At 65.8% G+C, this 111182-nt stretch carries 108 protein-coding genes, 1 tRNA gene and 1 pseudogene (1 of these 110 running past the window's edge); 45 read left to right on the top strand and 65 right to left on the bottom strand.

The window, feature by feature from the left end; all coding sequences use genetic code 11:
- The 4 genes in view from ASC78_RS20365 to ASC78_RS20350 are tightly spaced (at most 51 nt apart) and all read right to left on the bottom strand, a layout consistent with a single transcriptional unit that may run on beyond the window.
- A protein-coding gene (locus ASC78_RS20365) for a LacI family DNA-binding transcriptional regulator (protein WP_055805373.1) crosses the window boundary here: on the bottom strand, positions 1 to 555 show its 5' portion. It extends 471 nt beyond the left edge of the window; the window shows 555 of its 1026 coding nt (coding positions 1–555); its start codon is at positions 553 to 555; its stop codon lies off the left edge, out of view.
- A 51-nt stretch (positions 556 to 606) separates the two neighbouring features.
- The gene (locus tag ASC78_RS20360) at positions 607 to 1590 is read right to left on the bottom strand and encodes a 2-hydroxyacid dehydrogenase (protein WP_055805370.1); all 984 of its coding nucleotides are present in this window, start codon (positions 1588 to 1590) and stop codon (positions 607 to 609) included.
- Positions 1591 to 1592: 2 nt separating this feature from the next.
- Positions 1593 to 2546, bottom strand: a complete 954-nt coding sequence (locus ASC78_RS20355; protein ID WP_055805367.1) for a sugar kinase — start codon at positions 2544 to 2546, stop codon at positions 1593 to 1595.
- Between the two features lie 12 nt (positions 2547 to 2558).
- Positions 2559 to 3302: a sugar phosphate isomerase/epimerase family protein gene (locus tag ASC78_RS20350; protein ID WP_055805364.1), complete on the bottom strand. Its 744-nt coding sequence runs from the start codon at positions 3300 to 3302 to the stop codon at positions 2559 to 2561.
- Between the two features lie 265 nt (positions 3303 to 3567).
- Between ASC78_RS20350 and ASC78_RS20345 the strand changes: the two genes are divergently transcribed.
- Both ASC78_RS20345 and ASC78_RS20340 read left to right on the top strand, forming a co-directional pair.
- A complete protein-coding gene (locus tag ASC78_RS20345) occupies positions 3568 to 5172 on the top strand; it encodes a hypothetical protein (protein WP_443082740.1) in 1605 nt (534 codons plus the stop codon).
- 54 nt (positions 5173 to 5226) lie between these two features.
- On the top strand, positions 5227 to 5964 hold the full coding sequence (locus ASC78_RS20340) for a metallophosphoesterase family protein (RefSeq protein ID WP_055805357.1): 738 nt from the start codon (positions 5227 to 5229) through the stop codon (positions 5962 to 5964).
- Positions 5965 to 5970: 6 nt separating this feature from the next.
- Here the strand turns inward: ASC78_RS20340 and ASC78_RS20335 are convergent, their stop codons facing one another.
- Both ASC78_RS20335 and ASC78_RS20330 read right to left on the bottom strand, forming a co-directional pair.
- Positions 5971 to 6507: a cysteine hydrolase family protein gene (locus ASC78_RS20335; RefSeq protein ID WP_055805354.1), complete on the bottom strand. Its 537-nt coding sequence runs from the start codon at positions 6505 to 6507 to the stop codon at positions 5971 to 5973.
- Positions 6508 to 6574: 67 nt separating this feature from the next.
- Entirely contained in the window at positions 6575 to 8167 is a 1593-nt protein-coding gene (locus tag ASC78_RS20330) for an esterase/lipase family protein (protein ID WP_055805351.1), read from the bottom strand.
- Between the two features lie 204 nt (positions 8168 to 8371).
- On the opposite strand from ASC78_RS20330, the gene ASC78_RS20325 reads away from it, so the two are divergent.
- Entirely contained in the window at positions 8372 to 9493 is a 1122-nt protein-coding gene (locus ASC78_RS20325; protein ID WP_055805348.1) for an MBL fold metallo-hydrolase, read from the top strand.
- Positions 9494 to 9509: 16 nt separating this feature from the next.
- Here ASC78_RS20325 and ASC78_RS20320 read toward each other — a convergent pair whose 3' ends face one another.
- The 4 genes from ASC78_RS20320 to ASC78_RS20305 all read right to left on the bottom strand — a co-directional run bounded on the left by ASC78_RS20320 (position 9510) and on the right by ASC78_RS20305 (position 15097).
- The gene (locus ASC78_RS20320; RefSeq protein ID WP_055805346.1) at positions 9510 to 9698 is read right to left on the bottom strand and encodes a hypothetical protein; all 189 of its coding nucleotides are present in this window, start codon (positions 9696 to 9698) and stop codon (positions 9510 to 9512) included.
- Positions 9698 to 12091: a DNA topoisomerase IV subunit A gene (parC, locus tag ASC78_RS20315; protein WP_055805343.1), complete on the bottom strand. Its 2394-nt coding sequence runs from the start codon at positions 12089 to 12091 to the stop codon at positions 9698 to 9700. Before parC ends, ASC78_RS20320 begins: the two co-directional genes overlap by 1 nt.
- Before the next feature lie 91 nt (positions 12092 to 12182).
- Positions 12183 to 13073: a lytic transglycosylase domain-containing protein gene (locus tag ASC78_RS20310; protein WP_055805716.1), complete on the bottom strand. Its 891-nt coding sequence runs from the start codon at positions 13071 to 13073 to the stop codon at positions 12183 to 12185.
- 26 nt (positions 13074 to 13099) lie between these two features.
- Positions 13100 to 15097: a DNA topoisomerase IV subunit B gene (locus tag ASC78_RS20305; protein WP_055805340.1), complete on the bottom strand. Its 1998-nt coding sequence runs from the start codon at positions 15095 to 15097 to the stop codon at positions 13100 to 13102.
- 209 nt (positions 15098 to 15306) lie between these two features.
- On the opposite strand from ASC78_RS20305, the gene ASC78_RS20300 reads away from it, so the two are divergent.
- The 6 genes from ASC78_RS20300 to ASC78_RS20280 all read left to right on the top strand — a co-directional run bounded on the left by ASC78_RS20300 (position 15307) and on the right by ASC78_RS20280 (position 20257).
- Positions 15307 to 16530 carry an MFS transporter gene (locus ASC78_RS20300; protein WP_055805713.1) on the top strand — a complete coding sequence of 408 codons (1224 nt, stop codon included), beginning with the start codon at positions 15307 to 15309 and terminating at the stop codon, positions 16528 to 16530.
- Positions 16531 to 16551: 21 nt separating this feature from the next.
- Positions 16552 to 16692, top strand: a complete 141-nt coding sequence (locus ASC78_RS27740; protein WP_200934340.1) for a hypothetical protein — start codon at positions 16552 to 16554, stop codon at positions 16690 to 16692.
- 5 nt (positions 16693 to 16697) lie between these two features.
- Entirely contained in the window at positions 16698 to 17267 is a 570-nt protein-coding gene (locus ASC78_RS20295; protein WP_055805336.1) for a class I SAM-dependent methyltransferase, read from the top strand.
- Positions 17268 to 17312: 45 nt separating this feature from the next.
- A complete protein-coding gene (dapA, locus tag ASC78_RS20290; protein WP_443082739.1) occupies positions 17313 to 18236 on the top strand; it encodes a 4-hydroxy-tetrahydrodipicolinate synthase in 924 nt (307 codons plus the stop codon).
- Between the two features lie 147 nt (positions 18237 to 18383).
- A complete protein-coding gene (gene bamC, locus ASC78_RS20285) occupies positions 18384 to 19475 on the top strand; it encodes an outer membrane protein assembly factor BamC (RefSeq protein WP_055805333.1) in 1092 nt (363 codons plus the stop codon).
- Between the two features lie 5 nt (positions 19476 to 19480).
- The gene (locus ASC78_RS20280; protein ID WP_055805328.1) at positions 19481 to 20257 is read left to right on the top strand and encodes an MBL fold metallo-hydrolase; all 777 of its coding nucleotides are present in this window, start codon (positions 19481 to 19483) and stop codon (positions 20255 to 20257) included.
- Between the two features lie 97 nt (positions 20258 to 20354).
- Here ASC78_RS20280 and ASC78_RS28090 read toward each other — a convergent pair whose 3' ends face one another.
- The 3 genes from ASC78_RS28090 to ASC78_RS20265 form a co-directional block, all read right to left on the bottom strand.
- Positions 20355 to 20621 carry a hypothetical protein gene (locus ASC78_RS28090; protein ID WP_055805325.1) on the bottom strand — a complete coding sequence of 89 codons (267 nt, stop codon included), beginning with the start codon at positions 20619 to 20621 and terminating at the stop codon, positions 20355 to 20357.
- 93 nt (positions 20622 to 20714) lie between these two features.
- On the bottom strand, positions 20715 to 21230 hold the full coding sequence (locus ASC78_RS20270; protein ID WP_082517606.1) for a hypothetical protein: 516 nt from the start codon (positions 21228 to 21230) through the stop codon (positions 20715 to 20717).
- Positions 21220 to 22362 carry a JmjC domain-containing protein gene (locus ASC78_RS20265; protein ID WP_055805322.1) on the bottom strand — a complete coding sequence of 381 codons (1143 nt, stop codon included), beginning with the start codon at positions 22360 to 22362 and terminating at the stop codon, positions 21220 to 21222. Before ASC78_RS20265 ends, ASC78_RS20270 begins: the two co-directional genes overlap by 11 nt.
- Positions 22363 to 22376: 14 nt before the next feature.
- Between ASC78_RS20265 and ASC78_RS20260 the strand changes: the two genes are divergently transcribed.
- The gene (locus ASC78_RS20260; protein WP_055805319.1) at positions 22377 to 22901 is read left to right on the top strand and encodes an FKBP-type peptidyl-prolyl cis-trans isomerase; all 525 of its coding nucleotides are present in this window, start codon (positions 22377 to 22379) and stop codon (positions 22899 to 22901) included.
- An 89-nt stretch (positions 22902 to 22990) separates the two neighbouring features.
- Here the strand turns inward: ASC78_RS20260 and ASC78_RS20255 are convergent, their stop codons facing one another.
- The 4 genes from ASC78_RS20255 to coaBC form a co-directional block, all read right to left on the bottom strand.
- Positions 22991 to 23491 carry a glycine zipper 2TM domain-containing protein gene (locus ASC78_RS20255; RefSeq protein ID WP_055805316.1) on the bottom strand — a complete coding sequence of 167 codons (501 nt, stop codon included), beginning with the start codon at positions 23489 to 23491 and terminating at the stop codon, positions 22991 to 22993.
- Between the two features lie 161 nt (positions 23492 to 23652).
- Complete coding sequence (gene dut, locus ASC78_RS20250) at positions 23653 to 24099, bottom strand: dUTP diphosphatase (RefSeq protein ID WP_055805315.1); 447 nt, start codon at positions 24097 to 24099, stop codon at positions 23653 to 23655.
- A gap of 2 nt (positions 24100 to 24101) precedes the next feature.
- Positions 24102 to 24551, bottom strand: a complete 450-nt coding sequence (locus ASC78_RS20245) for a hypothetical protein (protein ID WP_055805314.1) — start codon at positions 24549 to 24551, stop codon at positions 24102 to 24104.
- Positions 24551 to 25774: a bifunctional phosphopantothenoylcysteine decarboxylase/phosphopantothenate--cysteine ligase CoaBC gene (coaBC, locus tag ASC78_RS20240; RefSeq protein WP_055805309.1), complete on the bottom strand. Its 1224-nt coding sequence runs from the start codon at positions 25772 to 25774 to the stop codon at positions 24551 to 24553. Before coaBC ends, ASC78_RS20245 begins: the two co-directional genes overlap by 1 nt.
- Positions 25775 to 25949: 175 nt before the next feature.
- On the opposite strand from coaBC, the gene ASC78_RS20235 reads away from it, so the two are divergent.
- From ASC78_RS20235 to ASC78_RS20200, 8 genes are all read left to right on the top strand, one after another.
- Positions 25950 to 27629: a CTP synthase gene (locus ASC78_RS20235; protein WP_055805307.1), complete on the top strand. Its 1680-nt coding sequence runs from the start codon at positions 25950 to 25952 to the stop codon at positions 27627 to 27629.
- 55 nt (positions 27630 to 27684) lie between these two features.
- Entirely contained in the window at positions 27685 to 28542 is an 858-nt protein-coding gene (gene kdsA / locus ASC78_RS20230; protein ID WP_055805303.1) for a 3-deoxy-8-phosphooctulonate synthase, read from the top strand.
- Positions 28539 to 28829, top strand: a complete 291-nt coding sequence (locus ASC78_RS20225; protein ID WP_055805300.1) for a DUF1330 domain-containing protein — start codon at positions 28539 to 28541, stop codon at positions 28827 to 28829. Before kdsA ends, ASC78_RS20225 begins: the two co-directional genes overlap by 4 nt.
- Positions 28830 to 28870: 41 nt before the next feature.
- Positions 28871 to 30154 (top strand): phosphopyruvate hydratase, encoded by a 1284-nt coding sequence (eno, locus tag ASC78_RS20220; RefSeq protein ID WP_055805298.1) that lies wholly within the window; start codon positions 28871 to 28873, stop codon positions 30152 to 30154.
- Positions 30155 to 30174: 20 nt separating this feature from the next.
- On the top strand, positions 30175 to 30453 hold the full coding sequence (gene ftsB, locus ASC78_RS20215; protein ID WP_055805295.1) for a cell division protein FtsB: 279 nt from the start codon (positions 30175 to 30177) through the stop codon (positions 30451 to 30453).
- Positions 30454 to 30552: 99 nt separating this feature from the next.
- On the top strand, positions 30553 to 31176 hold the full coding sequence (gene pnuC, locus ASC78_RS20210) for a nicotinamide riboside transporter PnuC (protein ID WP_055805294.1): 624 nt from the start codon (positions 30553 to 30555) through the stop codon (positions 31174 to 31176).
- A complete protein-coding gene (locus ASC78_RS20205; RefSeq protein ID WP_055805704.1) occupies positions 31173 to 31871 on the top strand; it encodes an AAA family ATPase in 699 nt (232 codons plus the stop codon). The genes pnuC and ASC78_RS20205 overlap by 4 nt, the downstream gene beginning before the upstream one ends.
- Complete coding sequence (locus ASC78_RS20200; protein WP_055805293.1) at positions 31871 to 32857, top strand: hypothetical protein; 987 nt, start codon at positions 31871 to 31873, stop codon at positions 32855 to 32857. Before ASC78_RS20205 ends, ASC78_RS20200 begins: the two co-directional genes overlap by 1 nt.
- 12 nt (positions 32858 to 32869) lie before the next feature.
- Here ASC78_RS20200 and hslO read toward each other — a convergent pair whose 3' ends face one another.
- On the bottom strand, positions 32870 to 33877 hold the full coding sequence (hslO, locus tag ASC78_RS20195) for an Hsp33 family molecular chaperone HslO (protein ID WP_055805291.1): 1008 nt from the start codon (positions 33875 to 33877) through the stop codon (positions 32870 to 32872).
- A 34-nt stretch (positions 33878 to 33911) separates the two neighbouring features.
- The gene (locus ASC78_RS20190; RefSeq protein WP_055805287.1) at positions 33912 to 34436 is read right to left on the bottom strand and encodes a gamma carbonic anhydrase family protein; all 525 of its coding nucleotides are present in this window, start codon (positions 34434 to 34436) and stop codon (positions 33912 to 33914) included.
- Between the two features lie 37 nt (positions 34437 to 34473).
- Here ASC78_RS20190 and ASC78_RS20185 point away from each other — a divergent pair, with 37 nt between their 5' ends.
- Positions 34474 to 35286 carry a ferritin-like domain-containing protein gene (locus ASC78_RS20185; protein ID WP_055805284.1) on the top strand — a complete coding sequence of 271 codons (813 nt, stop codon included), beginning with the start codon at positions 34474 to 34476 and terminating at the stop codon, positions 35284 to 35286.
- A gap of 8 nt (positions 35287 to 35294) precedes the next feature.
- Here the strand turns inward: ASC78_RS20185 and ASC78_RS20180 are convergent, their stop codons facing one another.
- The 5 genes from ASC78_RS20180 to ASC78_RS20160 all read right to left on the bottom strand — a co-directional run bounded on the left by ASC78_RS20180 (position 35295) and on the right by ASC78_RS20160 (position 39571).
- Complete coding sequence (locus ASC78_RS20180) at positions 35295 to 35771, bottom strand: MaoC family dehydratase (RefSeq protein ID WP_055805281.1); 477 nt, start codon at positions 35769 to 35771, stop codon at positions 35295 to 35297.
- A gap of 59 nt (positions 35772 to 35830) precedes the next feature.
- Positions 35831 to 36820: a Bug family tripartite tricarboxylate transporter substrate binding protein gene (locus tag ASC78_RS20175; RefSeq protein ID WP_157634497.1), complete on the bottom strand. Its 990-nt coding sequence runs from the start codon at positions 36818 to 36820 to the stop codon at positions 35831 to 35833.
- Positions 36817 to 37593 (bottom strand): DUF72 domain-containing protein, encoded by a 777-nt coding sequence (locus ASC78_RS20170; protein WP_082517605.1) that lies wholly within the window; start codon positions 37591 to 37593, stop codon positions 36817 to 36819. Before ASC78_RS20170 ends, ASC78_RS20175 begins: the two co-directional genes overlap by 4 nt.
- Before the next feature lie 12 nt (positions 37594 to 37605).
- Complete coding sequence (xerD, locus tag ASC78_RS20165; protein ID WP_055805278.1) at positions 37606 to 38517, bottom strand: site-specific tyrosine recombinase XerD; 912 nt, start codon at positions 38515 to 38517, stop codon at positions 37606 to 37608.
- A gap of 79 nt (positions 38518 to 38596) precedes the next feature.
- Positions 38597 to 39571 carry a tripartite tricarboxylate transporter substrate binding protein BugE gene (locus ASC78_RS20160; RefSeq protein ID WP_055805275.1) on the bottom strand — a complete coding sequence of 325 codons (975 nt, stop codon included), beginning with the start codon at positions 39569 to 39571 and terminating at the stop codon, positions 38597 to 38599.
- A 101-nt stretch (positions 39572 to 39672) separates the two neighbouring features.
- Here ASC78_RS20160 and ASC78_RS20155 point away from each other — a divergent pair, with 101 nt between their 5' ends.
- Positions 39673 to 40590, top strand: a complete 918-nt coding sequence (locus tag ASC78_RS20155; RefSeq protein WP_055805271.1) for an AEC family transporter — start codon at positions 39673 to 39675, stop codon at positions 40588 to 40590.
- Here the strand turns inward: ASC78_RS20155 and queG are convergent.
- Complete coding sequence (gene queG, locus ASC78_RS20150) at positions 40538 to 41665, bottom strand: tRNA epoxyqueuosine(34) reductase QueG (RefSeq protein ID WP_055805268.1); 1128 nt, start codon at positions 41663 to 41665, stop codon at positions 40538 to 40540. The genes ASC78_RS20155 and queG overlap by 53 nt on opposite strands.
- On the opposite strand from queG, the gene tsaE reads away from it, so the two are divergent.
- The 3 genes from tsaE to ASC78_RS20135 all read left to right on the top strand — a co-directional run bounded on the left by tsaE (position 41651) and on the right by ASC78_RS20135 (position 44157).
- A complete protein-coding gene (gene tsaE / locus ASC78_RS20145) occupies positions 41651 to 42160 on the top strand; it encodes a tRNA (adenosine(37)-N6)-threonylcarbamoyltransferase complex ATPase subunit type 1 TsaE (protein WP_055805265.1) in 510 nt (169 codons plus the stop codon). The genes queG and tsaE overlap by 15 nt on opposite strands.
- Positions 42157 to 43734 (top strand): N-acetylmuramoyl-L-alanine amidase, encoded by a 1578-nt coding sequence (locus tag ASC78_RS20140; protein WP_055805262.1) that lies wholly within the window; start codon positions 42157 to 42159, stop codon positions 43732 to 43734. The genes tsaE and ASC78_RS20140 overlap by 4 nt, the downstream gene beginning before the upstream one ends.
- Positions 43735 to 43866: 132 nt before the next feature.
- Positions 43867 to 44157, top strand: coding sequence for a glycine zipper domain-containing protein (locus tag ASC78_RS20135; protein ID WP_235505150.1), 291 nt, complete (start codon positions 43867 to 43869; stop codon positions 44155 to 44157).
- 59 nt (positions 44158 to 44216) lie between these two features.
- Here the strand turns inward: ASC78_RS20135 and ASC78_RS20130 are convergent, their stop codons facing one another.
- Positions 44217 to 44885, bottom strand: a complete 669-nt coding sequence (locus tag ASC78_RS20130; RefSeq protein ID WP_055805259.1) for a DedA family protein — start codon at positions 44883 to 44885, stop codon at positions 44217 to 44219.
- A gap of 104 nt (positions 44886 to 44989) precedes the next feature.
- Here ASC78_RS20130 and mutL point away from each other — a divergent pair, with 104 nt between their 5' ends.
- The 4 genes from mutL (at position 44990) to ASC78_RS20110 (ending at position 49724) form a co-directional block, all read left to right on the top strand.
- On the top strand, positions 44990 to 46867 hold the full coding sequence (mutL, locus tag ASC78_RS20125) for a DNA mismatch repair endonuclease MutL (RefSeq protein ID WP_055805256.1): 1878 nt from the start codon (positions 44990 to 44992) through the stop codon (positions 46865 to 46867).
- A 187-nt stretch (positions 46868 to 47054) separates the two neighbouring features.
- A complete protein-coding gene (locus ASC78_RS20120) occupies positions 47055 to 48053 on the top strand; it encodes an alpha/beta hydrolase (RefSeq protein ID WP_055805254.1) in 999 nt (332 codons plus the stop codon).
- A 43-nt stretch (positions 48054 to 48096) separates the two neighbouring features.
- Positions 48097 to 49077 carry a tRNA (adenosine(37)-N6)-dimethylallyltransferase MiaA gene (gene miaA / locus ASC78_RS20115; RefSeq protein ID WP_055805251.1) on the top strand — a complete coding sequence of 327 codons (981 nt, stop codon included), beginning with the start codon at positions 48097 to 48099 and terminating at the stop codon, positions 49075 to 49077.
- The gene (locus tag ASC78_RS20110) at positions 49074 to 49724 is read left to right on the top strand and encodes an ABC transporter ATP-binding protein (protein WP_055805248.1); all 651 of its coding nucleotides are present in this window, start codon (positions 49074 to 49076) and stop codon (positions 49722 to 49724) included. Before miaA ends, ASC78_RS20110 begins: the two co-directional genes overlap by 4 nt.
- Before the next feature lies 1 nt (position 49725).
- Here the strand turns inward: ASC78_RS20110 and ASC78_RS20105 are convergent, their stop codons facing one another.
- Positions 49726 to 50682, bottom strand: coding sequence for a threo-3-hydroxy-L-aspartate ammonia-lyase (locus ASC78_RS20105; RefSeq protein WP_055805245.1), 957 nt, complete (start codon positions 50680 to 50682; stop codon positions 49726 to 49728).
- A 9-nt stretch (positions 50683 to 50691) separates the two neighbouring features.
- On the bottom strand, positions 50692 to 50892 hold the full coding sequence (locus ASC78_RS27535; RefSeq protein ID WP_157634496.1) for a hypothetical protein: 201 nt from the start codon (positions 50890 to 50892) through the stop codon (positions 50692 to 50694).
- A 14-nt stretch (positions 50893 to 50906) separates the two neighbouring features.
- Between ASC78_RS27535 and ASC78_RS20100 the strand changes: the two genes are divergently transcribed.
- The 7 genes from ASC78_RS20100 (at position 50907) to ASC78_RS20070 (ending at position 59881) form a co-directional block, all read left to right on the top strand.
- Positions 50907 to 51272, top strand: a complete 366-nt coding sequence (locus ASC78_RS20100; RefSeq protein ID WP_055805242.1) for a YciI family protein — start codon at positions 50907 to 50909, stop codon at positions 51270 to 51272.
- Positions 51269 to 52501: an RNA polymerase sigma factor gene (locus ASC78_RS20095; protein WP_055805239.1), complete on the top strand. Its 1233-nt coding sequence runs from the start codon at positions 51269 to 51271 to the stop codon at positions 52499 to 52501. Before ASC78_RS20100 ends, ASC78_RS20095 begins: the two co-directional genes overlap by 4 nt.
- A 62-nt stretch (positions 52502 to 52563) precedes the next feature.
- Positions 52564 to 55176 carry an FtsX-like permease family protein gene (locus ASC78_RS20090; protein ID WP_055805237.1) on the top strand — a complete coding sequence of 871 codons (2613 nt, stop codon included), beginning with the start codon at positions 52564 to 52566 and terminating at the stop codon, positions 55174 to 55176.
- A 79-nt stretch (positions 55177 to 55255) separates the two neighbouring features.
- The gene (locus ASC78_RS20085) at positions 55256 to 56317 is read left to right on the top strand and encodes a PLP-dependent cysteine synthase family protein (RefSeq protein ID WP_055805235.1); all 1062 of its coding nucleotides are present in this window, start codon (positions 55256 to 55258) and stop codon (positions 56315 to 56317) included.
- A complete protein-coding gene (locus ASC78_RS20080) occupies positions 56317 to 57396 on the top strand; it encodes a lipocalin-like domain-containing protein (RefSeq protein WP_055805232.1) in 1080 nt (359 codons plus the stop codon). The genes ASC78_RS20085 and ASC78_RS20080 overlap by 1 nt, the downstream gene beginning before the upstream one ends.
- A gap of 89 nt (positions 57397 to 57485) precedes the next feature.
- On the top strand, positions 57486 to 57956 hold the full coding sequence (locus ASC78_RS20075) for a hypothetical protein (RefSeq protein WP_055805229.1): 471 nt from the start codon (positions 57486 to 57488) through the stop codon (positions 57954 to 57956).
- 83 nt (positions 57957 to 58039) lie between these two features.
- Entirely contained in the window at positions 58040 to 59881 is a 1842-nt protein-coding gene (locus ASC78_RS20070; RefSeq protein WP_055805226.1) for a bifunctional metallophosphatase/5'-nucleotidase, read from the top strand.
- Positions 59882 to 59935: 54 nt separating this feature from the next.
- Here ASC78_RS20070 and ASC78_RS20065 read toward each other — a convergent pair whose 3' ends face one another.
- From ASC78_RS20065 to ASC78_RS20045, 5 genes are all read right to left on the bottom strand, one after another.
- Positions 59936 to 60919: a branched-chain amino acid ABC transporter permease gene (locus ASC78_RS20065; protein ID WP_055805224.1), complete on the bottom strand. Its 984-nt coding sequence runs from the start codon at positions 60917 to 60919 to the stop codon at positions 59936 to 59938.
- Positions 60920 to 60924: 5 nt separating this feature from the next.
- On the bottom strand, positions 60925 to 61800 hold the full coding sequence (locus ASC78_RS20060; protein ID WP_055805221.1) for a branched-chain amino acid ABC transporter permease: 876 nt from the start codon (positions 61798 to 61800) through the stop codon (positions 60925 to 60927).
- Between the two features lie 144 nt (positions 61801 to 61944).
- Positions 61945 to 63141 carry an ABC transporter substrate-binding protein gene (locus ASC78_RS20055; protein WP_055805218.1) on the bottom strand — a complete coding sequence of 399 codons (1197 nt, stop codon included), beginning with the start codon at positions 63139 to 63141 and terminating at the stop codon, positions 61945 to 61947.
- A gap of 57 nt (positions 63142 to 63198) precedes the next feature.
- Complete coding sequence (locus ASC78_RS20050) at positions 63199 to 63906, bottom strand: ABC transporter ATP-binding protein (protein ID WP_055805216.1); 708 nt, start codon at positions 63904 to 63906, stop codon at positions 63199 to 63201.
- Between the two features lies 1 nt (position 63907).
- Positions 63908 to 64678: an ABC transporter ATP-binding protein gene (locus tag ASC78_RS20045; RefSeq protein WP_055805213.1), complete on the bottom strand. Its 771-nt coding sequence runs from the start codon at positions 64676 to 64678 to the stop codon at positions 63908 to 63910.
- Positions 64679 to 64894: 216 nt separating this feature from the next.
- Between ASC78_RS20045 and ASC78_RS20040 the strand changes: the two genes are divergently transcribed.
- On the top strand, positions 64895 to 66094 hold the full coding sequence (locus tag ASC78_RS20040; protein ID WP_055805209.1) for an AGE family epimerase/isomerase: 1200 nt from the start codon (positions 64895 to 64897) through the stop codon (positions 66092 to 66094).
- 31 nt (positions 66095 to 66125) lie between these two features.
- On the opposite strand, the gene ASC78_RS20035 is transcribed toward ASC78_RS20040, so the two are convergent.
- Genes ASC78_RS20035 through ASC78_RS20020 form a run of 4 tightly spaced genes read right to left on the bottom strand, consistent with a single transcriptional unit; the run spans position 66126 to position 71091 of the window.
- Positions 66126 to 67688, bottom strand: a complete 1563-nt coding sequence (locus ASC78_RS20035; protein WP_055805206.1) for a DHA2 family efflux MFS transporter permease subunit — start codon at positions 67686 to 67688, stop codon at positions 66126 to 66128.
- Positions 67689 to 67718: 30 nt separating this feature from the next.
- Positions 67719 to 69059: an efflux RND transporter periplasmic adaptor subunit gene (locus tag ASC78_RS20030; protein WP_055805203.1), complete on the bottom strand. Its 1341-nt coding sequence runs from the start codon at positions 69057 to 69059 to the stop codon at positions 67719 to 67721.
- 24 nt (positions 69060 to 69083) lie between these two features.
- Positions 69084 to 70562 carry an efflux transporter outer membrane subunit gene (locus tag ASC78_RS20025; RefSeq protein WP_055805200.1) on the bottom strand — a complete coding sequence of 493 codons (1479 nt, stop codon included), beginning with the start codon at positions 70560 to 70562 and terminating at the stop codon, positions 69084 to 69086.
- Positions 70555 to 71091 (bottom strand): MarR family winged helix-turn-helix transcriptional regulator, encoded by a 537-nt coding sequence (locus tag ASC78_RS20020; protein ID WP_055805197.1) that lies wholly within the window; start codon positions 71089 to 71091, stop codon positions 70555 to 70557. The genes ASC78_RS20025 and ASC78_RS20020 overlap by 8 nt, the downstream gene beginning before the upstream one ends.
- Before the next feature lie 76 nt (positions 71092 to 71167).
- On the opposite strand from ASC78_RS20020, the gene ASC78_RS20015 reads away from it, so the two are divergent.
- Positions 71168 to 72952 carry an ABC transporter transmembrane domain-containing protein gene (locus ASC78_RS20015; RefSeq protein WP_055805195.1) on the top strand — a complete coding sequence of 595 codons (1785 nt, stop codon included), beginning with the start codon at positions 71168 to 71170 and terminating at the stop codon, positions 72950 to 72952.
- Between the two features lie 21 nt (positions 72953 to 72973).
- Here ASC78_RS20015 and ASC78_RS20010 read toward each other — a convergent pair whose 3' ends face one another.
- The 25 genes from ASC78_RS20010 to ASC78_RS19890 all read right to left on the bottom strand — a co-directional run bounded on the left by ASC78_RS20010 (position 72974) and on the right by ASC78_RS19890 (position 97066).
- Positions 72974 to 73441, bottom strand: a complete 468-nt coding sequence (locus tag ASC78_RS20010; protein ID WP_055805192.1) for a DUF1178 family protein — start codon at positions 73439 to 73441, stop codon at positions 72974 to 72976.
- Between the two features lie 7 nt (positions 73442 to 73448).
- Positions 73449 to 74057 carry an NUDIX domain-containing protein gene (locus ASC78_RS20005; RefSeq protein ID WP_055805189.1) on the bottom strand — a complete coding sequence of 203 codons (609 nt, stop codon included), beginning with the start codon at positions 74055 to 74057 and terminating at the stop codon, positions 73449 to 73451.
- Position 74058: 1 nt separating this feature from the next.
- Positions 74059 to 74364, bottom strand: a complete 306-nt coding sequence (locus ASC78_RS20000) for a DUF2818 family protein (protein ID WP_055805186.1) — start codon at positions 74362 to 74364, stop codon at positions 74059 to 74061.
- A 16-nt stretch (positions 74365 to 74380) separates the two neighbouring features.
- Positions 74381 to 75868 carry an NADH-quinone oxidoreductase subunit NuoN gene (gene nuoN, locus ASC78_RS19995; protein WP_055805183.1) on the bottom strand — a complete coding sequence of 496 codons (1488 nt, stop codon included), beginning with the start codon at positions 75866 to 75868 and terminating at the stop codon, positions 74381 to 74383.
- A gap of 17 nt (positions 75869 to 75885) precedes the next feature.
- Complete coding sequence (locus ASC78_RS19990) at positions 75886 to 77361, bottom strand: NADH-quinone oxidoreductase subunit M (protein WP_055805179.1); 1476 nt, start codon at positions 77359 to 77361, stop codon at positions 75886 to 75888.
- 26 nt (positions 77362 to 77387) lie between these two features.
- Positions 77388 to 79421, bottom strand: a complete 2034-nt coding sequence (gene nuoL, locus ASC78_RS19985; protein WP_055805176.1) for an NADH-quinone oxidoreductase subunit L — start codon at positions 79419 to 79421, stop codon at positions 77388 to 77390.
- 7 nt (positions 79422 to 79428) lie between these two features.
- Positions 79429 to 79737 (bottom strand): NADH-quinone oxidoreductase subunit NuoK, encoded by a 309-nt coding sequence (nuoK, locus tag ASC78_RS19980; RefSeq protein WP_012748597.1) that lies wholly within the window; start codon positions 79735 to 79737, stop codon positions 79429 to 79431.
- Positions 79734 to 80396: an NADH-quinone oxidoreductase subunit J gene (locus tag ASC78_RS19975; protein ID WP_055805173.1), complete on the bottom strand. Its 663-nt coding sequence runs from the start codon at positions 80394 to 80396 to the stop codon at positions 79734 to 79736. The genes nuoK and ASC78_RS19975 overlap by 4 nt, the downstream gene beginning before the upstream one ends.
- A 38-nt stretch (positions 80397 to 80434) precedes the next feature.
- Positions 80435 to 80956 carry an NADH-quinone oxidoreductase subunit NuoI gene (nuoI, locus tag ASC78_RS19970; RefSeq protein WP_055805171.1) on the bottom strand — a complete coding sequence of 174 codons (522 nt, stop codon included), beginning with the start codon at positions 80954 to 80956 and terminating at the stop codon, positions 80435 to 80437.
- A gap of 17 nt (positions 80957 to 80973) precedes the next feature.
- Positions 80974 to 82050, bottom strand: a complete 1077-nt coding sequence (gene nuoH / locus ASC78_RS19965) for an NADH-quinone oxidoreductase subunit NuoH (RefSeq protein ID WP_055805168.1) — start codon at positions 82048 to 82050, stop codon at positions 80974 to 80976.
- On the bottom strand, positions 82047 to 84209 hold the full coding sequence (nuoG, locus tag ASC78_RS19960) for an NADH-quinone oxidoreductase subunit NuoG (protein ID WP_055805165.1): 2163 nt from the start codon (positions 84207 to 84209) through the stop codon (positions 82047 to 82049). The genes nuoH and nuoG overlap by 4 nt, the downstream gene beginning before the upstream one ends.
- A gap of 93 nt (positions 84210 to 84302) precedes the next feature.
- The gene (nuoF, locus tag ASC78_RS19955; RefSeq protein ID WP_055805162.1) at positions 84303 to 85643 is read right to left on the bottom strand and encodes an NADH-quinone oxidoreductase subunit NuoF; all 1341 of its coding nucleotides are present in this window, start codon (positions 85641 to 85643) and stop codon (positions 84303 to 84305) included.
- Positions 85643 to 86200, bottom strand: a complete 558-nt coding sequence (locus tag ASC78_RS19950) for an NADH-quinone oxidoreductase subunit NuoE family protein (RefSeq protein ID WP_235505149.1) — start codon at positions 86198 to 86200, stop codon at positions 85643 to 85645. The genes nuoF and ASC78_RS19950 overlap by 1 nt, the downstream gene beginning before the upstream one ends.
- Positions 86201 to 86210: 10 nt before the next feature.
- Positions 86211 to 87464, bottom strand: a complete 1254-nt coding sequence (locus tag ASC78_RS19945; protein ID WP_055805159.1) for an NADH-quinone oxidoreductase subunit D — start codon at positions 87462 to 87464, stop codon at positions 86211 to 86213.
- A gap of 1 nt (position 87465) precedes the next feature.
- A complete protein-coding gene (locus tag ASC78_RS19940) occupies positions 87466 to 88077 on the bottom strand; it encodes an NADH-quinone oxidoreductase subunit C (protein WP_055805157.1) in 612 nt (203 codons plus the stop codon).
- Positions 88078 to 88090: 13 nt separating this feature from the next.
- On the bottom strand, positions 88091 to 88570 hold the full coding sequence (locus tag ASC78_RS19935) for a NuoB/complex I 20 kDa subunit family protein (protein ID WP_012748606.1): 480 nt from the start codon (positions 88568 to 88570) through the stop codon (positions 88091 to 88093).
- 15 nt (positions 88571 to 88585) lie between these two features.
- Entirely contained in the window at positions 88586 to 88945 is a 360-nt protein-coding gene (locus tag ASC78_RS19930; RefSeq protein ID WP_055805154.1) for an NADH-quinone oxidoreductase subunit A, read from the bottom strand.
- 68 nt (positions 88946 to 89013) lie between these two features.
- Positions 89014 to 89098 (bottom strand) — tRNA-Leu (locus ASC78_RS19925).
- A gap of 117 nt (positions 89099 to 89215) precedes the next feature.
- Positions 89216 to 89647: a preprotein translocase subunit SecG gene (secG, locus tag ASC78_RS19920; RefSeq protein ID WP_055805151.1), complete on the bottom strand. Its 432-nt coding sequence runs from the start codon at positions 89645 to 89647 to the stop codon at positions 89216 to 89218.
- A 39-nt stretch (positions 89648 to 89686) separates the two neighbouring features.
- Positions 89687 to 90475: a triose-phosphate isomerase gene (gene tpiA / locus ASC78_RS19915; protein ID WP_055805148.1), complete on the bottom strand. Its 789-nt coding sequence runs from the start codon at positions 90473 to 90475 to the stop codon at positions 89687 to 89689.
- Complete coding sequence (locus ASC78_RS19910; protein ID WP_055805145.1) at positions 90469 to 91467, bottom strand: NAD(P)H-quinone oxidoreductase; 999 nt, start codon at positions 91465 to 91467, stop codon at positions 90469 to 90471. Before ASC78_RS19910 ends, tpiA begins: the two co-directional genes overlap by 7 nt.
- Positions 91468 to 91561: 94 nt before the next feature.
- Positions 91562 to 93889 carry a polyribonucleotide nucleotidyltransferase gene (pnp, locus tag ASC78_RS19905; protein WP_055805142.1) on the bottom strand — a complete coding sequence of 776 codons (2328 nt, stop codon included), beginning with the start codon at positions 93887 to 93889 and terminating at the stop codon, positions 91562 to 91564.
- A gap of 213 nt (positions 93890 to 94102) precedes the next feature.
- Positions 94103 to 94369: a 30S ribosomal protein S15 gene (gene rpsO / locus ASC78_RS19900; protein WP_007837783.1), complete on the bottom strand. Its 267-nt coding sequence runs from the start codon at positions 94367 to 94369 to the stop codon at positions 94103 to 94105.
- A 226-nt stretch (positions 94370 to 94595) separates the two neighbouring features.
- Positions 94596 to 95756 (bottom strand): pyridoxal phosphate-dependent aminotransferase, encoded by a 1161-nt coding sequence (locus ASC78_RS19895; RefSeq protein WP_055805140.1) that lies wholly within the window; start codon positions 95754 to 95756, stop codon positions 94596 to 94598.
- Between the two features lie 11 nt (positions 95757 to 95767).
- Positions 95768 to 97066: a branched-chain amino acid ABC transporter substrate-binding protein gene (locus ASC78_RS19890; RefSeq protein WP_055805137.1), complete on the bottom strand. Its 1299-nt coding sequence runs from the start codon at positions 97064 to 97066 to the stop codon at positions 95768 to 95770.
- Positions 97067 to 97188: 122 nt separating this feature from the next.
- On the opposite strand from ASC78_RS19890, the gene ASC78_RS19885 reads away from it, so the two are divergent.
- On the top strand, positions 97189 to 97560 hold the full coding sequence (locus tag ASC78_RS19885; RefSeq protein ID WP_055805135.1) for an Hsp20/alpha crystallin family protein: 372 nt from the start codon (positions 97189 to 97191) through the stop codon (positions 97558 to 97560).
- A 189-nt stretch (positions 97561 to 97749) separates the two neighbouring features.
- Positions 97750 to 98508, top strand: a complete 759-nt coding sequence (locus tag ASC78_RS19880) for an alpha/beta hydrolase-fold protein (protein WP_055805132.1) — start codon at positions 97750 to 97752, stop codon at positions 98506 to 98508.
- Here ASC78_RS19880 and tsaD read toward each other — a convergent pair.
- On the bottom strand, positions 98444 to 99505 hold the full coding sequence (gene tsaD, locus ASC78_RS19875) for a tRNA (adenosine(37)-N6)-threonylcarbamoyltransferase complex transferase subunit TsaD (protein ID WP_055805129.1): 1062 nt from the start codon (positions 99503 to 99505) through the stop codon (positions 98444 to 98446). The genes ASC78_RS19880 and tsaD overlap by 65 nt on opposite strands.
- A gap of 76 nt (positions 99506 to 99581) precedes the next feature.
- Here tsaD and ASC78_RS19870 point away from each other — a divergent pair, with 76 nt between their 5' ends.
- From ASC78_RS19870 to ASC78_RS19855, 4 genes are all read left to right on the top strand, one after another.
- On the top strand, positions 99582 to 100862 hold the full coding sequence (locus tag ASC78_RS19870; protein WP_055805127.1) for a nitrate regulatory protein: 1281 nt from the start codon (positions 99582 to 99584) through the stop codon (positions 100860 to 100862).
- Positions 100863 to 101204: 342 nt separating this feature from the next.
- Positions 101205 to 102449 (top strand): CmpA/NrtA family ABC transporter substrate-binding protein, encoded by a 1245-nt coding sequence (locus ASC78_RS19865; protein WP_055805124.1) that lies wholly within the window; start codon positions 101205 to 101207, stop codon positions 102447 to 102449.
- 13 nt (positions 102450 to 102462) lie between these two features.
- The gene (gene ntrB / locus ASC78_RS19860) at positions 102463 to 103401 is read left to right on the top strand and encodes a nitrate ABC transporter permease (protein ID WP_082517604.1); all 939 of its coding nucleotides are present in this window, start codon (positions 102463 to 102465) and stop codon (positions 103399 to 103401) included.
- Positions 103398 to 104207, top strand: a complete 810-nt coding sequence (locus ASC78_RS19855) for an ABC transporter ATP-binding protein (RefSeq protein ID WP_055805118.1) — start codon at positions 103398 to 103400, stop codon at positions 104205 to 104207. The genes ntrB and ASC78_RS19855 overlap by 4 nt, the downstream gene beginning before the upstream one ends.
- Positions 104208 to 104232: 25 nt before the next feature.
- Here the strand turns inward: ASC78_RS19855 and ASC78_RS19850 are convergent, their stop codons facing one another.
- Complete coding sequence (locus ASC78_RS19850) at positions 104233 to 105525, bottom strand: type IV pili methyl-accepting chemotaxis transducer N-terminal domain-containing protein (RefSeq protein ID WP_055805683.1); 1293 nt, start codon at positions 105523 to 105525, stop codon at positions 104233 to 104235.
- A 257-nt stretch (positions 105526 to 105782) separates the two neighbouring features.
- Between ASC78_RS19850 and ASC78_RS19845 the strand changes: the two genes are divergently transcribed.
- Complete coding sequence (locus ASC78_RS19845; protein WP_055805115.1) at positions 105783 to 107051, top strand: MFS transporter; 1269 nt, start codon at positions 105783 to 105785, stop codon at positions 107049 to 107051.
- A 17-nt stretch (positions 107052 to 107068) separates the two neighbouring features.
- Here ASC78_RS19845 and ASC78_RS19840 read toward each other — a convergent pair whose 3' ends face one another.
- Positions 107069 to 108769 carry a bifunctional protein-serine/threonine kinase/phosphatase gene (locus ASC78_RS19840; protein WP_055805680.1) on the bottom strand — a complete coding sequence of 567 codons (1701 nt, stop codon included), beginning with the start codon at positions 108767 to 108769 and terminating at the stop codon, positions 107069 to 107071.
- A 74-nt stretch (positions 108770 to 108843) separates the two neighbouring features.
- Here ASC78_RS19840 and ASC78_RS28400 point away from each other — a divergent pair.
- Together ASC78_RS28400 and nirB are read left to right on the top strand one after the other, a co-directional pair.
- Positions 108844 to 109269 (top strand): annotated as a pseudogene (locus ASC78_RS28400) (FAD-dependent oxidoreductase); the annotation flags it as partial.
- A gap of 1 nt (position 109270) precedes the next feature.
- A partial coding sequence (gene nirB / locus ASC78_RS19835; protein ID WP_235505161.1) for a nitrite reductase large subunit NirB occupies positions 109271 to 111182 on the top strand: 1912 nt, incomplete at both ends.

The following is a 111182-nucleotide window of genomic DNA, read 5'->3' as shown; positions in this document are numbered from 1 at the left end:
CAGCTCTCGATAGCCGCCGTCGACCAGGTGGCCGCAGGTGTCGCGCATGGCCGAATCGTTGTCGAGCGAGACGAAATCGGTGTGCATGCCGGCGTGGCGCCGGTCGACCAGCACCGCGGGCTTGCCGTGCAGCGTGACCGCATCCACCACGTTGTTGCCCCGGCCCAGCGTGTTGAGGATGAAGCCATCGACCTGGTAGCCTGCGAGCGCATCGATGGCCTCGCGCTCGCGTTCGCTCTCGTTGCCCAGGTTGAACAGCATCACGAGGTAGCCGGCGTCCTGGCAAGCTTTCTCGGCCCCTCGCAGCACCGCTACCGAATAGGGGTTGGTGATGTCCGCCACGATCAGGCCGATGAGCCGCGAGCGCCCATGACTCAGCGCCTGCGCCATCGGGCTCGGCGTGTAAGCCAGCTTGGCGATGGCCGCCTCCACGCGCGCCGCGATGTCGCGGCTCAGGAGGCGGTCGCGGTGGTTGAGAAAACGCGAGACGGTGGCCTTGGAAACGCCTGCCACCTTGGCGACGTCGGCGATGGTGGCTCGGCCCGCGGGGTTCATGGGCGGCTCTCGCTCCCTCTCCCCSWGGGGAGAGGGAGCAAGACACCGTGGTCACGCAGCCGCCGTGTCGTACGGTGCCGTCGGCTTCTCGCCGGCCAATACCTGCAGCAAGTTGGTGGTTGCCAATTCCGCCATGGCGTGCCGCGTCTCGTGCGTGGCCGAGCCGATGTGCGGCAGCGGCGTCACGCGCGGATGGGTGCGCAAGGGCGAATCGGCGGGCAGCGGTTCTTTCGCGAACACGTCGAGGCCCGCGGCGCGCAGCGTGCCGTGGTCGAGTGCGTGGAGCAAGGCGGCTTCGTTCACCGTGGCGCCGCGGCCGCCGTTGATGAACGCCGCTCCGGGCTTCATACGCGCGAAGAAGGCGGCGTCGATCATGCCGCGCGTCGCGTCGGTCAACGGCAGCATCGCCAGCACGATGTCCGAACGCGCGAGCAGTTCGTCGAGCGGTGTGTGCGTGGCGCGGCCCTGCAGTTCGGGCGCCTGCGCGGCCAAATCGACCGGCCTCCGCGAGTGATAGAGCACCGGCATGCCGAAGCCCAGAGCCCCGCGGCGCGCCACGGCTTGGCCGATACGCCCGAAGCCGAGAATGCCCAGCGTCTTGCCATGCACGTCGGTGCCGAAAAGGTCGTCGTCGATGTTCTTCGTCCAGCGGCCTTCGCGCACCAGGTTCGAAAGCTCGACCACGCGCCGCTGCGTGGCCATGAGAATCGCGAACACCGTGTCGGCCACCGTTTCGGTCAGTACGTCGGGCGTGTGGCACAGCACGACGCCGCGCTTGTGCAGTTCCGCGAGCGCGTAGTTGTCGACGCCGACCGATATGCTCGAAATTACCTCGAGCGCGGGAGCCGCGTCGAGCAGCGCGGCATCGACCGTGTGGCTCGCGCCGATGAGCCCGTTCGCCGTGCGCAACGCGGCGGCGAAGGCCTCCGGCTCCTTGCGCGGATCGGCTACGGTCACATGGTGCGCGGCCTCAAGGCGCGCCAGTTGGTCCTCAGGCAAGGGCCGAAAGACAAGCACGTTCTTTTTTGTCGTCATGGTCAGAGTCCTGCTTCTTCAAGTTCGGCGCGCGTCGGCAAGCCTTCCGTGTCGCCCAGAACCTGCACGGCGCGCGCGCCGATCCAGGCACCGCGGCGCACGGCGTCGGGCACGCTCTTGCCTTCGAGCAATGCGCTCACCACGCCGGCCGCAAAGCCATCGCCCGCGCCCACCGTGTCGATCACTTCCTTCACCGGAAAGCCATCGACGCGACCGGTGCCGGCCACGTCGCTGTCGTAGTAGGCGCCTTCGGCACCGAGCTTGACCACCACCAGCTTCGCGCCGCGCTCACGGTAGAAGCGCGCCACGTCTTCAGGCCTGGTGTGGCCCGTGAGCAGCAGGCCTTCCTCGATGCCAGGCAGCACCCAGTCGGCGCGCGAGGCCAGCTCGTTGACCCAGTGGCGCATCGTTTCGGTGGAAGACCACAGCGTAGGCCGCAGGTTGGTGTCAAACGAGATCGTACGGCCGGCCGCGCGCATCACGTCCATGCTCTTGAGCGCAGCCTGCAGGCTGGTGTCCGAGATGGCTGCGAATACGCCGGTGGCATGCAGGTGCCGCGCCGAACGCAGCCAGGCTTCATCGACGTCGGCCGGACCCATCTGGCTGGCGGCCGAGCCCTTGCGGTGGTACTCGACGGGCGGGTCGCTGCCATCGGTGACACGGCCCTTGAACTGGAAACCCGTGCGCTGCGCCGGATCGCAGATGACGTGCGAGCAGTCGATGCCTTCGGCCTTCATCGCTGCGATGAGGTAGCGCCCCATCGAATCCGTCCCGAGCCGGCTGGCCCAAGCCACCTTGAGGCCCAGACGCGAAAGGCCGATGGCCACGTTGGTCTCGGCACCGGCCGTGCGCTTGTGGAACGCCTGTGCGTCCTCCAGCGGACCGGGCCGGTCGGCCACCAGCAGCAGCATGGCCTCCCCGAACAGGGCGACGTCGAAAGCGGTGGGTTCTCTCATGTTGGGTTCTGCCTACGCCCGTGCGGCGCGGATGAAGTCGATTTGCGTGCGCGTGGCGGCCAGCAGGTCGTCGCCGACCAGGGGGTATTCGATGGCGTGCGGCACATCGGCGGGCAGCGCACGCAGCACGGCGCGCCATGGCGCGGCGGAGTCACCCAGCGGCACCGCCACCCACTTGTGCGGCAGGCGCTGCACGCCCTTGCAGTGCACATAGCGCACGCGGCGGCCCAGCGCCTCTGCGGCCTGCAGGGGACATTCGCCAACCCAGTGCCAGTTGCCCATGTCGAAGGTCAGGCCCAGCGCCACGCCAGCGCGGTCGGCCGCATCGAAGAAAGCTTGCAGCGCGGGCAGCGTGCCGGCGCGCACGGTCTGGTCGTTCTCGATCAGCAGCTCGACGCGCGTATCGGCGAGCTGCACCTTCAGGCCCCAGAGCGAGCCGTGCGAGGACGCACGAAAGTCGCCGATCGACATCTTGAGCCGCTTCGCGCCCAGCCGGGTTGCGGCGGCAATGCCGCGCCCAAGTGCGGCGCTGTCGAGCCAGCCGCCTTCGGCCCAGAGCCCCTCGGGGCTCGAATACACCGAGGCCAGGCCGGCCAGCGAAGGCAGCTCGGCCTCGGGGTTTCGCAACATTTCGCCGCGCACCTCGACCGATTCGGCACCTGCCTCCAATGCCATCTGCGCGCACCAGAGCTGACCATGCCGGCCCACTTCGGCCGCTCCGAAGGACGACAGGGAAATCAAAAGCTGGAAAGACATCAGGGCACCTGGTGGGAACGGCAAACACGGCGTCGACGCGCGCATGCCTCGAAAGCAATGCATGCAGCTTATTTGAAACCGGTTTCATAACCACCAAGGGATTTCCCTAGGTCGCCCGTTCACGAGCCCTTCTGCCTACACTCGCGCGATGCTGAATACACCCGAGGTTCCCGTTCGCGCAGATGCAGGCGCATTTCCTTCGGGCGCTTCCGCCGCCCCAGCAGTGCAGCATTTCAGGCAGGCCCTGCTTTGGCCTTTGCGACTGATGCCGGCTCCGGACGACAAGCCCTCGCACCACGGCCCTTGGCATGTGCTGCGCGAGATGGGCGATGCCTCGCCGTGGCGCGAAGAGATCGACGAATACACCGGCGACAGCGGCCGCTTTCACGAGCGGCACTACAACGAGTTCGTGAGCTTCCTGCCCTATGTGCAGCGCTTTCTCTACGGCGAGGGACGTTCCGGGAGCAAGGGCGGCCATGCAGACGGCAACGACGGCAATTCGCCGATGCGCATCTTCCGCCGCCACGACATTGCGGCGGTGCGCGTGGTGGCGCAGGCCGGCGATGCGCCCATCACGCTCGACGTGGTGCATTGCGACCTGTATTTCTTCTTCGACATCGACGTGGTGATGCTCAACCTCGAAGTCGGCGTGGACAACCTGAGCCTCGCGCAGGCGCAAGACCTGCTTTACCGTTTCGGCCGCGCGTATCCGGCTGGCTGGAACGCCGAGGGCGGCGCGCTGCATTGCATGGCCAGTGTCGAATGGCTGGCGCCCGACGGCAGCGTGCTCGCGCGTTCGGATGCGCAGCAACGCGAAGCTTTTCTTTCGCACGTGGCCCAACACCGCGCGCCGCGCATCTCGGCCCACTGGGCCTACCTGATGCGGCCGCTGGTGAGCGACCATTCCGACGACCCTGGCGTGCTGCGCTTCCGCCAGATCGAGTACTACCGCATGCCGGTGATGGCCTACCTTTCGCTCGACGATCCCAAACGCCTCTCGCGCAACGACTTCATCCGGCTCGGGCTGGTGACGGGCGCGGCCGAGGCCGATGCGGCGCAGCAGGCGCACCTGCCCTACGCCGACCAGCATCTTGCCGACTTCGAGAAGCGCTATTGCTATGACCGCTTCTGGGTCGACGCGGGCGCGGCGCCGAACACGCGCTATCTTTGCAACGGCCACGCGCTGGTCGTGGTGGGCGATGCGCGCTCCGAGTTCTTCTGCTGCCGCGACCGCGGCGTGCTCGCGCAGTTCAGGCACCAGCACTTCCTGCTGTTCCTCATCGCGCATTTCCAGAAGGCTTCGCTCCTGATGTTCTCGGACCAGTTGGTGGAGGCCCTCAAGCGGCTCGACATCCGCAGCACGCCGAGCGTGAAGCAGTTCAAGCGCGCCATTCGCGCGAGCTTCGAGCGCTTTCTGCGCTTCACGCACCGCTACTGGTTCCACGAGATCTCGGAGCAGTCGCAGGTGCGGGCGCTCTCCCACATGTGCACAGCGCATCTCGGGCTCGATCCGCTCTACGACGAGGTCAAGGCGCGCATCGCCGACATGAACACCTACCTTGACGCCGACAGCCTGCGCAGGCAAGCGAGCACCGTGGTACGTCTCACGGTGGTCACGCTGTTCGGCCTGATCGGCACCGTGACGACAGGCTTTCTCGGCATGAACCTCCTCGCCGAGGCCGACGCGCCGCTGTGGCGCAAGGTGATCTCGTTCGGCGTTGTGTTCGGGTTCACAACCTGGCTGACCATCTACACCATGGTGAAGTCGCAGCGGCTTTCCGACTTCATCGATGCGCTCTCGAACGACCGGCTGAGCTTCAAAGGCAAGCTGGCGGCGCTGGCGCGGGTGTGGCGGCCGGGCTCGGACTAAGATCGCGCCCCTCTCACCTCCCTCCTCCCTCCGTTGCCTGCACAGGGTTTGCGAATGCGCATTGCGATCGTCTCCGACATTCATGGAAATCTTCCTGCACTGAAGGCCGTGGTCAAGGACATCCGCCGCCGCGGCGTGGACGCCATCGTCAACCTGGGCGACAGCCTCTCGGGTCCGCTGATGCCGCTGGAGACTGCGCAGTTCCTGATGGCCCAGGACTGGGTTCATCTTGCCGGGAACCATGAGCGCCAGCTTCTTACCCTGCCGTCCGGCCGGCGAGGACCTTCGGACGAGTTTGCGCATTCGCGGCTCGGCGAGAAGGAGTTCGAATGGATGGCATCTCTAGGGCCGAGCCTTCGCTTCAGTCCTGAAGTCGTGCTTTGCCATGGCACGCCAGCGAGCGATCTCGAGTACTTTCTGGAGACCGTCGAGCCCTCGAACTTCCGGGCGGCAACCATGCCGGAAATCGACGCGCGGCTCGGCAAGGTCGATGCAGAGCTGATCGCGTGCGGTCACACGCATGTGCCGCGCGTGGCACGCGCTTCCAGCGGGCAGCTGATCGTCAATCCGGGGAGCGTCGGCCTGCCAGCGTATGACGATATCCATCCCTACCCGCACGCTGTCGAAACAGGTTCGCCGGATGCGCGCTATGCCATCGTCGAGCGTTCGGCAGGCGCCTGGATCTCCACGCTCATTGCCGTGCCGTATGACCACGCGGCCATGGCTGCACTGGCTCTGGAGCACGCGCGTCCGGACTGGGCCTGCGCGCTCTCCACCGGGCGCATGCCGTAGCGGCGCTCACTCGCCGAACGTAATCTTCGCGCTGTCGACCGCGCGGATCGGCACGCCAAAGCTCGTGATGTCCGGCAGCGTGGCGTTGTGGTGTGCGCGAATGAAAGCGCCCGTGGCGTGCGGCTTGTCGTGCGAGGTGTGCGCGTCGGCCGCGAGCGTGACCTCGTAGCCCAGCCCGGCGGCACGGCGCACAGTGGTATCCACGCAAAACTCCGACGAGTAGCCGCAGATCACCACGCGCTGCACCCCTTGCCCGGTCAGCCAGGCCTCGAGCGGCGTGCGCAGGAACGAGTCAGGCGTCGTTTTACGGATCTTCGTGTCGCCCGCATCGACGTGCAGCGCATCGGCCAGCTGCCAGCGCTCGGAATCGAATTCCAGGTCGACGGCGTTCTCATGCTGGATAAAGGCCACCGGCACGCCCGCGGCGCGCGCCCGTTCGGTGAGCGCATTGATTCGCTGCACGACTTCGCCGGCCTCGTGAGGGCGAGGCGGATCGTCGCAGAGGCCACGCTGCATGTCGATGACGAGAACGGCAGTTTTCATGATGGATGGAAAGCAGGACCTTGGATGGCCGAGTATGGCCCCGCGAGCCCGCTTTCGGGGTCCCGTTTCAGCTCCAGGCGCTCACTTCGAGCCGCACCTTGCCGCTGATGCCGGGGGCCGCCGGTGCCGCGCCCAGGCTGGAAAGCGGCACGATGAACTGCAGCTTGCCGTTGGCCAGCTGCTTCGGGCTGATCGGAAGCGACGCCTGCCCCGCGGTGTCGGTCTGCCAGCCGTACTTGACGTTCCAGTTCTGCGCCGAATCGTCCGCCCGAGGTGGCGCGATCTCGACCACCAGCGTGTCGCGGAACAGCGAACTGCCTTCGTAGTGGCCGTCGAGCCAGAACTTCTTGTTCACCTGGTAGTCGGGCACGCGGACGCCCAGCGTCATGGCGTAGGCCAGCGTCGGCCGGTCCTGCTTCACGCGCGCCTTGTTGGCCAGGAACACGGTCGAGAGATAGACCGAGCGGCGCTCCGGCTTTTCCGGGTCGGTCAGCTCCTTGTGCGTGCGGCAGGCGGGCGAGTCTTCCTCGGCCACACGGCGGCTCAGGTACCAGCGCTTGCCGCGCGGCGAGGCGAGCAGTTCGACCTGGTAGAGCGCATCGACGTCGGCATCCTTGGGCAGGTCGGGCGGCAGAGTCACGCCGTCGACGTCGAACCAGAGATCGACGCGCACGTCTCCGAACAAAAAGCGCACGAGGTTCTGGTAGGCCTCCTCGGAATTGACGATGCCGAAGTAGCCCGAGTGCGAACGAAACGCGTAGGCAGTGGCCACGGGCTTGCTGCGCTTGGCCTCGTCGATGGACCAGAGCGAGGCGTTCTCGATGCGCACCAGCCCATCGCTGCCGTGGCCCGCGAACATGCGCGAAAGACCCTTGGCAGCCTCGTAGTCGCCGCGGTTGGAGCCCACCATGCAGAAGATGCGCTCGGCCGGGAAGGCGGAGGCCGGCAGGTAGTCCATGCGGCCGTCGATCGGTGCCGTGTCCAGGAACTCCGACATCCTCTCGCGGTTGAAGGTGTTCATCTCGTTGGCCGTGAGCCAGGCCGGCACGTTGACGCCGCCCATGTCGATACCGTTGTGCGGCGTGGCATAGGTGAACACCTTGTCGACGCAGGCCCGCGCCGCCGCATCGCCGAGCGCCGGGTTCTGCAGGAAGGCCCGCACCACCAGCCCGCCCATCGAATGCGCCACCAGGTAGCAGCGGAAGTCCGCGGGCGAGAAGGCGTCACCCTCCCGCTGCGCCACCAGATCGCGCACGCGAAGGATCAGCTTGCTCAAGCCCTGCGCATAGATCTTCACGTCGCGCGACTTGCCATCGCCAAGCAACTCGGAGCCGCTGTCGTAGTAGCGGTAGATCACGATGGATGCAGCCGGAATGCCGTCCACGTCCTTGCCGGTTTCGTCGGGGGAGGGCTTCCAGTCGTTATCGAGAATGTCCAAGCCGTTCTGGTAGACGCTCTGGTACTGGTAGTCGGCAAGGAGCCGTACCACCGGAGATTCGAAGACGAACTTCTGCGCAGGTGCCTCCTTCTTCACCGTTGCGCGGTACACGGTGGAGCCCACGTTGAAGCCGCAGAACGGATCAGCGGCGGTGTCGTCGCGCTCGGCTTCGGTCATGGCGTAGCCGCGCACGTAGATGATGGGATAGCGGTTGCTGCTCATGGTGTGTGCGCCTTTTCGTAGTCCGCGAAACTTGGCGCTTCGCAGTGTGCCGGGCCATGCCGCTGCCATCCATAGAACGCATGGCATACGACAGGTGGCGTGCGGCGGGAATGCCCCTTTGCGCCGAATGTTTCTGCCGTTGAAACCATTCGGCGCGGCGCCCGGGCTAAGCTCGCGCCGCAAAACCCGACCACACCCGAGCCCATGAACGAAGACGCCCGCCCCGCGAATCTCCTCCAGCGCAGCTTTCGCCGCTGTGGCACCTTGCTGCTCGCGGCCAGTTGCACGCTGGTGGCCGCCTGCACCAGCAACAGTGGATGCGGAGCACGCTACGACGCATCGCCGCAGTTCAAGGGCTGCACCTTTCAAAATCTGCCGAACCCGGAAGTCAAGCCCTCCGCCAGCGCATGGCGCATCTGGTCGCGCTTCATCGTCGGCAGCAAGATCGACACCGTGCCGGTCGATCCGATTCCGGTGCGCATGCTGAGTACCGCCGACCTGGACGCGCTCGACAACAAAGCCAACCACGTGGTGCGGCTCGGCCATTCGTCACACCTGCTCAAGCTGCAGGGCAAATACTGGCTGATCGACCCTGTGTTCAGCGAACGTGCCTCGCCGTTCAGCTTCGCCGGGCCCAAGCGCTTCCACAAGCCGCCGCTCAAGCTCGAGCAGCTGCCGCCAATCGAAGGCCTGATCCTTTCCCACGATCACTACGACCACCTCGACGTGGCCACCATCGAGTACCTGGCGCAGCGCGTGAAGCACTACTTCGTGCCGCTGGGGGTGCGTGCGCGGATTGTGGCCATGGGCGTGCCCGCGGAGCGCGTGACCGAGCTCGACTGGTGGCAAGGCGGCGAACACGATGGCGTGAAGCTCACCGCCACGCCGGCGCAGCACTTCTCGGGCCGCACGCTGACCGATCGCGACCGCACGCTGTGGGCCTCATGGGTGGTGCAAAGCGGCGACCAGCGCATCTTCTACAGCGGCGACTCGGGCTATTTCCCGGGCTTCAAGCAGATCGGCGAGCGCTTCGGCGGCTTCGACCTGGCGCTGATGGAAAACGGCGCCTACGACGCCTACTGGCCCGCGGTGCACATGACGCCCGAGCAGAGCGTGCAGGCCTTCGAAGACCTGCGCGGCAAGGTGCTCTATTCGGTGCACAACAGCACTTTCGACCTCGCCTTCCACACTTGGCACGATCCGCTCGATCGCATCGCGGACCTGTCGGAAGCCAAGAAGATCGAACTGGCGACGCCGGTGATCGGCGAAGTGCTGACGGTGGGCAAGGCGCGCACCAACGAGCGCTGGTGGCAGGGCCTGCACTGAGGCCTGCAACAGCCCTCTAGTTGCGTTCCTTGCGCTCGCGCGCCCGGCGCTGCTGCCGGGTTTCGTTGGCCTGCGCCGCGATACGGTCCTTCTCGCGCTGCTTGGCCCCGCGCTTCATGCGCATGCGGCGGCCGAACCAGAAGCTGGCAAGGCCGGTGACCACCGCAATGAAGAGGCCGATGACGCTGATGTCGATGCCGCCCATCACAGCACCCGCACGATGCTGGCCGGCTTGAAGCCGAGGTCGGCCGCCTTGCCCTTGCGCGCGCGGCTGCCGCGTGCGTTGTTGAGCGTGCGGATCTCCAGCATCTCGTCACGCTCCTTGCCGCCGCGGCCGATACCTTCGATCTTCACGCTGCGCGTGTAGGCCGCGGCGCCCGCCAGCGTGTCCTTCGCTTCCAGGTCGATCAGCGTGAGGCCGCGGCCGCCCTTGGGCAGGCTCTTGAGCTCGGTGATGTCGAAGGTCAGGATGCGGCCGCCGGTCGAGGCGCAGGCCACGTGCGTGGCCGCCGGCATCGGCTCCGCGCCGCTCGCGCCGCCCACCAGCGAGGGCCGGCAGAGCTGCTCGCCCTCGCCCACGTCGATGAAGGCCTTGCCGCCGCGCTGGCGCGACATCATGTTCTCGACGGTGGCGATGAAGCCGTAGCCGCCGGTGTTGGCCAGCAGCACGCTCGCGCCCATCGGGCCTGCGAAGAAGTGCGTGACGTGCGTGCCGGCATCGAGTTCGATGAGCGTCGTCACGGGTTGGCCGTCGCCGCGCGCGCCTGGGAGTGACGCCACGGGCACCGTGTAGACGCGCACAGATTTGTCCTTGGCGCTACCGAAGACCAGCAGCGTGTCGACGCTGCGGCACTCGAAGGCGCCGTAAAGCGCATCGCCGGACTTGAAGCTGTATTCGGGCGCTGCCGAGCCGTTGGTGCCGTTCTTCTCGCTTGCCCAGCCCTTCTGCGCGCGGACCCAGCCCTTCTGCGAGACGATGACGGTGACGGGCTCGTCGACCACCTTGACTTCGGCCACGGCGCGCTTCTCGGCCTGGATCAGCGTGCGGCGCGGGTCTTCGAAGGTCTTGGCGTCGGCCTCGATCTCCTTCACCAGCAGGCGGCGCAGCGCGGTCGGGCTGCCGAGGATGTCTTCGAGCTTTTTCTGATCTTCGCGCAGGCCTTTCAGCTCCTGCTCGATCTTGATGGCCTCGAGTCGCGCGAGTTGGCGCAGGCGGATTTCAAGGATGTCCTCGGCTTGGCGTTCGCTGAGATTGAAGCGCGCGATGAGTGCGACCTTCGGGTCCTCGGCCGCGCGGATGATCGCAATCACCTCGTCGATGTTGAGCAGCACCAGCTGCCGGCCCTCGAGGATGTGGATGCGCTCCAGCACCTTGTTGAGCCGATGCCGCGAGCGCTTTTCAACCGTGATCTCGCGGAACGCGATCCACTCGTTGAGCATCTGGCGCAGCGACTTCTGCGTGGGCTTGCCGTCGATGCCCACCATCGTGAGGTTGATCGACGACGAGGTTTCGAGCGAGGTCTGCGCGAGCAGCGTCGTGATGAATTCTTCCTGGCTGATGCGCGAGGTCTTGGGCTCGAACACCAGGCGCACCGCGGCGTCCTTGCTGGATTCGTCGCGCACCACGTCGAGCACCGAGAGCATCGCGGCCTTCAGCTGGGTCTGGTCGGCTGAGAGCGCCTTCTTGCCGGCCTTGACCTTGGGGTTGGTGATTTCCTCGATCTCTTCGAGCACCTTCTGCGTGCTGACGCCGGGCGGCAGTTCGTTGACCACGAGCTGCCATTGGCCGCGCGCAAGGTCCTCGATCTTCCAGCGCGCGCGCACCTTGAGGGAGCCGCGGCCGGTGCGGTAGGCGTCGGCGATGTCGGCCGGGCCACTGATGATCTGGGCGCCGCCGGGGTAGTCGGGCCCGGGCACGATCTGCAGCAGCTCCTCGTCGCTGAGCTTGCCGTTCGCCTTGATCAGTGCCACGCAGGCATCGGCAATCTCGCGCAGGTTGTGGCTCGGGATTTCGGTGGCCAGACCGACTGCGATGCCGCTGGCGCCATTGAGCAGCGTGAACGGCAGGCGCGCGGGCAAGAGGCGCGGTTCTTCGGTGCTGCCGTCGTAGTTGGGAATGAAATCGACCGTGCCTTCGTCGATCTCGTCGAGCAGCAGGCTGGTGATGCGCGCAAGGCGCGCCTCGGTGTAGCGCATGGCCGCGGCGCCGTCGCCGTCGCGGCTGCCGAAGTTGCCCTGGCCGTCGACCAGCGGGTAGCGCTGCGAAAAATCCTGCGCCATGCGCACCAGCGCGTCATAGGCCGCCTGGTCGCTGTGCGGATGGAAGCGGCCGAGCACGTCGCCCACCACGCGCGCGCTCTTGACGGGCTTGGCACCCACGGTGCCGTTGGCGCCGCCAAAGCCCAGGCCCATGCGCGACATCGAATAGAGGATGCGCCGCTGCACCGGCTTCTGGCCGTCGGACACGTCGGGCAGCGCGCGGCCCTTGACCACGCTGAGCGCGTATTCGAGATAGGCAGTTTGTGCGTAGTCGGCCAGCGTGAGGGTGGTGTCGCCGTCGGTGGGACCCTGGAGATCGAGCGGAGGTTGGGAGTCCATGGAGAAGAGAAAAAGAAAAACAGTTGTCGGGCCGTGCGCCTTTTATGCGCTCAACCCAGTGATCGGCGACGAAAGCGCGGATGCGGCATGTTCAGGACAGCGGTACTTCCGCCGCGCCGTCCGATACCGTCGGCTGCTCGGGCATTTCGGGCATGGTCGGCATGCCGGTGGGTGAATCGGGCGGCAGGTTGCCACGGCCAAGAGCGCCGCCCTTCGGCACCGTGAGCTCCATGCGGATGCGTCCCGGCGCCTTGCCGCCGCGCGCGCTGCTGCCGCCTCCACCCCCTAGCGCCGCCGACGGCTTGAGGTAGGCATACAGCTGTAGCACCGTCTGCACGTAGTTCTGCGTTTCCTTGTAATTAGGAATCTTGTTGCCTGCACGCTGCACGGCACCCTCGCCCGCGTTGTAGGCGGCCAGCGCCAGTTCGATCTGGCCCGGGAACATGGCGATCAGGTCTCGCAGGTAGCGCGAGCCGGCGGCGATGTTGATGCGCGGATCGAACAGCTTCTTTTCGATGCTGCTGCGCTTGTCCGCCGAGACGCCGTAGCGCTGCGCCGTGCCCGGCATCAGCTGCATGAGCCCCATCGCGCCCTTGGGCGAAACAGCCTGCGCGTCGAAGCCCGACTCGGTGGCGATCAGCGCCTGCAGCAATTCGTAGTCGATCGAATGCTTGTCCGCCGCATCGCGCAGCGCGGCCTTCGCGGTCTTGTAGCTGGGCGAGGCTTCGAAAAGAGCGAGCAGGGTCTGCGACGCTTGCGGCACCTTCCCATCGAGCTTGCGCCCGCCACGTCCGAACGGTGCCACGCCCTGCGAGGTGTCGAAGCTCTGGCCGCGGCGAAAGAAGATCTGGTAGCGCTCGTCGATCTTTTCGGCTGCGAAATGGGCCACGCCCTTGCTGTCGACGTAGCCGTAGATGTCAGCGGCGTGCGCAAGCCCGTGCTGCGTGCAGAGCAGCAGCAAGGCCAGGAACAACGGACGCATGAAATCTGAAATTTTCACGAGGGTGATCAAACATCGATGTCGACATCGTCGGCGCGCAGTTCCATCAACTCGCGCCGAGCCGCTGCCTCGCCCTTGCCCATGAGCTTGGTGATCTCCCCTTGGGTGGACGTGAAGTCGAAGCGCCCCAGCTGCACCTTCATCAGGCGCCGGGTGTCCGGATTGAGCGTGGTTTCCCACAATTGTTCCGCGCTCATTTCACCCAGGCCCTTGAAGCGGCTGATGCTCCAGGCGCCTTCTCGCACGCCGTCCTTGCGCAGTTTATCCAGGGTGGCGGTCAGTTCGCCCTCGTCGAGGGCATAGACCTTGGAAGCCGGTTTCTTGCCGCGCGCCGGGGCGTCCACGCGAAAAAGTGGCGGCTTTGCGACATACACGTGGCCGGCTTCGATGAGTTTCGGAAAGTGCCGGAAGAACAGCGTGAGCAGCAGCACCTGGATGTGCGAGCCATCCACGTCAGCATCGGAGAGGATGCAGATCTTGCCGTAGCGCAGGCCGCTCATATCGGGCGAGTCGTTGGGGCCGTGCGGATCGACGCCCACGGCCACCGAGATGTCGTGGATTTCGGTGTTGGCAAAGAGCCGGTCGCGCTCGACTTCCCAGGTGTTCAGTACCTTGCCGCGCAGCGGCAGGATGGCCTGGCTTTCCTTGTCGCGGCCCATCTTGGCGCTGCCGCCGGCCGAGTCGCCCTCGACCAGGAAGACTTCGTTGTGGCTGATGTCCTTGCTCTCGCAATCGGTCAGCTTGCCGGGCAGCACGGCCACGCCGGAGCCCTTGCGCTTCTCGACCTTCTGTCCGGCGCGCTGGCGCGTCTGCGCGGCCTTGATGGCCAGTTCGGCGAGCTTCTTGCCGTAGTCGACGTGCTGGTTGAGCCACAGTTCGAGCGCTGGGCGCACGAAGCTCGACACCAGCCGCACCGCATCGCGCGAGTTGAGCCGTTCCTTGATCTGGCCCTGGAACTGCGGGTCGAGCACCTTGGCGCTCAGCACGTACGAGGCGCGCGCGAACACGTCTTCGGGCAAGAGCTTCACGCCCTTGGGCAGCAGCGAGTGCAGTTCGATGAAACCCTTCACCGCCGTGAAGAGGCCGTCGCGCAGGCCGCTTTCATGCGTGCCGCCCGCGCTGGTGGGGATCAGGTTGACGTAGCTCTCGCGCACTGGCTGGCCGTCTTCGGTGAAGGCCACGCACCAGTCGGCGCCCTCGCCTTCGGCGAAGTTGTCAGCGTTCTTGTCGGCATGGCCGCTGCCTTCGAACAGCGGAATCACCGGGTCGCCGCTGAGCGTCTGCATCAGGTAGTCGCTCAGGCCGCCCTTGTAGAGCCACTGCTGCGTTTCCTTGGTCTTCTCGACCGTGAGCGTGACGCTCACGCCCGGCATCAGCACGGCCTTGCTGCGCAGCAAGTGCGTGAGCTCGCTCATGGGCAGCGCGGCGGTCTCGAAGTACTTGGCGTCGGGCCAGGCGCGCACGGTGGTGCCCTGACGGCGCTCGCCGGCTTCGAGCTTGCGGATTTCGAGCGCCTCGATCACGTCGCCGGCACTGAAAGCCAGCTTGGCCACCGAGCCTTCGCGGTGCGAGACGACCTCGAGCCGCTTGGAAAGCGCATTGGTGACCGACACGCCCACGCCGTGCAGGCCGCCCGAGAAGCTGTAGGCGCCGCCCGAGCCCTTGTCGAACTTGCCGCCCGCGTGCAGTCGGGTGAACACCAGCTCGACCACCGGCGCTTTTTCTTCGGGGTGCAGGCCGAACGGAATGCCGCGGCCATCGTCTTCGATGCTCACCGAGCCGTCGGTGTGCAGGGTGACCTTGATCTTCTTGCCGTAGCCTGCCAGCGCCTCGTCGGCGGCGTTGTCGAGCACTTCCTGGATGATGTGCAGCGGGTTGTCGGTCCGGGTGTACATGCCCGGGCGCTGCTTCACGGGCTCCAGGCCCTTGAGCACGCGGATGGAACCTTCCGAATAGCCCGAGGACGCGGACGATGGGCTGGGGGGAGTCTTGAGGGGAGTCGCCATGGGGGCGGATTGTAGTCAGTCGAATCCAAATGACTGGATACCCATACAGCAGCATCGTCCGACCGCAGCTCCATGCCATCGAATTTCGACGGCGGTCGCAACTTCCGTTCGCTTTGATGCCTGGAGCGCATCAAAGCACCCGCCATAAATCATCAATGGCTTGGGGCCCCTTCGACTGCCAAGGGATGCAAGTCGCTACATTCGACGCCATGCAAGCCTCCGCCCCCACTCTCTCGGTCAAGCAAGTGCTGATCTGCGGCGCCATGATCGTCACGCTTTCGATGGGCATTCGCCACGGCTTCGGCCTGTGGCTGCAGCCGATCACGCAGGCGCAGGACTGGACGCGTCAGACCTTCTCGTTTGCGCTGGCAGTCCAGAACCTCTCGTGGGGCATCTTCGGCGTGTTCGCAGGCATGGTGGCCGATCGCTTCGGGGCCTTCCGGGTCCTGATCGCGGGCACGGCGTTCTATGCGTTGGGCCTGCTGGGCATGGCGTATTCGCCCACGCCACTCTTGTTCACGCTGAGCGCTGGCGTGCTGATCGGCGCGGCGCAGGCGGGCACCACCTATGCCGTTGTCTACGGCGTTATCGGGCGTCAGATTCCGGCCGAACGCCGCTCATGGGCCATGGGCGTGGCAGCGGCGGCGGGGTCGTTCGGCCAGTTCCTGATGGCCCCCATCGAGGGCCGGTTGATCGGCACTCTTGGCTGGCAGACCGCCTTGGCGGTGGTGGCGGTGCTGGCGCTGGTGATCGTGCCGCTGGCCTTCGGCCTGCGCGAACCGCAGCGCGGGGCGCTGGCCGGGCACCGGGACCAATCGGTGCTGCAGGCGGTGGGCGAGGCCTTCCGCTACCCAAGCTTCGGCCTGCTGATGGCCGGGTATTTCGTCTGCGGCTTCCAGCTGGCGTTCATCGGCATCCACATGCCCACCTACCTGCGCGACCAGCGCCTGGCGGCCGACGTGGCGGGCTATGCGCTGGCGCTGATCGGGCTATTCAACGTGTTCGGCACCTATACGGTGGGGCTGCTGGGGCAGAAGCTGGCCAAGCGCAAGATCCTGGCGGCCATCTACCTTGCGCGGGCGGTATCGATCGTGCTGTTCCTGCTGGTGCCGATTTCGCCGCTCAGCGTGTATGTGTTTTCTGCGGCGATGGGCTTTCTCTGGCTTTCGACCGTGCCCGCCACCAATGCGATCATCGCGGGCATCTTTGGGGTGTCGCACTTGTCGATGCTCAGCGGCTTCGTGTTCCTGAGCCACCAGGTGGGATCGTTCATCGGCGTCTGGCTCGGCGGCTATCTGTACGACACCACCGGGAGCTACGACATCGTCTGGTACATCGCCATTGCCCTGGGCGTGTTCGCGGCGCTGATCAACCTGCCGGTCAAGGAAAGCGCCATTGCGCGCGGCGCCCAGCCGGCCGCGGTGCCGGGCTGACGACAGAGAATGGACCGATACATGACTTCGCAGTTGCGCCACCGCCTCGTGCACGCCGGCTCGCTCGCCGCGGCGCTGGCGGTGCTGGGCGGCGTTTTCGCGCTCTACGTTCACCCGAGCTTTCTCGTGACGCTGGTCGACCAGGTCTGGTCCTGCTTCTGATCGCCATGAAAGACATGGCAAACCCGCACGCCGGACTGGCGCCCTCGGAATGGATCGTGAAGTGGTCGCACCTGCTCGCGCCCGGCGCCACGGTGCTCGACGTGGCCTGCGGCCAGGGGCGGCACATGCAATGGTTCGAGGGACGCGGACATCCGGTCACCGGCGTCGATCGCTCACCGGAGGCCACCCAGGCCGCAAGTGCCTACGGCCGCACCCTGACCGCCGACATCGAGTCCGGCCCCTGGCCCTTCGCCGGCCAGACTTTCGGCGCGGTGGTCGTCACCAATTACCTGTGGAGGCCGCGCATGGCGGACATCGTGGCCGCGGTCGCGCCCGGCAGCGTGCTGCTCTACGAAACCTTTGCCGCCGGTAACGAAAGCGTGGGCAAGCCCTCGCGTCCGGACTTCCTGCTGCAGCCGGGCGAACTGCTGGCAGCCTGCCGGGAACTGCGGGTGGTGGCCTATGAAGACGGCTTTCTGGACGAGCCGCCGCGCTTCGTCCAGCGCATTGCCGCCGTACGTGCCGGCGAGGCCGATCCGGCCCAGCCCCCACGCCTTCAGCTGCGAGGAAACTGACCCTGCCGGAGGGCCGGTTTCCGCCGAACCCGGAGTAAGTAGAATCTGCGCTTTCGTCCACCGACAGAGAGATTCCCCTTGGAGCAACTGACAGGCAGCATCGTCGCTCTCGTCACGCCGATGCACGACGACGGCAGTGTCGACTATCCCGCCCTGCGCCGGCTGATCGATTGGCACATCGACGAAGGCACCGATTGCCTCGGCGTGGTCGGCACCACCGGCGAATCGCCCACGGTCGACGTGGAAGAGCATTGCGAAATCATCCGCGTGGCGGTCGAGCAGGCCAAGGGCCGCGTGCCCGTGATGGCCGGCTGCGGCGCCAACTCGACCAAGGAAGCCATCGAGCTCGCCCGCTTCGCCAAGGGCGTGGGCGCCGACTCGCAGCTGCAGGTCGTGCCCTACTACAACAAGCCGACGCAAGAAGGCCAGTACCAGCACTTCAAGGCCATTGCCGAAGCCGTGGGCGACCTGCCCACCGTGCTGTACAACGTGCCCGGCCGCACCGTAGCCGATATGGCGCACGACACCGTGCTGCGCCTTGCGCAGGTGCCGGGCATCATCGGCATCAAGGAAGCCACCGGCAACATCGAGCGCGCGCAGTGGCTCATCCGCGACCTTCCCAAGAACTTTGCCGTGTATTCCGGCGACGACCCGACCGCCGTGGCCCTCATGCTCTGCGGCGGCCAGGGCAACATCAGCGTCACGGCCAACATTGCGCCACGCAAGATGCATGAGCTGTGTGTTGCGGCCATTGCAGGCGACGTGCGGCGCGCCATGGAGATCCAGTTCGAGCTCATGCCGCTGCATCGTCATCTTTTCGTCGAGCCCAACCCGATCCCGCTCAAGTGGGCCATGTCCAGGCTCGGCCTGTGCGGGGGCACGCTGCGGCTGCCGCTTACCGAACTGGCCGAATCGAACCGCCCCGTGGTCGAGGCCGCCCTGCGTGCCACCGGCCTGCTCAAGGGCTGAGCCGGTCCGCCGCTCCCATACACCTCCCGTACTTCTTTTTCGCCTACCGCATCAAGGTCAAGCAACCTTTTGCCCGAACCGTGCTCAGAGAGTGCGGGCAATGCGGCCCCTAGATTGACCGAACCCATTCCAACAAGGAAGACGACGTTGAAGAACCTTTCGCACATCTCGCGATTCGCACTGCTGGCAATCGTTGTCAGCCTCGCCGCCTGCTCCGTCCTCGAGAGCGACAAGATCGATTACAAGAGCGCCGGCAAGGCCCCGACGCTCGAAGTTCCGCCCGACCTGTCGCAGCTTTCGCGCGAAAACCGCTATGCGGTGCCAGGCGGCTCGGTCACGGCCAACGCCTACCAGGCCGGCGTGGCCAACGCGCCAGGCATTCCAACCGCGGTGGCCAACATCGGCGACGTGCGCATGGAGCGCTCGGGCACGCAGCGCTGGATCGTGATCAACCGCTCGCCCGACCAGCTTTGGGACCCGGTGAAAGACTTCTGGCAGGAAAGCGGCTTCCTCCTGACCACCGAGCAGCGCAACCTCGGCATCATGGAAACCGATTGGGCGGAGAACCGCGCCAAGCTGCCGCAGGACATCATCCGCGGCACGCTGGGCAAGCTGGTCGATTCGGTCTACTCGACCGGCGAACTCGACCGCTTCCGTACCCGCCTGGAGCGCACGCCCACCGGCACCGAGATCTTCATCAGCCACCGGGGCATGCAGGAGGTCTACAACAACAGCCGCCAGGACCAGACCGTGTGGCAGCCCCGCCCGAGCGATCCTGAACTCGAAACCGAATTCCTGCGCCGCCTGATGGTCAAGCTCGGCGTCTCGCAAGAGCAGTCGAAGATCCTGGCCGCCACCACCGCGCCGACCAAGACCGCCACTGTCGCCACCGTGAGCGGCCAGCCTGTGGTCCAAATCAGCGAAGGCTTCGACCGCGCATGGCGCCGCGTGGGCCTGGCACTCGACCGCACCGGCTTCACCGTGGAAGACCGCGACCGCACCGCCGGCATCTACTACGTGCGCTACGTGACGCCGAACCCGGACAAGAAGGAACCTGGCTTCTTCGGCAAGCTGTTCAGCAGCTCCAGCAAGAACGAGGCGCCGATCAAGTTCCGCATCCTCGTGAAGGGCGGCCAGGGCGAAAGCACCACCGTATCGGTCCTGAACGAATCCGGCGCGCCCGAAACCTCGGCCAACGCACAGCGCATCGTCCAGGTCATTGCCGACGACCTGAAGTAAGCCGCATGCTCCGCTTCCGAAGCCTCGGCAGCGGCAGCACGGGCAACGCCGCGCTGGTCGAAGCGACCAGCGGCGGGCGAACCTCGCGGCTCCTGATCGACTGCGGCTTCGGTTTGAAGCAGCTCGATCTGCGGCTTGCCAAGGCGGGCCTCATGGCCGGCGACATCGACGCGATCTTCGTCACCCACGAACACGGCGACCACATCGGCTGCGCCCATTCGCTGTCGCGGCGCAGCCGCATTCCCGTCTGGATGAGCGAAGGCACCTGGCTTGCCACGGGCGGGCGGGATTTCGAAGGCCGGCTCAACCTCGCGCGGGACGATTCGGAGTTTGCGGTCGGCGACATCGCGGTGCGGCCCTTTACCGTGCCGCACGATGCGCGCGAGCCGCTGCAGCTTCGCTGCTCCGACGGCGCCCGCACCCTGGGCGTGCTCACCGATCTAGGCCATGCCACGGCCCATGTGCTTTCCAGGCTCAGCGGCGTGCACGCGCTGCTGCTCGAGTTCAACCACGACAGCGATCTGCTGGCCAACTCGGCCTATCCGGCATTTCTCAAGTTGCGCGTGGGCGGCAAGCATGGCCACCTATCGAACACGGCGGCCGCGGACATTGCACGCGCGGTGCGCCACGACGGCCTGCGCCATGTGGTCGCGGCGCATCTGAGTGAACAGAACAACCGTCCTGAGATCGTGCGGCGCCTGATGGCCGACGCCCTTGGCGGGCACGAGGCCGAAATGCTCACGGCCAGTGCGTCGGAAGGGTCGCCCTGGCTGGACGTCTGAGGGCGCGGCCCGCCCTGCTTCTTCCGAGCACCATGCAAAAAGCCGCCCGAGGGCGGCTTTTTGCCGAGGCGCATGAAACGCCTCAAGCTGAACTTGCTTACTGCTTGGGCGCTTCGTTCTTCTTGGCAGCCTCGGTCGCGGCATTGGCTGCATCCAGGGCCGCCGAGGCGCTCGGCGACGGTGCCGTGGCCGCGGAATCGGTCGACGGCGCCGGTGTCACCACAACCGCCGGAGGCGCAGGCTCGGTCACCGGAGCGGGCGGAGGGGTCACAACGACCGGCGCGACTTCCTCTTTCTTTCCGCAAGCCACGAGTGCGGCGGCGGCGATCAACGAAGCGAGCAGGACGGATGACGACTTTTTCATGGAAACTCCTTTGGCGATGGATATCTGAACGAAAAAATTCTAGACCCGCATTACCGCTGGTTGATGTCTCGCAGCCTCATTCGCGGCATTGGCTTACAAGCCCAGGGTCGATGCTGGAAACGCCGGCCGCCCCGCCCGCCACGACTCATCAATGGTTTCGCGAAGTTCGCGCCGCGCACGCGGATCGAAGCCGCACACGCCGCGGCTGCGCTCGGGATCGGCACGGTGGGCAAACCACTCGGGCGTCCAGATGGCGCTCGGCACGCCCGGGCTGCCCGCTGCCGGCCGGACCGCCCTGCATTCAATGATGTGGTCCCACATGCGCCGCCACGGCACGAGGCGCGTGTGGGCACGCTCGATGACGTCGAAGCGCTGCGCCAGCAGAACAAAGCGGCGGCCAGTGGCCGACCAAGCTTGGAGCGCCTGGATGCTGGCGCGCTCGCCCAGCGGCCAATCGGCAAAGTCGGGGTCGCTGAGAACCAGTTCTTGCCAGCCCTGCCGCGCCGCGTTCTCGAGCGCCGCGCGCACGATGCCGTCGAAGGCCTCGCGGCCATCGAAGCGGCCTTCGGGCAAGGCGGGCTCCACAGGCACCGGCGTGTCACTCGGCATGCACCCACCCCGCTTCGCACCACTCGGCCAACAGCGCGAGCGCGCCCTCGCTCGCGCGCGAGAGCTCGCGCGGACCCAGCGCGCGCCGGTCGGCCAGCCGCCGCATCAGCGTGGCATCGGCCCCGCCCGCGCGAAAGCTCTCGCCGTTGATGTACAGGTGCCGCGCGTCGTAAAGCATGCGCGTACGCCGATCGAGCACCACGCGGATCAACGCATCCGGCGCCTCGGTGCCTTCGCCGAACCAGACATTGGCCTTGGGCTCCGTGAGCGATTCGCCTAAGGCACGGTCGATCGCGTCGGGGTCGCGCAGTGCGGCATCGACGGCCTTGCGCGCAAAGGCCTGCAACGCGGCCGGCATGGCGGCTGGCGCGTCGACCGCGGGCTGCGACGGATCGCGATAGCGCGCCAGCTCGGCCGGGCCCGCATCTTCGAGCGCTTCCGAATAGGCCTGCGCCATGCGGGACAACAGGTCGGCGCCAAGCTCGCCCACCGCCGACGACCGCAGGCCGATGGAGCAAGTCATGCAGTCGTCGCCGACTGCAACGCCGTCATGCGCATAACGCGGCGGCAGATAGAGCATGTCGCCCGGCTCGAGCACAAAGCTTTGCTCAGGCTCGAAATGCTCGAGGATCTTGAGGGGCACGCCTTGCTGAAGGCGCAGGTCGCTCTGCTTGCCGATCGACCAGCGCCGCGTGCCCTGCGCCTGCAGCAGAAACACGTCGTAGCTGTCGAAATGCGCGCCCACGCCGCCCTGATCGCTCGCGTAGCTGATCATCAGGTCGTCAAGCCGTGCGTCGGGCAGAAAGCGGAACTGCTGCAGCAATGCATTCACACCATCGTGATGCAGGTCGACGCCCTGCACCAGCAGGGTCCATGCGGGCTGCTTCAACGGCGGCAGCGCACGCCGCGCGAGCGGCCCGTGCTTGAGCGTCCAGCCGGCCTTGCCATGGCGTATGAGGCGCGATTCCACGTCCTCACGCTCGGCCAGGGCAAACAGCGCGCTCCGATCGATCGGTGGCACCATGGCGGGAATGGCCTGGCGCACCAGCAACGGTTTTTTCTGCCAATACCGCCGCATGAACTGCGCGGCGCTCAGGCCGCCGAGCAACGGCAGCGGGTGTGTAGTCTCCATGGGAGAATTCTGCAATGGAAATCTCTGAACAATGCGTGGTCGGCCTGACCTGGACGATGAAAGACACTCTGGGCGAAGTGTTGGACGTGCTCGACGAACCGGTGGAATTCATGGTGGGGGGCGATGACCTCTTCGACGTGATCGAAGCCGCCCTGCAGGGCCACGAGCCCGGTGCGCGGGTGCAATTGCAGCTCGAGCCCGAGCAGGGCTTCGGCGACTTCAACGACCAACTGCTCTTTCTCGAGCCGCGCTCGCTGTTTCCCGAAGGGACCGAGGAAGGCATGACCTTCGACGGCGCCGCCCTGCCCCAGGGCGTGAGCGACGCCATGCCCAAGGACGTGATCTACACCGTGGCCGAAATTTACCCGGAGCACCTGGTGCTCGACGGCAATCATCCGCTCGCGGGCATTGCGATCCGGCTCGACATCACGGTGCGCTCGGTGCGCGAGGCCACGGAAGAAGAAGTCGGCAGCGGCACGGCGGGCACGGCCTTTTTCAAGGTGCCTCCAACGGCGCCGGGCAACGATCTGCTGCACTGACAGAAAGGCGGGCATACCGCTGCAGCGGGCAACAAAAAGCCGGGCACTGCCCGGCTTTTTGTTGCCCGCGAAAACCGCTGGAAGGTGGGTTACATGCGCGAGATCTGCCCGTTGTCGATGCGGACGCGGTCGCCGATGCGCAGGTCGCCCGGGTGCTGCACGTCGAAGGCCCGATAGCCGCCGCGGTCGGTTTGCACGGAGATGCGATAGCTCTCGTAGGCGCGGGGGCCGTTGCGCTGTGCCTCGATGGTATTGCCCAGGAGCGCACCACCCACGATGCCCAGGGCGGTGGCCGCGGCGCGGCCGCTGCCGTGACCGAACTGGTTGCCCACCACGCCTCCGACGACACCACCCGCCACGGCGCCGCCGCCGGTGGTGCCGGTGCCACCGGTCTCGCTGCGCAGCACTTCGATGTTGGCGACGTGGCCGTATTCGACGTAAGCCGCTTCCTGGTACGGCACGGCCTGTGGCGGCGCCTGGTAGGGGTAGCGCGTGGTCTGGTAGACCGGCGCGGGAGCGACGCAGGCCGTGAGCGTGGCAATCGCCAGCGCGGAAGCGCCGATGGATATGAAGCGCGTTGAAATTTTCATATTGAAGGCTCCTCGAGAATTGGGGTGCATGGAAATGCACCAAGCCTGTGTCTAACGCCTTTCCCACAACAGGGATGACGCCTGACACACACCGAAACGTAGGAGCACGCCGCGAACTGCACGGTTCCGATCTTTACCGGCCCGATACGCGGGCAAACCGGTCAGTGCTTGCCGGTAGACCCGTAGCCGCCTTCGCCGCGTTGCGAAGCTGCAAATTCTGTGACGACGCGAAACTGCGCCTGCACCACGGGCACGATGACGAGCTGCGCGAGCCGTTCCATCGGTTGAAGCACGAAGGGAGTGTCACTGCGGTTCCAGGCACTGATCTTCAGTTCGCCCTGGTAGTCGCTGTCGATCAGGCCCACGAGGTTGCCCAGCACGATGCCGTGCTTGTGGCCGAGGCCCGAGCGCGGAAGGATGAGCGCTGCAAAGGCCGGATCGGCCAAATGGATCGCGATGCCGGTGCCCACGAGCTGCCAGCCGTTGGGCTCCAGTGTGATCGGTGCATCGAGGCACGCCCTGAGATCGAGCCCTGCGCTGCCGGGGGTGGCATAGGCAGGCAATTGATCCACCATGCGTGGGTCGAGGATACGGACGTCTACTTTCACTTCTACTTGCCTTGCTTCTGTTGCTGTTCTTTTTGCTTGCGGGCGGCTTCCTCGAGCACCTGCTGCCACTTGGCGACACCGGGTGAAAGCTTCAGGCCCTTCAACTTGCTTGCGAGCCAGAGGGCCGCACCAGCCAGGAACACCAGCACAACGGTGGACACGCCGGCCGACCACAGCGCGAGCAGAACCAGCACGCCCACAACGCCCATGATCTTGAGCGCCGCCGGCGGGATCGCCCCAACACCCGGCGCCGAGGTGTCGCCGTTCGAGGATTCGCGCCGCTGCGCCGCTGCCGCTGCCGCGCCCTGCGCGCCCGGTGCAGGCGTCATGCCCACGTCCAGCCCATGGTCGCCTTCATGGGCCGCCCGCTTGGGCAATGCGGCCTGGGCCGAAAGACGCTCCACGTAGCTGGCGAAATCGCCATTGGGCGGTGTGTTCCATTGGGGATTCATCAGACCCTCCAGTCCGGCAGGCGTGCGGCAATCTCGGTCATGAGTTCGCGCGCCAAGGTGAGCTTGGGCGCACGCGGCAACTCGCGCGTGCTCTTTGCGTCCACGAGGAGCAACGCATTGTCGTCCTGGCCGAATGTCAGCGGGCCGATGTTTCCGACCAGGAGCGGAATTCCCTTGCGCTCCCGCTTGGCCTTGGCGTGTTCGACGAGGTTCTCGCTCTCGGCCGCGAAGCCCACGCAGAACAGCTTGCCCGCCTGCGCGCGCTCGCTTTTCGCCACGGCCAGCAGGATGTCGGGGTTCTCGACGAAGCTGAGCGCCGGCGTCTTGCCGCTGCCATCCTTCTTGATTTTTTGTTCGCTGTGCGTTGCGGGCCGCCAGTCCGCCACGGCTGCCGTCGCTATGAAAATGCTAGCAGACCGCGCTGCCCGCAGCGTCGCTTCGAGCATGTCCTCGGCCGAAAGTACGTCGATGCGACTGACGCCGCGCGGCGTGGGCAGGTGCACCGGGCCGGCCACCAGCGTCACTTCGGCGCCGGCCTCGCGGGCAGCGCGCGCAATGGCAAAACCCATCTTGCCGGATGAATGGTTGGTGATGCCGCGGATTGGATCGAGTGGCTCGAAGGTGGGCCCTGCGGTCACCAGCAGCTTGTGCCCCGCAAGCAGCTTTGGTGCGAAGAAGGCCGTGATGTCCTCGAGCAGCTGTGCCGGCTCCAGCATGCGCCCGTCGCCGGTCTCGCCACAGGCCTGCCAGCCGCTGCCCACGCCCAGCACCGTGGCGCCGTCGGCCGCCACTTGCATCAGGTTGCGCTGGGTGGCGGGATGTGCCCACATCTCGCGATTCATGGCCGGTGCGATCAAGAGCGGCACGCGGTCGATCGGACGCGCCAGGCACATCAGGCTCAGCAACTCATCCGCCCTTCCCTGCACCAGCCGAGCGATGAAGTCGGCGCTGCACGGCGCGAGCACGATGGCATCGGCTTCGCGGCTCAGGTTGATGTGCGGCATGTTGTTGGGCTCGCGCGCGTCCCACTGCGAGGTGTAGACCGTACGCCCCGACAGCGCCTGCATCGTGACCGGCGTGATGAACTGCTCGGCCGCCTCGGTCATCACGACCTGCACCGTGCCGCCGGCCTTCACGATGAGGCGGCACAACTCGGCCGATTTGTAGCAGGCGATACCCCCAGTGAGGCCCAGGACGATGTGTTTGCCGGCGAGATCTTGCATAGCGCAGAAGTGTAATGACACAGGGCCCCACGCAAGGGCCGCGGTGCATGGCCGCCCCAAGCCGCCGATGCGCCCCCAGAAGAGCGAAGGAGAAGCGCACAGGTGCGCGGAGTACGCAGTCGGGCCATATACAATCAGCATTTCCCACTGCCCGGTCCTCGCGTCCGGAACTGGCATGACCAAATTTGTCTTCGTCACCGGTGGTGTCGTATCTTCCCTTGGCAAGGGAATCGCCTCCGCCTCTCTCGCTGCGATCCTCGAATCGCGCGGCCTCAAAGTCACCCTCATCAAGCTGGATCCGTACATCAATGTCGATCCCGGCACGATGTCGCCTTTCCAGCATGGCGAAGTGTTCGTCACCGACGACGGCGCCGAAACCGACCTCGACCTCGGCCACTACGAGCGCTTCATCACCACGCGGATGCGCAAGGCCAACAACTTCACCACCGGTCAGATTTACAAGACCGTGCTGGAGAAAGAGCGCCGCGGCGACTACCTCGGCAAGACGGTACAGGTGATTCCGCACATCACCAACGAGATCCAGGAATACATCAAGCGCGGCGCCGGCCTCGGCACCGCGCATGAAGTGGACGTGGCGATCGTCGAAATCGGCGGCACGGTGGGCGACATCGAATCGCTGCCCTTCCTGGAGGCCGTGCGCCAGATGAGCCTGCGTATGGGCCCGAACAACTCGGCCTTCGTACACCTGAGCTACGTGCCCTGGATCGCCGCCGCTGGCGAACTCAAGACCAAGCCCACGCAGCACACCGCCAAGGAACTGCGCGCCATCGGCATCCAGGCCGACGCCCTCCTTTGCCGCGCCGACCGCCCGATTCCCGATGACGAGCGGGCCAAGATCTCGCTGTTCTCGAACGTGCCTGAATGGGGCGTGATCTCGATGTGGGACGTCGACACCATCTACAAGGTGCCGCGCATGCTGCACGAGCAGGGCCTGGACGGCCTCATCTGCGACAAGCTGCGCATCAACACCCCGCCCGCCAAGCTGCAGCGCTGGGACGACCTGGTCTACGAAGTCGAGCATCCGCAGCAGGAAGTGAGCATTGCCATGGTCGGCAAGTACGTCGACCTGTCCGACAGCTACAAGTCGCTGAACGAGGCGCTGCGCCATGCCGGCATGAAGAACCATGCCCGCGTGAAGATCGACTACATCGATTCCGAAACCATTTCCGCGCAAGACGTCTCGCGGCTTGCCAAGTACGACGCGATCCTGGTGCCCGGCGGTTTCGGCCAGCGCGGCGTCGAAGGCAAGATTTCGGCTGCCCGCTTTGCGCGCGAAGGCAAGGTGCCGTACCTCGGCATCTGCCTGGGCATGCAGGTGGCCACCATCGAATACGCCCGCCACGTGGCGGGCCTGAAGAACGCGAACAGCACCGAGTTCGACCCCGAGACGCCCTGCCCCGTGATCGCGCTGATCACCGAGTGGAAGGATGCCGACGGCACCGTGAAGACGCGCAACGAGAAGTCCGACCTCGGCGGCACCATGCGCCTGGGCGCGCAGAGCTCCGACGTTACGGCCGGCACGCTGGCCCACAGCATCTACGGCGACGTGGTGACCGAACGCCATCGCCACCGCTACGAAGCCAACGTGAACTACCTCGACGAGCTGCGCGCCGCAGGCCTCGTGATTTCCGCGCTGACGCAGCGCGAACACCTGACCGAAATCGTCGAGCTGCCGCAGGACGTGCACCCCTGGTACATGGGCGTGCAGTTCCACCCCGAATTCAAGTCGACGCCGTGGAGCGGCCATCCGCTCTTCAATGCCTTCATCAAGGCAGCGCTCGAGCACAAGGCGCGCAGCGCGGGCGGTGCAAAGAACCTGAAGGCCGTCGCATGAGCCGCCGGGCCGCTCCCAAGGCGAATGACGAAGTGCGCAGCACGGAGACATCTCTATGAAACTTTGCGGATTCGACATCGGGCTCGACCAGCCCTTCTTCCTCATTGCCGGCCCGTGCGTGGTCGAGTCCGAGCAATTGCAGATGGACACGGCCGGCACGTTGAAGGAAATCACCTCCTCGCTCGGCATTCCGTTCATCTTCAAGAGCAGCTTCGACAAGGCCAACCGTTCGTCGGGCACCAGCTTCCGCGGCCCCGGCCGCGAGAAGGGCCTGGAGATCCTGGCCAAGGTGAAGCGCGAGCTCGGCCTGCCGGTGCTGACCGACGTTCACACCGAAGACGACATCACCGAAGCCGCCAAGGTGGTCGACGTGCTGCAGACGCCCGCCTTCCTGTGCCGCCAGACCGACTTCATTCGCGCGGTGGCGCAGTCGGGCAAGCCGGTGAACATCAAGAAGGGCCAGTTCCTCGCGCCGCACGACATGAAGAACGTGATCGACAAGGCACGCGCGGCGGCCAAGGAAGCCGGCCTGCCGGAAGACAGCTTCATGGCCTGCGAACGCGGCGCGAGCTTTGGTTACAACAACCTGGTGTCGGACATGCGTTCGCTCGCGATCATGCGCGAGACTGGCGCACCCGTCGTGTTCGACGCCACCCACTCGGTGCAGCTGCCGGGCGGCCAGGGCACGAGCTCGGGCGGGCAGCGCGAAATGGTGCCGGTTCTTTCGCGCGCGGCGGTGGCCGTGGGCGTGGCCGGGCTCTTCATGGAGACGCACCCCGACCCGGCCAAGGCACTGAGCGACGGCCCCAATGCCGTGCCGCTCAAGCACATGAAGGCCCTGCTCGAGACGCTCGTCGCGCTCGATCGGGTCACCAAGAAAAACGCATTCCTGGAGGACGTCTTCCAATCATGAGCAGTGGCTATGTCATCGCCAACGTCGAGGTCACCAACCCGGCGCAGTACGAGGAATACAAGAAGTGGTCGAGCGCGGCCATGCAGGCGCATGGCGCCGAAGTGTGCACGCGCGGCGGCAAGGTCGAAGTGCTCGAGGGCGACTGGTCGCCTTCGCGCGTCGTCATCCTGAAATTTCCCAGCTTCGAGAAGGCCAAGGCCTTCTATGAATCACCCGAATACCTGAAGGCTCGCGAAGCGCGTGCCGGTGCCGCCGTCATGCGCATGATCGCGGTCGAAGGTGTTTGATCATTTGAATTCGAGACTGAACTGAAAAGAAAGAGAAACGCATGAGTGCAATCGTTGACATCGTCGGCCGCGAAATCCTCGACAGCCGCGGCAATCCCACCGTCGAGTGCGACGTGCTGCTCGAATCGGGCACCATGGGCCGCGCAGCCGTGCCCTCGGGCGCATCGACCGGTTCGCGCGAAGCCATCGAGCTGCGCGACGGCGACAAGAAGCGCTATCTCGGCAAGGGCGTGCTCAAGGCGGTGGAGAACATCAACACCGAGATCTCGGAATCCGTGCTCGGCCTCGATGCCAGCGAGCAGGCTTTCCTCGATCGCACGATGATCGACTTGGACGGCACCGACAACAAGGGCCGCCTGGGTGCCAACGCGACCCTCGCCGTTTCGATGGCCGTGGCACGCGCCGCGGCCGAAGAGTCGGGCCTGCCGCTGTACCGCTACTTCGGCGGCATGGGTGGCATGCAGCTGCCGGTGCCGATGATGAACGTCATCAACGGCGGCGCGCACGCCAACAACAGCCTGGACCTGCAAGAGTTCATGATCATCCCCGTGGGCGCGCCGAGCTTCCGCGAAGCCGTGCGCTACGGCGCCGAGGTGTTCCACGCCCTCAAGAAGATCCTGGGCGACCGCGGCATCAGCACGGCGGTCGGCGACGAAGGCGGTTTCGCGCCCAGCGTCGAGAGCCATGAAGCAGCCATCCAGCTGATTCTGGAAGCCATCGACAAGGCCGGCTACGTAGCGGGCGAGCAGATTGCACTCGGCCTCGATTGCGCCGCCAGCGAGTTCTACAAGGACGGCAACTACGTGCTCTCCGGCGAGAACCTCACCCTGTCGGCCGGCAACTGGGCCGACATGCTGGCCACGTGGGTCGACAAGTACCCGATCATCAGCATTGAAGACGGCATGCACGAAGGCGACTGGGACGGCTGGAAGCTGCTCACCGACCGCCTCGGCAAGCGCGTGCAGTTGGTGGGCGACGACCTGTTCGTCACCAACACCAAGATCCTGCAGGAAGGCATCGACAAGGGCATTGCCAACTCGATTCTGATCAAGATCAACCAGATCGGCACGCTGACCGAAACCTTCGCCGCCATCGAGATGGCCAAGCGCGCGGGCTACACGGCGGTCATCTCGCACCGCTCGGGCGAAACCGAAGACAGCACCATCGCCGACATCGCGGTGGGCACCAACGCCGGCCAGATCAAGACTGGTTCGCTCTCGCGCTCCGACCGCATCGCCAAGTACAACCAGCTGCTGCGCATCGAAGAAGACCTCGGCGACATCGCCAGCTACCCTGGCCGCGGCGCGTTCTACAACCTGAAGTAGTAGCCCCGAAGCCGGCGGCAATGCGCTCGCGCCTCGTTCCACCCATCGTGCTGTTGCTGCTGCTGGTCGTCCTGCAGTGGCAGCTTTGGAACGGGCGCGGCAGCGTGCGCGACGTGTCGCAGCTGCAGACCAAGCTGGCCGAGCAGAAAGAGGCCAATGCCAAGGCCACTGTGACCAACGAACGGCTGGCCTCCGAGGTCAACGACTTGAAGGTCGGCTTGGAGATGGTCGAGGAGCGCGCGCGCCAAGAATTGGGCATGGTCAAGCCGAACGAAGTGTTCGTTCAGGTCACACGCTGAACATGACCCCCACGCTCGGCACTGCGTGTCCTCGCTGCCCCCCGAGGGGGCCGCTCGCGCCTTGGGGCGGCCCGGCGGCGCTCGGCACCTGACGCCCCGATGCCCGAGTTCTTCTCGGCCCCCGCCTTCGTGCTCTGGGCCTCACCGGTCAGCTGGCTCGAAATCGTAGCCGCGGTGCTGGCGCTTGCAATGGTCGGCTGCAACATGCGCGAAATCCATTGGGGCTGGCCGCTCGCAATCGTCAGCTCGCTGCTCTACGTGGCCGTGTTCGCAAAGGCGCGCATCTACGGCGATGCCTCACTCCAGGTGTTCTTCGCGATCGTCGCGCTCTGGGGCTGGGCGCAATGGCTGCGCGGCCATCGGGCCGACGGCGGTGCATTGCGGGTCAGCCGGCTGTCGCGGCGCGGCGCCGCGCTGGCGCTCGTGGCCTGCGCACTGGCATGGCCCGCGGTCGCCCTCTTCCTGCACCGCTTTACGGACTCTGACGTGCCCTGGTGGGACGGGTTCGCGACCGGGCTCAGCCTCGTCGGCCAGTTCCTGCTCGGGCGCAAGTTCATCGAGAACTGGCTGGTGTGGCTGGCGGTGAACGTCGTGAGCGTGGGCCTGTTCATCCACAAGGGCCTTTGGCTGACGGTCGGCCTCTACGCGGTATTCGCCGTGCTGAGCGTGGCGGGCTTTCTTGCATGGCGCGCGCGCATGCAGGTCGAGGCCGCTCGCGCATGACTCCCGTGCTGCCGACAGGATGCATCATCGCGTTGCTCGGCGCCGAGAGCACCGGCAAGACCGAACTCGCCCGCGCGCTCACGCAGCGCCTGCAGGAGCGCGGCATCGCCACCACGATGGTGGGCGAATACCTGCGCGAATGGTGCGACCGCGAAGGCCGGACGCCACGCCCAGACGAACAGCGCGCCATCGCCGACGAGCAGATGCGCCGCATCGACGCCGCGGCCGCCTCGGGCGTGGTGGTGGCCGACACCACGGCCCTCATGACCGCGGTCTACAGCGAGCAACTGTTCGGCGACACCTCGCTCCATGCCCAAGCCCTGATGGCGCAGGCCCGCTACGCCATCACACTGCTGACGGCGCTCGACATTCCCTGGGTTGCCGACTCATTGCGCGATGGCGACCACGCGCGCGAGCCCACCGACGCGCTGGTGCGCGCGGCGCTGACGGGCGCGAGGCTTTCTTTTGCGGTGGTGCACGGCACTGGCAGCGAAAGGCTCTCCAGTGCGTGGAACGCCATCAACTCCATTGCCGCCAGCGAAGGCCGGCCCCGCGCACGAGGCCGCTTCGATTCCAAACCAGCCGCCTGGACATGGCCTTGCGAGAAGTGCTCCGACCCGGAATGCGAACATCGGCTTTTCAGCGACTTGATCGGACGCCGCGACAATCCCTCCACACCCAGCTCGGAGATCTGATGTTCCCGCTTCGCTTCTCTCATTCCGCTGGCTGCGCCAGCCTCTTGTGTCTGTTTGCCGCACTGCTCGCGGCGGGCGCCGCCACGGCCGCGCCCGTCGCCGCCACGGTGGAGAACGCCACCACGCCCACGGCCTGCGCCGAGGAAGACAACGTCTCGCTGGTGCTGCGCGGCGAAGGCATCCGGCGCATGCGCATCGAGGCGCTGCAGCCGCCCTACCTCGACAGCATCGGCAACGACACCACCGCGCCCGATTTTTCGGGCTGCAACTTCGACGGCGGCGCCCACCCCACAGACCCCGCGCACAAGTTCAAGCCTCGCCGCGTGGTGCTGCTCGACGATGCGCGCTGGCGCATCGTCGGCATGACCCTGTCCAGTTTCTGGCGCCCGCAGCAGGTGCCGGTGCGCGTGGGCGCGCGCACGGACCGCGGCTTTCATATGCTTCAGATCTTCCGCAAGGAAGAAGGCAAGGCGCTCGAGGCGCTGGTGCTCTATCCGGCCGACGGCTACTGGCGCATCAAACCGCTGCCGGAAGAACGCTTCGGCGACGGGGTGTATGGGTCTTCGTTCCTGCTCGGGCCGGTCGCTCAGGGCAGTCGGCCGGTGGTCGATATCGCGTCGATCCGCATCGTGCCGAAGCCGCTGGCCATCCACCTGCGTTTCGTCGGCGGCGGCAGCGCGGTGGCCAAAGTGTCGGAGATCAGCCGCACGCGCACCGCGCTCGACGTGCGGCTCTCGTCGCCGACGGTGAATGCGCGGCCCTTTGCGGTGCTGCGCTCGATGTACGTGACACCCGACAACGCCGACGTGAGCGAGGTACGGTGGCAAGAATCGTCCGAGGCCGCGGAGCAGGTGCTGTCCCTGCCCGATCTGAAGACGCTGAGCGGCACGCATATGCGCTTCGGACGCAGCCTGCCTTCGCGCCACAACACCAGCGCACCCGATATCGTGTTCGGCGACTTCGACGACGACAAGGCGCCGCGCTGATCGCCGGGCGATTTACTGCACGACCGGACTGCCCGGAACCTGGTCGCCCGGCGGCCTGAAGATCTGCGCCGCATCCACCGCGTCGAAGCGGTATTGCTTGCCGCAAAAATCACAGCCAACCTCGATGTCGCCCCGCTCGGCGAGGATCTCCTCGGCCTCTTCCACGCCGAGCCCGCGGATCATCTGCGCCACGCGGTCGCGGCCGCAGGTGCATGCGAAATGCGGCCCCAGCAGGCCGGCCTGCGGCTCGAAGCGCAGCAGCTTTTCTTCCCAGAACAGGCGCCGAAGAATGGTTTCGATGTCGAGCGTGAGCAACTCGTCGCGCGTGAGGCTCGAGGCGAGGATCGAAATGCGGTTGTAGTCCTCGTTCAGGCCGATCTGGTCCTGGTTGGCCTGGTCATGGTCCCTGACGGAGGTGCCGGACTGGCCTTCGAGATTGCCCTCGCCCTTGACCGGCAAGCGCTGGATGAGCAGGCCGGCCGCCACCTTGTCATCGGCCGCGAGCACCAGCGTGGTGTCGAGCTGCTCGCTCTGCAGCATGTAGTGCTGCAGCACGTCGCTGAGCTTGCCGAGCTTCTCGCCCTCGTCGTCGAAGAGCGGCACCACGCCCTGGTAAGGCGTCGTTCCCGGCAGCTTGTCCTTGGGGTCGAGCGTGATCGCGCAACGGCCCTTGTTGTTCTCGTTCACCATGTCCGGCAGGCGTGCATCGGCCGGCAGGTCGCCAATCACCTTGGCGGTGGCGCGCAGGCTCAGGTCGGGCTTGGCCTCGGCCACGGCCACCTTGACCGGACCGTCGCCGAAGATCTGCAGGATCAACGCGCCGTTGAACTTGATGTTGGCCTGCATCAGCGTGGCCGCCGCGGTCATCTCGCCGAGCAGCTCGGCCACGGGCGGCGCATAGGCGCCGGTGGCTGTGTTGGAGGCGCGCCGCGCCAGGATTTCCTGCCACGCATCTGTCAGGCGCACGATCATGCCGCGCACCGGCAGGCCATCGAACAGGAATTTGTGCAGCTCGCTCAAAACGGATTCTTCTTTCTGTTGGGCCTGCGCTTGGTCAGGCAATCTTCTTGAGGCCCTTCGCGTAGCGAACGGCGTTGTGGACGTAATGGTCGGAGCCGTGGCGCAAACGGGCGGCGTCTTCGTCGCTGATCGTGCGCATCACCTTCGCGGGTGAACCGAAGATCAGGGAATTGTCGGGAAATTCCTTCCCCTCGGTCACGACGCTGCCGGCACCGACAATCGAATTGCGGCCGATCTTCGCGTTATTCAAGACCACGGCCTGGATGCCGATCAGCGAGTTGTCGCCGATGGTGCAGCCGTGCAGCATGACCTGGTGGCCGATGGTGACGTTTTCGCCGATGGTGAGTGGGCTGCCGGGGTCGGAATGCAGCATGGACATGTCCTGCACGTTGCTGTTGCGTCCGATGGTCATCGTCTCGTTGTCGCCGCGCAGCACCGCACCAAACCAGATGCTCGCGTTCTCGCCCAGCTGCACGTTGCCGATCACTTCCGCGCTGTCGGCGACCCATGCGCCGGTGCCGAGTTGCGGCGCAACGCCGTCGAGTTCATAGAGGGCCATCGTGGAGTCTCCGGGGGCAAAAACTAGAATTGTAGGGATGCACCCCCGATTGAGCGCGCTGGCCGCGCTGCGACTGAGCGATCCTGAAGCAAAGGTGGCGGCAACACGCACCACCGCTGCGCGAGCCGCTACCGATTCCATAGCAACTGAACCCCTGCGCACCGTGGGCGATGACATCGGCGTGCCGGGCCGCCCCGAAAGGCCGCTGCGCGTGGCCGCCACCGCGGTGCAAAAACGCTCGCCCTTCACGACCGACGGCCGCGCCGCGCTGATCCATTCGATCTGCCACATCGAGTTCAACGCCATCAACCTCGCGCTCGATGCGGTCTGGCGCTACGACGGCATGCCCGAGGCCTACTACCGCGACTGGCTGCGCGTGGCCGATGAAGAGGCACAGCACTTCACGCTGCTGCATGCGCACCTGCAGGACATGGGCTGGCGCTACGGCGACTTCCCCGGCCACGACGGGCTCTGGAGCATGTGCGAGAAAACGAAGGACGACGTGCTGGCGCGCATGGCGCTGGTGCCACGCACGCTCGAAGCGCGAGGGCTCGACGCCACGCCGCTGATCCAGGCCAAGCTGAAGCGCGTCAACACGCCCGATGCACTGCGCGCAGTCGAGATCCTCGACATCATCCTGCGCGACGAAGTGGGCCACGTGGCCATCGGCAACCGCTGGTACCGCTGGCTCTGCGAGCGGGAGGGCCGCGACCCCGAGGCGACCTACCCCGAACTGGTGGCGCGCTACGAGGCGCCGCGGCTTAAGCCGCCTTTCAACCTCGAAGCCCGCGGGCGCGCCGGGTTCAGCGCAGAGGAACTGCGTGCGCTCTCGGCCGGCGGCAAGGACTGAACGGAGGCCTACGCCGGCCGAGCGTGCACCACCAGCTTGGGCGAGAAGTACTGGACCACCTCGCCGAGTTGGTTGAGCGTGCGGCATCGCATCGTCACCATCGCGCGGCCGGGCTTGGAACGCGAGGGAGCGATCTCGAGGACCTCGCTCACCACGTGCAGCACATCGCCGGGCCGCGTGGGCTTGGGCCATTGCAGCTCGCCGCCCGAACCGATGATGCCCTCTGCCAGCGGAATGCCGCTTTCCACCAGCAGCTTCATCGTGAGCGCCGCCGTGTGCCAGCCGCTTGCCGCGAGGCCGCCGAAGAAAGTGTTCTTCGCGGCTTCTTCGTCGGTATGAAAAGGCTGCGGATCGAACTGAAGCGCAAAGGCCTTGATCTGCGCCACGTCCAGCGCATGTTCGCCGCTCTGGAAGCGATCGCCGACCGACAGGTCTTCCAGGTACAGCGCACGCTTCGCGCCGGTGTCGTCAGGGAGTGCCACCATGGGAGTTCCTTGTAGTGCCTGTGCGCATTCTCGAACCTTCAGCGGGCCAGGATGCGGGGTCAATCGGCCTTGATGTTCGCGGCCTTGACGATGCGCCCGTTGCTCTCGAACTCCGAGGCGATCTCCTTGGCAAAGGCCGCGGGGGTGCCGCCGGTCGGCACGTTGTCGGTGGCCGTAAGCTTGGCGCGCAACTCGGGGCTGGCCAGCGCCTTGTTGATCTCGGCGTTGTACTTTGCAACGAGCGCGGGCGGTGTCGCCGCGGGCGCGAAGACACCGAACTGCGAGTTGATGTTGGCCGCGTTGTAGCCCAGCTCGCCCAGCGTGGGCACCTGCGGCAGGCTTTCGAGCCGCGCGGGCGCCCCCACCGCCAGCGGACGCAGCTTGCCCGACTGGATGTGCGACGTGAGCGTGGGGCTGGCGTTGGTCGAAAGAATCTCGAACTGCCCGCCCAAAGCATCGTTGAGCTGCTGGCCGCCACCCTTGTAGGGCACGTGCGTGATGTCCACGCCCGCGGCCGCCCTCAATTGCTCCAGCACGATGTGCCCGAGCGACGCCGGACCCGACGTGGCCCAGCGCACCGCGCCCGGCTGCGCTTTGGCATCGGCGACGAGCGCGCGGAAATCCTTTGACTTGCTGGCCGGCGTGGCGATCAGCAACACCGGCGAATACATCACGCTCACGACGGGCGCGATGTCTTTCTGCGGATCGAAGGGCAGCTTGCCGAGGTGTGGGCTCAGCACCAGCGGGCTGATGGCCGAAAAGCCCAGCGTGGCGCCGTCGGGCGCGGCCTTGGCCACTGCGTCCATGCCGATGGCGCCGCTCGCGCCGGCGCGGTTTTCCACCACCACGATGGTTCCCAGTTGCGTCGCGAGCTTGTCGCCGAGCGCGCGCGCGACCACGTCGCTGACGCCTCCTGCGGGGTACGCGACGATGAGCCGAATGGTTTTGGGCTGACCTTGTGCGCCGGCTGCTGCCGCGCAGAGCGCTGCGCCGGCAACGAACCACATGGGCTTGAACGAAAAATGCATGTCGAATCTGGAGAAGTTCATGGATGTCCCACGGAGGGAGGCGCCGATTTTGAAGCAAGGCGCAACAGCGTCAGCGCGTTGCCCACGGCTGCGCCGCTGGCCGTGTTGTCGAAGATGCACCAGCATGCCGCGCCTTCCTCCTCGCTGGCTTGGCGCAAGCGCACGGCAAGCCGCTGCAACAGTGCTTCGTCGTAGGCCGACCAGTAACGGCGCGGTGAACCGTGCAGGCGCAGGTACACCAGACCCGGCCATCCACCCGGGGCCGCGGCCTCTTCGAACAGGACCGGGTCGGCCAGCACGCGGGCCACGCGAAACTGCGAGAGCAAGGCTTCCGCCTGAGGAACGAACCAAGTGCGATGCCGCGGCTCGAGGGCCACCGGGCCTTCAAACCTTTTTCGCAACGCCGCCAAGAATCGCTTTGCAATGCTTGCATCAAACGCAAGGCTGGGCGGCAACTGCACGACGAGGCAGCCGAGCTTTCTGCCCAGTCCGCGCACTTGCGCAAGAAATGTCTCGAAGGCCCGCATGGCGTCGACCAGCCGGCTCTCGTGCGTGATGGTTTGTGGCAGCTTCACCGCGAAGCGGAAGCCGCCGGGCGTGCTGGCAGCCCAGCGCTCATAGGTTTCACGCCGGTGAGGCTTGTAGAACGAGCTGTCGATTTCCACCACATCAAAGCGCTGCGCATAGCGCGCGAGATGCGAACCCTCGGCAGGAAAATCGGGCCACGACACCCGCGGCAGGCTCCAGCCCGCGCAACCGATGCGCAACAGCAGCGGCGGCATGGCGCGGTTCATTCGCGTGCGCCCTCAGCCGCGCGGATGGTGCTTGGCATGCATCTGCTTGAGCCGCTCCCGCGCCACGTGGGTGTAGATGGTAGTGGTCGAAATATCGGCGTGCCCGAGCAGCAGCTGCACCGCGCGCAGGTCGGCGCCATGGTTCAGCAAATGGGTGGCGAACGCGTGGCGCAAGGTGTGCGGCGACAACGGCACGTGAATGCCGGCCGCGGCGGCCTGCTTCTTCACGATGATCCAGAACATCACGCGCGTCATGCCCGCGCCGCGCGAGGTCACGAACAGGTCGGGCGTCTGCTGCCCGTCCAGGATGGCGGGCCGCGACTCCTCCAGGTAGCGCTCGATCCAGCGGCGTGCCTCGCCGCCGAAGGGCACGAGGCGCTCCTTGTTGCCCTTGCCCAGCACGCGCAGCACGCCGTCGTTCAGGCTCATGTCGATGACCTTGAGCGCCACGAGCTCGCTCACGCGCAGCCCGCTCGCATACATCAGCTCGAGCATGGCGCGATCGCGCAACCCCAGCGGCGTCTCGACGTCGGGCGCGGCCAGCAGATCGTCGACCTGCTTTTCGGACAAGGTCTTGATGGCGCGCGGCATCTGCCGCGCTGGCGCGAGCCGCAGGCTCGGGTCGGCCGCGATGCGCCGCTCGCGCAGCGCCCAGCGGTAGTAGCGCTTGAACACGGTGAGCCGCCGATTGGCCGAGGTGGCCTTGCCCTTGGTGGAGAGGCGCACGCCCATGTAGGCCTGCAGATCGTTCTCCTTCGCGGCATCGAGCAGCGCGCCGCCCCGCTCCTTGCGCAGCCACCCGGCGAACAGCGCCAGGTCGCGCCGGTAGGCGGCCAGCGTGTTCTTCGACAGTCCGTCCTCGAGCCAGAGGGCGTCGATGAAGTCGTCGATTTCAGGGGTTTGTGTGGCGGCGGCCTCGGTCATGCCTGCAAGATAGCAAAAAGAAAATTACCAAAGAAAAAGGCCGCCTCGTGCGGGCGGCCTTGGCTCAAATCAACTGCGGTCAGTCGAGCTTCAGCTTCTGCTTGGCGACCACCTGCTTGTAGACCTCGTACTCGGCCTTGATCTGCGCGGCAAACTGCTCGGGCGTGTTGGCCACGATCAGCGAACCGGTGTCTTCGATGCGCTTCTTCACGGCCGGGTCTTCCACCGACTTCTTCACGCCGGCGTTGATCTTGTCGACCACCTCCTTCGGCAGGCCCTTGGGGCCCAGGATGCCGTAGTAGGCCATGCGATTGACCGGCTCGAGCCCCACTTCCTTGAAGGTCGGCACGTTGGGCAGTGCGGCAAGGCGCTGCGGCGCGGACACCACGATGGGAACCAGCCGGCCGCTCTGGATGAACGGCATGGCCGACGGAATGTTGTCGAACATGATGGGTACCTGGCCCGCCACCACGTCGTTGAGGGCGGGGCCCGCACCGCGGTAGGGAATGTGCGTGACGAAGGTGTTGGTGAGGCTCTTGTAGAGCTCCATCAGCAAGTGGCCAATGCCGCCGGTGCCCGACGATGCATACGAATACTTGCCGGGGTTCTTCTTGAGCTCGGCCACGAACTCCGCGTAGTTCTTGGCCGGGAAGCTCGGGTTCACCGCAATGATGTTCGGCGTGGCCGCAATGTTGATGATCGGCGTGAAGTCGTTGATCGGGTCGTACGGCACCTTGGGGTTGATGGCCGGGTTGGCCGCCGTGCTCGATACCGTGGCAACGCCGAGCTTGTAGCCGTCGGGCGTGGCGCGCGCGGTTTCGGCCGCGCCCACAATGCCGCCGCCGCCCGCGCGGTTGATCACCACCACCGGCTGGCCCAGCACCTTGCCCAGCGGGTCGGAAATCACGCGCGCCACGATGTCGGTCGTGCCGCCCGGTGCAAAAGGCACGCTCAGTTCGACCGGCTTGTTGGGATAGCCCTGCGCGAAGCTCTGACCAGTGACCGCGACCAGCGCGGCGGCACCCACCATGGCGCCCCATTGACGACGTTGCATCGAAAAACTCCTTGATTGACTGTGTCGAAAAGCAAAGCCCCGGATGCTAGCGGCTTCGCACTGCGCCCGTGCTGTGGAATACCCATGGTCCGCCACGGTTTATGCTCGAAGCGGTGAACTTCGCCCAGCTGCTTTTCCCGGATTTTTCGCTCATCGCCATCGGCTGGCTGCTTTGCCGCTACACCGCTCTCGACCGCCGCGTGTGGGACCAGGTCGAAAGCCTGGTGTACTACTTTCTTTTTCCGGTATTGCTGTTCCATTCGATCGTGCGCAGCCCGCTCGATTTTGGCGCCACTTCGAGCCTGCTTACCGCGGGTGTGGGCATCGGCATCAGCGGCATCGCGTTGGCCTATGCACTGCCCTTTATTCCAGGCCTTCGCACGCACATCGACCGCCGCGATCACGCCGCAAGCGCGCAGATCGCGTTTCGCTTCAACTCCTTCATCTGCCTCGCGCTGGCCGAACGGCTGGCCGGCCCGCAAGGCCTGCTGCTGATCGCGGTGCTGATCGGCGTGTGCGTACCCATGTTCAACATCGCGGCCGTCTGGCCGATGGCGCGGCACGCCAAGACCGGCTTTGCGCGGCAACTCGTGCGCAACCCGCTCATCGTTGCCACGCTGGCAGGGCTTCTCGCGAACGTGCTGGGCTTCACGATTCCGGGCTGGGCCACGCCGACGCTCACGCGCATTGGCGCCGCATCGCTCGCACTCGGCCTGCTGGCGGCGGGAGCGGGCATGCAGTTCGCAACCCTGGGACGCGGCAAGGTGCTGGCGGTTTCGGTGTTGTCGATCCGGCATTTGTTGCTGCCACTGGTCGCCTGGGGCCTGTCTCATTCGCTGCGTCTGGACGCCACGCAGGCTTCCGTGCTGATGGCGTTTTCAGCCGTGCCTACGGCCTCGAGCGCCTATGTGCTGGCAGCGCGCATGGGCTACAACGGGCCGTACGTGGCGGGTCTCGTGACCCTGTCTACGTTGTTGGGGATGGCGAGCCTGCCGTTTGCGCTGGCGTTGCCGCGCTAGCCGGCGAGGGCCGCTGCGCCAGCGCCCACACCACGTGCTCGCGCACCAGCTCGCTGGGGTGGGCAACCCGTGTGGCCAGTGCTTCGGCGGCGCCGCTCTCGCCGGCGCGCAGCGCATTGCCGAGCGCGACGGCGATGTTGCGCAACCATCGTTCGTGCCCGATGCGCCGGATGGGGCTGCCCTCGGTGAAGCGCAAGAAATCTTCCTCGCTCCAAGCGAAGAGCGAAGCCAGCGCCTGGCCGGTCAGCCCTTCGCGGGCATCAAAATCGGGCAGCGCGCTTTTCTTTGCGAACTTGTTCCAGGGGCAGATCAGCTGGCAGTCGTCGCAGCCGTAGATCCGATTGCCCATCAACGGCCGGAGCTCCAGCGGAATGGGACCGCCGTGCTCGATGGTGAGGTATGAAATGCAGCGGCGCGCATCGAGCCGGTACGGCGCAATGATGGCCTTCGTCGGGCACACGTCGATGCAAGCGCTGCAGCTCCCGCAATGCGCGCTGACCGGCTCGCTTTCGGGCAGCGCCATGTCGACGTAGATCTCGCCGAGAAAGAACATCGAGCCGGCGCTGCGGTCCAGCACGAGCGTGTGCTTGCCACGCCAGCCCTGGCCGCTGCGCGACGCGAGCTCGGCTTCGAGCACCGGGGCCGAATCGGTGAAGGCGCGATGGCCGAACGGGCCGACCTCCTCGGCGATGCGCTCGGCCAGCTTTGCCAAACGCGCGCGCAGCACCTTGTGATAGTCGCGGCCGCGCGCATAGACCGAGACGATGGCTTCACCGGGCCGCGTGAGGCGTTCGAACTCCACGGCCTGCCAATCGTCCAGCGGCGTGCCCTGCGGCAAGTAATCCATGCGTGCCGTGATGACGCTCACCGTGCCCGGCACCAGCTCGGCGGGCCGCGCGCGGCGCGTGCCATGCGTTGCCATGTATTTCATTTCGCCATGGAACCCATGGGCCAGCCATTGCATCAGACCTTCCTCGGCGCTCGATAGATCGACGCCCGCGATTCCGATTTGGGAGAATCCGAGTTCCTGGGCCAATGCCTGAATACGAGCAACGAGTGGATGGCTGACGATCACTTGCCGATTGTAGAAATTTCGACGAACGCCGGCCGCACGCTGCACTGGCGCAGCGAGGACGACACCGCCGCGTTCGCACGCGCGCTCGCGGCCTCGCCCGCCTTGCGCGATGCCTTCATTGCGCTGCATGGCGACCTCGGCGCCGGAAAGACCACCTTCGTGCGGCACCTGCTGCGCGCGCTGGGTGTCGAGGGCCGCATCAAGAGCCCCACTTACGCGGTGGTCGAGCCGCACGAGGCACCCGACGGGCTCGCGATCTTCCATTTCGATTTCTATCGCTTCAACGATCCCCGGGAATGGGACGATGCGGGTTTCCGCGACATTTTTGCGGGACCGGGGCTCAAGCTAGCTGAATGGCCGGAAAACGCCGCGGGCCGCACGCCAATTGCCGACCTCGCTATTAAAATAGAAGCAATGACCGACGACACACGCAGCGTGACCCTCCTGGCCAACACCCCGCGCGGCAGCGATCTGCTGGCGCGCATCGGCGTATGAAGGCGAGCGGCCTCAAGCGGCGCGTGCTGCTGCAGGGCGGCAGCGTTGCGCTGATGCTCGGCGTGCACCAGATTGCGCGCGGCGCCACTATCCTTGCCGTGCGCGTCTGGCCCGCCGCCGACTACACGCGCGTGACCATCGAGTCCGATGCACGGCTTCACTCGCAGCAGCTCGTGGTGGGCAGCCCGCCGCGGCTGGCAGTGGACATCGAAGGCATCGACCTCAACCCCGAGCTGCGCGAACTGGTCGGCAAGATCAAGCCCGGCGACCCGTACATCAACGGCCTGCGCGTGGGGCAAAACGCACCGAAGGTGGTGCGCATCGTGTTCGACCTCAAGCAGGCGGTGGTGCCACAGGTCTTTTCGCTGGCGCCGATTGCCGCGTACAGGCATCGGCTGGTGCTCGACCTCTATCCCGAAAAAGCCATCGATCCGATGGAAGCGCTGATCACCGAGCGCCTGCGCGAGGCACCGCGCAGCAGCAGCGGCAGCAGCGGCAATGACAGCGCCGTCGCCAGCGCACCCTCGGTGCCGCCGCCCGCCGCGCCCTCTTTGGCCCCCGCGCCCGATGGAGGGCCGCCGATTCTCGTGCGCCCTTCGCCCAACGTGCCCGCGCCACGTCCTCTGCCCGGCAGCACCGCCTTGCCTCCCGCCCGGCCGCCGGCCGGCGCGCCCATGCCCGTGCCCGTGCCGGCACCCGATCCGCTCGGCGAGCTGATGACGCAACAGTCGACGCGCCCAGGCCCGGTCGCGCCCCCACCGCCCATGGCGCCCATCACGCCTGCAGCGCCTGTCGCACCTGCTGCGCCCCTCGCACCCGCACGCGGCAACGCCACCGCCAGCCGCACCGACCGCATCATCATCGTGGCCCTCGATCCTGGCCACGGCGGCGAAGACCCGGGTGCCATCGGCCCCAACGGCACGCGCGAAAAAGACATCGTGCTGCAAATTGCGCACCGACTGCGCGACCGCATCAACGCCAGCAGCGTCAACGGCAATCCGATGCGCGCGTTTCTTACGCGTGATGCGGACTTTTTTGTGCCGCTGGGCGTGCGCGTGCAAAAAGCGCGGCGCGTGCAGGCCGACCTGTTCGTGAGCATCCATGCCGATGCCTTCACCACGCCCGCCGCGCGCGGCGCGAGCGTGTTCGCGCTAAGCCAGAGCGGCGCCTCGAGCAGCGCCGCGCGCTGGCTTGCCAACAAGGAAAACGATGCCGACAAGGTGGGCGGCGTGAATGTCGGCAACCACGAAGCGCAGGTGCAGCGCGCACTGCTCGACATGAGTACCACGGCGCAGATCAACGACAGCCTCAAGCTCGGCGGCGCCATGCTCGGCGAGATCCGCGGCATCGGCGCGCGGCTGCACAAGCCGCAAGTCGAGCAGGCTGGTTTCGCCGTGCTCAAGGCGCCCGACATTCCGAGCGTGCTGGTCGAAACGGCCTTCATCAGCAACCCCGAAGAAGAAGCCAACCTGCGCAGCGTCAGCTACCAGGAAAGCCTTGCCGATGCGCTCATGCGCGGCATCCAGCGCTACTTTGCGCAGAACCCGCCGCTGGCGCGCAGCCGTCAGCTTTGACTGTCCTGCTTCGCCCTGCTGTCCCACGCCGAGCGGCCCGTGGCACCGCACACCCAGGCGCGGCAGGCTCCTACAACGCCGGCAGGCCGCTTTTGCCCATCATGATCCCATCACTCTAGAAAGGTGGACGACATGATGAAGGCACGAATCTGGATGGCTGCTGCGGCGGCTACCACGGTCATGGCATTGGCGGGTTGCGCATCTGGTCCCAACCAGAACCTGGGCACGGGGGTCGGCGCACTCGGCGGCGCGGCAGTGGGCCACGCCATTGGCGGCAATACCGCCAGTACGCTGGGCGGCGCAGCCATTGGCGGCGTGATCGGCAATCAGGTGGGCCGTAGTGTGGACGAACGCAACTACTACGAGAGCCAGCGCGCTTATCCGCCGAGCACCTACTACCCGCGCAACGGTCCGACCTACTGACCCGTTCTGACCCTCTACTGAAGCGCGCCTCCACCGGCGCGCTTTTTTTTGAGCGTCGATCAGGCCTTGGACGGCAATTGCGCGCGCGCTTTTTCCGCGCGTGACGCACGCCAGGCGCCGAAGATGGCGATCAGGCCAGGCACGATGATCAACGCCCAGATGATCTTGTCGAGGTGCTCGCGCACGAAGGGCAGGTTGCCGAAGAAATAGCCCGCCGTTGCAATGCCAAGCACCCAGATCAGGCCACCGACCACGTTGAACATCGTGAACTTTGCGCGGCTCATTTCGGCCACGCCGGCCACGAAGGGCGCAAAGGTGCGAATGAAGGGCATGAAGCGCGCAAGAATGATCGTGATGCCGCCGTAACGTTCGTAGAACGCGTGCGCCTGGTCGAAGGCCTTTCGGTTGAAGAAGCGCGAGTTCTCCCACTTGAAGACCTTGGGCCCGAAATAGCGGCCGATGCTGTAGTTGCACTGGTCGCCCAGAATGGCCGCGACGATAAGCACGGTGCATGCGATCGGAAAGCTCATGAGCCCCACGCCGCACAGCGCACCCACGATGAAGAGCAGCGAGTCGCCCGGCAGGAACGGCATCACCACCGCGCCGGTCTCCACGAAAACGATCAGGAAGAGCAGCGCATAAACCCACGGGCCGTATGCGATGACGAAGGCCTCGAGGTGTTTGTCGACGTGCAGGATGAAGTCGATGAGAAAGCTGATGATTTCCATGGTGGCGGATTATCCGTGCTGCGTGCCGCATGGCTTCCCATGATGGATTCGGAGACCCTGGATGACAGCCCGATACATCCGGGTGAGGCTTCTAGAATGCTCGCGTGAGCGCCCTTCCCTCCCCCATTCCCTCTCTCGATCGACGTCCGATCCGCGAACTTCCCGACGAACTGATCAGCCAGATCGCCGCCGGCGAAGTGGTCGAACGGCCGGCATCGGTGGTGCGCGAACTGCTCGACAACGCGCTCGATGCGGGGGCGCGCCAGGTCACGGTGCGGCTGGCTTCGGGCGGCGTTCGGCTGATCTCGGTCGAGGACGACGGCCAGGGCATTCCACGTGAAGAGCTTACGGTGGCGCTGCGCCGCCATGCCACCAGCAAGATCGCCAGCCTGAACGACCTTGAAACCGTGGGCACCATGGGCTTTCGGGGCGAGGCTCTCGCGGCCATCAACGCCATTGCCGAGCTCAGCATTCTTTCGCGCTTTGCGGGCGCAGACGGCGCCTTTGCACTCGACGGCCGCACCGGCGAACTACGTCCGGTGGCCCGCGGGGTAGGCACCACGGTGGAGGTGCGCGAGCTCTTTTTTGCCACGCCGGCGCGCCGCAAGTTCCTGAAGACCGACGCCACCGAATTGGCGCACTGCATCGAAGCGGTGCGGCGCCACGCGCTGGCGCGGCCTGAAGTCGGCTTTTCGGTGTGGCATGACGGCAAGCTGATGGAGCAGTGGCGCGCCGCCGACCAGCGCGATCAGCGGCTGGCCGATGCCCTCAGCGACGACTTCGTCGCGCAGAGCGTGGCAGTCGATCACGTTGGCGGGCCGGTGCGCGTCCTCGGGCGGGCCGGCATTCCCGACGCGGCGCGGTCGCGCGGAGACCAGCAGTTCTTCTACGTCAATGGCCGTTTCGTGCGCGACAAGGTGCTGTCGCATGCGGTGCGCAGCGCCTACGAAGACGTGCTGCATGGCCAGCGCCAGCCGGTGTACGCGCTCTACCTCGACATCGATCCGTCGCGCGTCGACGTGAACGTGCATCCGACGAAGATCGAGGTGCGCTTTCGAGATGGGCGCGAGGTGCACCAGGCGGTGCGCCATGCAATTGAAAATGCCCTTGCCGCACCGCGCGCGGGCGACGCCGTGGCGCCGGCCGGCGCGCAGCAGCCCTTCTTCAAGCCGAATGTGCCGGCATCGGGCGCCACCTGGGCCCAGCCCGCCATCCATTTCACGGCCAGGGAACGCGGTGCTGGAGATTTCGAGGCCATGTGGCCAAGGCGAACGGTCGAAACAACCCACCCCCCTGCCGCCTCGGGCTGGCCCGTTCCCGGTACGGCGCCGTCGTCGCCCCGCCCCCCGGTCGGCCTGCCGGGCGACTCGGCGGAGGCCATGGCGACCAACGAAGAGGCCTGGCCCCTCGGCCGCGCATTGGCGCAGTTGCAAGGGATCTACATCCTGGCCGAGAACAGCCAGGGGCTGATCGTGGTCGACATGCATGCCGCCCATGAACGCATCGTCTATGAGCGGCTCAAGACGCAGCTCGACGGCACCGCGATCACCAGCCAGCCCCTGCTGATTCCCGCCACCTTTGCGGCCACGCCGCAGGAAGTGGCCACCGCCGAAGCCTGCGCCGCGGTCTTGCCCACGCTCGGCCTGGAAATCACCCCCTTCTCGCCGCGCACCCTTGCGGTGCGCGCCGTGCCCGGCACCCTGGCCGATGGCGATCCCGTCGAGCTGGCACGCAGCGTGCTGGCCGAACTGGCCCAGCACGATGCGAGCACCGTCGTGCATCGAGCACAGAACGAATTGCTCTCGACCATGGCCTGCCACGGCGCGGTGCGGGCCAATCGCAAGCTCACCATCGACGAAATGAACGCTCTGTTACGTCAGATGGAAGCCACCGAGCGCTCGGACCAGTGCAACCACGGCCGTCCTACTTGGCGGCAGCTGTCCATTCGCGAGTTGGATGCGCTTTTTATGCGCGGCAGATAGAAAAACGCACGCTTTTCAGGGTTTTTCCGGAGTTTTCTGCAGTCATCCGTGAAGCGGGCACGGGCGTTGCATGTATAGAACTAAGTGCCGCCTGAGCACTGAAGGGAGGGGTGCTGGGGCGCAGTGTCGGCGCGTTTCAGCTGAAAGCATATGAACTTTCTGCCGGCTTCGCTGTCCCTCCTAGTCCATGAAACGCTGGTCCCTGCTTGCCTCCGTTATTTCGCTGTGCGCCCTCCTGGCCGCCGGCTGCTCCACATTCGACGAGCAGCAACGCGAGTGGATCTTTCAGCCCAGCGACCGCAGCTGGGGCAACACCGCCACCATGACCGAGGGCATGCAGGACGTCTGGATCGACTTCCAATCGTCCATCACCGGGGAACCGGCACGCCTGCATGGCCTCTGGCTCGGCGGCGAGCCCGAAACCACCGATCGGCCTGTGATGCTGTACCTGCACGGTGCCCGCTACAACGTGGCAGGCTCGGCGCCTCGCATCCAGCGCATGCACGAACTCGGTTTTTCGGTGCTGGCCATCGACTACCGCGGCTTCGGCAAGAGCTCCAAGGGCCTGCCGTCGGAAGAATCGGCACGCGAGGACGCCCGCGCCGCCTGGACCTGGCTGGCCGCGCGCCACCCGCGGCAGCACCGCTACATCTTCGGCCACTCGCTGGGCGGCGCCATTGGCATCGACCTGGCCGCGAACGTCAAGGACGAGAGCGGCACCATCGTCGAAAGCACGTTCACCTCCATTGCCGACGTGGTCAGCAGCTTCAAGTGGGGCTGGCTGCCGTTTGGTCCGCTCATCACGCAGCGCTTCGAGGCCATCAACCGCGTCAAGGACATCGGCGCGCCGCTCCTGGTGGTGCATGGCACCGCCGACAGCCTCATCAACCCCACGCTGGGACGCAAGCTCTACAACGCAGCCACGGTGCCCAAGCTCTTTGTGCTGGTGGAAGGCGGGTCGCACCACAACACCAATTCGGTCGGTGAGGCCCAGTACCGCTCGGCGCTCGCGCAGCTGTTCCGCATGAAGCCCGAGGCCACGCTGGCCGCGCGGCAGACGGAAGGCGCGCCCGTGGTGCACGGCGCGCAGCCGGTGCCCGTGTTGCCGCCGAACGAGCGCGCCGATTCGGCCACCCTGCCGCAGGAGGCGCGCGGCAAGGCCACCGCCAGCGCGCAAGCGATCTGAGGGCAAGGCCCGGCCTCGTTTTTGTTGTTACCCTCGGGCGCTTATGCCGCCCTCCGTTGCCGACACCGGCCATCCTGAAAACCCGAAATTCGTCGCGCTCGCGGGGCCGACCGCCTCCGGCAAGACCGGGGTGGCGCTCGCCGTGGCGCGCGTGCGGCCGGTCGAGATCGTCAGCGTCGATTCGGCTCTGGTCTACCGCGGCATGGACATCGGCACCGCCAAGCCGAGTTTGGCCGAACAGGCCGCCGTGCCGCACCACCTGATCGACATCCTCGACCCCGCCGAAAGCTACAGTGCGGCGGCTTTCGTGGCCGATGCGACACGGCTGATCGACGAGATCCGCGCCCGCGGCGCCTTGCCGCTGCTGGTGGGCGGCACCATGCTTTACTTCAAGGCCCTGTTCGACGGCATCGATGCCATGCCTGCCGCGGATCCCGCAGTGCGGTCGCGCATAGACGCCGAAGCTGCTGCGCTCGGCTGGCCCGCGATGCATGCGCGGCTCGCGGGGGTTGATCCCGCGACGGCCGCGCGCCTTGCGCCGCAAGACAGCCAGCGCATCCAACGCGCGCTCGAAGTATGGGAGAGCAGCGGACAGCCCTTGTCGAGCTTTCATACGGAAGACAAGGAAGCGAAGGGCCTGGCCGGTGGCTCGCTCTTCTCACTCGAACCCACCGACCGCGCCTGGCTGCATGCGCGCATCGCCGATCGCTTCGACGCCATGCTGGCGGCAGGCTTTCTCGATGAAGTCAAAGCGCTGCGCGCGCGCGGCGACCTGTCGACCGAACTGCCTTCGATGCGCTGCGTGGGCTACCGACAGGCTTGGGAAATGCTCGACGCCTGCGGCGGCGCCAATCCCGACGCCAAGGCCATGAACGACCTGCGCGAACGCGGCATCGCGGCCACGCGCCAGCTGGCCAAGCGGCAGATCACGTGGCTGCGCAGCATGCCGGCGCGCTCCGTCATTGCGTGCGATGCGCCCGACGCCGTGCAGATCGCTGTCCAACGCATTGCGGCCGCCGCATGACGCTGCACATTTCCAAGCTCGCCAAGCACTACGGCGACGTACCCGTGTTCGAGAACGTGACGCTCACCGTCGCGCCTGGCGAGTTCGTCGCCATCGTGGGCGAATCGGGTGTCGGCAAATCGACGCTGCTCAACTGCATGGCCGGACTCGACAGCTGGGATGCGGGCACCGTCACGCACAACGGCACCGACATCGGCGCCCTCGACGGCGAAGCCTGCGCGCTCTGGCGGCGGCGCCACGTAGGCTTCGTGTTCCAGGCCTTTCACGTGCTGCCGCACCTGGACGTGGCGCAGAACGTGTCGCTGCCGCTGATGCTGCTGGGCCGGCAAAAGGAAGATGGCCGCGTCGCGCACATGCTCGATGCGGTGGGCATGCCCGGCATGGGTGCGCGTCTGCCGCAGACGCTGTCGGGCGGGCAGCTTCAGCGCGTGGCGATCGCGCGTGCGCTGGTGCACCGCCCCGCCCTGCTGCTGGCCGACGAGCCCACGGGCAACCTCGACCCCGGCACCGCGGCCAAGGTGATGGAACTGCTGATCGGCCAGACGCGCGAGCACGGCGCCTCGCTGGTGCTGGTGACGCACTCCGAGAGCGCGGCGGCCCGTGCGGACCGCCTGCTGCATCTGACGGCCGAAGGAATTCGCGCCTGAGCTACGCGAGCAGCGCGGCGTAGCGCGCGAGGTCGACGTTGCCGCCGCTCACCACGATGCCGACGCGCTGGCCCGCAATGGACTTGCCTGCCGCGATGGCACCCGCGAAAGCGAGGCAGCCCGTCGGCTCCACCACGATCTTCATGCGCTCGGCAAAGAAGCGCATCGCCTCGACCAGCTGCGCGTCCGTCACGGTGAAGATGTCGTCCACGTCGCGACGGATGATGCCGAAGGTGTACTCGCCCAGGTGCTGCGTCTGCGCGCCGTCGGCAATGGTCTTGGGCGTTTCGATGTGCACGATCTTTCCGGCGCGGAAAGACTGCTGGCCGTCATTGCCCGCTTCGGGCTCCACGCCATACACCTTGCAATCGGGCGCCAGAGCGCGCGCTGACAGCGCCGAACCCGACAGAAGCCCGCCACCGCCCAGACATACGAACAATTGGTCGAGCGGGCCGGTCTCCTCGATCAGCTCCTTCACCGCGGTGCCCTGGCCCGCAAGCACGTCCGGATGGTCGTAGGGCGGGATCATCGTCATGCCGCGCTCTTGCGCGAGCCCCTTCGTCAGCGCTTCGCGGTCTTCGGAAAAGCGGTCGTACATCACCACTTCGGCGCCATAGCCCTTCGTGGCCGCAACCTTGGCGGCCGGCGCGTCCTTGGGCATCACGATGACGGCCGGCATCGACAGCAGCCGGGCCGACAGCGCAATGGCCTGGGCGTGGTTGCCCGAGGAGAAGGCGATCACGCCGCCCTTGCGCTGCGCGGCGCTGAACTTCGACAGCGCATTGAACGCACCTCGAAACTTGAACGCCCCCATGCGCTGCAAGTTCTCGCACTTGAAGAAGAACCTGGCGCCCCAGCGCTCGTCGGCCGTCTGCGAGCGCAGCACGGGCGTGCGGTGGGCATGGCCTTCGAGCCGCGCAGCCGCGGCAATCACGTCGTCGTAGGTAGGTAGTTGCATGAGCCGAGCTTAGCGGCGGCTTGCGATCCGTTGAAGCCCGGTGGGCAAAAGCCCGGTACTCGCGGTCAGCCGTTCCGTAATTTGGCGCGAACCGTTGCGCCAAACGGCGATCGCGTAAAAAATAATCCCGCGCGACACGCGCCCTCGTGTCGAAACGAGCGGCTGCGGGCCGTCATTGTGGTGAGCGATCTTGCTCAGCACCTTTTCCATGACGGAGAGACACCATGCAGTACATGTTGATGTTCTACCAGCCCTCAGCCGAGTTCGAGCAGCGCAACGACGCGTCTTCGCAAGCCTTGCGAGCCAGTTGGATGGCCTATGCCGATGCAGTGCGCGCGTCGGGCATTTCGCAGGGCGGCCACGGCCTGTTCCCGCCCATGACCGGCACCACGCTGCGCGTGCGCGGCGACAAGCGCCAGGTGCAGGACGGCCCCTTCGCCGACACCAAGGAGCAACTCGGCGGCTACTTCGTGATCGACGTGGCCGACCTCGATGCCGCGCTCGAATGGGCCGCGCGGGCGCCATGCGCTACCAGCGGCGGCGTGGAGGTGCGCCCAGTCTTCATCGCGACGGCGGCAGCTACTGCGTGACCGACCCAGCGGCTCATCGGGCCACCGAACGGGCGGCAGGCGAGTCGTATGGGCGGCTCCTCGCCATCCTTTCGGCGCGCACGCACGACATTGCGTCATCCGAAGATGCGCTGGCCGATGCCTTTGCGCGCGCGCTCGAGCGCTGGCCCATCGATGGCGTGCCCGACCAGCCCGATGCCTGGCTGCTGAGCGTGGCGCGGCACCGCACGCTCGACGCTTGGCGCCACACACGCGTGCAGGATGCGGCCACGCAAACCCTGCTGCTGCTGGCCGGCGAGGTGGATGCGGGCGCCGCAGATGGTGCGGCCGTGCCCGACGAGCGCTTGCGGCTGCTCTTCGTGTGCGCGCATCCGGCCATCGACGCCGCAGCGCGCGCACCGCTGATGCTGCAGACCGTGCTCGGTCTCGACGTGGCCCGCATGGCGGGAGCCTTCCTGACCTCACCCTCCACGCTCGGCCAGCGCCTCGTGCGCGCGAAGGCCCGTATCCGCGCCGCGGGCATTCCCTTCGAATACCCGCAGGCCCGCGACCTGCCGCAACGGCTGCAGGACGTGCTCGACGGCATCTATGCCGCCTATGGCACCGGCTGGGACGGCGTCGACGGCGCGGATGCCCTGCCCCGCGGCCTCACGACGGAAGCCGTCGAGCTCTGCCGCATTCTTTGCGCGCTGATGCCGAACGAGCCGGAGCCCCTGGGGCTGCTGGCGCTGATGCTGTTCTGCGACAGCCGGGCCGCGGCACGGCGCAGCGATTCCGGCGCCTACGTGCCGCTCGACCAGCAGGACATGGCACGCTGGAACCCTGATTTGCTCGCGCAGGCCGAGCGCTGCCTGCACCGCGCATCGGGCATGAACATGCTCGGGGCCTACCAGTTGGAGGCCGCCATCCAGTCGGCCCATTGCGAGCGCCGCCTCGGCGCGCCAGTACCGCCCGAAGCCATGGTCGCGCTGTACGACGGCTTGCTGGCCCTTCGGCCCAGCATCGGCGCGCAGGTGAGCCGTGCCTGCGCCCTGGCGAAAGCGCGCGGTCCCGGCATCGGCCTGCAGGCGCTCGACGCTATTCCCGCGAACGAGGTGGCGAGCTATCAGCCTTTCTGGGCGGCACGCGCGCATCTGCTCGCGGCCGACGGTGCGAACGCGGCCGCGCGCCAGGCATTCGACCGCGCCATCGGCTTGAGCGCGAGCCCCGTGGTACGCGCTTATCTCAACGGGATGGCCGAGCGGCTCTGATTTCGGCTCTTCTTCAAGAGCCCGCCAAAACGCGGCAATCGGGCGCCGGCCACAATCACGTCATGCGCGCCTTGCTCACCACCTTTTCTTGGCAGGAACTGCGCCACCACCCCTGGCGCAACGCCGCGGCCGTTTTGGCCGTGATGCTGGGCGTGGCACTCGCGTTCTCTGTGCAGCTGATCAACGCCTCGGCGCTCGACGAATTCTCGAGCGCCGTGCGCTCGGTCAACGGTCAACCCGATCTCGAAGTGCGTGCCGTGCAGGGCAGCTTCGACGAAGCGGTATTCGCGCGCCTGGCGCAGCATCCGCAGGTGGCGCTTGCGAGCCCCGTGCTTGAGTTCCAGGGCCTCGCGCTGGCCGGCGAGCGCCAAGTCCCGATGCGCGTGATCGGCATCGATGCGCTGGCGCTGCCCACCATCGCACCGGCGCTGATGCCGCAGCCCCGCAAGAACGCCGACCGCTTCGCGATTTTGGCGCCGGGCCATGTGTTTCTCAACACCGCGGCGCGCAACGTGCTCGGCCTGCCGGTTGAAGCGGCGGAAGGCGGCGCGGAGTCGATCCAGCTGCGCAGCGGCAGCGCATGGCAGCGGCTCGAGGTCGCGGGCCATGTCGCCGCCAGCGGCACCGCACTGGCAGTGATGGACATCGCCGCCGCACAAGACCTGTTCGGCAAGCTCGGCCGCCTCAGCCGTGTCGACCTGAGGCTGGCACCGGGCACCGACCAGACCGCGTTCATCGCATCGCTCCAGGAATCGCCGGGCTGGCCCGCCGGCCTGCAGTTTGCCGAGCCGGGCGACGCGGCGGAGCGCGTGAGCAATCTTTCGCGCGCCTACCGCGTCAACCTCACGGTGCTCGCGCTGGTGGCGCTTTTCACTGGGGCCTTTCTGGTGTTCTCGGTGCTGGCGCTCAGCGTGGCCAAGCGCGCCCAGCAGTTCGCGCTGCTCGGCGTGCTGGGGCTGACGCCGCGCGAGCGGCTGCGCCTGGTGCTGCTCGAATCGCTGGTGCTAGGCCTGATAGGAAGCGCCGCCGGCCTGGCGCTGGGTACGGCGCTCGCGGCCTTCGCATTGCGCGTGCTCGGCGGCGACCTGGGCGGCGGCTACTTCGAAGGCGTGACGCCCGCGCTGCACTGGAGCACCGCATCGGCCTTGCTGTACGGCGGACTCGGCGTGCTCGCAGCACTGGTGGGCGGCTGGTGGCCCGCGCGGGCGGCAGAGGCCTTGCCTGAGGCGCAGACCCTCAAGGGCCTGGGTGCCGCGCCAGTCCAAGGCAAGAGCCACTGGCTGGCCCTCGGCCTCATTGCCGCGAGCGCGGCACTGGCCAACATGCCGGCTGTCGGCGGCATTCCGATCGCCGCTTATCTCTCCGTGGGCTGCCTGCTGGTGGGCGGCATCACCGCGCTGCCCTGGCTCATCGCTCTGCTCTACGATCGCGTGGCACCCGTGTTTTCGCAGCGCGTTTTGCCAATGCTCGCCATCGAGCGCGCACGGCGCATGCGCGGCACAGCGGCCGTGGCGGTCAGCGGCGTGGTCGCGAGCCTGAGCCTCGCGGTGGCGCTGACGGTCATGGTCGCGAGTTTTCGCGATTCGGTGACGCGCTGGCTCGACGTGGTGCTGCCAGCCGATCTCTATCTTCGCGCCACGTCGAGCGGGCGCTCCGGCAATTCAGGCACGCAGAGCAGCAGCGACACCGCCACCTTCTCGCCCGCTTTCGTGCAGGCGCTTGCGCAACTGCCCGGCGTGGCACGCACCGGCACGCTGCGCACGCGGTCGCTACAGCTGGATCCCGCGCAGCCTTCGGTCTCGCTGATTTCGCGGAGCCTCGAAAGCGGCGCGGCGCAGGCGCTACCGCTGGTCGGGCCCGCACTGCCAGTGCCGGCGGGACAGGTCGGCATCTACGTGAGCGAACCGATGGTCGAGCTGTACGGCGCCAAGCCGGGCGATCTGTTCGCGCCGCTTTCGTCGGCCTTGGGCAGCAGCAGCAGCGGTTCCGGGCCGGCGAAATTCTTCGTGGCGGGCGTGTGGCGTGACTATGCGCGGCAGTTCGGCGCCATCACCATGGACGCGCGCGACTTCGAGCGCGTGACGGGCGAGCGCGAGGTCAGCGACGTGGCGCTGTGGCTTGCGCCGGGCGCATCCGAGGGCGCAGTGCAGACCGCGGTTCGCGAGCTTGCGGCGCGGAGAGTTGGCGTGAGCGGCGAATCCGGTTCGAACATCGAGATCTCGTCGGTCGGGCAGATTCGCGCGACCTCGCTGCGCATCTTCGACCGCAGCTTTGCCGTGACCTATTGGTTGCAGGCTGTGGCCATTGCCATTGGCCTGTTCGGCATTGCAGCAAGCTTCAGTGCGCAGGTGCTGGCCAGGCGCAAGGAGTTCGGGCTGCTGGCGCATCTGGGCTTTACGCGGCGGCAGGTGCTGGCGGTGGTGGCGGGCGAAGGCGCGGCATGGACTGCGATCGGTGCAGTCGCCGGGCTCTTGCTGGGGCTTGCAGTGTCTGTGGTGCTGGTGAAGGTGGTTAATCCGCAGAGCTTTCACTGGACTATGGACTTGCTGGTGCCTTGGGGTCGGCTGTTGATTCTTTGTGCTGCTGTCGTTGCTGCAGGGACGGGGACTGCTTGGATGGCTGGGAGGGCGGCTGCGGGGAAGGATGTGGTTCTTGCGGTTAAGGAGGATTGGTAGTCCTTTGTTTTTCCGAGGCCGGGTCTCGCCCCGGCCTCGATACTCAAAACCCAATACGACTTGTAGACTGCACATCCATATGCCGCAAGCACTCCCCACTTGGCAAAGCCAAGCCATCCGCCGCATCGAAGCCGACTACCACCGCAGCGCCGACACGCACCTCATCCCGCTGCCGCTGCCAACGCTCGCCGCCCAAGGCATCGACCTCTACCTCAAAGACGAGTCGACCCACCCCACAGGCAGCCTCAAGCACCGCCTCGCGCGATCGCTTTTTCTCTATGCGCTGTGCAACGGATGGGTGCGCGAAGGCACCACCATCGTCGAGGCCTCGAGCGGCTCGACGGCGGTCAGCGAAGCCTATTTCGCGCGTCTATTGGGCCTGCCCTTCATCGCCGTGATGCCGCGCAGCACCTCGCCCGAAAAAGTGGCGCAGATCGCCTTCTACGGCGCGCGCTGCCACTTCGTCGATCACGCGGCGCAGGTCTACGAAGAAGCGCGTGCGCTCGCCGAGCAAACCGGCGGCCACTACATGGACCAATTCACGTATGCCGAACGCGCAACCGATTGGCGCGGCAACAACAACATTGCCGAGAGCATGTTCCAGCAGATGGCGCGCGAGCGGCATCCGGTGCCGGCGTGGATCGTGGTGGGCGCGGGCACCGGCGGCACCAGCGCCACCATCGGGCGCTATGTGCGCTTTCGCTGCCACGACACGCAGGTGTGCGTGGCCGATCCCGAGGGCTCGGTGTTCTCCGCCTACCACCGCACCGGCGACCCGACGCTGACGGCGGCGGGCTCGCGCATCGAAGGCATCGGACGGCCGCGCGTGGAACCGAGCTTCATTCGCACGCTGGTCGACCGCATGATCGAAGTGCCCAACCTCGATTCGGTGGCCGCCATGCATGCGCTCTCGGCGCTGCTGGGACGCAAGGTCGGCCCTTCGACCGGTACCAACTTCGTCGGCATGCTGGCCATTGCACGCGAGATGCGCGCTACCGGGAAGCAGGGTTCCATTCTTTCGCTGCTGTGCGACGCAGGCGAGCGCTATCTGCCAAGTTATCACGATGCCGCATGGGTGCAGAACGCATTCGGCGACATCGGTCCGGCGCAGCAGCGCATCGACGCGCTGGTTGCGGAGTAATGCCAGCGCGGGCCTTCAGCCATCTTTCGCGGCGCAGCTTGATTCTCGCGGCGCTTGCCGCGGCCGCGCCCGAAAGCTGGGCCTTGCCCGAGCGCACCTTGCAGTTCCCGCGCGACTTCGGTAGCCATCCCGATCTGCAAACCGAATGGTGGTACATCACGGGCCACGCCAAGTCGGCGGCGGGACGCGAGTTCGGCTTCCAGGTGACGTTCTTCCGTTCGCGCGTCGATGCGGCTCAAGGCCTGCGCTCGGCCTTCGCGGCCAAGCACCTCGTGTTCGCGCACGCGGCCGTCACCGACCTGGAAGGTCGCGTGCTGCTGCACGAGCAGCGCATCGCGCGCGCGGGCTTCGGCATTGCGTCGGCGAGCGAGGCCGATACCGATGTGCGCCTGCGCGACTGGTCGCTGCTGCGCAACAAGGACGGCAGCTATTCGGCGCGCGTCCCGGCCGGCGAGTTCTCGTTCGACCTGCGTTTCACGCCCACGCAACCGGTCCTGCTGCAAGGCAAGGCTGGACTCTCTCGCAAGGGGCCGGAAGAAGCACAGGCGAGCTACTACTACAGCGAACCCCAGTTGAGGACACAGGGGAAGCTCACGCTCAAGAAGGGCCAGGCTTTCGACGTCGACGGCACCGCGTGGCTCGACCACGAATGGAGCGAGGCGCTGATGCATCCCGATGCTGTGGGTTGGGACTGGATCGGCATGAACCTGGACGACGGCAGCGCCCTCACCGCCTTTCGCCTGCGGCGGCGCGACGGCAGCGCATTGTGGAGCGGCGGCTCGTTTCGCACGCGCGACGGCGCGCTGCGCAGCTTCGGCAGCGACGAGGTGCGCTTTGACGGCGCCAAGGCTTGGACCAGCCCGCGCACACAGGCGAAGTATCCGACGCAGTGGCGCGTGGAAACTCCGTCAGGCATCTTCGAAGTGCGCGCCCTGCTCGATGACCAGGAGCTCGACAGCCGCGGCTCGACCGGCGGGGTGTACTGGGAAGGCGTGAGCGACCTGCTCGATGCGCAAGGGCGGCGTATCGGCCGTGGCTACCTGGAGATGACCGGCTACGCCGCACCGCTGCGGCTCTGACCTCACGAAGCAGCCCGGCCTGTCATCACGCGGTCATGCCGAGCCCCTGAACTCGACGTTCGACGTGCGCGTTGTGCGCCAAGGCTCGAATGAAGAACAGACCCCCGATCATCAACATCGCTCTGCTGCTCGTGCTTGTCCTGTCCGCTGCAGCGGGCGTCGCATGGGCATTTGCGACTGCGCTTCGTGCTGCCCCGCCGGAGAACACCGCGATGCTTGAAATCCGCTGGCATGGCAACGGCATCATCCTCCAGGGGGCGGTGAGGGACGCTGCCACGCAGCACGCGCTCGTCGAAGGCGCGACGGCAAGGCTCGGCGGCGAAGCCGATCAGGTGGTGGATTGGCTGGACATCACGCCCGCAGCACTGCCGGTGGCGGACGTTGCGGCGCTTGCCGCTGTCCTCCAACTGGGGCAGGAGGGCTGGCATCTGCAACGCCGAGCCGACGACGGGTGGCTCGCCGTGCAGTCGCCCGGCGACGCACGCAGTGCGCGAGCCAGCGAGCTGCTGCAACGCGCCTTCGGCCGCGGCGTGACCATTCGCCTGATCTCCCTGCCTTGAGAACCCGTTCGCAACGCGGCGTCACGGCGACGTCATCTGCCATCTTCAGCATGCGCTGCATTCCACACAAAGAGGAGAGGCTCATGCACGCATCGTTGAAACCACATCTCGTCCTGGCGGGGGTCGTGTTGGCCACGCTGTCCGCCTGCGGCGGAAGCAATAGCAATTCGAACGGCTTCGTTCCGGTCGTCGCACCGCCCGCACCGGCCCCCGCGCCGCCAGCGCCGGCGCCAGCATCGGCCGCGCCCGGCAGCGTGGACGTGAAGCTCATCGCCTTCAACGACCTGCACGGTAACCTCGAGCCGCCCAGGCTGTCCATCACCGCCCCGGCCAAGAGCGGCGGCACGGTTGCGGTGCCCGCCGGCGGTGCAGCCTACCTCGCCTCGGCCATCGCATCGCTCAAAGCCAAAAACGAGAACAACGCGGTTGTTTCCGCCGGCGACATGATTGGCGCCTCGCCGCTGGTGTCGGCGCTGTTCCTCGACGAGCCGACCATCGAGGCGGTGAACGAGATGAAGATCGACTTCAACGCCGTGGGCAATCACGAGTTCGACAAGGGCCAGACCGAACTCCTGCGCATGAAGAACGGCGGCTGCGCCAAGAACACGCCGCTGGAGCCCTGCCGGGTCAACAAGGCCTTTCCTGGCGCCAACTTCGGCTTCCTCGCGGCCAATACCGTGAAGACCGACGGCACCACGCTGTTTCCCGCCACGGGCATGAAGACCTTCACGAAGGATGGCGCCACGGTGAAGGTGGCGTTCATCGGCATGACCCTCAAGGGAACGCCCAGCATCGTGACGCCCGCCGGCGTTGCCGGCTTGAGCTTCAAGGACGAAGCGGACACGGCCAACGCATTGATACCGCAGTTGAAGGCCCAGGGCGCGGACGCCATCGTCGTGGTGGTCCACGAAGGCGGCACGACCACGGTGGGCTACAACGACAAGAGCTGCGCCGGCCTGAGCGGCGACATCGTTCCGATCCTCGACAAGCTGGACGCGTCGGTCGACGTAGTGATCTCGGGCCACACGCATCGCTCGTACATCTGCGACTACGGCAAGACAAACCCGGCCAAGCCCTTCCTGCTGACGAGCGCCGGCCAGTACGGCACTCTGCTGACTGACATCAACCTGACGATCGACACGCGCACCCGCAAGGTCACGGCCAAGTCGGCCGACAACGTGATCGTTCAGGGCGAGGCCTACACAAGCGGCGCCAGCACCGTCGCACTGACCGACCAGTACCCCACGTTCGGCAAGAACCAGCAGGTGGCCGCGCTCGTCAGCCAATACCTCTCGATCGCAGCGCCGCTGGTGCAGCGGGTGGTTGGCACGCTCTCCGGCCCGGCCACGCGGACGCAGACGGCTTCGCGCGAGAACGTGCTCGGCAACCTGGTCGCAGATGCGCAGCTCGACGCCACCAGCGCAAGCAACAAGGGCGGCGCGCAGATCGCGTTGATGAACCCCGGCGGTGTGCGCGCCGACCTCGTGCCGGCCGGTGACGGCAGCGTGACCTATGGCCAGATCTTCAGTGTGCAGCCCTTCGGCAACAGCTTGGTGGTGAAGACGATGACGGGAGCGCAGATCAAGGCACTGCTGGAGCAGCAGTTCAACAGCGGCACCAACACGGTCGCTTCACCCAGGGTGTTGCTGCCTTCTCGCAGCCTGAGCTACAGCTACAGCCTCTCGGCGCCCGCGGGCTCCCGCATCAGCAACATGGCGCTCAACGGCACCGCGATGGCCGACGGCACTAACTACCGCGTGACGATGAACAGCTTCCTGGCCACCGGTGGAGACAACTTCACGGTCTTCAACCAGGGCACGGACACGCTCGGCGGCGATCAGGACGTGGATGCGCTGGAGGCCTACATCAAGGCCAACAGCCCGCTCGCGCCGCCTTCGACCAACCGAATCACGGCGCTGCCCTGAACGGGCCTGCCCCAGATGCGAAAAAGGCGGACACCGTCCGCCTTCTTCGTTGCATCAGACCTTGCTTTTTCGGCGGTCGAAAAAGGCGATGACCTCGCCCATGATGCCCTTGCGGAATGCGAGCACGCAGACCACGAAGATCAGGCCCGTCACCATGGTCACCGATTCACCCAGCGTGTTGAACCAGTCGACACCGGTCACGCGTGCCATGAAGGTGCCGAAGTCGCCGACCTTGTTCTCCAGCAGCACGACGACCGCCGAACCCACCAGCGGCCCCGAGAGCGTGCCGAGGCCGCCCACCAGCGTCATCAGGATCACGTGGCCCGAGGCGGTCCAGTGCACGTCGCTGAGCGAGGCGAAGCCGAGCACCAGGGTCTTGAGCGAGCCGGCCAGGCCTGACAGCGCGGCCGAGATCACGAAGGCCAGCAGCTTGAACCGGTTGACGTCGTAGCCGAGTGAAATGGCGCGCGGCTCGTTCTCCTTGATGCCCTTGAGCACCTGCCCGAAAGGCGAATGCACGGTACGCGCAATAAGGAGGAAGGCCGCGACCACGATGACCAGCGCGACGTAGTACATCGTGAGATCGTCGCGCAAATCGACAATGCCGAAGAGCTTGCCGCGCGGCACACTCTGCAGGCCGTCTTCACCGCCGGTGAAAGGTGCCTGAAGCGCGACGAAATACATCATCTGCGCCAGCGCCAGCGTGATCATCGAGAAGTAGATGCCCTGGCGGCGAATTGCCAGCCACCCGAACACCAGCCCCAGCAGCGCACCGGCCAGCGTGCCCAGGATCAGCCCGAGCTCGGGTGTGAGATGCCAGACCTTGAGCGCCTGGCCCGTAAGGTAAGCCGAGCCGCCGAGGAACGCGGCGTGGCCGAACGACAGCATGCCGGTGTAGCCCAGCAGCAGGTTGAAGGCGCAGGCGAAGAGTGCGAAGCACAGCACCTTCATCACGAACACCGGATAGAAGCCTATGAAGGGTGCGGCGATGAGCGCCAGCAGAAGCACCCCATAGACGACGAGCGATATTTTCTTCATGGACTTCACTTCTCGCTGCCGAACAGGCCGGCCGGACGGATCAGCAGCACCACGACCATGATCACGAACACCACCGTGGCCGAGGCCTCCGGATAGAAAACCTTGGTCAGCCCTTCGATCACGCCGAGCCCCAGGCCCGTGAGGATGGCGCCCATGATCGAGCCCATGCCACCGATGACCACCACTGCGAACACGATGATGATGAGGTTCTGCCCCATCAGCGGCGAGATCTGGATCACTGGCGCGGCGAGCACGCCAGCAAAAGCCGCCAGCGCTACGCCGAAGCCGTAGGTCAGCGTCACCATCAGCGGCACGTTGACGCCGAAGGCTTCTACCAACCGCGGATTTTCGGTGCCGGCGCGCAGGTAGGCGCCGAGCCGCGTCTTCTCGATGGCATACCACGTGGCAAAGCACACGACCAGCGATGCCACCACCACCCATGCGCGGTAGTTGGGCAGGAACATGAAGCCGAGGTTGGTGCCGCCGCTCAGCGCCTCTGGCGTGTTGTAGGCCAGGCCGGACACGCCGTACACCGAACGGAAGCCGCCTTCGATCAGCAGTGTGAGACCCAGCGTGAGCAACAGGCCGTAGAGGTGGTCGAGCTTGTAGATCCAGCGAAGCAGGAGCCGCTCGATCAGCATGCCGAACAGGCCGACGATCAGCGGCGCCAGCACCAGCATGACCCAGTAGTTGACGTTGAAATAATTCATCGCCATCCACGACAGCACCGCCCCCATCATGAACAGCGCGCCGTGCGCAAAGTTGATGACGTTGAGCAGACCGAAGATCACCGCCAGCCCGAGGCTCAGGATCGCGTAGAACGACCCGTTGACCAGCCCCAACAGGAGCTGGCTCAACAGGGCGGGCATGGAAATGTTCATCGTGAAAAACGAGGTTCAGAAAGACAGCAATGACTTCGCGCGAGGACGGCCGCGCGCGGCCGTCCGAAGCGGCCGGACCGCGCCCCGCTCAGCGGGGTTGGCAAAGCGACACGCAGTGCGCGAAGACTGGGGAGCGGGCAACAGTTACTTCCAGAGCGCGCAGGTGCTTTCTTCCTTGGTCGTATACACCTGGTCGCCAGGCACCTTCTTGACGATCTTCAGCAGGTCCCACGGGCCCTTGGATTCCGAGGGCTTCTTGACCTCGGCCAGCAGCATGTCGTGCACCATGCGGCCGTCGGGGCGGATGACGCCCTTGGCGTAGAAGTCGTTGATCGGCGTCTTCTTGAGGTACGCCATCACCTTGTCGGCGTCGGTGCTCTTTACGGCTTCCACAGCCTTGAGGTAGGCCATGGTGGCCGAGTAGTCGGCGGCCTGGATGTCGGTCGGCTTGTTCTTGGTCTTGGCTTCGTAGCGCGCTGCCCACTTGCGGGACTCGTCGTCGGCGTCCCAGTACCAGCTGGTCGTGTGCAGCAGGCCTTGCGTGGCCGGCAGTCCCAGGCTCTTGACGTCGGTGAGGAAGACCAGGAGACCCGCGACCTTCATCGACTTGTCGATGCCGAACTCCTTGGCTGCCTTCATCGAATTGATGAAGTCGCCGCCAGCGTTGGCGAGGCCGAGCACCTGGGCCTTGGAGTTTTGCGCCTGCAGCAGGAAAGACGAGAAGTCGGATGCATTGAGCGGAGCACGCACCGTGCCCACCACCGTGCCGCCCTTGGCCTTGACGACCTTGGCCGTATCTGCCTCCAGTGCGTGGCCGAAGGCATAGTCGGCCGTCAGGAAGAACCAGCTCTTGCCACCCGTATCGACCACGGCGCCGCCGGTGCTCTTGGCGAGCGCAACGGTGTCGTAGGCGTAGTGCACGGTATAGGGGCTGCACTGCGCGTTGGTCAGCGCCGAGGTGGCCGCGCCATTGGTGAAGAACACGCGCTTCTTCTCTTGCGCCACCTTGGAGGTGGCCAGTGCGACGCCCGAGTTGGTGCCGGCGAAGATCATCGTCGCGCCGGCCGTGTCGATCCATTCGCGCGCCTTCGAAGCGGCAATGTCGGGCTTGTTCTGGTGGTCGACGCTCAGCACTTCCACCGGCTGGCCCAGCACCTTGCCGCCCATGTCGTCGATGGCCATCTGGATGGCCGTTGCGCCGCCCTTGCCTTCCAGGTCGGCATAGAGGCCCGAGAGGTCGCTGATGTAGCCGATGACGACCTTCTCCTGCGCCTGCACGGCATGGCTGGCAAGACCCGCGGCGCCGAGCATGAGTGCAATGATCTTGAGTTTGTTTTGCATGGTGTCTCCTGGGATGGTTGAGAGAGTCAACAGGGAAATCGGTTTGGCACAGCTCGGCTACACGCCCAGCAGTTCGCTGAGTACGGGCATCTTGGCGTCGAGTTCCTTGGCGCCGAAAGCCTCGACCATGCGGCCGTGCTCCATCACGTAGAAGCGGTCGGCCAGCGGCGCGGCAAAGCGGAAGTTCTGCTCCACCATCACGATGGTGTAGCCCTTGCCCCGCAGCGTGTGGATCATTCGCGCGAGGGCCTGCACGATCACGGGCGCCAGGCCTTCGGAAATTTCGTCGAGCAGAAGCAGCTTGGCGCCGGTGCGCAGGATGCGCGCCACGGCGAGCATCTGCTGCTCGCCGCCCGACAGCCGCGTGCCCGGACTGTTGCGGCGCTCGGCCAGGTTGGGAAACATCTCATAGATCTCGGCCACCGACATGCCCTGCCCCGCACCCTTGAGCGCCGGTGGCAGCAGCAGGTTCTCTTCGGCCGAAAGACTGGCGAAGATGCCGCGCTCTTCCGGACAATAGCCGATGCCCAGGTGCGCGATGCGGTGCGTGGCCATGCCGATGGTCTGCACGCCGTTGACCTCGATGCTGCCCTTGCGCGAGCCGGTCAGGCCCAGGATGGCGCGCAGCGTGCTGGTGCGCCCGGCGCCGTTGCGGCCGAGCAGCGTGACGACTTCGCCGGGCTGCACCACCATGTTCACGCCGTGCAGCACGTGCGATTCGCCGTACCAGGCGTGGAGGTCCTTGATTTCAAGCGCGGCGGTCATATCAATGTGCGCCTTGCAGTTGGCCGTCGGTGGTGCCCATGTAGGCTTCCATCACCTGCGGATTCTTCGAGACTTCGGCATAGGGGCCTTCGGCCAGCACGGCGCCGCGCTGAAGCACCGTGATGGTGTCGGCAATGGTCGAGACCACGCTCATGTTGTGCTCGACCATCAGGATGGTGCGGCCGGCGGATACGCGCTTGATGAGTTCTGCGACGCGATGCACGTCTTCGTGGCCCATGCCCTGCGTGGGTTCGTCGAGCAGCATCAGCTCGGGGTCCATGGCCAGCGTGGTGGCAATCTCGAGTGCGCGTTTGTGGCCGTAGGGCAGGTTCACCGTCAATTCATTCGCTTCATGCGCGAGGCCGACCTCGGCCAGCAGTTCGCGGGCGCGCGCATTGAGCGGCTCCAGCGTCTTCTCGCTTTTCCAGAAATGGTAGGAGGTGCCGAGCGCGCGCTGCAGCCCGAGGCGCACATTCTCGAGCAGCGTGAGATGCGGAAACACCGCCGAGATCTGGAACGAGCGGATGATGCCGCGCCGGGCGATCTGCGCCGGCCGCTCGCCCGTGATGTCGTGCCCGTTGAAAAGGATCGTGCCGGTGGTCGGCTCGAGAAACTTGGTGAGCAGGTTGAAGCAGGTGGTCTTGCCGGCGCCATTGGGCCCGATGAGCGCATGGATCGAGCCGCGCACCACCGACAGGTTGACCTTGCTGACCGCGGTGAACCCCTTGAATTCCTTGGTGAGCTGGCGTGTTTCGAGGATGACGTCGCTCATCTCGCGAAATCGCCCGGGTTCAGAAAAGATATGTCGGTCATGCAGTCCATCTCGATGCGCCACTACCGAGCGCGGCCTGATTGTTGGTGGGCGTCTCTCGCTTGCATACTGGGGCAAATGCCTATGCTGCAGTGCAACTTGTGCGCGCCATCACTGCCTTGCATCGATGACTGTCGTCACAATGGCAATGACTCGCCGGTTTTGAGCTCTACCCCCATGCCGAAGTTCCGATCACCCGAATTCCTCACAGGCCACATCCTGCACACGCTGGCTTTCTACGAGCCGGTCAGCCGCGACTCATCAGGAGGCTTCCTCCATTTCTTCAAGGACGACGGCACGGTGTACGACCGCCGCACACGGCACCTGGTCAGCAGCACGCGCTTCGTCTTCAACCACGTGATGGCCTATCGGCGCTTCGGCAAGCCGGACGACCTTGCGGCGGCACGCCACGGCCTGGCTTTCGTGCAGCATGCGCACGCGCAGCCGGGCGGCGGCTATGCCTGGCAGATCGACTGGCACGACGCACGTGCCACGGTGCAGGACGGCACGAACCATTGCTACGGCCTCGCCTTCGTGCTGCTCGCGCATGCGCACGCGCTGATGGCCGGCATCGGCGAAGCGGGTGCGGGACTGGCACACACCTGGGATCTAATGGAACAGCGTTTCTGGGAACCGCAACATGCGCTCTATGCGGACGAGGCCGATGCCGAATGGCATGTCAGTTCCTACAGGGGTCAGAACGCCAACATGCACGCCTGCGAGGCGATGCTTGCGGCATTCGAAGCGACGCAAGAGACGCGCTATCTGGATCGTGCGCTCACGCTCGCAGAATCGGTCACCGGCCGGCAGGCCGCGCTCGCGGATGGGCTGGTGTGGGAGCACTACCGCGAAGACTGGTCGGTCGATTGGGACTACAACCGCAACGACAAGAGCAACATCTTTCGGCCCTGGGGTTTCCAGACCGGCCATCTGACCGAGTGGGCCAAGCTGCTGCTGCAGCTAGAGCGCGCATTGGTATCGGCGGGCCGCGAGGCGGAGTGGATCGTGCCGCGCGCCCGGCACTTCTTCGACACCGCCATGCTGCGCGGCTGGGACGCCGACAACGGCGGGCTGGTCTACGGATTCGACCCCGATGGCGCCGTGTGCGATGGCGACAAGTACTTTTGGGTGCAGGCCGAGAGCTTTGCCGCCGCTGCCCTCCTGGCCGTGCGCACCGGCGACGACGCCTACTGGAACTGGTACGACCGCATCTGGGCCTACAGCTGGGAGCACTTCGTCGACCACCGGCACGGCGCGTGGTATCGCATCCTCACGCCCGACAACCGCAAGCTGAGCGACGAGAAGAGCCCCGCCGGCAAGACCGACTACCACACCATGGGTGCGTGCCACGACGTGCTGCGGGCGCTCGGCGCCTGAAGAAGCGCGCCTTTCTTCTTCACGCGCCCAGCTAGTGCGCCCCGGCCGCGGCGTCGCCGCTCGCACCGCCGCGCTGCGGCCTTGCCAGCCACACCAGCGGAATCAACAGCAGGAACAGGATGGCCGACGCATAGAAGATGTCGTTGGTGGCCAGCATGAACGACTGCTGGTCGACCACGCGGTTGACCTGCCCCAGCACCTGCTCCGTGCTGAGGCCGCTGCTCGCCAGGCCGGACATGGCGCTGGCCGCTGCGTTGTTGCCCAGGTTCACCGACTCCGCCAGCTGCGAATGATGCAGCGCGGCCCGGTTCTCCCACAGCGTGGTGGTGATCGACGTACCCATGGCGCCCGCGGTGATCCGTAGAAAATTCGACAACCCCGACGCGGCCGGAATGCGATCGGGCGTCAGGCCCGACAGCGTGATGGTCACGAGCGGGATGAAGAAGAACGCCATCGCAATGCCCTGGATGATCGTCGGGATGATGATCGTCACGAAGTCGGCCTGCGTGTTGAAGTTCGACCGCATCCACAGCACCAGCGCAAACACCAGGAACGAGAAGGTCGCGTAGCGGCGCGGATCGATCTTGGCGACCGTGAGCCCGACCAGCGGCGAGAAGAGAATGGCCAGCAGCCCCACCGGCGCCATGATCATGCCCGCTTGCGTGGCCGTATAGCCCATCCATTGCTGAAGCCACAGCGGCAGCAGCACCACGTTGCCGAAGAACAGGCCGTAGGCCACGGCTGTGGCCACCGCGCCCGACCAGAAGTTGCGGCGCTTGAAGAGCGACAGGTCGACCACCGGATGCTTGTCGGTCAGCTCCCAGATCAGGAAGAACGCGAAACCCACCACCGCGATGACCGCCATCGTGATGATCTCGGGCGAGTGGAACCAATCCAGCTCCTTGCCCTTGTCGAGCATCAGCTGCATCGAGCCGACCCATAGCACCAGCAGCGCGAGGCCGATGGCGTCGATCGGCACCTTGCGCGTGGTGCTCTCGCGCTTGCGGTAGAGCGCCCAGGTGATGGCCGCGGCCACGATGCCCACCGGGATGTTGATGTAGAAAATCCACGGCCACGAAATGTTGTCGGTGATCCAGCCGCCCAGGAGCGGCCCCATCACGGGCGCGACCAGCGTCGTCATCGACCACATCGCCATCGCAAGGCCCGCCTTGGCGCGCGGATAGCTCGACAGCAGCAGCGTCTGCGACAGCGGAATCATCGGGCCCGCAACAAAGCCCTGCAGCGCGCGGAACAGAATCAGCGTCGTCATGTTCGGCGCCAACCCGCACAGGAGCGAGGCGACCATGAACAGGACCACGCTCGCGATGAACAGGCGCACCTGGCCGAAGCGCTGGGTCATGAAACCCGTGAGCGGCACCGCGATGGCGTTGGCCACCGCGAAGCTGGTGATGACCCAGGTGCCCTGCGTGGTGCTCACGCCCAGGTCACCCGAGATGGCCGGCAGCGACACGTTGGCGATCGACGAGTCGAGCACGTTCATGAAGGTGGCGGCCGAGAGCGCGATCGTGCCCCAGACGCGGGCGGCGCCCTCGAGCGGCGGATGCGCAACGTAAGCGGGAGCGGCGGTGGCCATTGGCTTTGCCTCGGGAACCGTTGACGGCGATCAGCCGGGATGGGATTGCGAAGCAGCTTGCGCAGCGGTCCCCGCATTGGCTGCCGGAGTAGCCGAGCGACCCGTTGCCGGCGCAACGGAACCTGCCGGTCCACCGCGCCCAATATTCGCGGCCACGATGCGATCGACCTCAGCATCGGCGCCCTGGTCGAGCTTGCTGTAGACCTGCGTCTGCGACATGGCGGTGGCACGCGGCGCATCGGCCAGCATCTTGCCGCTCTTCTGCGAGATGTCGATCTCGGCGTCCATCGAGAGGCCGATGCGCAGCGGGTTGGCCTTGAGCTGTTCGGGGTCGAGAGCGATCCGAACCGGCACGCGCTGCACCACCTTGATCCAGTTGCCGGTGGCGTTCTGCGCGGGCAGCAGTGCAAAGGCGCTGCCGGTGCCCACGCCCAGGCCCGCGACCTTGCCGATGTACTCGACCTTCTTGCCATACACATCAGCGGTGAGCTTTACGGGCTGGTCGATGCGGATGTTGCGCAGCTGCACTTCCTTGAAGTTGGCATCGACCCACAGCTGGTTCAGCGGCACGATGGACATCATCGGCGTGCCCGCCGCCACGCGCTGGCCGAGCTGCACCGTGCGCTTGGCCACATAGCCGTCAACCGGCGCCGGCAGCGCGACGCGCTGCGTGGCGAGGTACGCCTCGCGCACCTTGGCGGCGGCCGCCAGCACGCTTGGGTGCTGGGCCACGCTGGTGCCTTCGGTCAGCGACTGGTTGCTGGCCAGCGCTTCGCGCGCGGCCACCACGCCGGCTTGCGCCGCGGCCAGCTGGCTCTTGGCGTTGTCGAGCGCCGTCTCGGCGTGGTTGAGTTCTTCCTTAGAGACCGCGCCGTTGCCCGACAGCGCGCGGCGGCGCTGCAAGTCGTCCTGCGCCTTGGCGATGTCGCTCTGCGCCTTGACGATGTCGGACTGCCGCAGCGTGACCTGCGCAGCCAGCGAGCCGTTGTTGGCGTACAGCGTGCGCACCTGGCGCACGGCCTGCGCCAGCGCGGCCTCGGCCTGCTCGAGCGCCACCTTCGCATCGGCGGGGTCCAGCTGCACCAGCGGCTGTCCGGCCTTCACGAAGTCGGTGTCGTCGGCGTTGATGGCCATGACGGTGCCGCCGATCTGCGGCGTGATCTGGATGACGTTGCCCTGCACGTAGGCGTTGTCGGTGTCCTCGTAGTGGCTGGCAACCAGCCATTCGTAGACTCCCCAGCCGCCGCCGGCCACGATCACCACGGCTGCAAGTGCCGTGAGCGCACGGCGGCGCTTGCCGTTGCCGGCAGGAGCTTCGGGAGCTGCGGAAGCGTTGGTTGCAGCGGATGTCGGAGTGTTGTTGTCGCTCATGATGAAGTTCTTTCCGAAGTCGGTTCAGTGCAGTGCGGGCGAAGCTGGCGCAGTGGCGGTGGCCGTCGCAGGCGGCTGCCATCCGCCGCCGAGCGCGCGTGCCAGGCCCACCTGGGTGTCGAGCGCGCGGGCCGCGAGATCAACCGCCAGCCGGCGCTGCGCGAGCACGGCGGTTTCAGCGGTCAGCACGTTGAGGTAGTTGCCGAGGCCGGCGCGGTAGCGCTGCACGGCAATGTCATAGGCACCTTCGGCTGCGGCCTGAGCGTCGCGCTGTTCGGCCTGCTGGCGCGCGATCGATTGGGCGCTCGACACCTGGTCGGCCGCGTCGCGCACCGCATCGAGAACAGTGGCGTTATAGCTCTCGATCGCGCCGTCCAGGTCGGCCGCCTTGCCGCGCAGGTTGGCGCGCAGCCGGCCGCCTTCGAAGATCGGCAGATGGATGGCCGGCCCCACGCCCCACTGCTCGCTGCCCGACTTGAGCAGCTTGCCGAATCCGAGGCTCTGGAAGCCGACGAAGGCCGTGAGGTTCACGTTGGGATAGAACTGGGTCTTGGCATTGGCCACGTCGCTGGAGGCGGCCTCGACGCGCCAGCGCGCGGCGGCGATGTCGGCGCGACGTCCCAGCAGGTCGGCCGGAATGTTGGCCTGCAGCGCGATGGGCTTGACGGCTTCCAGCATCGGCGGCTTGAGCGATACGGACACGTTGGGTTGGCCCACGAGCGCGTCGAGTGCGTGCTGCTGGAGCGCGATTTGCTCATTGAGTGCTTCGATCTGCTGGCGCGCTTCGGGCAGGCCGCCTTCGCTCTGGCGCAATTCGAGGCGGGTGTCGAGACCGGCGGACACACGGTCCCGTACGAGCTTGAGCGTCTGGTCGCGCTGGGCCAGCGTGCGCTGTGCCACGCCGAGTTGCTCGTTCAGGCGAGCCCATTGGAAATAGCTGCGCGCCACGTTGCTGGCAAGCAGCACGCGCGCGGCATCGGCATCCGCCGCAGCGGCGTTCGCGCTGCCGATGGCGGCTTCCAGTGCGGTGCGGTTCTTGCCGAAGAAGTCGAGCTCCCAGCTTGCGCCGAGCTGCAGCAGGCCGATGTTCTGCGTCGAGCCGCCGAGCGGTGCCGGATAGATGTAGTTGCTGTTGAACTTCTGTCGGTTCAGGTCGAGATCGCCGCTCACCTTCGGCCTCAGGGCCGATTCGGCAATGTCCGCGGAAGCCTGCGCTCGCACCAGGCGCGCACGTGCCACCAGCAGGTTCGGATTGCCGGCCACGGCCTGGTCGATCAACGTATCGAGCTGCGCATCGCCGAAGGCTCGCCACCATTGGCTGTCGACACTGGGTACGACGGCTGCGCTGCTGTCGGCGGCAATGCCGAGCGACGAAGCATCGCGAAGCTTCGCCTCGGAGCCGATGCCCGCCATGTCGGCGCAACCGGCCAGCGCAACCAGAAGGAGCGCAGCAGCGACCACGGGGGTGCGCCGCGTGGCGCGTACGGCAAGGGATTCAGTCATTTTTTTCTCCACGTGCTGCGAGGGCTTGCGCGTTATCGAGAATGCGGCGCAGGTAGCCCTTGAGCTGTTCCCACTCTTCCTTGGTGAAGCCCGCGAGGTGCTCGTTCTGCACGCGGCTCAGCACGTGCGGCACTTCCTTGGCGGCGGCACGGCCCTCCTCGGTGAGTTCGATGTTGACGACGCGGCGGTCTTCCAGAGAACGGACGCGGCGGCACAGGCCCTTGGCTTCGAGGCGGTCGAGCAGGCGCGTCATGGCACCGGCATCGAGCTCGCAGGCGCGGGCCAGTTCGGCCACCGTGGTGGCCGCGCCGACGTGCAGCTTGTACAGGGGCAACCATTGGGGGAAGGTAGGGCTGCCGGGCTCGCACATGCGGGTTTCCACGGCCTGGGCTACGGCGCTCAATATGCGCCGCATCAAATACCCGATGCTCTCCTCGGCCTGGTAGGTCTCGGCACGGTAGAAGTCCGCCGGCCGGAGCTTGGGGTCGCCGGAAGCCGGCGGGACTTGCGGGGTATCTGCATCGCTCATGGCCAGAATATTAATTGCCCAAGCAATTATTGTCAAGGCTGCCTTTGTGGTGGCAAGCGTCGGTAGAATCCGCGCCATGGCTTCTTCCCCTCTGTCTACTCCAGCCAAGGGCTCGCCCCGGTCGCTGTCGGGCTTGAGCCCTTTTCTTCGGCCATACCGCGTTCAGATCGTGCTGGCGGGCATCTTTCTGGTGTTTGCGGCAATCACGACGCTGGTGTTTCCTCTGGCACTGCGCAGCCTGATCGACGGCGGCCTGGTCAGCGCGGACAAGGGCGCGCAGACCATGGCGCTGCGCGAGCACTTCGGCGCCCTCTTCGCGGTGGCCGTGGCGCTGGGACTTTTTTCAGCCGCGCGCTTCTACACGGTGAGCTGGCTCGGCGAGCGCGTCACGGCCGACCTGCGCAACGCCGTATACAACCATGTGCTGCGCCAGAGTCCCGCCTTCTTCGAGACGACGCAGACCGGCGAAGTGCTGTCGCGCCTGACAGCCGACACGACGCTGGTACAGACGGTGGTCGGCTCGTCGCTGAGCATGGGCCTGCGCAACGCGGTCATGGGCGTGGGCGCCCTGGCCGTGCTGATCTGGACCAACCCCTATGTGATGGTCCAGGTGCTGGGCATCCTGGTGCTGGTGGTGCTGCCGAGCATGTGGATCGGCCGGCGCGTGCGCAAGCTCTCGCGTGCCAGCCAGGACCGGGTGGCCGATTCGAGCGCCATCGCGGCCGAGGTGCTCAATGCCATACCCGTGGTGCAAAGCTACACGGCCGAATCGCGTGAAGCCGGCCGCTTCAATACCTCGACCGAGAATGCATTCAGGACCGCCGTGCGCCGCACCAAGGCGCGTTCTGTGCTGGTGGCCTTCATCATCATCGCCACCTCGGCCGCGCTGCTCTGGGGCCTGTACCAGGGCACGCAGGCCGTGCTGCGCGGCGACATCACGGCCGGCCACCTGGGGCAGACGGTGGTCTACGTGGCCATTCTCGCGAGCGCGACCGCCGTGCTCGGCGAGGTGTATGGCGACCTGCTGCGGGCGGCGGGCGCCACCGAACGCCTGATGGAACTGCTGCATGCGCCCGCGGCGATCGTCTCCCCGCCGAATCCGGCGGCTGCAGCCATTCCCGTGGCGGGCAGCGCGGTCAAGTTCGAGGCTGTGACCTTCCACTACCCCTCGCGGCCCGGCACGCCGGCTCTGAAGGACTTCAGCCTCGACATTGCGCCTGGAGAAACGGTGGCGCTGGTGGGCTCGAGCGGCGCGGGCAAGAGCACGGTGTTCCAGCTGCTGCTGCGCTATTACGACCCGCAGTCGGGGCGTCTGCTGCTCGACGGCGTGCCGCTGGCCTCGCTCGCGCTGTCCGATCTGCGCACCCGTATCGGCCTGGTGCCGCAGGACGCCGTGATCTTCTCGGCCAGCGCCTTCGAGAACATCCGCTATGGCCGTCCGGACGCCACCGCCGACCAAGTGCATGCCGCCGCCCGCGCTGCCTTTGCGCACGACTTTCTCAAGGCGCTGCCCGAGGGCTACGACACCTTCCTGGGCGAACGCGGGGTGCGCTTGTCGGGCGGACAGCGCCAACGCATCGCGATTGCCCGCGCCATCCTCAAGAACCCGCCCCTGCTGCTGCTCGACGAAGCGACGAGCGCGCTCGACGCGGAGAGCGAGCGCATGGTGCAGGCTGCGCTCGAATCGGCCATGGAAGGCCGGACCACACTGGTGATTGCGCACCGCCTTGCGACCGTGCAGAAGGCCGACCGCATCATCGTGCTCGACCATGGCGGCATCGTCGAGCATGGAACGCATGCGACGCTGGTAGCGCAAGGCGGGGTTTACGCCCGCCTGGCGGCCCTTCAGTTCACGGCTTGATCCTGCAGCAGCAGGAGCGGATTACTGCAGCGTTTCCTTGAGCGCGGCCGGAATCGGCAGCGGCATCACCGGAATGCCTTCTTCGAGCAGCGCCTCGGTCTGCTCGCGGGTGGCCTGACCGCGGATGCCGCGCTCCTCGGCTTCGCCGTAGTGCATCTTGCGCGCCTCGTCGGCGAAGCGTTCGCCGACGTCCTCGGTCTTTGCGAGCACCTCGCGCACCGCGCGCATCCAGCGTGCCTCGGGAGACATTTCGGCCGGAACCTGAGCCTTGCCGGACGAGTCCGGGGCCAAGGATGCCGCGGCCTCCGCCGGCGCCTTGGCGTTGCCGAGGTTGAGGCGCGGCGCGCTCAAGAGCTTGACGATGCGCGTGTCGGCGCAGACCGGGCACTCGACCAGGCCGGCCGAGAGTTGGGTTTCAAACGCCTCGTTGGACGCAAACCAGCCTTCAAAGCCGTGGCCATGCGAGCAGCGTAGATCGAGAACCTTCATGCGCGGATTATCCCGCGCCGCCTTGCGCAGCGGGGGCCCGCCAATCGAGTTCCCATGCGCCCGAAAGGACGTTCTGCAGCCAGAGCGCGCAAGTGAGCGACTTGGCGTCGGTGATCGTGCCGTCGCGGCACCAGCCGGCCACTTCCTGCGGCGTGGCCGTGAACACGTCGAGAAACTCGCCGTGGTCGAGCTGGCGCGTGCCGAGCGAAAGGCCGCGCGCAAAGTAGATGTGGATGATCTCGGTCGAGTACGCCACCGCCAGGTGCATGGCACCGGCATATGCCCATTCGCGCGCGGTGTAGCCGGTTTCCTCGAGCAGCTCGCGCTGGCCGCAGAGGAACGGATCCTCGCCCGCGTCGAGCTTGCCGGCCGGAAACTCGGTCATCACGTGCGCGACCGGGTAGCGGTACTGGCGCTCCAGCACCACTCGGCCGTCGTCGAGCAGCGGCACCACCACCACGGCACCCGGATGGATCACGTATTCGCGCGTGGCGGTGTGGCCGTCGGGCAGCCGCACGGTGTCGCGGCAGACCTGGAGGAAATTACCCTTGACCAGCACCTCGCTGGCCGTGCGTTCTTCCTTCAGGTGCGATTCGGCGGTGGAGGAGGAAGTCATGTCAGTGCCTGTGCTTCATGAGGTAGCGCCAGGTGAATCCTGGAAATGCCAGCACGATGAAGAGCGCGCCGGTCACCGCATAGAACTCCCAGCCCTGCGGGGCGATCTGCCCTGCCCTGCGCTCGAACAGCAGGCCGACGCCGCCGGCAACGAAGTACAGCACCACCAGCTCGGCCAGGCGAATCGCCAGCGACTTGGGCTGGGTCCGCAGCGGTATGGCGCCGAACAGCCGTTCGTTGAGGAACGGCAGGTTGGCCGCCAGCAACGCCACCACGAGCACGACCCAGACCGAAGCGGTTTGCGACACCTTGCTCTGGCCGGGATCAGTTGGCCAGCGTCGCCACGATGGCGTTTGCGCACAGCGTCATGAGGCCGCCCGGAACGATGCCCAGCACGAGAATCAGCAAGCCGTTGATCGACAGCACGGTGCGCACGTCACGTGGCGCCGACACGGTGCTGGCGGTGACGGGAGCGTCGAAGTACATGACCTTGACCACGCGCAGGTAGTAGAAGGCGCCGATCAGCGACATGATCACGGCGAAGACCGCAAGACCGATGTACAGCGCCTGGCCCGACGCGATCAGCGCCTGCAGCACTGCGAGCTTGGCATAGAACCCGACCAGCGGCGGCAGGCCGGCGAGCGAGAACATCGCGATGGCCATCACGCCGGCATACAGCGGGCTGCGCTGGTTCAGGCCTGCCAGGTCGGTGATCTCTTCGCTTTCGAAGCCTTCGCGCGCCAGCAGCAGGATGATGCCGAAGCTCGCCAGCGTGGTCAGCACGTAGGTCACGATGTAGAACATCGAGGCGCTGTAGGCGAACTGTGCGTTGTAGGTATTGCCGTTGACCACGCCCGCCACCAAGCCGAGCAGCATGAAGCCCATTTGCGCAATGGTCGAGTAGGCCAGCATGCGCTTGAGGTTGGTCTGCGCGATGGCGGCCAGATTGCCCACCAGGAGCGATGCAATGGCCAGCAGGGCCAGCATCTGCTGCCAGTCGATGGCCAGCGGCAGCAGCCCTTCCACCAGCAGTCGGATGATGATGGCGAACGCTGCCAGTTCGGGCGCCGCGCCAATCAGCAGCGTGACCGCCGTCGGCGCGCCCTGGTACACGTCGGGCACCCACATGTGGAAAGGCGCAGCCCCGACCTTGAATGCCAGGCCCGCGACGATGAACACCAAGCCGAACACCAGCACTTGATGGTTCACCTTGCCGCTGGCGATGATCTTGAACACCTCGTTCACGTCGAGCGAGCCGGTCGCGCCGTACAGCATCGAAAGGCCGTAGAGCAGGAAACCGCTGGCCATCGCGCCGAGCACGAAGTACTTCATGGCCGCTTCGCTGGCGACGGCGTTGTCGCGGCGCAGCGCCACCAGCGCGTAGCTCGAGAGGGTGAGCAGTTCGAGGCCCAGGTAAATCAGCAGGAAGTTGCTGCCCGAGATCATCACGAACATGCCCAGCAGCGCGAACATGCTGATGGTGAACATTTCGCCGCCGCGCAGCATGTCGCGGTCCGCCGCGTAGGGCCGGCCGTAGACCAGCGTGACCATCAGGGCCACGGTGGCAAAGCACTTGAGCCAGTTGCCCATCGGGTCGCTCACGACCATGCCGCCGAAGCCGTAGACCGTCTTGCCGTCGTTGGCGGCGATGCCGGTCAGCACGGCCACCACGGCCAGCGTGAGCAGCGTCAGGATGTAGGTGCGCGTGCGCTGCGCACTGGTGCTCGACAGGTCGACCAGCGCAATGATGCAGGCCATGACCAGCAGCACGATTTCGGGGTAGATCGCGACCCAGCTGAGTTTGTCAATCATCTCGTTCTCTTCTGGAATCAGGGCAATTTTGAGGTTGCCACGTGGCGCAGGAGCCCCGTAACGGAGGCATCCATCGCAGCGGTGAACGGCTTCGGATAAATGCCCATCCACAGCACCGCGATGGCCAGCAGCGACAGCATCAGGAATTCGCGGGCATTGATGTCGTTGAGTTCCTTGACGTGGTCGTTGGTGACCGGGCCGAGGTACACGCGCTTGTACATCCAGAGGGTGTAGGCCGCGCCGAAGATCAGCGCTGTAGCGGCGCCCAGGCCGATCCAGAAATTGGCCTTGACCGCGCCCAGGATGACCATCCATTCACCCACGAAACCGGCGGTGCCCGGCAGGCCGCAGTTGGCCATGGCGAACAGCAGCGCGAACGCGGCGAACTTGGGCATGGTGTTCACGACGCCGCCGTAGTCGGCGATCTGGCGCGAATGAACACGGTCGTAGAGCACACCGATGCCAAGGAACATGGCGCCCGACACGAAGCCGTGAGCAATCATCTGCACGATGCCGCCGGACACGCCGAGCTCGTTGAAGATGAAGAAGCCGAGCGTCACGAAGCCCATGTGCGCGACGGACGAATACGCCACGAGCTTCTTCATGTCTTCCTGCACCAGCGCCACCAGGCCGACGTAGATCACCGCGATCAGCGACAGCCCGATCATGAGCCAGGCCCATTCGTGCGAGGCGTCGGGCGCGATCGGCATCGAGAAGCGCAGGAAGCCGTAGGCACCGAGCTTCAGCATGATCGCGGCCAGCACGGCCGAGCCGCCGGTCGGCGCTTCGACGTGCACGTCGGGCAGCCAGGTGTGGACCGGCCACATCGGCACCTTGACGGCAAAGGCGGCAAAGAACGCGAAGAACAGGAAGGTCTGCGCCGTGGAACCCAGCGGCAGCTTGTGCCAGCTCAGGATGTCGAAGCTGCCACCCGACTTGTTGTACAGGTAGATCAGCGCCACCAGCATCAGCAGCGAGCCGAGCAAGGTGTAGATGAAGAACTTGAAGGCTGCATAGATCTTGTTCGGGCCGCCCCAGATGCCGATGATGAGGTACATCGGGATCAGCGTGGCTTCGAAGAACACGTAGAACAAGATGCCGTCGAGCGCGGCGAACACGCCGATCATGAAGCCCGAGAGAATCAAAAACGCGGCCATGTACTGGTTGACGCGCTCGTTGATCACTTCCCAGGCCGAGATCACGACCACCACGGTGGTGAACGAGGTCAGGAGAACCAGCCAGAGCGACAGGCCGTCGATGCCGATGTGATAGCTGACATTGAAGCGCGTGATCCAGCTGGCTTTTTCGACGAACTGCATCGCGGCGGTGCCGTTCTCGAAGCCCGTGTAAAGCGGCACGGTCACCAGGAAACTGACGATCGCGCCGACCAGCGCGACCCAGCGCACGCCCCTGGCGTGCTCGTCACGACCGAACGCCAGCAGCGCGACGCCGAATGCGATCGGCACCCAGATGGCAAGGCTCAACAAACCCATTTTTGTTTTTCTCCAGCGCTAAAAGCTCAGCGTTTGAACCAGACGAAGTACGTCATCAGGATGAAGATGCCGAGCAGCATCGCGAAGGCGTAGTGATAGATGTAGCCCGACTGGATCCAGCGCACCGCACCCGAGACGCGGCCGACGATCTTCCAGGAGCCGTTGACCAGGGCGCCATCGATCAGCGCCTGGTCGCCGCCCTTCCACAGGCCGGTGCCGAAGCCACGCGTGGCACGGGCAATGACGTTCTCGTTGAACCAGTCGAGGTAGTACTTGTTTTCCAGCAGGCGGTAGATCGGGCCGAAGGCGCGCTTGATGGCGGCCGGCAGCGCCGGATTGACCATGTACATGTAGAACGAGAGCACCACACCTGCCAGCGCCAGCCAGAAAGGCGCCGCCGTCAGGCCGTGGATGGCCATGGCCACCGGGCCGTGGAACGCTTCTCCGAGCTCCTTCATGGCATGGTGCTTCGTGCCGTCGACGACGATCGCGCCATTGAAGAACTCGCCGAACAGCATCGGCTGGATCGTCATGAAGCCGATCACTACCGACGGGATGGCCAGCAGCACCAGCGGCAGCCAGACCACCCAGGGCGATTCGTGCGGCTTCTCGCCGTGATGGCCGTGGTTCTCGTCGTGCTCCGCATGTTCGTCGTGATGGTGCGCGTCGGGGTTCAGGTCGTAGCGCTCCTTGCCGTGGAACACCAGGAAGTACATGCGGAACGAGTAGAACGCCGTCACGAACACGCCGGCCAGCACCGCGTAGTAGGCGAACTGCGCGCCCCACAGGTGGCTTTCGCGCACCGCTTCGATGATGCTGTCCTTCGAGTAGAAACCGGAGAAGAACGGCGTGCCGATCAGCGCGAGCGAACCTACGAGCGAGGTGATCCAGGTGATCGGCATGTACTTGCGCACGCCGCCCATCCAGCGGATGTCCTGGTTGTGGTGCATGCCGATGATCACCGAGCCCGCGCCGAGGAACAGCAGCGCCTTGAAGAAGGCGTGCGTCATCAGGTGGAACACCGCGACCGAATAGGCCGACGCGCCGAGCGCCACCGTCATGTAGCCGAGCTGCGAGAGCGTCGAATACGCAACCACGCGCTTGATGTCGTTCTGGATGATGCCGAGGAAGCCCATGAAAAGCGCCGTGATGGCACCGATCACCAGGATGAAGCTCAAGGCGGTGTCGCTGAGTTCGAACAGCGGCGACATGCGCGCCACCATGAAGATGCCAGCGGTCACCATGGTTGCCGCGTGGATCAGCGCCGAGATGGGCGTCGGGCCTTCCATCGAATCGGGCAGCCAGACGTGCAGCGGGAACTGCGCGCTCTTGCCCATGGCGCCGATGAACAGGCAGATGCAGATCACGGTGATCAGCATCCACTCGGTACCGGGGAAGGTGATGCCCGCCAGCGTGCCGGCCTTGGCGAAGGCTTCGCCGTAGTTCAGCGTGCCAGCGTAAGCTGCAATGAGGCCGATGCCGAGAATGAAGCCGAAGTCGCCCACCCGGTTGACCAGGAAGGCCTTCATGTTCGCGAAGATGGCCGTAGGCCTGTTGAACCAGAAGCCGATCAGCAGGTACGACACCAGGCCCACCGCTTCCCAGCCGAAGAACAGCTGAAGCATGTTGTTGCTCATGACGAGCATCAGCATCGAGAAGGTGAACAGCGAGATGTAGGCGAAGAAGCGGTTGTAGCCTTCGTCTTCTTCCATGTAGCCGATGGTGTAGACGTGCACCATCAGCGACACGAAGGTCACCACGCACATCATCATGGCCGTGAGGCCGTCGACCAGGAAGCCGACTTCCATCTTGAGGCCGCCCACGACCATCCATTCGTAGAGGGTGGCGTTGAAGCGGGCGCCGTCAACCACCACGCTCTTCAGCGTCATCGCCGAAATGACGAAGGCGACGAGAACGCCGAGGATGGTCAGCGAATGCGTGACTTTGCGGCCGATGTGGTTGCCGCCGAACTTGGTGCCGAACAGGCCGGCGACAACGGCGCCGACCAGGGGTGCCAGCGGCACGGCCAGCAGGGTGGATGCTGAAAGGGTTGCGCTCATACTGCTTTCAACCCTTGAGGGAGTTGAGTTCGTCGACGTTGATGTTGGATTTGTTGCGGAACAACAAGACCAGCAGCGCGAGACCGATGGCCGACTCGGCCGCGGCAACCGTCAGGATGAAGAACACGAAGATCTGGCCATGCATGTCGCCCAGGTAGTACGAGAACGCCACGAAGTTCATGTTCACCGCCAGCAGCATCAGCTCGATGGCCATCAGCAGCACGATGAGGTTCTTGCGGTTCAGGAAAATGCCGATCACCGAAAGCGCAAAGAGCATGGCGCCGAGCGATAGAAAGTGTCCGAGCGTGAGCGTCATGCCTTGCTTTCCTTTGCCACTGCTGCTGCGTCGGCGGGTGCGTCCACCACGGGCTCGGCGGCGCGCGTGACCGGCATCTGGACGATGCGAACGCGATCGCGCGCCTTCACGCGAACCTGGTCGGACGGGTTGACGTACTTGCTGTCCTTGCGGGTGCGCAGCGTCAGTGCAATGGCTGCCACGATGGCCACCAGCAGGATGACTGCGGCAATTTCCAGCGGATAGAGGTATTCGGAATACAGCAGCTTGCCGAGTTCGAGCGTGTTCGAGCTGTTGGCGCTGGTGGTCGCCATGGCGCGCGGCGCTTCACCGAGACGGAAGCCGCCCATCAGCACTGCGGCCATTTCGAGCGCGATCAACGCGCCTACGCCGGCTGCCAGGGGAAAGTGCTTCCAGAAGCCCTCCCGCAAGCCGTCGACATTGATGTCCAGCATCATCACGACGAACAGGAACAGCACCATCACCGCGCCGACGTAGACGAGCACGAGCGAGATCGCCAAAAATTCGGCGCGCAGCAGGAGCCAGATCGCGGATGCCTGGAAGAAGGCCAGCACCAGGTACAACGCGGCGTACACGGGATTGCGGGCGGTGATGACGCGGAAGGCTGCAAACAGCAGCACCACGGCAAAGAGATAGAACAGACCGGTCTTGACGTCCATTTGGAATTCGAATTGGTACGGGGTTCGGGCTGAACGGATCAGCGGTACTTGGCGTCAGCCGCCTTGTTCGCTGCAATTTCTTTTTCGTAACGGTCGCCCACGGCCAGCAGCATGTCCTTGGTGAAATACAGGTCGCCGCGCTTTTCGCCGTGGTATTCGAAGATGTGGGTCTCGACGATCGAGTCGACCGGGCAGCTCTCTTCGCAAAAGCCGCAAAAGATGCACTTGGTCAGGTCGATGTCGTAGCGCGTGGTGCGGCGCGAGCCGTCGTCGCGCACATCGGATTCGATGGTGATAGCCAGCGCCGGGCACACGGCCTCGCAAAGCTTGCAGGCGATGCAGCGCTCTTCGCCGTTTTCATAGCGGCGCAGCGCGTGCAGGCCTCGAAAGCGCGGCGACAGCGGCGTTTTTTCTTCGGGAAACTGCACCGTGATCTTGCGGGCGAAAGCGTACTTGCCGGTGATGGCCAGGCCCTTGAACAGTTCGAACAGCATGAAGCTGCCCAGAAAATCCTTGAGCGAGAACGGAGCGGACGTTGTTGCAGTGTGCGCAGCAGACATGATGTTGGCGCTTCCAGTTATTTCCAGATGTTGAACGGGGTCTGCATCCAGGCACCGACCACGACCAGCCACACGAGCGTGACCGGGATGAAGATCTTCCAGCCCAGACGCATGATCTGGTCGTAGCGGAAGCGCGGGAACGTCGAGCGAACCCACAGGAACATGGTGACCACGCAGAAGGTCTTGGCACCAAGCCAGATCCAGCCGGGAATGAAGCTCAGGAACTCGAACGGAGGCAGCCATCCGCCGAGGAACAGCACCACGCACAAGATCGAGACCAGCCACATGTTGGCGTACTCGGCCAGGAAGAACATGGCAAAGCTCATGCCCGAGTACTCGATCATGTGGCCCGCGACGATTTCGGACTCGCCCTCGACCACGTCGAAGGGGTGGCGGTTGGTTTCAGCCAGGCCCGAGATGAAGTAGACGACGAAGATCGGCAGCAGCGGCAGCCAGTTCCACGAGAGGAAGCCCAGGCCCATTTCGGCAAAGGTACCCTTGCCCTGGACGTTCACGATCTCGCTCATGTTCAGGCTGCCTGACACCATCAGCACCACGACGAAGCAGAAGCCCATCGCGATTTCGTAGCTCACCATCTGCGCCGATGCGCGCAGCGCGCCCAGGAAGGCGTACTTCGAGTTCGAAGCCCAGCCCGCGATGATCACGCCGTAGACCTCGAGCGAGGTGATGGCCATCACGAACAGCAGGCCGGCATTGATGTTGGCCAGCGCCATTTCAGGGCCGAAGGGAATCACGACCCACGCGACGAGCGCCGGCATGATGGTCATGATCGGACCCAGCAGGAACAGGCCCTTGTTGGCAACCGTCGGAAGAATGATTTCCTTGGTCATCAGCTTGAGCGCGTCGGCAATCGGCTGCAGCAGGCCCAGCGGCCCGATGCGGTTCGGGCCGATACGGATCTGCGTGAAGCCGATGGCCTTGCGTTCCCACAGCGTGAGGTAGGCCACGGCCCCCATCAGCGGAAGCACTACCGCGATGATCTTGATCAGCGTCCAGATCACGGGCCAGCCTGCGGACGTCCACCAGCCGGCGTTGATCAGCCCCTGGCCGAATGCATTCACAGTGTCGATCATGCCAATGCCTCCTCGGCACGGGCCGGTGCTGCCAAGGCGTTGCGCGCATCGGCGGTGAGTTGCAGCGAAGGCGCGCGGCGCACGATCGAGTCGAGCCGGTAGATGCTCGCGACCACGGGGGCCGGCACCGCGCCAGTGGAAGCCACGGCCTTTGCGGCGGTGGCGTTGCTGAGCGAGTTGGCCGGTACGGCGCCGTTGTCGCCAACGGTTTGCAGCACGTCGGCGGTCGATTCGAAGGCAAAGCCCGGCAAGCCGAGCAGGTTTGCCAGTACGCGCAGCACCTTCCAGGCCGGACGCGCTTCGCCTTGCGGCTTCACGACGGCATGGAAGCTTTGCACGCGGCCTTCGGCATTGACGAAGGTACCCGGCGTTTCGGTGAACGGCGCGATGGGCAGCAGCACGTCGCTGAATTCGAGGTTCGCCTTGAACGGGCTCAGCGTGACGACCATTTGCGCATTGCCGATGACATCGGCGGCTGCGGCGCCAGCGGCTGAGTCGAACACCGGCTCGGTGTTGAGCAGCAGCACCGCCTTGAGGCCGGAACCGGCCGCCAGCATGCGGCCGGCATCGAGGCCGCCGTTCTTCGGGAACGCGCCGACGAGTTGCGCGCCCACGGTGTTGGCGGCTTCGGTCAGGTAGCCGACGGTGGCGCCGGTCTGCGCGCCGATCCAGTTGGCGAGGGCCAGCAGGCTGCTGGCTTGCGCGTGGTGGGCGGCGGCATTGCCGAGCAGGATGGCCTTGCGCTCGCCGCTCAGCAGCGAGGCTGCGATGGCTTGTGCGGTGGCATCGGGTGCGTTCTTCGGTGCCAGCGGTGCGGCGGCGCCGCTGGTTTGACCGATGGCGGCGGCCACGGCGGCCAGCGCCTCGACCCACTGGTCGGCTTCGACGATCGTCGATTGCGCCACGTTCATGGCCCACGCTTCGCGGTCGGCCATGAGGCTGGCCGAGGTGATCACCGACAGCGCGGCGCCCTTGCGCACAGCCTGGCGGATGCGCTGCGCGAACAGCGGGTGGTCCTTGCGCAGGTTCGAACCGACGACCAGCGCGCGCTGCAGCTGCGTGAGCGACGCGATCGAGGTGCCAAGCCAGCGCACGCCTTCGAACGCCGTGAATTCGGCGTTGCGCAGGCGATAGTCGATGTTGTCGCTGCCGAGTTCACGCGTGAGCATGGCGGCAAGCTGCAGCTCTTCGAGCGTGCTGTGCGGGCTCACCAGCGTGCCGATGCTTTGCGCGCCGTGGTCAGCCTTGATCTGCTTCAGGCCATTGGCCACGTATTCGAGCGCGGTCTGCCAGTCGACCTGGTGCCATTGGCCGCCCTGCTTGAGCATGGGCTGCGTGAGGCGTTCCGGGCCGTTGAGGCCTTCGTAGGAGAAGCGGTCGCGGTCGGCGATCCAGCACTCGTTGACGTCTTCGTTCTCGAGCGGCACCACGCGCATCACGCGGTTGTTCTTGACCTGAACGATCAGGTTGGCGCCGGTGGAATCGTGCGGGCTCACCGACTTGCGGCGCGACAGCTCCCAGGTGCGGGCGCTGTAGCGGAACGGCTTGCTCGTGAGCGCGCCGACCGGGCAAATATCGATCATGTTGCCCGATAGTTCGGAGTCGACCGAATCGCCGAGGAAGGTTTCGATTTCGGAGTGCTCGCCGCGCTGCGTCATGCCGAGCTCCATCACGCCGGCCACTTCCTGGCCAAAGCGGACGCAGCGCGTGCAATGGATGCAGCGGCTCATTTCTTCCATGCTGATCAGCGGGCCGACGTCCTTGTGGAAGACGACGCGCTTTTCTTCTTCGTAGCGCGAAGAAGAACCGCCGTAGCCCACGGCCAGGTCTTGCAGCTGGCACTCGCCGCCCTGGTCGCAAATGGGGCAATCCAGCGGGTGGTTGATCAGGAGGAACTCCATGACCGACTGCTGCGCCTTGATGGCCTTTTCGCTCTTGGTGCGAACGATCATGCCCTGCGTGACGGGCGTGGCGCAGGCTGGCATCGGCTTGGGCGCTTTTTCCACGTCGACCAGGCACATGCGGCAATTGGCCGCGATGCTGAGCTTCTTGTGATAGCAGAAGTGCGGGATGTAGGTGCCCGCCTTGTCGGCCGCATGCATGATCATGCTGCCTTCGGTCACGTCGACCTTCTTGCCGTCGAGTTCGATTTCAACCATATGTGTGGGCTTCCGCCGGGCCGCCCCAAGGGAGGCCAGCGCCCCCTCGGGGGGCAGCGAACGAATGTGAGTAAGGGGGCAATTTCATCGCGCTCAGGCCTGTACGGGCGCTTTCGGGACGTAGCCCGGAATCAGGGCCTCGAACTCGTGACGGAAGTGCTTGATCATCGCGCGCACCGGCATGGCCGCCGCGTCGCCGAGGGCGCAGATCGTGCGGCCCTGGATGTTGTCTGCCACGGAATTGAGCAGGTCCATGTCCGACGCCCTGCCCTGCCCGTTGTGGATACGGTCGACCACGCGGTAGAGCCAGCCCGTGCCTTCGCGGCACGGCGTGCACTGGCCGCAGGACTCGTGCATGTAGAAGTACGACAGGCGCCGGAGCGACTCGACCATCGAACGGCTGTCGTCCATGACGATGACGGCGCCCGAACCCAGCATGGAGCCGGCCTTGGCAATGGAGTCGTAGTCCATCGTGCATTCCATCATGATGGAAGCAGGCAGCACGGGCGACGACGATCCGCCAGGGATCACGGCCTTGAGCGTGCGGCCCTTGCGAACACCGCCGCACAGCTCCAGGAGCTTGGAGAACGGCGTGCCCATGGGCACTTCGTAGTTGCCGGGCAGCTCGACGTCACCGCTCACCGAATAGATCTTGGTGCCGCCGTTGTTCGGCTTGCCGCACTCGAGGTAAGCCACGCCGCCGTTGTTGATGATCCAGGGCACCGCCGCAAAGGTCTCGGTGTTGTTGATGGTGGTGGGCTTGCCGTAGAGGCCAAAGCTCGCCGGGAACGGCGGCTTGAAGCGCGGCTGGCCCTTCTTGCCTTCGAGCGATTCGAGCAGCGCGGTTTCCTCGCCGCAGATGTAGGCGCCGAAACCGTGGGCGGCGTGCAACTGGAAGTTGTACGTGCTGCCCATGATCTTGTCGCCGAGGTAGCCGGCAGCGCGCGCTTCTTCGAGGGCTTCCTCGAAGCGGTCGTAGGTCTGGAAGATCTCGCCGTGGATGTAGTTGTAGCCCACGCTGATGCCCATCGCATACGCAGCAATGGCCATGCCTTCGATCACGATGTGCGGGTTGAACTGCAGGATGTCGCGGTCCTTGCACGTGCCGGGCTCGCCTTCGTCGGAATTGCAGACGAGGTACTTCTGACCCGGGAACTGTCGGGGCATGAAGCTCCACTTCAGGCCGGTCGGGAAACCTGCGCCGCCGCGGCCGCGCAGGCCCGAGGCCTTGACTTCGGCAATCACCTGGTCGGGCGTGAGGCCCTCGGTCAGGATCTTGCGCAGCGCCTTGTAGCCGCCGCGCGCTTCGTAGTCGGCCAGGCGCCAGTTGGTACCGTCGAGGCCGGCATAGATCTGCGGCTCGATGTGGCGGTCATGGAAACAGGTCTGGACGCCCGTGGCCTGGAATTGCTGGAGCACTTGTTCGGGCGACATCACGCGGCCTCCCCTTTGGTGGTGCCGGTGGAGGCACGCAATCCGTCGATGAGCTGGTCGAGCTTCTCGTTGCTCATGAAGCTGCACATGGTGCGGTCGTTGACCAGCATCACGGGCGAATCGGCGCAGGCGCCCAGGCATTCGCTCTGCTGCAGCGTGAACAGGCCATCGGCCGTGGTCTCGCCCATCTTGATGCCGAGCTTCTTCTCGAGGTGGACGAGCGCGGTGACGCCGTCGCGCAGCTGGCACGGCAGGTTGGTGCACACGTTGAGCTTGAACTTGCCCACCGGGTGCTGGTTGTACATGTTGTAGAAGGTCGTGACCTCGTGCACGGCAATGGGCGCCATGCCGAGGTACTCGGCGATCTCGCGCTCGCGCTGCATGCTGATGAAGCCTTCGTCCTGCTGCACGATGGCCAGGCAGGCCATCACGGCCGACTGCTTGCCGGCTTCAGGGTACTTGGCGACTTCGCGCGCAAAGCGCTCGAGAATCGCGGGCTTCAGAGGAGCAGAAGGCGCCGAAGGCGCCGTGTCATGGTGGGTCGAGGAAGTCGTCATTCGCTCTTTCTCACCTGTCGATTTCGCCGAACACGATGTCCATCGTGCCGATCACCGCGACAGCGTCGGCGATCATGTGGCCGCGCGACATTTCGTCGAGGGCGGCAAGGTGCGGGAAGCCGGGGGCCCGGATCTTCAGGCGGTACGGCTTGTTGGCGCCGTCGCTCACCAGATAGATGCCGAACTCGCCCTTTGGGTGCTCGACGGCGGCATACGCCTCGCCTTCCGGCACGTGGAAGCCTTCGGTGAAGAGCTTGAAATGGTGGATCAGCTCCTCCATGTTCGCCTTCATCGATTCGCGCGCCGGCGCTGCGACCTTGTGGTTGCTGGTGATCACCGGGCCGGGGTTGACGCGCAGCCAGGCCGAGCACTGCTGGATGATCTTGTTGGCCTGGCGCATTTCTTCCACGCGCACGAGGTAGCGGTCGTAGCAGTCGCCGGTCTTGCCGACCGGCACGTCGAACTGCATCTGGTCGTAGACGTCGTAGGGCTGCTTCTTGCGCAGGTCCCATTCGATGCCCGAGCCGCGCAGCATGGGGCCGGTGAAGCCGAGGTTCAGCGCGCGCTCCGGCGTCACGACGCCGATGCCCACGGTGCGCTGCTTCCAGATGCGGTTGTCGGTGAGCAGCGTTTCGTACTCGTCGACCATCTTGGGGAAGCGCTTGCAGAAGTCGTCGATGAAGTCGAGCAGCGAGCCCTGGCGGTTCTCGTTGAGACGCTCGATCGCCTTCGCGTTCTTGATCTTGCTGACCTTGTACTGCGGCATGGAGTCCGGCAGGTCGCGGTAGACGCCGCCCGGACGGAAGTACGCCGCGTGCATGCGCGCGCCCGACACGGCTTCGTACATGTCGAACAGGTCTTCGCGCTCGCGGAAGCAGTAGATGAGCATGTTCATCGCGCCGCAGTCGAGACCGTGCGCACCGAGCCACAAGAGGTGGTTCAGCAGGCGGGTGATCTCGGCGAACATCACGCGGATGTATTGCGCGCGAATGGGCACGTCCAGACCCATCATCCGTTCGATGGCGAGGCAGTAGGCGTGCTCGTTGCTCATCATCGACACGTAGTCGAGACGGTCCATGTAGGGCAGCGACTGGATGAAGGTGCGCGACTCGGCGAGCTTTTCGGTTGCACGGTGCAAGAGGCCGATGTGCGGATCGGCGCGCTGGATCACTTCGCCGTCGAGCTCGAGCACCAGGCGCAGCACGCCGTGCGCTGCCGGATGCTGAGGACCGAAGTTGAGTGTGTAGTTCTTGATTTCGGCCATATCAGTGCAAACCGCTGCCGTAGTTGTCTTCGCGAATCACGCGCGGGGTGATTTCTCGTGGCTCGATCGATACCGGCTGGTAAACGACGCGCTTCTGCTCTTCGTCGTAGCGCATTTCGACGTGCCCCGACACCGGGAAGTCCTTGCGGAACGGATGGCCGATGAAACCGTAGTCCGTAAGAATGCGGCGCAGGTCGTCATGGCCCTCGAACACGATGCCGTAGAGGTCGAAGGCTTCGCGCTCGAACCAGGTGGCGGCATTCCAGACGGGCTGGAGCGAATCGACCACCGGCAGGTCTTCGTTGGGCGCAAACACCTTGAGGCGCACGCGCTGGTTGAGGCTCACCGAAAGCAGGTGCGTGACGACGCAGTAGCGCTCGCCCTGCCACTCGCCTTCGCGGTAGTCGGAGTAGTCCATGCCGCAGAGGTCGATCAGCTGCTCGAAGCGGCAGCCAGGTGCGTCGCGCAGCAGCGTGGCCACCTCGATGTAGGCGTCGGCACCCACCACCACGGTCACCTCGCCCAACGCGAGCGTCACGCTCTTGGCGCGGGCACCGAGCGTCTCGGCAATGGTGGCGCGCAGCACCTCCGGCGATATTGCAAAGTCAGTCATCGTCGGCAATCCCTCAGGCGCGGGCAATGGTGTTGGTGCGGCGAATCTTCTGCTGCAGCTGGATCACGCCGTAGAGCAAGGCTTCGGCGGTGGGCGGACAACCCGGCACATAGACGTCGACAGGCACGATGCGGTCGCAGCCGCGCACCACCGAATAGCTGTAGTGGTAGTACCCGCCGCCATTGGCGCACGAGCCCATCGAGAGCACCCAGCGCGGCTCAGGCATCTGGTCGTAGACCTTGCGCAGCGCCGGCGCCATCTTGTTGCACAGCGTGCCGGCCACGATCATCAGATCGGACTGGCGAGGGCTGGGCCGAAACAGCATGCCGAAACGGTCGATGTCGTAGCGGGCCGCGCCCGCGTGCATCATTTCGACCGCGCAGCAGGCCAGACCGAAAGTCATCGGCCAAAGTGATCCGGTCTTCGCCCAGTTCACCACCGAGTCGTAGGTGGTGGTGACGAAGCCTTCCTTCATGACGCCTTCAATGGCCATTTTGTCGATTCCTTGTCATTCCCAGTCGAGCGCGCCTTTTTTCCACTCGTAGACAAAGCCCACGACGAGGATGGCGAGAAAGATCATCATGGCCCAGAAGCCGACGGCGCCGATTTCCTTGAGCGCGATGGCCCACGGAAAGAGAAAGGCAATCTCGAGATCGAACAGGATGAAGAGAATGGCGACGAGGTAATAGCGCACGTCGAATTTCATGCGCGCATCCTCGAAGGCCTCGAAGCCACACTCGTAGGGAGCGTTCTTCGCTGCGTCGGGCCGATTGGGACCCAGGATGTAGCCGATGACTTGCGGTGCGACACCTACACCGACACCGACCAAAATAAACAAAAGGACGGGGAGATAGGAATCGAGGTTCATCGGGAGATTTTTCACCGCTTGCCACCGGCAGGAAAACGCTCTGAATGAGGTTTTCTGCCAGTGAGATTTGGTGCGGTCGGCGAGACTCGAACTCGCACAGCTTTCGCCACTACCCCCTCAAGATAGCGTGTCTACCAATTTCACCACGACCGCGGTTTTTTGTTCGGATGGCATGAGGTACCTGGAAAGGTGTTTGGCTTTCCGAACAGCTTTAGAGTTTACCCTGAAATGAAGCCGTTTCTTGCTGGCGACTTCATGAAAACAACTTGATTATTTGCTCGGGATCTGGCCCGGGCCCGAAACCGGTGCGGCCGGCGCCGAAGCGGGTGCCTTGGCCGGCGCAGCGGCGCCCGAAGTCCCGGAAGGAATCTGTCCCGCGGGAATCTGCCCCGCGGCACCGGAAGCGGGCGCAGCAGGCGCCCCCACGGCCGCGCGTTCCAGCAAGCTGCCGCCGCCCGCGGGCCGTGCATGGCTGAAGTAGGCCAGCAGCAGCGTGCAGGCAAAGAACACCGCCGCCAGGACGGCCGTGGTGCGCGAAAGGAAATTCGCGCTGCCGCTGGCACCGAACAGGCTACCGGCGCTGCCGCTGCCGAAGGCCGCGCCCATGTCGGCGCCCTTGCCGTGCTGGATCAGGATCAGCCCGATCATTGCAAGGGCCGACAGCATTTGCACGCCGACCAGAAGATTGAGGACCACATTCATTCGTTCTTACTCCTAATTGATGGCAGCCGCGGCTCGCGTTCAGCGAGCGGCGGCAGAAATGATCTGCAAAAAGTCGGGAGCCTTGAGCGACGCGCCACCAATGAGGCCACCGTCGATGTCAGGCTGCGCGAGCAGCTCTGCGGCGTTGGCCGCGTTCATGCTGCCGCCATAGAGAATGCAGATGCCGGCCGCGTGCTCGCTGGCGGCGTGGTGCAGTTGCGCCCGCAGCACGGCATGCACCGCTTGCGCTTGTTCCGGCGTGGCCGTCTTGCCCGTGCCAATGGCCCAGACCGGCTCGTAAGCCACGACGATTTCGCTGATGCAATGGCCGTTGACGTGGATCACTGCGGCCAGCTGGCGCTTGACCACTTCCTCGGTATGGCCCGCTTCGCGCTCGGCCAGCGTTTCGCCCACGCAGACGATTGGCGTGATGCCATTTGCCAGCGCAGCCGCCGTCTTGGCCGCCACCGCTTCGTCGGTCTCGCCGTGGTACTGGCGGCGCTCCGAATGGCCGACGATCGCATAGCGCACGCCGAATTCCTTCAGCATGGCCGCTGACTGCTCGCCGGTAAACGCACCTTGCGGGTGCGCCGAAATATCCTGTGCGCCCAGCGCCATGGCCGTAGAGCCCGCCAGCAGCGATTGCAGTTGGGCGAAATATGGGGCCGGCGCGCAAAGCGCGATGTCGCAGCTGGCCGGCGACGCGGCCAAACCCTGCTGCAAGGCCTTCACCAGCGCCTCGTTGGCGGCCAGGCTGCCGTTCATCTTCCAGTTGCCCGCGATCAGCTTCTTTTTGGTCGTTGTCATCGTGTTGTTACCCATCACCATGTCAGCACGATCTTGCCGATGTGCTGGTTGGATTCCATCAGCGCATGCGCCTGTGCTGCGCCGCTGGGTTCGCCGCCCGCTGCAAAGGTGCTGTGGATCACGGGCTTGACCGCACCGCTTTCAAGCAGCGGCCAGACCTTCTCGCGCAGCGCCTTGGCAATGGCGCCCTTGAACGCCACGGGCCGCGGACGCAGCGTCGAGCCAGTGATCACCAGCCGCTTGCGCAGCACCAGACCCGCGTTGAAGTCGCTCTTGACGCCGCCCTGCACCGCGATGATCACGAGCCGGCCGTCTTCGGCCATGCATTCGATCTCGCGCGCCACGTAGTCGCCAGCCACCATGTCGAGAATCACGTCCACGCCCTTGCCGCCGGTGAGCTTCTTCGCCTCTTCGGCGAAGTCGCTCGTGCGGTAGTTGATGGCGTGATCGGCGCCCAGCGCCTTGCAGGCTTCGCACTTGTCGTCGCTACCAGCCGTGACGATCACCGTGGCACCCAGCGCCTTGGCGATCTGGATGGCCGTCACGCCGATGCCGCTGGATCCGCCCTGGATCAGCAGGGTCTCGCCCTTTTGCAGGCGGCCCCGCTCGAACACGTTGCTCCAGACGGTGAAGAAGGTCTCGGGCAGCGACGCTGCCTCGGTATCGCTCCACCCCTTGGGCACCGGCAGGCATTGCGCCACGGGCGCCACGCACAGTTCGGCATAGCCACCGCCCGCGACCAGCGCGCAGACACGGTCGCCGATCTTGAAACCCGCTTCGGCCAAGGCTGCAGCATCGCCCGACACGATCTCGCCGGCCACTTCGAGGCCCGGCAGGTCGGAGGCGCCCGGCGGCACCGGATAGTGCCCCTTGCGCTGCAGCACGTCCGGACGGTTCACACCGCTGGCCGCCACGCGAATCAGCAACTCGCCCGCACCGGCCACCGGATCGGGACGCTCCACGGCGCGCAGCACCTCAGGGGCGCCGTACGAAGTGATTTCAATGGCTTTCATGGTCTTTGGCCTGCAACGAACGCCCGCGGAACGGGCGTGGTTAGCTTGTTCAAAAAGATGGCAACGGCAAAGCTGCCGTTGCGCCCTTCTCTACTTACTCTTGCGGTTCGCGCGGTGCGTACTGCGGCTCGCCCACGGGCGCCTGCGGCTGCTCGTTGCGCGGCTGCTGTTGCTGCTCGTTGTTGAAACGCGGCGCACGTTCGCCACGATCGCCACCGCGATCGCCGCCACGGTCGCCACGGTCCGAACGCTCGCGGCGCTCGCCGCCGCGATCACCGCGGTCGCCACGGTCTTCGCGCGGTGCACGTTCCTGGTACTCCATGCCGGCCGGACGCTCGCTCAGGGCCTTCATGGACAGCTTGACGCGGCCCTTTTCGTCCGTCTCGAGAACCTTGACCTTGACGATCTGGCCTTCGCTCAGATAGTCGGTCACCTTCTCGACGCGTTCGTGCGCGATCTGGCTGATGTGCAGCAGGCCGTCCTTGCCGGGCAGCAGGTTGATGAGCGCACCGAAGTCCAGAATCTTGGTGACCGGGCCTTCGTAGACCTTGCCGATTTCGACTTCAGCGGTGATCTGCTCGATGCGGCGCTTTGCGAACTCCGCCTTTTCCGGATCGGTCGAGGCGATGGTGATGGTGCCGTCTTCGTCGATGTTGATCGTCGTGCCGGTTTCTTCCTGCAGGCCGCGAATGACCGCGCCGCCCTTGCCGATCACGTCGCGGATCTTCTCCGGGTTGATCTTCAGCGTGGTCAGGCGCGGTGCGAACTGCGACACCTCGGTCTTGGCTTCGCCCATGGCTTCCTGCATCTTGCCGAGGATGTGCATGCGCGCTTCCTTGGCCTGGGCCAGTGCGACCTGCATGATTTCCTTGGTGATGCCCTGGATCTTGATGTCCATCTGCAGCGCGGTGATGCCGTTGGTCGTGCCGGCCACCTTGAAGTCCATGTCGCCCAGGTGATCTTCGTCGCCCAGGATGTCGGTCAGCACCGCAAAGCGGTTGTCTTCCTTGATGAGGCCCATGGCGATGCCGGCCACGTGGGCCTTCATCGGCACGCCGGCGTCCATCATCGACAGGCAGCCGCCGCAGACCGAAGCCATCGACGAGGAGCCGTTCGACTCGGTGATTTCCGACACCACGCGAATGGTGTACGGGAATTCTTCCTTGGTCGGCAGCACGGCGACGAGCGCGCGCTTGGCCAGGCGGCCGTGGCCGATTTCGCGGCGCTTGGTCGAGCCCATGCGGCCCACTTCACCGGTGGCGAAGGGAGGCATGTTGTAGTGGAACAGGAAGCGGTCTTCGTACTCGCCGGCCAGCGCATCGATGCGCTGTGCGTCGCGTTCGGTGCCGAGCGTGGTGATGACCAGGCCCTGCGTCTCGCCGCGCGTGAACAGCGCCGAGCCGTGGGTGCGCGGCAGCACGGAGTTGCGGATCTCGATGGGGCGCACGGTGCGCGTGTCGCGGCCGTCGATGCGGGGTTCGCCCGAGAGAATCTGGCTGCGGACGATCTTCGATTCGATCGAGAACAACAGGTCGTTGACCTTGCCGGCGTCGAAGGGTTCGCCGCTTTCCTTCAGCGTGCTCATCACGCTGGCATTGGCTTCGCGCAGGGCTTGCGTGCGGGCTTGCTTGCTGCGGATTTGATAGACGGCGCGGAGCTTTTCCTCGGCCAGGCTCTTGACCTTGGCGACGAAGGCTTCGTCTTCGGCCGGCGCTTGCCAGTCCCACACCGGCTTGCCGGCGTCGCGCACGAGTTCATGAATCGCGTTGATCGCGATGTTGGCTTGTTCGTGGCCGAACACCACGCCGCCCAGCATGATTTCTTCGCTGAGTTGCTGTGCTTCGGATTCGACCATCAGCACGGCGGCTTCGGTACCGGCAACGACGAGGTCCATCTGCGAATCCTTGCGGGCGGTCTGACCCGGATTCAGCACGTACTGGCCATTGACGTAGCCCACGCGCGCAGCGCCGATCGGGCCGCTGAAGGGAATGCCGGAGATCGACAGAGCGGCACTCACGCCGATCATGGCGGCGATGTCGGCGTCGACTTCGGGGTTGAGCGACAGCGTGTGGATGACCACGTGCACTTCGTTCAGGAAACCTTCGGGGAACAGCGGGCGGATCGGACGGTCGATCAGGCGGCTGGTCAGGGTTTCGTGTTCGCTGGGCTTGGCTTCGCGCTTGAAGAAGCTGCCGGGAATCTTGCCCGCGGCGTAGGTCTTCTCGATGTAGTCGACGGTCAGCGGGAAGAAGTCCTGGCCCGGCTTGGCGGTCTTGGAGGCGACCACGGTCGCGAGGATCACGGTGCCGTCGATGTCAACCACCACGGCGCCGCTGGCCTGGCGGGCGATTTCACCCGTTTCCATGACGACAGTCTTGTCGCCCCATTGGAAGGACTTGGTGACTTTGTTGAAGAGGCTCATGTTTTGCTCCTGTTTTGATGGCGGAGACCTGCATTCAGCAGTTCCGCAGGGGCGGAGGCTTCTCAGAACACGATGCCATTCCAGCGAAGCTCGGCGGGAACTTCATTGGAATGACACAGCTTCGCTCTGTTTTGGCACTCCGAAAGTGGGATCGCGAAGTAAAAAACGCCTGAGCTAGCGGACTAACCCAGGCGTTTTTTCATGCGATTCGGTTTACTTGCGCAGACCCAGCTTGGCGATCAGCGCGGTGTAGCGGTCGGCGTCCTTGGACTTGAGATAGTCCAGGAGCTTGCGGCGGCGGCTCACCATGCGCAGCAGGCCGCGACGACCATGGTGGTCCTTGGCGTGCGTCTTGAAGTGGGGGGTGAGCTCGTTGATACGGGCGGTCAGCAGTGCAACTTGCACTTCCGGGCTGCCGGTGTCGTTGGCGGCGCGGGCGTTGTCCTTGACGACTTCGGCCTTGATGGAGGCTGCGATCATGATGATTTCCTTGTTCCGGGATGTTTGACTTGCGGTGAGCGCTGGAACTGCCCTCACCGTGCGCCTTGCGGCATGCAAAGCCATGGGATTATAACCCTCCCCCGTTCTCGCTCACTTCGTGTAGCTCGTTCCCCCTCAGTGGGGCAACACTGGCGGCCCGGCAAAGCCGGTTCCGCGGTGTTCCCGAACGGCCCGGGCTTCGCCGGGCGCGATTTTGGCGTGGCGCCTATTTCTGGGCGGCGAGCCAGGTTTTCAGGCGCTCGACGCCTTGGACAAGTCGCTGGGGGTCTTTGGAGGCGAAGCACCAGCGCAGCCAGCCTTGCGCTTCCGGGGCGAAGGCGTTGCCGGGAGCGAGGCCGAGGCCGGCTTCGACGACCAGGCGTTTGGCCAGGTCGAGGGAATCGCCGAAGCCTTCGAGGCGGAAGAAGGCGTACATGCCGCCTTTGGCGGGGGCGACCTGAACGCCGGGGAGTGCGGCCAGGAGGGGCACGAGGGTGTCGCGGCACTGCTTCAGGTGGGCGACCACGCGGGGCGTGATCTCGGCGGTGTGTTCAATGGCGGCGACGGCGGCGCGCTGGGTGAAGACGCTGGCGCAGGAGGTGTTGAACTCGATCAGCTTACCGATGCCCTCGACCAACGCGGGCGGCAGCACGAGCCAGCCCAGGCGCCAGCCGGTCATGAGGAAGCTCTTCGAGAAGCTGTGCGTCACCACCAGCCGGTCGTCGGGCTTCGATATGTCGAGAAAGCTGGGTGCGCAGCCGTTGGGCGTCGATTCGAAGTAAAGGCGCTCGTACACCTCGTCGGCCAGGATCCAGGTGCCGGTTTCGCGGCAGTGGTCCAGCACGGCCTGCTGCTCTTCGCGCGTCATGGTCCAGCCGGTGGGGTTGTTGGGCGCATTGACGATCAAGAGCTTGGTCTTCGGCGTGACCGCCTTGCGCAAAGCGGCCAGGTCGAGCGTCCACTGCCCGTCAGCGGGCACCAGCGACACCGTGCGCACGTGAGCACCGAGGATGGCGGGTTGCGCCGTGAGGTTGGGCCACACCGGCGTGACCGCGACCACCTCGTCGCCTGCGTCGACCAGCGCCTGCACCGCCAGCATCAGCGCGCTGACGCCGCCGGAGGTGACGGCGATGCGCGACGCATCGACCTTGGGATGCAGCTTGCTTGTGTAGCCGGCGATCGCCTCGCGCAGTTCGGGCAGCCCGAGGTTGTGCGCATAAAAAGTTTCGCCGCGCTGCAGCGAGTCGATGGCCGCCTGTCGGATCACCTCGGGCGTGACCTCGTCGCTTTCGCCGAACCAGAACGCGAGCACGTCGTCGCGGCCGAGCCCGGCATTGGCAACCTCCCGGATCTTGGAGGCTTCGAGGTTGTGAATGGCTTCGCGCATGTCTTCGTTTCCTAGATTCTTTTCATTTTGCAGCTGGTCGGCAGTTCGGCGCGTTCAGGTGCAATGGTCTTGATCACGCGAAAGCCGTAGCCCGACCCTTCGACATCGAACTGCACACCCGGTCGGCCCTGTTTGTCCATCACGCCCACCACGAGCTGCTGCTGAAACTGGTGGTCGGCCGCGCGCATGCGGCCGCGCTGTCCATAAAGGCTCACGTCGGCCTGCTCGAGTGCTCGCGCGAGGGCCACTGCCTCGACACTGCCCGCGCGTTCGATCGACTGCGCGAGCGACTCCACGAGCAGTTGCATGCGCATGTGCACGTAGTCGTCGGCCGGCTTGGGAAAGCGCGTGCGGAAGGCGCGGTAGAACGTCTCCGACTGCGCGGTCTGCACGTTGGGCAGCCAGTCGGCCACCGCGATCACGCGGCCGATGCCGGCGTCGCCGATGGCCGCGGGCGCACCGAGCGCGTTGCCATAGAAGGTATAGAAGGTGCCGTTGAATCCGGCCTCGCGCGCCGCCTTCACCAGCAGCGTGAGGTCGTTGCCCCAATTTCCGGTGAACACAGCCTGCGCGCCGCTCGCAATGATCTTGCTGGCGTAGGGCGCGAAGTCCTTCACCCTGCCCATGGGGTGCAGCTCGTCCCCGACGATTTCCACGTCCGGCCGTTGCACGCCCAGTTGGCGCTTCGATTCGCGCAGCACCGCCTGGCCAAAGCTGTAGTCCTGGCCGATGAGGTATGCGCGCTTTAGCGCCGCATCGTCCTTCACCACTTCCATCAGCGCGGCCACGCGCATGTCGGCATGAGCGTCGAAGCGAAAGTGCCAGAAGCTGCAGCGCTCGTTGGTGAGCACTGGATCGACGGCCGCGTAGTTGAGAAAGATCACGCGCCGCGAGGGATCGCGCTCGTTGTTCTTCTCGATGGCATCGACCAGCGCCGCGGCGGTGGCCGAGGAGTTGCCCTGCAGCACGATGCGCGCGCCGTCGTCCATGGCCGCGCGCAGGGCCGACAGCGCTTCCTCGTTCTGCCCCTTGCTGTCATAGCGGTCGAGCTGCAGCGGCCGTGCGCCACCAGGCACACCCGGCAGCTTGACGCCGCCGCGCGCATTGACGCGTTCCACGGCCCACAGCAGGTTGCGGAACACCGCCTCGCCCGTGTTGGCGAATGGGCCGCTCATGCTTTCGATCAGCGCCAGTCGAATGGGGGCGGGCGGCGCCGTGGGTGCCTGGGCCTGCGCGGCAAAGGGCGCTGCGCATAGCGCCAGCGCTGCAAATTTCAAGGCCTTGCGACGCCAAATAAAGGGGGGGTTCATTGTCTTGAAACGGGTGCGGCGATGCCTAGATGAGGTGTCAAGCGGCACTCAGGATTGAATGGCCGCGCAGTGTAAGGGACACACATTCCTTGTCCCCATTGTGTTCATTCAGGAGTTTTCAAATGTTTTTCGCACCCACCCTTCGCACGGCCCGCTTCGCTCCCCGCTCGTATGATCGCGCCTTCGAGCGCTTCGTGAACGAAGCCTTCGCTGGAGCAAGCCGCTCGCCGCTCGTCGAACAGGACGACAAGAGCTGGACGCTCTCCCTCGATGTGCCGGGCTTCTCGCGCGAAGACCTCACAATTGGCATCGAAGGTGCCGTGGTTCGCATCGACAGCAAGGCCGAAGCCAAGCGCCAGTTCAAGGCTGCGTACGAGCTGCCGCTGGACATCGACGTGGCTGCCAGCGAAGCCAAGCTCGAAAACGGCGTGCTCACGCTGAAACTCGGCAAAAAGGTGCCCGCCAGCCAGGTTTCTGCGCTGCAGATCAACTGATCTTGCAAAGCCCCCGAGAGGAAAGTGTCGTTAACTTTTGTTTTTGACTTTATTCGCACTCCCTATTCACAATAGGGCAGCGGATAACGTCACATCATGTGACGTTTTCACATTTTTCCTCTTCGTGGGCGTCTCGCAAGCGCACCGAATCTCGGCGGTGCGGATTCGGGTGCCCCCTCAAGGCACACCATGATCACGCACCTCAAGTCAGCCAAAGACGATGAACGGTCCGATACGCTCCTGGTCTTCCTGCCGGGCGCCTATCTGAAACCCGACGAATTCGAGCGCGAAGGCTTCATCAGCGCCGTCCGCGAGCGCCACCTGGCGGCCGATTCGCTGCTGGTGGATGCCGACGTTTCCTACTATTACGACCAGACGCTGAGCGAGCGCTTGCACGCGGACGTCATCGAACCCCAGCGGGCCTTGGGCTACAAATCGATCTGGCTCGTGGGCATTTCGATCGGCGGCTTCGGCGCGCTGATCCACGAACTGTCCAGGCCGGGCTCGGTCGACGGCATCGTCGCGCTGGCCCCGTACCTCGGGCGGCGCGTTCTCGGCGCCGAGATCCTCAAGGCCGGCGGCCTGCGCGCGTGGCAGGCCCCACCCGGCCCGCTGCCGGACGAGGAAGTCGACCGCAAGCTGTGGCCGTGGTTCAAGCAATACCTGGAACCCCAGCAGGGACAGAAGCTGCCGCAGCTCTATCTCGGCTTCGGCCTGGACGACCGCTTTGCCAGCAACCACAAGCTGCTGGCCGACGCCTTGCCCGAAGGCCGCGTCTTCACCACCGAAGGCGGCCACGACTGGCCGCAGTGGCGCCAGCTGTGGCGCAACATGCTCGATGTGCTGCCGGTGCCGTCGCTCGGGCGCTCGCCGCGACCTGCGGCTAGGCGGGCACCTGCGAGGGTGTCTCGGGCGTCATCAGCGAAGCCATGGGCCATCGCGGCTTGACGTCGAAGGCATAGCGTTCGCTGGCCTCGGCCAAACCCGACTGCAGCCGCATGGCGGCCGCCATGGCGATCATCGCGCCGTTGTCGGTGCACAGGTGCAGTTCCGGATAGTGCACGCGCACGCCGCGCTTGGCACAGGCGGCGTTCAGCTGCTCGCGCAGGCTTCGGTTCGCCCCTACTCCGCCAGCCACCACGAGCCGCTTGAGGCCGGTCTGCTCGAGCGCCGCCATCGACTTTTTCAGCAGCACCTCCACGATCGCCGCCTGCGTCGATGCGGCAAGGTCAGCCTTGTTCGCCTCGAGCGCGGCGCCCAGCTTCTTGGCTTGCGTCAGCACGGCGGTCTTCAGTCCGGCGAAGGAAAAATCCAGATCGCCGCTGTGCAAAAGCGGCCGCGGCAGCTTGAAGGCGGTGGCGCTGCCCTCTTCCGCCAGCTTGGCCAGCCAGGGGCCGCCCGGGTACGGCAGCCCCATCAGCTTGGCGCTCTTGTCGAAGGCCTCGCCGGCCGCGTCGTCGATGGTTTCGCCCAGGAGTTGGTAGCGCCCGACGCCATCGACCCGCATCAGCTGCGTATGTCCACCCGACACCAGCAGCGCCACGAACGGAAATTCCGGCGGATCCGCGCTCAGAAACGGCGATAGCAGGTGCCCTTCGAGGTGATGCACGCCGAGCACCGGCTTGCCGAGCGCCGCGCCCAGCGCGCAGGCCACGCCCGCCCCCACCAGCAAGGCGCCGGCGAGGCCTGGCCCCCGCGTGTAGGCGACCACGTCGATTTCGGCCAGCGAGCGCCCCGCCTCGGCCAGCACGGTTTCGGTCAGCGGCAGCACGCGGCGGATGTGGTCGCGGCTGGCCAGTTCGGGCACCACGCCGCCATAGGCCTGGTGCATGGCGATCTGGCTGTGCAGCGCGTGCGCGCGCAGCAGCGGCAGCGCGTTGCCGTGCGATTCGACCAGCGCCACGCCGGTTTCGTCGCAGGAGGATTCGATTCCCAGGAGAAGCATCCTGCGAGTGTAGGCGGGGTGCCAATCCCGCACGGCACGGATGTTGCAGCACCCCTGTCGCCCTCCCTTCCCCACCATGAAATCCGGACTGAGTTTTCTGATCGCCGCCAGAAAGTGCGAAATCGACGAGCTGGACCAGCTCGCGCGCACCAGCGACCTGGTCGGCCTGATCGCGCGGCTCGTCCACGCGCTGCAGCGGGAGCGCGGCATGTCGAACGTCTTTCTCGCCTCGCGGGGCGTCCGCTTCGCCGACCAGCGCGATCCTCAGATTGCCGAATGCCTGGCGCTTGAACAGGCGGTACGCGCCGGATTCGACCAGCTCGAGACCGAGGCGCGCCCAGGCGCCACCGCCGGCAACAGCGCCCGCCTCTTCAGCCGCATTGCCTGGGTGCTCCCGGGGTTCGACGGCCTGCCCGCGCTGCGCCGCCGCGTCGGCGCGCTCGAGCTCACGCCGGCGCAGGCCACCGCGGCCTTCGCCAAGCTCGTTGCCGGTTTGCTGGCCGTGGTGTTCGAAGCGGCCGACGGCGCCACCGACCCCGAAATCTCGCGGCTCCTGGTTGCGATGTTCAATTTCATGCAGGGCAAGGAATTCGCGGGCCAGGAGCGCGCTTTCGGCGCCGCTTCGCTGGCCGTGGGCCGCCGCGACGAGTCACAGCGCCAGCAATGGCTTCATCTCATCGAACTGCAGGAGCGTTGCTTCCAGGTCTTTATCGATTTCTCCAGCAGCGGCGTGCTGGCGCTCTGGCATCACAGCCAGTCTGACGCGGCCACGGCCGAGATCGAGCGCATGCGCCGGATGAGCGTGACGTCGGCCCAGGCGGCCGCGGCGGCCGTGCCCGACCCCCGGTTGAGCCAGGCGTGGTTCGACAGCTGCACGCGCCGCATCGACACCATGAAGACCGTCGAGGACCGCTTGGCCACCGACCTGCGCGAGCTGTGCGCCCGCAAGACCACGCAGGCGCGCAGCGAGTTGCAGAGGTACGAGGAAGTGCTTGGCACCCTGGCGCCCCAAACCGAAGGCGCGGCGTTCTTCGACGACGCCGACACCCAGGCCACCGAGCCCGCCCCTTACGGCCGGCACCTGGAGCGCTCGGTGCTCCACATGGTTCAGGAGCAATCGCGCCGCCTGCAGGCCATGAGCGACGAGCTCGAAACCGTGCGGGCCTCGCTCAATGAGCGCAAGCTGGTCGAGCGTGCCAAGGGCCTCTTGATGGCACACCGCCGGATGACCGAGGCCGAAGCCCACAAGATGTTGCTCAAGACAGCCATGAACCAGAAGCGCCGGCTCGTCGACGTGGCCGAGTCGATGCTCGCCATGGCCGATTACCTGCCCCTGGCCGAGGCGCCCGAGCGCTGAAGAAGCGGGCACGCGCGCACGAATTGGTGCGGCGCACAACAATCGTGCACGCAAGCAGCTTTCAGTTCCAGTGAACCGGGAAACACGCCGCTAGCCACTCTCCTGCTGCCTATTTGATAGCGGATAAGGGGCTCGAAAAGCTGGCACACAGTTTGCTGAAGTAGTACATGGACCCCTGGGTCCCAGGCAGGCAAATACCCAACGGCGGGTGTTTGCCACCGACATCGGACAAAGGCGTCCCCATCCCGCAAGGGCTCGTTTTCGAGCGGCCCTTGCGCGGTGCGGACGCCTTTTTTGTTTTTTGCTTTTCCTTTTTGTTGTCCTTCAACCGGAGCCCGTCACATGACCGACCTGCTGAAAACCAGCCTCAGCCGCCGCCGCGTACTGCAAGCCGCCGCCATTGGCGCCGTGGGAATCGATCCCGCCCTGCGCGCCGCCGTCTGGGCCCAGGGCTCCGACAAGCCGGAGAAGGAGGAAGTGAAGATCGGCTTCATTCCGCTGACCGACTGTGCGAGCGTGGTGATGGCCTCGGTGCTCGGCATCGACAAGAAATACGGCGTGAAGATCGTTCCCAGCAAGGAAGCCAGTTGGGCAGGCGTGCGCGACAAGCTCGCCAACGGCGATCTGGACATGGCGCACGTGCTCTATGGGCTGGTCTACGGCATGCACTTGGGCCTGAGCGGTCCCAAGAAGGACATGGCCGTGCTCATGACGCTGAACAACAACGGCCAGGCCATCACGCTGTCGAAGAAGCTGGCCGACAAGGGCGCAGTGGACGCGGCCTCGCTCGCCAAGCTCATCGCCAGCGAAAAGCGCGAATACACCTTTGCCCAGACATTTCCCACGGGCACCCACGCCATGTGGCTCTACTACTGGCTGGCATCGGCCGGTATCGATCCTTTCAAGGACGTCAAGAACATCACCGTGCCGCCTCCGCAGATGGTGGCCAACATGCGCGTGGGCAACATGGACGGCTACTGCGTGGGCGAGCCCTGGGGCCAGCGCGCGATCATGGACGGCATCGGCGTGACGGCCATCACCACGCAGGACATCTGGAAGGACCATCCGGAGAAGGTGCTCGGCACCACCGGCGACTTCGTCAAGAAGTACCCCAACACCGCCCGCGCCGTCACCGCGGCCATCATCGAGGCCGGCAAGTGGATCGATGCGGGCCTGCAGAACAAGAACAAGATGGCCGAGACCATTGCCGACAAGAGCTACGTCAATACCAGCGTGGACGCCATCAACCAGCGCATCCTGGGGCGCTACGTCAACGGCATGGGCAAGAGCTGGGACGACCCCAACCACATGAAGTTCTACAACGGCGGCGCCGTGACCTTCCCCTACCTGTCGGACGGCATGTGGTTCCTCACGCAACACAAGCGCTGGGGCCTGCTCAAGGAGCATCCGGACTACCTGAAGGTGGCCACCGAGATCAACCGCATCGACATCTACAAGCAGGCCGCGGCCGCCACGCAGACGCCGGTCCCCAAGGACGTATTGCGCACCAGCAAGCTCTTCGACGGCACCGTCTGGGACGGCAAGGACCCGAAGAAGTACGCCGATTCGTTCAAGCTGCATGTCTGAGGAGAAACACATCATGGTCAGTGCTGTATTTCATTCGCCGATGGACGCATCTCTCCCCCTCCCGCGTGCGGCCGAGGGCCGGAGCGAAGGCGTGCCCCGCGCCGAGGCTGCCCCTCTCCCCGCTCCCCTCCCCACAAAGGAAAGGGAGCAAAAACCACGCATATCCATCGACCTGCGCGCCTTCTGGATGCGCGTGCTGCCGCCGCTCGCGGGCTTCGGCCTCCTGGTGCTGATCTGGGAGCTGGTCGCCATGAAAAGCACCACCGGCTTTCCGTCGCCGCTGGTCACCTGGCAGCAGGCGCTGACCGTGTTCAGCGATCCGTTCTACAGCAAGGGTCCTAACGACCAGGGCGTCGGCTGGAACGTGCTCTCGTCGCTGCAGCGCGTGGCGCTGGGCTTCGGGCTGGCCGCGGCCGTTGGCATTCCGGCGGGCTTTGCGATCGGGCGCTTCGAGTTTCTTTCGCGCATGTTCAATCCGCTCATCAGCCTGCTGCGTCCGGTGTCGCCGCTCGCATGGCTGCCCATCGGACTCCTGGTTTTCAAGGGCGCCAACCCGGCGGCCATCTGGACCATCTTCATCTGCTCGATCTGGCCGATGGTGATCAACACCGCCGTGGGTGTGCAGCGCGTTCCGAGCGACTACATGAACGTGGCCAAGGTGCTGAACCTGTCCGAGTGGAAGATCTTCACCAAGATCCTCTTCCCCGCCGTGCTGCCCTACATGCTCACGGGCGTGCGCCTGGCCGTGGGCACCGCGTGGCTCGTGATCGTTGCAGCCGAAATGCTCACCGGCGGCGTCGGCATCGGCTTCTGGGTGTGGGACGAGTGGAACAACCTCAACGTCGCCAACATCATCATCGCGATCTTCGTCATCGGCATCGTCGGTTTGGTGCTGGAGTTCGCGCTCATCAAGCTTGCAACGGCATTCACGTTCGAAGAGGTCAAATCATGAACGACGATTCCAAGTACATCGAGATCCACGGCGTCGAGCAGCGCTTCAAGACCGCCAAGGGCAGTTTCCTTGCGCTGCAGGGCGTCAACCTGAACGTGGCCAAGGGCGAGTTCGTCACGCTTATCGGCCATTCGGGCTGCGGCAAGTCGACGCTGCTGAACCTCATTGCCGGCCTGACCACGCCGACGGAGGGCGTGCTGCTGTGTGCCAACAGGGAAATCAAGGGCCCGGGCCCGGAGCGCGCGGTGGTGTTCCAGAACCACTCGCTGCTGCCCTGGCTCACCTGCTTCGAGAACGTCTACCTCGCGGTCGAACGCGTGTTTTCCGCCACCGAAAACAAGGCGCAGCTGCGCGCACGCACCGATGCGGCGCTCGCGTTGGTCGGCCTCACGCCGGCAGCGCAGAAGCGCCCCGGTGAGATATCTGGCGGGATGAAGCAGCGTGTGGGCATTGCGCGCGCGCTGTCGATGGAACCCAAGGTGCTGCTGATGGACGAGCCCTTCGGCGCCCTCGACGCGCTCACGCGCGCCAAGCTGCAGGACGAGCTGCTCGCCATCGTGCAGAAGACGCAGAGCACCGTCGTCATGGTCACGCACGACGTCGACGAGGCGGTGCTCCTGAGCGACCGCATCGTGATGCTCACCAACGGCCCGGCCGCCACCATTGGCGAAGTGCTGTCGGTGGACATCGCCCGTCCGCGCAATCGCGTGGAACTGGCGGAAGACCCCGTCTACGTGCACGCCCGCAAGGCCGTGATCGATTTTCTCTACACGCGCCAGGCGCACGTGGAGAAGGTCGCGGCCTGAACCAGCGAGCGCGGCACAAGCGGCGTCAGGACATGATGACCTGCAAGCTGTGCTCGTACCAGGCCGTGAGGCGCTCGAAGGTGTCGACCAGTGCTTCGCTGGAACGCACCAGCGTCGCGCGGCCCTCGGCGCTGTCGAGTGCCTGCACGCCGCCCACCAGGCGCAGCCATTCGTCGCGTGCGGCAACCAGCGCGGCGCGAATCTCGGGTGAGCTGAGGGGCGCGCGCTCCAGTTCGCCCAGCGCGGCCTCGAACTCGTTCATGGTCGGCAGCAGCCGACCGCGCGAAGCCTCCGCCGCTATGGTCGATGCGAGCAGTGCATCTTTCGCGAGACGCTGCGCGCGCATGCGCTGGCGGCCGCAGATGTTCACGATGCGCAGCGCGCGCCGCGCGCCGGAGGCTTCCAGTGCGTCCGTCATGGCTTCGGCAGCCGACAGCAAGGCCTCGCCTCGCGCATCGATGTCGGCGAGCCCTTGCGGCGCCGGCCGCGCGGCCAGCAAGGCAGCCAACTCCTCCCAGGCCGCCCGCACCTCGCTCAGCGCCTTCACACCGGCCGCGTCCAGATCGAGGGTGGCCAGATGATCCAGGTTCTGCTGCACCCGCTCGGTCGATTGCGTGCGCAACACCCGCGCGCGCTGCACGTCGATGCCGGCGAGCAATTGCGCCGCCACGCGCACCAGCCGCTGCGAAAGCATGCGCAGCTGGCCGGCGCGGTTGATGGCATCGGCCCATTGCGCGGCCTCGATCACCGAGCGCGACACCTCGCCCAGCCTCAGGTTGGCATGCATGGCCGCACCGCGCAGCAGGCCGAAGGCTTCGTCCTCGCCGATGCCCCGTGCGGACATCAAAAGGCCCTTGGCGCGATCGACCCACTTGCGCTCGTCCATCCGTGTGCGCAGGCCCTCGAGTTCGGTGCGCAATGCGGCTTCGCGCTGCCAGCGGGCCTGCGCCCTGGCGGTCAGCCCGGCCAGCGAAGCGCCGTCGAGCGCATCGATCGGCATCCACGCATGCACACCGAGCGAAACCAGCGATTCGTGCTGCGCGCCGTCGAGCGGCGCGCTCACGAGGCCGAACGCGCACGGTGGGGTGCCGTTCCATTCCTTCAGCGCATCGAGCAGCGTCTGCAGCTGATGCGCTGGTGCCGGCAGCCAGGCCAGCACCTGTTGCGGTGCAAACGCACCCACCCGCTGCACCAGCGTGTGGCAGGTGGCCCGCTCGCTGACGGTGGCGCCGGCACTCGCCAGCGCTTGCTGCAGCGGCTCCGGCAATGGCGCGGGTTCGGCGAATTCATTGGGCAGAACGACGAGAAGGGACATCATGGCAAAGCGGTTGAAGGCAGGGCAAGCATAGGCCACGCCGGCTCTTTTTCGCAGGCACGGCTCTTGCATCGATCGGGGTGCGGTGTAACGAAGCACCGCTTTGGTGAAGCTGCAGACTCCTGCATCTGTCCCGGCATCGACCATGCCGGGAAGCACCCCCACGCCGACAGCGTCCGCTGCCTGCACTCCGCCCCAACCCCGTCCGTCGACACGGCTCCCGAAGAGCTGCGCTGCGGCATTTCGCACGATTGAACGCCATGTCCAGTTTCAGGACCTTCTTGCAATCAGGCCACGGCCCGACGCTGTTCTCGGCCTTTCTGTATTTCTCGTTTTCCTGCTGCATCTGGGTGCTGAACGGCGCCATGGCGCCTTTCATCGGCGAGACCTTCGACCTCTCGCCCGCACAGAAGGGCCTGATGCTGTCGGTGCCCATCATCGCGGGCGCGCTGATGCGCTTTCCGCTCGGCATCCTCTCGCAATACATCGGTCGCAAGAATGCCACCCTGGTCGAGATGGGCATGATCGCGGTGGCCATGCTGTTCGGCTTCTTCTTCGTGAAGAGCTTCAACGACCTGCTCGCCATGGGCGTGTTGCTGGGCATTGCCGGCGCCAGTTTCGGCGTGGCGCTGTCGCTGGGCTCGGGCTGGTTCCCGCCGCAGCACAAGGGCCTGGCCATGGGCTTGGTGGGTGCGGGCAATGTCGGCACCGCGGTGTCGGTGCTGGTGGCCCCGCCGCTCGCGCAATGGCTTGGCTGGCAGGCCGTGTATGCCGTGGCGGCCGCCGCCATCCTGGTGCCGATGATCGTGATGGTGGTGTTCGCCAAGGAGCCGCCCGACGTCGACAGCCACGCGAGTTTCCGCGAGCACATTGCCTGCCTGTTCGAAAAAGACGGCTGGGTGTTCAGCCTCATCTACGGTGTGACCTTCGGCGGCTTCATCGGCCTCATCACCTTCCTGCCCTCCTACTACTACGACCAGTTCGGCGTGAGCAAGGTGCAGGCCGGACAGCTCACGATGCTGGCCGCCTTCATGGGCGCCGCGGTGCGCATCGTGGGCGGCTGGCTCTCCGATCGCTGGGGCGGCGTCAACACCCTCACCGTGGTGCTGCTGGTGGTGGCTGTCGGGCTCGTGCTGGTGGGCATCTCCTCGTCCTCCCTGGCGCTCACCACGCTGCTGCTGATCCTGTGCTTTGCCGCGCTGGGTGCGGGCAACGGCGCGCTGTTCCAACTGGTGCCGCTGCGCTGGCCCACGAGCACCGCCGTGGCCGGCTCCATGATCGGCGAGATCGGCGCGCTGGGCGGCGGCCTGGTGCCCAACGCCATGGGCCTGTCGAAGCAGTACCTGGGCAGCTATGTCTGGGGCTTCGTGTTCTTCGGTGCGCTATCGCTCGTGATGCTCGGTGTGATGCGCGTCATGCAGATCCGCTGGACCCGCACCTGGGCCGAGAAAGGCGGTCGTGCGCGCACCTCGCCCCAGCCGGCTGAAACCAAGAAATACGTCCCACCACGGAAAGCGGCACGCCCATGACCTTCTTCCGCTCGCCGTCAGCGTGGCAGGAAGAGAAGCCACACCACGAGCAGTGCGTTGAACAGCAGCGACACGGCCAGCGCGATCTTGTAGAGCGCGGCCGGGTCGCGGCGGATCAGCGGCGTGGCGGCGGGCGCACTGACGGGGCGGGAAGCGCCCCGCTCCAGGGCAAGCAGCATTTCCTCGGCGGTTTCGAAGCGCTCCTTCGGATCGCGCGCAACGGCTTTGCGCACCAGGTGGTCGAGCCACACGGGCACGTCGGGCCGCAGGCGCGAGAGCGCGACCGGATCGCGACGGTAGCGCGCCACCTGGTAGGGCTCGATCTCGCCGTAGGGCAGGTGCCCGCCGAGCCACTGGTACAACGTGGCGCCGAGCGCGAACAGGTCGCTGCCGGGGTCGGCATGGGCGCCCTCCCATTGCTCGGGATTGATGTAGCTGGGCGTGCCGGCATGCAACTCGCGCTGGGCCGAGCCTTCGCGTCCGGACAGCGCCACGCCAAGGTCGAGAATGCGCCATCGCCCGTCGTCGCCCAGGTGCAGGTTGCCGGGCTTGATGTCTCGATGCACCACGCCATGGCGGTGCAGCCGGCCCAGCGCCTTGGTCACATCGATGGCCGCCGTGACCACTTGGGCCACCGTTCCGCGCGCGCCGGACTTGCGCATCTGCTCCAGCGTGCGCCCTCCGTGCCAGTCGAACACGATGTAGAGCGCGCTGGCGTTTTCGGCCCGCTCGTGCACGCGCACGAATCCGCCGCTTCCCACGCGCTGACCCAGCCAGGCTTCGTGCGCGAGCATGGCTCGCTCCTGCGGATCGCTGGCGCGCGAAGGGTGCAGGGTCTTGAGCGCCACCAACTCGCGCGTGGCCGCATTGCGGGCCTGGTACAGCAGGTGCACGCCGGTGTCGGCCACGAGCCCGGTGACGACGTAGCCGTCGAGCGCGTCGCCCACTTTCAAGAATGGCGGCGGGGCCAGTCGGCGGCCGTCGCCGAGCTCGTCGTCCAGTTGCCGTGCGTCCAGGCCGACCACGCGAATGACCAGCGCCGTCGCGTTGTCGCGTGTGCCCGCATCAAGCGCCGCCCGCACCAGCGCCTCGCTCGCATCCTCGGCACCGCCCTGCAAGGCCAGCTCGGCCAGGCGCTGCGGCTTGAGCACGCCATGCACGCCGTCGGACGTGAGCACGAAGCAGTCTCCCACCCGCACGTCGCCCTGCGCGTAGTCGACACGTACCTGGTCGTCCAGGCCAATGGCGCGCGTCAGCCGGCTGCGCATGTCCGGATGCTCGAAGGCATGGTCCTGCGTCAGCAGCATGGCGGGCTCGCCGTCGGTGCGCACGCGCCATGCACGCGTGTCGCCCACATGCGCCAGCGTGTAGCTCTGGCCATGCAGCACCAGCGCCGTCAAGGTAGTGAGCGCGGTGCCTCCGCCCTGGCGGCGCCGGTTGTGATCGGCAAGCCAGGCGTTCTGCGCGGCGACCAGGCGGTCGAGCGCGGCAGTCGGCTCCCAGGTGTCGGGCGTGGCGAAGTAGTCTGCCAAAAGCCCCATCACCGTGGTCTGCGACGCCTCCAGCCCGCGGCCGCCGGTGGACACGCCGTCGGCAATGGCCGCGATGAGTCCGCGCGACTCCTCGCCGGGCGGCGCGTTGACCGCGCCGGCAAAGTCTTCGTTCACTTCGCGCGGTCCGCGCTGGCTGCTGTAGCCGATGTCCACTTCAAAGCTCATGGCGCGATTCTCCACGCGCCGCGTGCTTCCCATTGCTTGATTCGAACCCGCTGATTCCCGAAAGGCCCCACCCCATGCAGAAACTCAAACTCGTGATGGTCGGCAACGGCATGGCCGGCGTGCGCACCYTGGAGGAGCTCCTGAAGCTCGCCCCGGACCTGTACGACATCACCGTCTTCGGTGCCGAGCCGCACCCCAACTACAACCGCATCCTSYTGTCGCCCGTGCTCGCCGGCGAGCAGACCGTGGACGAGATCGTGCTCAACAGCTGGGAGTGGTACACCGAGAACCACATCACCCTGCACGCCGGCAAGAAGGTGGTCGAGGTCGACCGCGTCAAGCGCATCGTGCGCGCCGTGGATGCCCAAGGCGCCGTCACCGAGGCCGCCTACGACCGCCTCCTGATGTGCACCGGCTCCAACCCCTTCATGCTGCCCGTGCCCGGCAAGGACCTGAAGGGCGTCATCGCCTACCGCGACATCGCCGACACCGACTACATGNTGTCGCCCGTGCTCGCCGGCGAGCAGACCGTGGACGAGATCGTGCTCAACAGCTGGGAGTGGTACACCGAGAACCACATCACCCTGCACGCCGGCAAGAAGGTGGTCGAGGTCGACCGCGTCAAGCGCATCGTGCGCGCCGTGGATGCGCAGGGCGCCGTCACCGAGGCCGCCTACGACCGCCTGCTGATGTGCACCGGCTCCAACCCCTTCATGCTGCCCGTGCCCGGCAAGGACCTGAAGGGCGTCATCGCCTACCGCGACATCGCCGACACCGACTACATGATCGAGACCGCGCGCACCCACAAGAACGCGGTCGTCATCGGCGGCGGCCTCCTGGGCCTGGAGGCGGCCAACGGCCTGATGCTGCGCGGCATGAGCGTCACCGTGGTGCACGTCATGCCCTGGCTCATGGAGCGCCAGCTCGATGACGTGGCCGGCAAGCTCTTGCARAAGTCCCTGGAAGACCGCGGCCTGAAGTTCCTCATCGGCGCCCAGACCCAGGAGCTGGTGGGCGACGCCGASGACGGCAAAGGGGGCCGSGTCAAGGCCATCCGCTTCAAGGACGGCACCGAGGTGGCCGCCGACCTGGTCGTCATGGCCGTGGGCATCCGCCCCAACACCGAGCTGGCCGAGAAGATGCGCCTGCACTGCAACCGCGGCATCGTCGTCACCGACACCCTGCAGACCGTGACCGATGCGCGCATCTACTCGGTGGGCGAATGCGCCGCCCACCGCGGCATCGCCTACGGCCTGGTSGCCCCCYTSTTCGAGCAGGCCAAGGTCGCGGCCAACCACCTGGCCCAGTTCGGCATCGGGCGCTACCTGGGSTCSCTCACCTCCACCAAGCTSAAGGTCACSGGCATCGACCTGTTCTCGGCCGGCGAGTTCATGGGCGGCGAAGGCACCGAGGAGATCGTCATGAGCGACCCCTTCGGCGGGGTCTACAAGAAGCTGGTGATCAAGGACGACAAGCTGGTGGGCGCGTGCCTGTACGGCGACACGGTGGACGGCAGCTGGTACTTCAAGCTCCTGCGCGACGGGCGCAGCGTGCACGACATCCGCGACAAGCTGATGTTCGGCGAATCCAACATCGGCGACACCGGCCACGAGGGCCACAGCAAGGCCGCCAGCATGCCCGACGAGGCCGAGGTGTGCGGCTGCAACGGCGTGACCAAGGGCACCATCTGCAAGGCCATCAAGGACAAGGGCCTGTTCACCCTGGACGAGGTCAAGAAGCACACCAAGGCCAGCGCCAGCTGCGGCTCGTGCACCGGGCTGGTGGAGCAGATCCTGATGTTCACCGCCGGCGGCGACTACTCGGCCACGCCCAAGAAGAAGGCGGTGTGCGGCTGCACCGACGCGAGCCACCAGGACGTGCGCGAAGCGATCAAGAAGGAACACTACCTCACGCACGACGCGGTCTACCGCAACCTGGGCTGGCGCACGCCCAACGGCTGCGCGACCTGCCGCCCGGCGGTGAACTACTACCTGATCTCCACCTGGCCCAAGGAGGCCAAGGACGATCCGCAGAGCCGYTTCATCAACGAGCGCAGCCACGCCAACATCCAGAAGGACGGCACCTATTCGGTSATYCCGCGCATGTGGGGCGGCCACACCACGCCSGACGAGCTGCGSCGCATCGCGGAYGCGGCCGACAAGTACAAGATTCCGACCGTGAAGGTCACGGGCGGCCAGCGCATCGACCTCCTGGGGGTGAAGAAGGAAGACCTGGAAGGGGTCTGGAAGGACATCGGCATGCCCTCGGGCTTTGCCTATGCCAAGAGCCTGCGCACGGTGAAGACCTGCGTGGGCAGCGAGTGGTGCCGCTTCGGCACGCAGGACAGCACGCAAATGGGCAAGGACCTGGAGCGGGCGCTGTGGGCGATGTATTCGCCGCACAAGGTCAAGCT

Origin of the sequence: Variovorax sp. Root318D1 (assembly GCF_001424835.1) — a bacterium.
In the GTDB taxonomy this organism is placed as follows: Bacteria; Pseudomonadota; Gammaproteobacteria; order Burkholderiales; family Burkholderiaceae_C; genus Variovorax.
The sequence above is the reverse complement of the archived record's forward strand: the minus strand, read 5'-3'. Positions and strand labels throughout refer to the sequence as shown.

Excerpts from the sequence above, each read along its gene's own strand:
- ASC78_RS20360 (WP_055805370.1), bottom strand. The coding sequence starts at position 1,590 with ATGACGACAAAAAAGAACGTGCTTGTCTTTCGGCCCTTGCCTGAGGAC.
- ASC78_RS20355 (WP_055805367.1), bottom strand. The coding sequence starts at position 2,546 with ATGAGAGAACCCACCGCTTTCGACGTCGCCCTGTTCGGGGAGGCCATG.
- ASC78_RS20350 (WP_055805364.1), bottom strand. The coding sequence starts at position 3,302 with ATGTCTTTCCAGCTTTTGATTTCCCTGTCGTCCTTCGGAGCGGCCGAA.
- ASC78_RS20345 (WP_443082740.1), top strand. The coding sequence starts at position 3,568 with ATGCCGGCTCCGGACGACAAGCCCTCGCACCACGGCCCTTGGCATGTG.
- ASC78_RS20340 (WP_055805357.1), top strand. The coding sequence starts at position 5,227 with ATGCGCATTGCGATCGTCTCCGACATTCATGGAAATCTTCCTGCACTG.
- ASC78_RS20335 (WP_055805354.1), bottom strand. The coding sequence starts at position 6,507 with ATGAAAACTGCCGTTCTCGTCATCGACATGCAGCGTGGCCTCTGCGAC.
- ASC78_RS20330 (WP_055805351.1), bottom strand. The coding sequence starts at position 8,167 with ATGAGCAGCAACCGCTATCCCATCATCTACGTGCGCGGCTACGCCATG.
- ASC78_RS20325 (WP_055805348.1), top strand. The coding sequence starts at position 8,372 with ATGAACGAAGACGCCCGCCCCGCGAATCTCCTCCAGCGCAGCTTTCGC.
- ASC78_RS20320 (WP_055805346.1), bottom strand. The coding sequence starts at position 9,698 with ATGGGCGGCATCGACATCAGCGTCATCGGCCTCTTCATTGCGGTGGTC.
- parC (WP_055805343.1), bottom strand. The coding sequence starts at position 12,091 with ATGGACTCCCAACCTCCGCTCGATCTCCAGGGTCCCACCGACGGCGAC.
- ASC78_RS20310 (WP_055805716.1), bottom strand. The coding sequence starts at position 13,073 with ATGCGTCCGTTGTTCCTGGCCTTGCTGCTGCTCTGCACGCAGCACGGG.
- ASC78_RS20305 (WP_055805340.1), bottom strand. The coding sequence starts at position 15,097 with ATGGCGACTCCCCTCAAGACTCCCCCCAGCCCATCGTCCGCGTCCTCG.
- ASC78_RS20300 (WP_055805713.1), top strand. The coding sequence starts at position 15,307 with ATGCAAGCCTCCGCCCCCACTCTCTCGGTCAAGCAAGTGCTGATCTGC.
- ASC78_RS27740 (WP_200934340.1), top strand. The coding sequence starts at position 16,552 with ATGACTTCGCAGTTGCGCCACCGCCTCGTGCACGCCGGCTCGCTCGCC.
- ASC78_RS20295 (WP_055805336.1), top strand. The coding sequence starts at position 16,698 with ATGAAAGACATGGCAAACCCGCACGCCGGACTGGCGCCCTCGGAATGG.
- ASC78_RS20280 (WP_055805328.1), top strand. The coding sequence starts at position 19,481 with ATGCTCCGCTTCCGAAGCCTCGGCAGCGGCAGCACGGGCAACGCCGCG.
- ASC78_RS28090 (WP_055805325.1), bottom strand. The coding sequence starts at position 20,621 with ATGAAAAAGTCGTCATCCGTCCTGCTCGCTTCGTTGATCGCCGCCGCC.
- ASC78_RS20270 (WP_082517606.1), bottom strand. The coding sequence starts at position 21,230 with ATGCCGAGTGACACGCCGGTGCCTGTGGAGCCCGCCTTGCCCGAAGGC.
- ASC78_RS20265 (WP_055805322.1), bottom strand. The coding sequence starts at position 22,362 with ATGGAGACTACACACCCGCTGCCGTTGCTCGGCGGCCTGAGCGCCGCG.
- ASC78_RS20260 (WP_055805319.1), top strand. The coding sequence starts at position 22,377 with ATGGAAATCTCTGAACAATGCGTGGTCGGCCTGACCTGGACGATGAAA.
- ASC78_RS20255 (WP_055805316.1), bottom strand. The coding sequence starts at position 23,491 with ATGAAAATTTCAACGCGCTTCATATCCATCGGCGCTTCCGCGCTGGCG.
- ASC78_RS20245 (WP_055805314.1), bottom strand. The coding sequence starts at position 24,551 with ATGAATCCCCAATGGAACACACCGCCCAATGGCGATTTCGCCAGCTAC.
- coaBC (WP_055805309.1), bottom strand. The coding sequence starts at position 25,774 with ATGCAAGATCTCGCCGGCAAACACATCGTCCTGGGCCTCACTGGGGGT.
- ASC78_RS20235 (WP_055805307.1), top strand. The coding sequence starts at position 25,950 with ATGACCAAATTTGTCTTCGTCACCGGTGGTGTCGTATCTTCCCTTGGC.
- kdsA (WP_055805303.1), top strand. The coding sequence starts at position 27,685 with ATGAAACTTTGCGGATTCGACATCGGGCTCGACCAGCCCTTCTTCCTC.
- ASC78_RS20225 (WP_055805300.1), top strand. The coding sequence starts at position 28,539 with ATGAGCAGTGGCTATGTCATCGCCAACGTCGAGGTCACCAACCCGGCG.
- eno (WP_055805298.1), top strand. The coding sequence starts at position 28,871 with ATGAGTGCAATCGTTGACATCGTCGGCCGCGAAATCCTCGACAGCCGC.
- ftsB (WP_055805295.1), top strand. The coding sequence starts at position 30,175 with ATGCGCTCGCGCCTCGTTCCACCCATCGTGCTGTTGCTGCTGCTGGTC.
- pnuC (WP_055805294.1), top strand. The coding sequence starts at position 30,553 with ATGCCCGAGTTCTTCTCGGCCCCCGCCTTCGTGCTCTGGGCCTCACCG.
- ASC78_RS20205 (WP_055805704.1), top strand. The coding sequence starts at position 31,173 with ATGACTCCCGTGCTGCCGACAGGATGCATCATCGCGTTGCTCGGCGCC.
- ASC78_RS20200 (WP_055805293.1), top strand. The coding sequence starts at position 31,871 with ATGTTCCCGCTTCGCTTCTCTCATTCCGCTGGCTGCGCCAGCCTCTTG.
- ASC78_RS20190 (WP_055805287.1), bottom strand. The coding sequence starts at position 34,436 with ATGGCCCTCTATGAACTCGACGGCGTTGCGCCGCAACTCGGCACCGGC.
- ASC78_RS20185 (WP_055805284.1), top strand. The coding sequence starts at position 34,474 with ATGCACCCCCGATTGAGCGCGCTGGCCGCGCTGCGACTGAGCGATCCT.
- ASC78_RS20180 (WP_055805281.1), bottom strand. The coding sequence starts at position 35,771 with ATGGTGGCACTCCCTGACGACACCGGCGCGAAGCGTGCGCTGTACCTG.
- ASC78_RS20175 (WP_157634497.1), bottom strand. The coding sequence starts at position 36,820 with ATGAACTTCTCCAGATTCGACATGCATTTTTCGTTCAAGCCCATGTGG.
- ASC78_RS20170 (WP_082517605.1), bottom strand. The coding sequence starts at position 37,593 with ATGAACCGCGCCATGCCGCCGCTGCTGTTGCGCATCGGTTGCGCGGGC.
- xerD (WP_055805278.1), bottom strand. The coding sequence starts at position 38,517 with ATGACCGAGGCCGCCGCCACACAAACCCCTGAAATCGACGACTTCATC.
- ASC78_RS20160 (WP_055805275.1), bottom strand. The coding sequence starts at position 39,571 with ATGCAACGTCGTCAATGGGGCGCCATGGTGGGTGCCGCCGCGCTGGTC.
- ASC78_RS20155 (WP_055805271.1), top strand. The coding sequence starts at position 39,673 with ATGCTCGAAGCGGTGAACTTCGCCCAGCTGCTTTTCCCGGATTTTTCG.
- tsaE (WP_055805265.1), top strand. The coding sequence starts at position 41,651 with ATGGCTGACGATCACTTGCCGATTGTAGAAATTTCGACGAACGCCGGC.
- ASC78_RS20140 (WP_055805262.1), top strand. The coding sequence starts at position 42,157 with ATGAAGGCGAGCGGCCTCAAGCGGCGCGTGCTGCTGCAGGGCGGCAGC.
- ASC78_RS20135 (WP_235505150.1), top strand. The coding sequence starts at position 43,867 with ATGATGAAGGCACGAATCTGGATGGCTGCTGCGGCGGCTACCACGGTC.
- ASC78_RS20130 (WP_055805259.1), bottom strand. The coding sequence starts at position 44,885 with ATGGAAATCATCAGCTTTCTCATCGACTTCATCCTGCACGTCGACAAA.
- ASC78_RS20120 (WP_055805254.1), top strand. The coding sequence starts at position 47,055 with ATGAAACGCTGGTCCCTGCTTGCCTCCGTTATTTCGCTGTGCGCCCTC.
- miaA (WP_055805251.1), top strand. The coding sequence starts at position 48,097 with ATGCCGCCCTCCGTTGCCGACACCGGCCATCCTGAAAACCCGAAATTC.
- ASC78_RS20110 (WP_055805248.1), top strand. The coding sequence starts at position 49,074 with ATGACGCTGCACATTTCCAAGCTCGCCAAGCACTACGGCGACGTACCC.
- ASC78_RS20105 (WP_055805245.1), bottom strand. The coding sequence starts at position 50,682 with ATGCAACTACCTACCTACGACGACGTGATTGCCGCGGCTGCGCGGCTC.
- ASC78_RS27535 (WP_157634496.1), bottom strand. The coding sequence starts at position 50,892 with ATGGAAAAGGTGCTGAGCAAGATCGCTCACCACAATGACGGCCCGCAG.
- ASC78_RS20100 (WP_055805242.1), top strand. The coding sequence starts at position 50,907 with ATGCAGTACATGTTGATGTTCTACCAGCCCTCAGCCGAGTTCGAGCAG.
- ASC78_RS20090 (WP_055805237.1), top strand. The coding sequence starts at position 52,564 with ATGCGCGCCTTGCTCACCACCTTTTCTTGGCAGGAACTGCGCCACCAC.
- ASC78_RS20085 (WP_055805235.1), top strand. The coding sequence starts at position 55,256 with ATGCCGCAAGCACTCCCCACTTGGCAAAGCCAAGCCATCCGCCGCATC.
- ASC78_RS20080 (WP_055805232.1), top strand. The coding sequence starts at position 56,317 with ATGCCAGCGCGGGCCTTCAGCCATCTTTCGCGGCGCAGCTTGATTCTC.
- ASC78_RS20075 (WP_055805229.1), top strand. The coding sequence starts at position 57,486 with ATGAAGAACAGACCCCCGATCATCAACATCGCTCTGCTGCTCGTGCTT.
- ASC78_RS20070 (WP_055805226.1), top strand. The coding sequence starts at position 58,040 with ATGCACGCATCGTTGAAACCACATCTCGTCCTGGCGGGGGTCGTGTTG.
- ASC78_RS20065 (WP_055805224.1), bottom strand. The coding sequence starts at position 60,919 with ATGAAGAAAATATCGCTCGTCGTCTATGGGGTGCTTCTGCTGGCGCTC.
- ASC78_RS20060 (WP_055805221.1), bottom strand. The coding sequence starts at position 61,800 with ATGAACATTTCCATGCCCGCCCTGTTGAGCCAGCTCCTGTTGGGGCTG.
- ASC78_RS20055 (WP_055805218.1), bottom strand. The coding sequence starts at position 63,141 with ATGCAAAACAAACTCAAGATCATTGCACTCATGCTCGGCGCCGCGGGT.
- ASC78_RS20050 (WP_055805216.1), bottom strand. The coding sequence starts at position 63,906 with ATGACCGCCGCGCTTGAAATCAAGGACCTCCACGCCTGGTACGGCGAA.
- ASC78_RS20045 (WP_055805213.1), bottom strand. The coding sequence starts at position 64,678 with ATGAGCGACGTCATCCTCGAAACACGCCAGCTCACCAAGGAATTCAAG.
- ASC78_RS20040 (WP_055805209.1), top strand. The coding sequence starts at position 64,895 with ATGCCGAAGTTCCGATCACCCGAATTCCTCACAGGCCACATCCTGCAC.
- ASC78_RS20035 (WP_055805206.1), bottom strand. The coding sequence starts at position 67,688 with ATGGCCACCGCCGCTCCCGCTTACGTTGCGCATCCGCCGCTCGAGGGC.
- ASC78_RS20030 (WP_055805203.1), bottom strand. The coding sequence starts at position 69,059 with ATGAGCGACAACAACACTCCGACATCCGCTGCAACCAACGCTTCCGCA.
- ASC78_RS20025 (WP_055805200.1), bottom strand. The coding sequence starts at position 70,562 with ATGACTGAATCCCTTGCCGTACGCGCCACGCGGCGCACCCCCGTGGTC.
- ASC78_RS20020 (WP_055805197.1), bottom strand. The coding sequence starts at position 71,091 with ATGAGCGATGCAGATACCCCGCAAGTCCCGCCGGCTTCCGGCGACCCC.
- ASC78_RS20015 (WP_055805195.1), top strand. The coding sequence starts at position 71,168 with ATGGCTTCTTCCCCTCTGTCTACTCCAGCCAAGGGCTCGCCCCGGTCG.
- ASC78_RS20010 (WP_055805192.1), bottom strand. The coding sequence starts at position 73,441 with ATGAAGGTTCTCGATCTACGCTGCTCGCATGGCCACGGCTTTGAAGGC.
- ASC78_RS20005 (WP_055805189.1), bottom strand. The coding sequence starts at position 74,057 with ATGACTTCCTCCTCCACCGCCGAATCGCACCTGAAGGAAGAACGCACG.
- nuoN (WP_055805183.1), bottom strand. The coding sequence starts at position 75,868 with ATGATTGACAAACTCAGCTGGGTCGCGATCTACCCCGAAATCGTGCTG.
- ASC78_RS19990 (WP_055805179.1), bottom strand. The coding sequence starts at position 77,361 with ATGGGTTTGTTGAGCCTTGCCATCTGGGTGCCGATCGCATTCGGCGTC.
- nuoL (WP_055805176.1), bottom strand. The coding sequence starts at position 79,421 with ATGAGCGCAACCCTTTCAGCATCCACCCTGCTGGCCGTGCCGCTGGCA.
- nuoK (WP_012748597.1), bottom strand. The coding sequence starts at position 79,737 with ATGACGCTCACGCTCGGACACTTTCTATCGCTCGGCGCCATGCTCTTT.
- ASC78_RS19975 (WP_055805173.1), bottom strand. The coding sequence starts at position 80,396 with ATGGACGTCAAGACCGGTCTGTTCTATCTCTTTGCCGTGGTGCTGCTG.
- nuoI (WP_055805171.1), bottom strand. The coding sequence starts at position 80,956 with ATGTCTGCTGCGCACACTGCAACAACGTCCGCTCCGTTCTCGCTCAAG.
- nuoH (WP_055805168.1), bottom strand. The coding sequence starts at position 82,050 with ATGATCGACACTGTGAATGCATTCGGCCAGGGGCTGATCAACGCCGGC.
- nuoG (WP_055805165.1), bottom strand. The coding sequence starts at position 84,209 with ATGGTTGAAATCGAACTCGACGGCAAGAAGGTCGACGTGACCGAAGGC.
- nuoF (WP_055805162.1), bottom strand. The coding sequence starts at position 85,643 with ATGTCGCCCGAACAAGTGCTCCAGCAATTCCAGGCCACGGGCGTCCAG.
- ASC78_RS19950 (WP_235505149.1), bottom strand. The coding sequence starts at position 86,200 with ATGACGACTTCCTCGACCCACCATGACACGGCGCCTTCGGCGCCTTCT.
- ASC78_RS19945 (WP_055805159.1), bottom strand. The coding sequence starts at position 87,464 with ATGGCCGAAATCAAGAACTACACACTCAACTTCGGTCCTCAGCATCCG.
- ASC78_RS19940 (WP_055805157.1), bottom strand. The coding sequence starts at position 88,077 with ATGACTGACTTTGCAATATCGCCGGAGGTGCTGCGCGCCACCATTGCC.
- ASC78_RS19935 (WP_012748606.1), bottom strand. The coding sequence starts at position 88,570 with ATGGCCATTGAAGGCGTCATGAAGGAAGGCTTCGTCACCACCACCTAC.
- ASC78_RS19930 (WP_055805154.1), bottom strand. The coding sequence starts at position 88,945 with ATGAACCTCGATTCCTATCTCCCCGTCCTTTTGTTTATTTTGGTCGGT.
- secG (WP_055805151.1), bottom strand. The coding sequence starts at position 89,647 with ATGAATGTGGTCCTCAATCTTCTGGTCGGCGTGCAAATGCTGTCGGCC.
- tpiA (WP_055805148.1), bottom strand. The coding sequence starts at position 90,475 with ATGGTGATGGGTAACAACACGATGACAACGACCAAAAAGAAGCTGATC.
- ASC78_RS19910 (WP_055805145.1), bottom strand. The coding sequence starts at position 91,467 with ATGAAAGCCATTGAAATCACTTCGTACGGCGCCCCTGAGGTGCTGCGC.
- pnp (WP_055805142.1), bottom strand. The coding sequence starts at position 93,889 with ATGAGCCTCTTCAACAAAGTCACCAAGTCCTTCCAATGGGGCGACAAG.
- rpsO (WP_007837783.1), bottom strand. The coding sequence starts at position 94,369 with ATGATCGCAGCCTCCATCAAGGCCGAAGTCGTCAAGGACAACGCCCGC.
- ASC78_RS19895 (WP_055805140.1), bottom strand. The coding sequence starts at position 95,756 with ATGCGCGAAGCCATTCACAACCTCGAAGCCTCCAAGATCCGGGAGGTT.
- ASC78_RS19890 (WP_055805137.1), bottom strand. The coding sequence starts at position 97,066 with ATGAACCCCCCCTTTATTTGGCGTCGCAAGGCCTTGAAATTTGCAGCG.
- ASC78_RS19885 (WP_055805135.1), top strand. The coding sequence starts at position 97,189 with ATGTTTTTCGCACCCACCCTTCGCACGGCCCGCTTCGCTCCCCGCTCG.
- ASC78_RS19880 (WP_055805132.1), top strand. The coding sequence starts at position 97,750 with ATGATCACGCACCTCAAGTCAGCCAAAGACGATGAACGGTCCGATACG.
- tsaD (WP_055805129.1), bottom strand. The coding sequence starts at position 99,505 with ATGCTTCTCCTGGGAATCGAATCCTCCTGCGACGAAACCGGCGTGGCG.
- ASC78_RS19870 (WP_055805127.1), top strand. The coding sequence starts at position 99,582 with ATGAAATCCGGACTGAGTTTTCTGATCGCCGCCAGAAAGTGCGAAATC.
- ASC78_RS19865 (WP_055805124.1), top strand. The coding sequence starts at position 101,205 with ATGACCGACCTGCTGAAAACCAGCCTCAGCCGCCGCCGCGTACTGCAA.
- ntrB (WP_082517604.1), top strand. The coding sequence starts at position 102,463 with ATGGTCAGTGCTGTATTTCATTCGCCGATGGACGCATCTCTCCCCCTC.
- ASC78_RS19855 (WP_055805118.1), top strand. The coding sequence starts at position 103,398 with ATGAACGACGATTCCAAGTACATCGAGATCCACGGCGTCGAGCAGCGC.
- ASC78_RS19850 (WP_055805683.1), bottom strand. The coding sequence starts at position 105,525 with ATGATGTCCCTTCTCGTCGTTCTGCCCAATGAATTCGCCGAACCCGCG.
- ASC78_RS19845 (WP_055805115.1), top strand. The coding sequence starts at position 105,783 with ATGTCCAGTTTCAGGACCTTCTTGCAATCAGGCCACGGCCCGACGCTG.
- ASC78_RS19840 (WP_055805680.1), bottom strand. The coding sequence starts at position 108,769 with ATGAGCTTTGAAGTGGACATCGGCTACAGCAGCCAGCGCGGACCGCGC.